Source organism: Paenibacillus sp. Root444D2 (genome assembly GCF_001426375.1).
Taxonomy (GTDB): domain Bacteria; phylum Bacillota; class Bacilli; order Paenibacillales; family NBRC-103111; genus Paenibacillus_E.
In genome coordinates this window covers 1-115343 of record NZ_LMEO01000003.1, presented here as the reverse complement: position 1 = coordinate 115343, position 115343 = coordinate 1, and the positions used below count along the sequence as shown (strand labels likewise).

General features: G+C 43.8%; 99 protein-coding genes, 1 rRNA gene, 1 pseudogene and 1 riboswitch (1 of these 102 running past the window's edge). Of the genes and pseudogenes, 80 read left to right on the top strand and 21 right to left on the bottom strand.

Annotated elements, in window-relative coordinates; translation table 11 throughout:
* The 5 genes from ASD40_RS03500 to ASD40_RS03480 all read left to right on the top strand — a co-directional run.
* Positions 1-612, top strand: the 3' portion of a protein-coding gene (locus ASD40_RS03500) for an ATP-binding protein (protein ID WP_057301939.1). It extends 1710 nt beyond the left edge of the window; 612 of the gene's 2322 nt are visible here — the last part of the coding sequence; the start codon falls outside the window, past its left edge; the stop codon is at positions 610-612.
* On the top strand, positions 609-1247 hold the full coding sequence (locus ASD40_RS03495; protein ID WP_057301938.1) for a response regulator transcription factor: 639 nt from the start codon (positions 609-611) through the stop codon (positions 1245-1247). Before ASD40_RS03500 ends, ASD40_RS03495 begins: the two co-directional genes overlap by 4 nt.
* 8 nt (positions 1248-1255) lie before the next feature.
* The gene (locus ASD40_RS03490; protein WP_063870704.1) at positions 1256-2179 is read left to right on the top strand and encodes a polyprenyl synthetase family protein; all 924 of its coding nucleotides are present in this window, start codon (positions 1256-1258) and stop codon (positions 2177-2179) included.
* Positions 2180-2733: 554 nt separating this feature from the next.
* Positions 2734-4197 (top strand): catalase, encoded by a 1464-nt coding sequence (locus ASD40_RS03485; protein WP_057301936.1) that lies wholly within the window; start codon positions 2734-2736, stop codon positions 4195-4197.
* Positions 4198-4262: 65 nt separating this feature from the next.
* Positions 4263-4535: a Fur family transcriptional regulator gene (locus tag ASD40_RS03480; protein WP_057301935.1), complete on the top strand. Its 273-nt coding sequence runs from the start codon at positions 4263-4265 to the stop codon at positions 4533-4535.
* 74 nt (positions 4536-4609) lie between these two features.
* On the opposite strand, the gene ASD40_RS03475 is transcribed toward ASD40_RS03480, so the two are convergent.
* Positions 4610-5686: a DctP family TRAP transporter solute-binding subunit gene (locus tag ASD40_RS03475; RefSeq protein WP_057301934.1), complete on the bottom strand. Its 1077-nt coding sequence runs from the start codon at positions 5684-5686 to the stop codon at positions 4610-4612.
* 117 nt (positions 5687-5803) lie between these two features.
* Between ASD40_RS03475 and ASD40_RS03470 the strand changes: the two genes are divergently transcribed.
* From ASD40_RS03470 to ASD40_RS03355, 24 genes are all read left to right on the top strand, one after another.
* Complete coding sequence (locus tag ASD40_RS03470; protein ID WP_327205271.1) at positions 5804-7402, top strand: sensor histidine kinase; 1599 nt, start codon at positions 5804-5806, stop codon at positions 7400-7402.
* Positions 7380-8096 carry a response regulator gene (locus ASD40_RS03465; RefSeq protein WP_057301932.1) on the top strand — a complete coding sequence of 239 codons (717 nt, stop codon included), beginning with the start codon at positions 7380-7382 and terminating at the stop codon, positions 8094-8096. The genes ASD40_RS03470 and ASD40_RS03465 overlap by 23 nt, the downstream gene beginning before the upstream one ends.
* A gap of 130 nt (positions 8097-8226) precedes the next feature.
* Positions 8227-9651 carry an NAD-dependent malic enzyme gene (locus ASD40_RS03460; RefSeq protein ID WP_057301931.1) on the top strand — a complete coding sequence of 475 codons (1425 nt, stop codon included), beginning with the start codon at positions 8227-8229 and terminating at the stop codon, positions 9649-9651.
* An 86-nt stretch (positions 9652-9737) separates the two neighbouring features.
* On the top strand, positions 9738-11024 hold the full coding sequence (locus tag ASD40_RS03455; protein WP_057301974.1) for a dicarboxylate/amino acid:cation symporter: 1287 nt from the start codon (positions 9738-9740) through the stop codon (positions 11022-11024).
* Positions 11025-11829: 805 nt separating this feature from the next.
* A riboswitch (purine riboswitch) is annotated at positions 11830-11931 on the top strand.
* Positions 11932-12293: 362 nt separating this feature from the next.
* Positions 12294-12779: a 5-(carboxyamino)imidazole ribonucleotide mutase gene (gene purE, locus ASD40_RS03450; RefSeq protein WP_029198283.1), complete on the top strand. Its 486-nt coding sequence runs from the start codon at positions 12294-12296 to the stop codon at positions 12777-12779.
* Complete coding sequence (gene purK, locus ASD40_RS03445) at positions 12776-13957, top strand: 5-(carboxyamino)imidazole ribonucleotide synthase (RefSeq protein ID WP_057301930.1); 1182 nt, start codon at positions 12776-12778, stop codon at positions 13955-13957. The genes purE and purK overlap by 4 nt, the downstream gene beginning before the upstream one ends.
* 26 nt (positions 13958-13983) lie before the next feature.
* Positions 13984-15279, top strand: coding sequence for an adenylosuccinate lyase (gene purB, locus ASD40_RS03440; protein ID WP_057301929.1), 1296 nt, complete (start codon positions 13984-13986; stop codon positions 15277-15279).
* A gap of 68 nt (positions 15280-15347) precedes the next feature.
* A complete protein-coding gene (locus ASD40_RS03435) occupies positions 15348-16205 on the top strand; it encodes a phosphoribosylaminoimidazolesuccinocarboxamide synthase (RefSeq protein ID WP_057301973.1) in 858 nt (285 codons plus the stop codon).
* Positions 16206-16633: 428 nt separating this feature from the next.
* A complete protein-coding gene (gene purS, locus ASD40_RS03430) occupies positions 16634-16873 on the top strand; it encodes a phosphoribosylformylglycinamidine synthase subunit PurS (protein WP_029198287.1) in 240 nt (79 codons plus the stop codon).
* Between the two features lie 26 nt (positions 16874-16899).
* Positions 16900-17595 carry a phosphoribosylformylglycinamidine synthase subunit PurQ gene (purQ, locus tag ASD40_RS03425; RefSeq protein ID WP_057301928.1) on the top strand — a complete coding sequence of 232 codons (696 nt, stop codon included), beginning with the start codon at positions 16900-16902 and terminating at the stop codon, positions 17593-17595.
* Positions 17573-19816, top strand: coding sequence for a phosphoribosylformylglycinamidine synthase subunit PurL (purL, locus tag ASD40_RS03420; RefSeq protein WP_057301927.1), 2244 nt, complete (start codon positions 17573-17575; stop codon positions 19814-19816). Before purQ ends, purL begins: the two co-directional genes overlap by 23 nt.
* Positions 19801-21333: an amidophosphoribosyltransferase gene (gene purF / locus ASD40_RS03415; protein ID WP_082562043.1), complete on the top strand. Its 1533-nt coding sequence runs from the start codon at positions 19801-19803 to the stop codon at positions 21331-21333. The genes purL and purF overlap by 16 nt, the downstream gene beginning before the upstream one ends.
* Positions 21334-21441: 108 nt before the next feature.
* Positions 21442-22482, top strand: a complete 1041-nt coding sequence (gene purM / locus ASD40_RS03410; protein ID WP_057301926.1) for a phosphoribosylformylglycinamidine cyclo-ligase — start codon at positions 21442-21444, stop codon at positions 22480-22482.
* Complete coding sequence (gene purN / locus ASD40_RS03405; protein WP_057301925.1) at positions 22482-23093, top strand: phosphoribosylglycinamide formyltransferase; 612 nt, start codon at positions 22482-22484, stop codon at positions 23091-23093. Before purM ends, purN begins: the two co-directional genes overlap by 1 nt.
* Positions 23094-23743: 650 nt before the next feature.
* Positions 23744-25291, top strand: coding sequence for a bifunctional phosphoribosylaminoimidazolecarboxamide formyltransferase/IMP cyclohydrolase (purH, locus tag ASD40_RS03400; RefSeq protein WP_029198293.1), 1548 nt, complete (start codon positions 23744-23746; stop codon positions 25289-25291).
* Between the two features lie 69 nt (positions 25292-25360).
* Complete coding sequence (gene purD / locus ASD40_RS03395) at positions 25361-26620, top strand: phosphoribosylamine--glycine ligase (RefSeq protein WP_057301924.1); 1260 nt, start codon at positions 25361-25363, stop codon at positions 26618-26620.
* A gap of 236 nt (positions 26621-26856) precedes the next feature.
* On the top strand, positions 26857-28593 hold the full coding sequence (locus ASD40_RS03390; RefSeq protein WP_057301923.1) for a sensor histidine kinase: 1737 nt from the start codon (positions 26857-26859) through the stop codon (positions 28591-28593).
* Positions 28590-29375 carry a response regulator transcription factor gene (locus tag ASD40_RS03385; RefSeq protein ID WP_057301922.1) on the top strand — a complete coding sequence of 262 codons (786 nt, stop codon included), beginning with the start codon at positions 28590-28592 and terminating at the stop codon, positions 29373-29375. Before ASD40_RS03390 ends, ASD40_RS03385 begins: the two co-directional genes overlap by 4 nt.
* A 159-nt stretch (positions 29376-29534) precedes the next feature.
* A complete protein-coding gene (locus ASD40_RS03380; protein WP_057301921.1) occupies positions 29535-31178 on the top strand; it encodes an extracellular solute-binding protein in 1644 nt (547 codons plus the stop codon).
* Between the two features lie 91 nt (positions 31179-31269).
* Entirely contained in the window at positions 31270-32160 is an 891-nt protein-coding gene (locus ASD40_RS03375) for an ABC transporter permease (RefSeq protein ID WP_057301920.1), read from the top strand.
* An 18-nt stretch (positions 32161-32178) separates the two neighbouring features.
* Positions 32179-33066 (top strand): carbohydrate ABC transporter permease, encoded by an 888-nt coding sequence (locus ASD40_RS03370; RefSeq protein ID WP_057301971.1) that lies wholly within the window; start codon positions 32179-32181, stop codon positions 33064-33066.
* Positions 33067-33103: 37 nt separating this feature from the next.
* Positions 33104-33883, top strand: a complete 780-nt coding sequence (locus ASD40_RS03365; protein WP_235549152.1) for an endonuclease/exonuclease/phosphatase family protein — start codon at positions 33104-33106, stop codon at positions 33881-33883.
* Between the two features lie 27 nt (positions 33884-33910).
* Positions 33911-35191 carry a CehA/McbA family metallohydrolase gene (locus ASD40_RS03360; protein WP_057301918.1) on the top strand — a complete coding sequence of 427 codons (1281 nt, stop codon included), beginning with the start codon at positions 33911-33913 and terminating at the stop codon, positions 35189-35191.
* Between the two features lie 653 nt (positions 35192-35844).
* Positions 35845-37893 carry a methyl-accepting chemotaxis protein gene (locus ASD40_RS03355; protein WP_235549151.1) on the top strand — a complete coding sequence of 683 codons (2049 nt, stop codon included), beginning with the start codon at positions 35845-35847 and terminating at the stop codon, positions 37891-37893.
* A gap of 14 nt (positions 37894-37907) precedes the next feature.
* On the opposite strand, the gene ASD40_RS39015 is transcribed toward ASD40_RS03355, so the two are convergent.
* Positions 37908-38036, bottom strand: coding sequence for a hypothetical protein (locus ASD40_RS39015; protein WP_268795865.1), 129 nt, complete (start codon positions 38034-38036; stop codon positions 37908-37910).
* A gap of 397 nt (positions 38037-38433) precedes the next feature.
* Here ASD40_RS39015 and ASD40_RS03350 point away from each other — a divergent pair, with 397 nt between their 5' ends.
* Positions 38434-39417, top strand: a complete 984-nt coding sequence (locus ASD40_RS03350; RefSeq protein ID WP_057301917.1) for an N-acetylmuramoyl-L-alanine amidase — start codon at positions 38434-38436, stop codon at positions 39415-39417.
* Positions 39418-40058: 641 nt separating this feature from the next.
* The gene (locus ASD40_RS03345; RefSeq protein ID WP_057301916.1) at positions 40059-40844 is read left to right on the top strand and encodes a DODA-type extradiol aromatic ring-opening family dioxygenase; all 786 of its coding nucleotides are present in this window, start codon (positions 40059-40061) and stop codon (positions 40842-40844) included.
* A gap of 264 nt (positions 40845-41108) precedes the next feature.
* Here ASD40_RS03345 and ASD40_RS03340 read toward each other — a convergent pair whose 3' ends face one another.
* A complete protein-coding gene (locus ASD40_RS03340) occupies positions 41109-41522 on the bottom strand; it encodes a thiol-disulfide oxidoreductase DCC family protein (protein ID WP_057301915.1) in 414 nt (137 codons plus the stop codon).
* Positions 41523-41919: 397 nt separating this feature from the next.
* Here ASD40_RS03340 and ASD40_RS03335 point away from each other — a divergent pair, with 397 nt between their 5' ends.
* The gene (locus tag ASD40_RS03335; protein WP_057301914.1) at positions 41920-42999 is read left to right on the top strand and encodes a DUF3048 domain-containing protein; all 1080 of its coding nucleotides are present in this window, start codon (positions 41920-41922) and stop codon (positions 42997-42999) included.
* Between the two features lie 80 nt (positions 43000-43079).
* On the opposite strand, the gene ASD40_RS03330 is transcribed toward ASD40_RS03335, so the two are convergent.
* A complete protein-coding gene (locus ASD40_RS03330) occupies positions 43080-44801 on the bottom strand; it encodes a SulP family inorganic anion transporter (protein WP_057301913.1) in 1722 nt (573 codons plus the stop codon).
* Between the two features lie 163 nt (positions 44802-44964).
* A complete protein-coding gene (locus ASD40_RS03325) occupies positions 44965-45291 on the bottom strand; it encodes an ArsR/SmtB family transcription factor (RefSeq protein ID WP_057301912.1) in 327 nt (108 codons plus the stop codon).
* A gap of 193 nt (positions 45292-45484) precedes the next feature.
* Here ASD40_RS03325 and ASD40_RS03320 point away from each other — a divergent pair, with 193 nt between their 5' ends.
* From ASD40_RS03320 to ASD40_RS03310, 3 genes are read left to right on the top strand one after another with little or no spacing between them, the layout of a single operon-like run.
* The gene (locus ASD40_RS03320; RefSeq protein WP_057301911.1) at positions 45485-46081 is read left to right on the top strand and encodes a hypothetical protein; all 597 of its coding nucleotides are present in this window, start codon (positions 45485-45487) and stop codon (positions 46079-46081) included.
* A 20-nt stretch (positions 46082-46101) separates the two neighbouring features.
* Positions 46102-46671, top strand: a complete 570-nt coding sequence (locus ASD40_RS03315; protein WP_057301910.1) for a hypothetical protein — start codon at positions 46102-46104, stop codon at positions 46669-46671.
* A 42-nt stretch (positions 46672-46713) separates the two neighbouring features.
* Positions 46714-47088 (top strand): Asp23/Gls24 family envelope stress response protein, encoded by a 375-nt coding sequence (locus ASD40_RS03310; protein ID WP_057301909.1) that lies wholly within the window; start codon positions 46714-46716, stop codon positions 47086-47088.
* A 33-nt stretch (positions 47089-47121) separates the two neighbouring features.
* Here the strand turns inward: ASD40_RS03310 and ASD40_RS03305 are convergent, their stop codons facing one another.
* Entirely contained in the window at positions 47122-47757 is a 636-nt protein-coding gene (locus ASD40_RS03305) for a hypothetical protein (RefSeq protein ID WP_057301908.1), read from the bottom strand.
* 239 nt (positions 47758-47996) lie between these two features.
* Between ASD40_RS03305 and ASD40_RS03300 the strand changes: the two genes are divergently transcribed.
* The 4 genes from ASD40_RS03300 to rlmD all read left to right on the top strand — a co-directional run bounded on the left by ASD40_RS03300 (position 47997) and on the right by rlmD (position 51868).
* Positions 47997-48287 carry a YerC/YecD family TrpR-related protein gene (locus ASD40_RS03300; protein WP_029198698.1) on the top strand — a complete coding sequence of 97 codons (291 nt, stop codon included), beginning with the start codon at positions 47997-47999 and terminating at the stop codon, positions 48285-48287.
* 126 nt (positions 48288-48413) lie between these two features.
* The gene (locus ASD40_RS03295) at positions 48414-49220 is read left to right on the top strand and encodes a sirohydrochlorin chelatase (protein WP_442952626.1); all 807 of its coding nucleotides are present in this window, start codon (positions 48414-48416) and stop codon (positions 49218-49220) included.
* A gap of 7 nt (positions 49221-49227) precedes the next feature.
* Complete coding sequence (locus tag ASD40_RS03290) at positions 49228-50214, top strand: diacylglycerol kinase (protein WP_082562047.1); 987 nt, start codon at positions 49228-49230, stop codon at positions 50212-50214.
* Between the two features lie 79 nt (positions 50215-50293).
* Positions 50294-51868, top strand: coding sequence for a 23S rRNA (uracil(1939)-C(5))-methyltransferase RlmD (gene rlmD / locus ASD40_RS03285; RefSeq protein WP_057301907.1), 1575 nt, complete (start codon positions 50294-50296; stop codon positions 51866-51868).
* Positions 51869-52148: 280 nt separating this feature from the next.
* On the opposite strand, the gene ASD40_RS03280 is transcribed toward rlmD, so the two are convergent.
* The 5 genes from ASD40_RS03280 to ASD40_RS03260 form a co-directional block, all read right to left on the bottom strand.
* Complete coding sequence (locus tag ASD40_RS03280) at positions 52149-52895, bottom strand: hypothetical protein (protein ID WP_057301906.1); 747 nt, start codon at positions 52893-52895, stop codon at positions 52149-52151.
* 11 nt (positions 52896-52906) lie between these two features.
* Complete coding sequence (gene dgt, locus ASD40_RS03275; protein ID WP_235549149.1) at positions 52907-54355, bottom strand: dGTP triphosphohydrolase; 1449 nt, start codon at positions 54353-54355, stop codon at positions 52907-52909.
* Between the two features lie 577 nt (positions 54356-54932).
* The gene (locus ASD40_RS03270) at positions 54933-57314 is read right to left on the bottom strand and encodes an RNaseH domain-containing protein (RefSeq protein ID WP_057301905.1); all 2382 of its coding nucleotides are present in this window, start codon (positions 57312-57314) and stop codon (positions 54933-54935) included.
* A 10-nt stretch (positions 57315-57324) separates the two neighbouring features.
* Positions 57325-60648: a hypothetical protein gene (locus ASD40_RS03265; RefSeq protein WP_057301904.1), complete on the bottom strand. Its 3324-nt coding sequence runs from the start codon at positions 60646-60648 to the stop codon at positions 57325-57327.
* Positions 60641-61795: a restriction endonuclease-related protein gene (locus ASD40_RS03260; protein WP_057301903.1), complete on the bottom strand. Its 1155-nt coding sequence runs from the start codon at positions 61793-61795 to the stop codon at positions 60641-60643. Before ASD40_RS03260 ends, ASD40_RS03265 begins: the two co-directional genes overlap by 8 nt.
* Positions 61796-62181: 386 nt before the next feature.
* Between ASD40_RS03260 and ASD40_RS03255 the strand changes: the two genes are divergently transcribed.
* The 6 genes and pseudogenes from ASD40_RS03255 to ASD40_RS38435 form a co-directional block, all read left to right on the top strand.
* Complete coding sequence (locus ASD40_RS03255; RefSeq protein ID WP_057301902.1) at positions 62182-63183, top strand: DNA-methyltransferase; 1002 nt, start codon at positions 62182-62184, stop codon at positions 63181-63183.
* Positions 63176-65239, top strand: coding sequence for an McrB family protein (locus ASD40_RS03250; protein WP_057301901.1), 2064 nt, complete (start codon positions 63176-63178; stop codon positions 65237-65239). The genes ASD40_RS03255 and ASD40_RS03250 overlap by 8 nt, the downstream gene beginning before the upstream one ends.
* A gap of 1 nt (position 65240) precedes the next feature.
* On the top strand, positions 65241-67532 hold the full coding sequence (locus tag ASD40_RS03245; RefSeq protein WP_057301900.1) for a DUF2357 domain-containing protein: 2292 nt from the start codon (positions 65241-65243) through the stop codon (positions 67530-67532).
* Positions 67533-68370: 838 nt separating this feature from the next.
* Positions 68371-71121: an MrcB family domain-containing protein gene (locus ASD40_RS03240; RefSeq protein ID WP_156389880.1), complete on the top strand. Its 2751-nt coding sequence runs from the start codon at positions 68371-68373 to the stop codon at positions 71119-71121.
* The gene (locus ASD40_RS03235; protein ID WP_057301898.1) at positions 71093-73498 is read left to right on the top strand and encodes a restriction endonuclease-like protein; all 2406 of its coding nucleotides are present in this window, start codon (positions 71093-71095) and stop codon (positions 73496-73498) included. The genes ASD40_RS03240 and ASD40_RS03235 overlap by 29 nt, the downstream gene beginning before the upstream one ends.
* A 16-nt stretch (positions 73499-73514) precedes the next feature.
* Positions 73515-73640, top strand: a pseudogene (locus ASD40_RS38435) (nucleotide pyrophosphohydrolase); the annotation flags it as partial.
* Between the two features lie 205 nt (positions 73641-73845).
* Here the strand turns inward: ASD40_RS38435 and ASD40_RS03225 are convergent.
* A complete protein-coding gene (locus tag ASD40_RS03225; protein ID WP_057301897.1) occupies positions 73846-74253 on the bottom strand; it encodes a hypothetical protein in 408 nt (135 codons plus the stop codon).
* 95 nt (positions 74254-74348) lie between these two features.
* Here ASD40_RS03225 and ASD40_RS03220 point away from each other — a divergent pair, with 95 nt between their 5' ends.
* A complete protein-coding gene (locus ASD40_RS03220; RefSeq protein WP_057301896.1) occupies positions 74349-75146 on the top strand; it encodes a hypothetical protein in 798 nt (265 codons plus the stop codon).
* A gap of 189 nt (positions 75147-75335) precedes the next feature.
* Here ASD40_RS03220 and ASD40_RS03215 read toward each other — a convergent pair whose 3' ends face one another.
* Positions 75336-75599: a helix-turn-helix domain-containing protein gene (locus ASD40_RS03215; RefSeq protein ID WP_057301895.1), complete on the bottom strand. Its 264-nt coding sequence runs from the start codon at positions 75597-75599 to the stop codon at positions 75336-75338.
* A 30-nt stretch (positions 75600-75629) separates the two neighbouring features.
* On the opposite strand from ASD40_RS03215, the gene ASD40_RS03210 reads away from it, so the two are divergent.
* Positions 75630-75995, top strand: coding sequence for a hypothetical protein (locus tag ASD40_RS03210; RefSeq protein ID WP_235549148.1), 366 nt, complete (start codon positions 75630-75632; stop codon positions 75993-75995).
* 80 nt (positions 75996-76075) lie between these two features.
* Here the strand turns inward: ASD40_RS03210 and ASD40_RS03205 are convergent, their stop codons facing one another.
* Positions 76076-76756 carry a YHYH domain-containing protein gene (locus ASD40_RS03205; RefSeq protein WP_057301894.1) on the bottom strand — a complete coding sequence of 227 codons (681 nt, stop codon included), beginning with the start codon at positions 76754-76756 and terminating at the stop codon, positions 76076-76078.
* Positions 76757-76974: 218 nt separating this feature from the next.
* Between ASD40_RS03205 and ASD40_RS03200 the strand changes: the two genes are divergently transcribed.
* From ASD40_RS03200 to ASD40_RS03180, 5 genes are all read left to right on the top strand, one after another.
* Positions 76975-77952, top strand: coding sequence for a restriction endonuclease (locus ASD40_RS03200; protein ID WP_235549147.1), 978 nt, complete (start codon positions 76975-76977; stop codon positions 77950-77952).
* A 139-nt stretch (positions 77953-78091) separates the two neighbouring features.
* Entirely contained in the window at positions 78092-78328 is a 237-nt protein-coding gene (locus ASD40_RS03195) for a hypothetical protein (RefSeq protein ID WP_057301893.1), read from the top strand.
* A gap of 125 nt (positions 78329-78453) precedes the next feature.
* Positions 78454-78648 carry a hypothetical protein gene (locus ASD40_RS03190; RefSeq protein WP_235549146.1) on the top strand — a complete coding sequence of 65 codons (195 nt, stop codon included), beginning with the start codon at positions 78454-78456 and terminating at the stop codon, positions 78646-78648.
* A 180-nt stretch (positions 78649-78828) separates the two neighbouring features.
* Positions 78829-79140: a DUF1806 family protein gene (locus ASD40_RS03185; protein ID WP_056830839.1), complete on the top strand. Its 312-nt coding sequence runs from the start codon at positions 78829-78831 to the stop codon at positions 79138-79140.
* The gene (locus tag ASD40_RS03180) at positions 79137-79841 is read left to right on the top strand and encodes a PIG-L family deacetylase (RefSeq protein ID WP_057301891.1); all 705 of its coding nucleotides are present in this window, start codon (positions 79137-79139) and stop codon (positions 79839-79841) included. Before ASD40_RS03185 ends, ASD40_RS03180 begins: the two co-directional genes overlap by 4 nt.
* A gap of 13 nt (positions 79842-79854) precedes the next feature.
* Here ASD40_RS03180 and ASD40_RS03175 read toward each other — a convergent pair whose 3' ends face one another.
* On the bottom strand, positions 79855-81015 hold the full coding sequence (locus ASD40_RS03175; RefSeq protein WP_057301890.1) for an acyl-CoA dehydrogenase family protein: 1161 nt from the start codon (positions 81013-81015) through the stop codon (positions 79855-79857).
* Positions 81016-81450: 435 nt separating this feature from the next.
* Between ASD40_RS03175 and cysD the strand changes: the two genes are divergently transcribed.
* The 4 genes from cysD to ASD40_RS03150 all read left to right on the top strand — a co-directional run bounded on the left by cysD (position 81451) and on the right by ASD40_RS03150 (position 86981).
* A complete protein-coding gene (gene cysD / locus ASD40_RS03165) occupies positions 81451-82374 on the top strand; it encodes a sulfate adenylyltransferase subunit CysD (protein ID WP_268795864.1) in 924 nt (307 codons plus the stop codon).
* Between the two features lies 1 nt (position 82375).
* Positions 82376-84115, top strand: coding sequence for a GTP-binding protein (locus tag ASD40_RS03160; protein ID WP_063870703.1), 1740 nt, complete (start codon positions 82376-82378; stop codon positions 84113-84115).
* 218 nt (positions 84116-84333) lie between these two features.
* The gene (locus ASD40_RS03155) at positions 84334-85773 is read left to right on the top strand and encodes a patatin-like phospholipase family protein (RefSeq protein WP_057301888.1); all 1440 of its coding nucleotides are present in this window, start codon (positions 84334-84336) and stop codon (positions 85771-85773) included.
* 383 nt (positions 85774-86156) lie between these two features.
* Complete coding sequence (locus ASD40_RS03150; protein ID WP_057301887.1) at positions 86157-86981, top strand: hypothetical protein; 825 nt, start codon at positions 86157-86159, stop codon at positions 86979-86981.
* Between the two features lie 239 nt (positions 86982-87220).
* On the opposite strand, the gene ASD40_RS03145 is transcribed toward ASD40_RS03150, so the two are convergent.
* Positions 87221-87445, bottom strand: a complete 225-nt coding sequence (locus tag ASD40_RS03145) for a hypothetical protein (RefSeq protein ID WP_057301886.1) — start codon at positions 87443-87445, stop codon at positions 87221-87223.
* 24 nt (positions 87446-87469) lie between these two features.
* Positions 87470-87607 (bottom strand): hypothetical protein, encoded by a 138-nt coding sequence (locus ASD40_RS36980; RefSeq protein WP_156389879.1) that lies wholly within the window; start codon positions 87605-87607, stop codon positions 87470-87472.
* Positions 87608-87827: 220 nt separating this feature from the next.
* Here ASD40_RS36980 and ASD40_RS03140 point away from each other — a divergent pair, with 220 nt between their 5' ends.
* A complete protein-coding gene (locus tag ASD40_RS03140; protein ID WP_057301885.1) occupies positions 87828-88304 on the top strand; it encodes a GNAT family N-acetyltransferase in 477 nt (158 codons plus the stop codon).
* Positions 88305-88404: 100 nt separating this feature from the next.
* Here ASD40_RS03140 and ASD40_RS03135 read toward each other — a convergent pair whose 3' ends face one another.
* The 3 genes from ASD40_RS03135 to ASD40_RS03125 form a co-directional block, all read right to left on the bottom strand.
* The gene (locus ASD40_RS03135; RefSeq protein WP_057301884.1) at positions 88405-89403 is read right to left on the bottom strand and encodes a type I glyceraldehyde-3-phosphate dehydrogenase; all 999 of its coding nucleotides are present in this window, start codon (positions 89401-89403) and stop codon (positions 88405-88407) included.
* An 89-nt stretch (positions 89404-89492) separates the two neighbouring features.
* Positions 89493-89720, bottom strand: coding sequence for a DUF896 domain-containing protein (locus ASD40_RS03130; RefSeq protein ID WP_057301883.1), 228 nt, complete (start codon positions 89718-89720; stop codon positions 89493-89495).
* Positions 89721-89765: 45 nt separating this feature from the next.
* Entirely contained in the window at positions 89766-90335 is a 570-nt protein-coding gene (locus ASD40_RS03125) for an FAD-dependent oxidoreductase (RefSeq protein ID WP_057301882.1), read from the bottom strand.
* 336 nt (positions 90336-90671) lie between these two features.
* Between ASD40_RS03125 and ASD40_RS03120 the strand changes: the two genes are divergently transcribed.
* A complete protein-coding gene (locus ASD40_RS03120) occupies positions 90672-94949 on the top strand; it encodes a S8 family serine peptidase (protein ID WP_057301881.1) in 4278 nt (1425 codons plus the stop codon).
* Between the two features lie 64 nt (positions 94950-95013).
* On the opposite strand, the gene ASD40_RS03115 is transcribed toward ASD40_RS03120, so the two are convergent.
* The gene (locus tag ASD40_RS03115) at positions 95014-96246 is read right to left on the bottom strand and encodes a helix-turn-helix domain-containing protein (protein ID WP_057301880.1); all 1233 of its coding nucleotides are present in this window, start codon (positions 96244-96246) and stop codon (positions 95014-95016) included.
* A gap of 437 nt (positions 96247-96683) precedes the next feature.
* On the opposite strand from ASD40_RS03115, the gene ASD40_RS03110 reads away from it, so the two are divergent.
* From ASD40_RS03110 to ASD40_RS03015, 22 genes are all read left to right on the top strand, one after another.
* Positions 96684-97208 (top strand): DUF5317 domain-containing protein, encoded by a 525-nt coding sequence (locus ASD40_RS03110; RefSeq protein ID WP_057301879.1) that lies wholly within the window; start codon positions 96684-96686, stop codon positions 97206-97208.
* Entirely contained in the window at positions 97198-99546 is a 2349-nt protein-coding gene (locus ASD40_RS03105; protein WP_057301878.1) for an EAL domain-containing protein, read from the top strand. Before ASD40_RS03110 ends, ASD40_RS03105 begins: the two co-directional genes overlap by 11 nt.
* A gap of 412 nt (positions 99547-99958) precedes the next feature.
* Positions 99959-100615 carry an ethanolamine utilization microcompartment protein EutL gene (gene eutL / locus ASD40_RS03100; protein ID WP_057301877.1) on the top strand — a complete coding sequence of 219 codons (657 nt, stop codon included), beginning with the start codon at positions 99959-99961 and terminating at the stop codon, positions 100613-100615.
* Between the two features lie 19 nt (positions 100616-100634).
* Positions 100635-101147 (top strand): BMC domain-containing protein, encoded by a 513-nt coding sequence (locus ASD40_RS39205; protein WP_057301876.1) that lies wholly within the window; start codon positions 100635-100637, stop codon positions 101145-101147.
* Positions 101144-102631, top strand: coding sequence for an acetaldehyde dehydrogenase (acetylating) (locus ASD40_RS03090; protein ID WP_057301875.1), 1488 nt, complete (start codon positions 101144-101146; stop codon positions 102629-102631). Before ASD40_RS39205 ends, ASD40_RS03090 begins: the two co-directional genes overlap by 4 nt.
* Before the next feature lie 17 nt (positions 102632-102648).
* Positions 102649-102936, top strand: coding sequence for a BMC domain-containing protein (locus ASD40_RS03085; protein ID WP_047676490.1), 288 nt, complete (start codon positions 102649-102651; stop codon positions 102934-102936).
* A gap of 8 nt (positions 102937-102944) precedes the next feature.
* A complete protein-coding gene (pduL, locus tag ASD40_RS03080; protein WP_057301874.1) occupies positions 102945-103739 on the top strand; it encodes a phosphate propanoyltransferase in 795 nt (264 codons plus the stop codon).
* Positions 103740-104567 carry a hypothetical protein gene (locus ASD40_RS03075; protein WP_057301873.1) on the top strand — a complete coding sequence of 276 codons (828 nt, stop codon included), beginning with the start codon at positions 103740-103742 and terminating at the stop codon, positions 104565-104567. It abuts the gene before it with no gap.
* Between the two features lie 6 nt (positions 104568-104573).
* Positions 104574-104876: a EutN/CcmL family microcompartment protein gene (locus ASD40_RS03070; RefSeq protein ID WP_057301872.1), complete on the top strand. Its 303-nt coding sequence runs from the start codon at positions 104574-104576 to the stop codon at positions 104874-104876.
* Complete coding sequence (locus ASD40_RS03065; protein ID WP_057301871.1) at positions 104858-105199, top strand: BMC domain-containing protein; 342 nt, start codon at positions 104858-104860, stop codon at positions 105197-105199. The genes ASD40_RS03070 and ASD40_RS03065 overlap by 19 nt, the downstream gene beginning before the upstream one ends.
* Positions 105200-105203: 4 nt before the next feature.
* On the top strand, positions 105204-105644 hold the full coding sequence (locus tag ASD40_RS03060) for a EutP/PduV family microcompartment system protein (protein ID WP_057301870.1): 441 nt from the start codon (positions 105204-105206) through the stop codon (positions 105642-105644).
* Positions 105645-105669: 25 nt separating this feature from the next.
* On the top strand, positions 105670-107115 hold the full coding sequence (locus ASD40_RS03055; RefSeq protein WP_156389878.1) for a sensor histidine kinase: 1446 nt from the start codon (positions 105670-105672) through the stop codon (positions 107113-107115).
* 2 nt (positions 107116-107117) lie between these two features.
* The gene (locus ASD40_RS03050; protein WP_057301869.1) at positions 107118-107720 is read left to right on the top strand and encodes an ANTAR domain-containing response regulator; all 603 of its coding nucleotides are present in this window, start codon (positions 107118-107120) and stop codon (positions 107718-107720) included.
* A gap of 7 nt (positions 107721-107727) precedes the next feature.
* Complete coding sequence (locus ASD40_RS03045) at positions 107728-109209, top strand: ethanolamine ammonia-lyase reactivating factor EutA (protein WP_057301868.1); 1482 nt, start codon at positions 107728-107730, stop codon at positions 109207-109209.
* Positions 109206-110567, top strand: a complete 1362-nt coding sequence (locus tag ASD40_RS03040) for an ethanolamine ammonia-lyase subunit EutB (RefSeq protein ID WP_057301867.1) — start codon at positions 109206-109208, stop codon at positions 110565-110567. Before ASD40_RS03045 ends, ASD40_RS03040 begins: the two co-directional genes overlap by 4 nt.
* A gap of 58 nt (positions 110568-110625) precedes the next feature.
* Positions 110626-111549: an ethanolamine ammonia-lyase subunit EutC gene (eutC, locus tag ASD40_RS03035; protein ID WP_057301866.1), complete on the top strand. Its 924-nt coding sequence runs from the start codon at positions 110626-110628 to the stop codon at positions 111547-111549.
* A 73-nt stretch (positions 111550-111622) separates the two neighbouring features.
* Positions 111623-111751 carry a hypothetical protein gene (locus tag ASD40_RS39010; protein ID WP_261304047.1) on the top strand — a complete coding sequence of 43 codons (129 nt, stop codon included), beginning with the start codon at positions 111623-111625 and terminating at the stop codon, positions 111749-111751.
* A 51-nt stretch (positions 111752-111802) separates the two neighbouring features.
* Positions 111803-113341 (top strand): amino acid permease, encoded by a 1539-nt coding sequence (locus tag ASD40_RS03030; RefSeq protein WP_057301865.1) that lies wholly within the window; start codon positions 111803-111805, stop codon positions 113339-113341.
* A 65-nt stretch (positions 113342-113406) separates the two neighbouring features.
* Positions 113407-114159, top strand: coding sequence for a YwmB family TATA-box binding protein (locus tag ASD40_RS03025; protein ID WP_057301864.1), 753 nt, complete (start codon positions 113407-113409; stop codon positions 114157-114159).
* A 186-nt stretch (positions 114160-114345) separates the two neighbouring features.
* A complete protein-coding gene (locus ASD40_RS36975; protein WP_156389877.1) occupies positions 114346-114486 on the top strand; it encodes a hypothetical protein in 141 nt (46 codons plus the stop codon).
* The gene (locus tag ASD40_RS03020; RefSeq protein ID WP_057301863.1) at positions 114483-114719 is read left to right on the top strand and encodes a hypothetical protein; all 237 of its coding nucleotides are present in this window, start codon (positions 114483-114485) and stop codon (positions 114717-114719) included. The genes ASD40_RS36975 and ASD40_RS03020 overlap by 4 nt, the downstream gene beginning before the upstream one ends.
* 530 nt (positions 114720-115249) lie before the next feature.
* A 16S ribosomal RNA gene (locus ASD40_RS03015) occupies positions 115250-115343 on the top strand; the annotation flags it as partial.

Below are 115343 nucleotides of genomic sequence, written 5' to 3'. Positions count from 1 at the left end.
AGCGATCTTCATGATACGACGATGCAGGATCTTTTCTTTCTCAAAAGAAGAATATCCTCTCTTGCAGATAAGTCAACGATGCATCAAGAAGATCAGGTGCTGTTGAAAAATATGAATAATTTTGTGGAAATGATTAATGCCAGCCTGCGCCAAAGCTGCTTTGAGTTAAATCCTCATTTGCTAAAAGAGGTAGGTCTGATTCAAACGTTAAAGATGTATTTAGAGAAAGAGTCATATACAACACCATTTGAGCTTGAATTTGATGCAGGACATTCTGCTGTCATCGAAACCAAAGATTTGCTTACTAAGCGGCATATATTTCGAATCGTCCAAGAGCTGCTTAATAATGCAAAAAAGCATTCTCAGGCTTCCAAAGTTAACTTCCGCATAATGGAAAAAGATAATTACTTTTGCTTAATATATGAGGATGACGGGGTAGGATTTCGTGACAGAGACGAAGTTCATCTAGAGATTGGCGCATCAGGCATGGGGATTGAACAAATGAGAAGCAGAGTCTTGCATGTGGGTGGACGCTTTGAGCTCAACACACATAACGGAAACGGAACGAAATTTATAATTACAATACCAACGGAGGAAGTGATTTCAGCATGATTGAAGTCGTCAAGACATTGGTTGTTGATGATCATCCTTTATTTGCGCGTGCGACCAAGACATTATTAGAAGAAATAGATGGTATAGAAGTTATCGGTGTTGTCGCTAATGCCAAACAATGCTTGGAACAAGTAGAGCTGCATCAGCCAGGCCTCGTATTTCTAGATTATCAACTTCCTGATGTATCCGGTACAGAAGTCGCTGCTCAGTTAAAGGACATTTATCCGAATATGCATATTGTTATTTTTACGGGAATTGATATACAGGGCATCTTGAATAAATTAATCGAAATCAAAGTAAGCGGCGTTCTATCGAAGGAGTCGAGCGAACGAACGATTAAAAATATGGTGAATTGTATGTTGGATGGCCATACGATGCTGCCGTTATCATTCTTTCACCAGATGCAATTAAGTGGAGAATCTGCCAAGGATGACTGTGTGTTGCTAGAGGAAGAAGTACTCATGATGAACATGTTGGTCAAGGGGGCGACTCACGATCAAATTGCAGAACGCATCTTTATGAGCAAGCGAACTGTTGATAATTATTTACGTAAGATTTACGACAAATGGGGCGCCAAATCAAGAACAGAAGCACTAGAAAAGTTTATTAAAAGCAAATATTACACGCAGGCTTAGGGGAGGAAATGATGCAGGACATCCAGCAGCATATGCATCGTGTTATTGATGACTATATTTATGTAGAAGATTTAAATACTCTGCTTAAATCTTTTATAGATGATAAAGAAAAGGAAAACAGTACATGGTCTAAGATCACGATTTGCACGCACAGGATGTTAGGAGGAGACTCACCTCACATTCATCGACTTGCTGCGGTGACGGAACTGGTCATTCTAACTTTGGATATTATGGATGATTTGCAGGATCAAGATCAAGGTAGTAAGCCATGGATGCGATGTCCGCAAGCCATTACCTTGAATGCTGTTATGGCGCTGTTCATGGGAGTTCTAGGTGAATTGGGGCACTTGCAGGTCAAAGATAAGCTGCTTGTCGAGGTCAGTAAAATCATTTCGAGATCGGTTAACGGCCAACAAAAAGATATAACCAATGCGATATCAACTGTAGATGATTATCTAATGATGACGCAAGAGAAATCAGGTTCCTTATTCCGGCTTGCCTGTTTCATGGGCTATTCTGCTTTAGAATGCACGGAGGAAACCATTGAACAGATTCATCAATTAGCTGACTGTATTGGCCTTATTCATCAAATTCAAAATGATATGAGAGATCTTGTTCGGTTTGATGTGAAAAACGATTTGATTGGAAAGAAACGAACGCTTCCTGTGTTGTATCTACTATCCATTGAAGATACGGCATTCAGCCAATTGAAAGGTTATTATGAGGGTGAAATTACTACAGAGTTCCTTTTGGAAAAGAAAGAGGATTTTTTGCAAATGATTCAAGATTCCGGATGTATGGAATATGCCCGAATTGTCCAATCGGTTTGCATTCAAAAGGCGGAAGAGATTTATGAGAATTTGCAAGCCATCTCTCCTTGGAAAGAAAGGTTTAAGGAAACTACGTACGGCGATTTTCTGGATGCGGAATAGGTGGGCAATGGAGCTTTCATATTTTACAGATGGGAAGTAGAGTGGACTATTGTTTCTTAGGCTTGAATGATTTTGAAGGCCGTTAAGTTCGTCCGCATGTGCGGTGGGACTTGATGGCCTTTTTTTAAGTAAGTGAAGTCATGAGGAACGACGATCCTCTATTTTGTGAAAATGAGCTAGAAATTGAATTAGGCGGAACGTAAGGACTCTATTTCTTGAAATAACGGCAATCTGGAGGAAAAACTATGAAATAGAGGATCTACGTTCCTCCTAATCCTGAAATTCGGTTGTTTTCGTACAAATAGCGGCTTCACGTTCCTTTAAAAGACACTCACATATCTAAATTGCGGCAATCTGAGGTTAACAGGCGTAGGTAGAAATGAAAGGGATGAGCAGGAGGTTGGAGAAGTGTCCAATTGGAGCCATTAGTCGAAGAAAGAAGAAGATATATGTTATTGACAATGGTTCTCAATTAAAATAAAATAGATATTAAATAATAATTACTCTAAATAAAAGAAACGTAATCACAATCTTACCGACGAAGGAGAATGCAGATGTCCCATAACCACTTAACTACGAACCAGGGCGCGCCTGTAGGTGATAACCAGAATTCACGGACAGCAGGCCAGAATGGCCCGACGCTATTGGAGGATTACCACTTATTAGAAAAGATCGCTCATTTCGATCGGGAGCGTATTCCGGAGCGTGTGGTTCATGCGCGTGGAGCGGGAGCTTTTGGAACCTTTACAGTTGAGAATTCGATGAAACGATATACGAAAGCGGGCTTTCTAGCTGAAGCGGGTAAAGAAACGGCAGTATTTGTACGCTTCTCCACCGTTATTCACGGGCAAGGGTCACCTGAAACAGCACGCGATCCGCGCGGATTCGCCGTTAAATTTTATACAGAAGAAGGCAATTACGATCTAGTCGGCAATAATCTTCCTGTTTTCTTTATTCGCGACGCGATGAAATTCCCTGATATGGTTCATTCCTTGAAGCCAGCGCCTGACACGAATGTGCAGACACCCGACCGTTACTGGGATTTCATGTCCCTGACACCAGAATCGACGCATATGCTGACTTGGGTATTCTCGGACTACGGCACACCAGCGAATTACCGTGAAATGAATGGTTTCGGTGTTCATGCGTTCAAATGGATTAATTCCGTAGGGAATTATGTGTATGTGAAATATCACTGGAAACCGCACCAAGGCGTTCGCAATTTGAGCAAAGCGGAAGCTTCAGCCATTCAGGGCGAGGATTTCAGCCATGCGACAAGAGATTTGTACGACCACATCGATCGCGGCGAATTCCCAAAATGGGATTTGCATGTGCAGCTGCTGCAGCCTGAGGATTTGGACGCTTACGATTTTGATCCGCTGGATCCAACAAAAGTGTGGCCAGAAGATCTTATTCCATTGCAAAAGGTAGGGACAATGACGTTAAACCGCAACGCACAGAACTTTTTTGCTGATGTGGAGCAAGCGGCTTTTGCGCCAAGTGTATTGGTATCCGGAATAGAGCCTTCGGAAGATAAGCTGCTGCAAGGCCGACTTTTCTCCTACCCAGATACACAAAGACACCGTCTAGGTGCCAACTACCTGCAAATTCCGGTGAACTGCCCTTATGCAACCGTGCAAAATAACCAGCGCGATGGCGCTATGCAAATGAAGCAGCAGCCTGGCAGTGTGAATTATGAGCCAACTCGTCATGCCGATGAACCGAAAGAAGCGCCTGAATTCCGCGACAGCAGCGCTCCGCTCAACGGATCCGCTGGTAGGCAAAAAATCGCGAAAACGAATGATTTCGCACAAGCCGGAGACACATTCCGCAGCTTCAGCGAGCAGGAGCAAGCGAATTTCATTTCGAATCTGGTAGGCGACCTCTCGTCTGTTCACGAGAAATCGAAATTGCTGGCGATATGTAATTTCTACAGAGCGGATAGCAGCTTGGGAGAAAGCTTGGCAGCTGGCTTGAACGTGGATATTTCCGGATACTTACAACATTTGAACCGCTAATGGCCATCATAAAATAAAATAAATAGGTGAATAAATGCTAATAAATCGAAGAGGAGGTTCCCATCATGGTACAACATGATCTGAATCAAGCGCTGCAGCGGATGCGCGCCAAAAACATACCTTTAACACCTCAGCGGTGTGCAATACTTACGTTTCTTTATGCGCAGGGCAGTTACACGACGGTCAAAGACATATGTGAGGCATTGATCGTTAAATATCCCCATATGAATGCAATGACGGTTAACAGCAGCTTGCATGTGTTTAAACAGCTTGGTTTAGTTAATGAGTTGCCTGTAGTCGGTGCCTCCTTACGATATGAAGCGGCAATTTGTTCGTAAATGGTTGATAATAAGTAAGGCGCTGCAGTGTAAGAAGGGATAATATGGCCTCTTCTCACGCTGCAGCGCCTTTTTTAGTATAACCCCGATTGCTCTTTAGTGCTCTCGCGTCTGAGTTCGTTCACGGCGTCCATAAGATCTTTACTAAGATAGGACCCAGCTTCTTCATAGACAGGTTCAAGTGCTTGCTGCCATTCATCCCGTTCCTCTTTGGATAGGAGGTGAACGTTCATCTGGCCAATCCTCTGCAGCTCGTTCCATTGTTTACGGTTGATCTCGATCGCATTTTGGTTAGCCCAAACCGTCGTTTCCTGCATGGCCTCATTAATCGTTTTTTGCTGATCAGCGGATAGCTTCTCCCAAAATACCTTATTCATTAGCACGCCATAACCTAGATAAGCATGATTGCTTATGGTTAGATATTTTTGGACTTGATACATCTTTTTAGAGTAGATGTTCGAAATCGTATTCTCTCCACCGTCTACCAGACCGGATTCCATACTGCGGTAAACTTGGTTAAAAGGAATGGGGACTGTCTTTGCATTCAGATGACGAAATTGGGATTCAATAACCTTGCTAGGAAGAATTCGAAATGTCAAATCTCGAAAATCTTCCGGATGGACGAGCATGCCGCGATTGGAGGTCATCTGCTGAAAACCATTTGCCCAAAAACTTAGACCGATAATGCCTTTTTCTTCAAGTTTGCGCATTAGGATATCTCCGATCTTGCCCCGGAACGCCTTTTCTACAGCCTCTTCATTTTGGAAAGCAAAAGGGAGGTCCATCGCCATCCACTCAGGTACGACCTCAGATATATTAGAGAAGCTTGGCGCAATCATTTGAATGCTGCCTCCCTGCAAAGCCGCAACTTCTTCCGTTTCATTGTATAAAGTACTGTTCGGAAACAACTCTACTTTGATGGTGTCATTTGTTTTTTCTTTAACTAATCGGGCGAACTCTTGAGCGGCTAAACCTTTGGGTGTATTCTCCGCTACACTAAAGCTGAATCGGATGACCTTTTGTTGGCCGAGTCCAATCTGCTCATCATCACCCACAAGCGGGCCGTTATTAAATTGCCAGGAAAAACCGAATCCCACCGCTGTCAGGAGGCCGATTAAAATAAACAACGTAATACCGAAAAATGTTCTCATAATGGACCCCCCAGCTGTTGTATATCATAAATTCAGTGTAACATAATGTATGATGATCGTAGAAATAAACGGTAAGCTAGAAAGTAGGTGATGGCTTTGAAGATCAAGGGGCTTCGCATGAATTGGAAAATTACGATCCTGTCGTTCGGTATCGTATTATTTGCGATTTGTATCGGCGGTATCATTTTAATAGGCCGTGTAATTCACCTTCAGGAACAAGAGCTTGGACAGAGACTGCTTGTTACTGCGCGCACAGTTACCCAATTGCCTTCTATCATTAGCGGGCTTACGGAACAAAGCCATAGGCAGGAAATTAATCTGATCACTGAACGTCTTCGAATCATTAATGACGTTGACTATATTGTTGTTATGGACATGAACGGCATTCGTTGGTCTCACCCGTCATCCTCCCGGATCGGGGAGCTTTCGCAGGGGGAGGACGAGCATGCTGCCTTTGCCGAGCATACGTATCTTTCCAGGGCAAAAGGAGAGCAAGGGACAGCGCTTAGAGTCTTCGTACCTGTCATGAATGAGCAGCACGAACAAGTAGGCGTCGTATTGGTGGGGAAGCTGGTGCCGGGACTAACCGGGATCATTCTCGACATGCGGGGGCAAATTTATGTGACGGTATTTTTATCTTTGCTTTTTGGTGTGTTGGGTTCGTGGATGCTCTCAAGGCATATTAAGGAGCAGATGTTTCGCTTGGAACCTGAGGAAATCGCCCAGCTGCTCGTAGAGCGAACCGCCACTTTCAATGCGATGCATGAAGGCGTTATTGCCATAGACAGCCAGGAATACATCACGGTTTTTAACGATAAAGCCAAAAAAATGCTGCAAATCGAAGGAGAAGTACTGGGACGCCATATTCGGGAAGTGCTGCCGGATACGAGACTTCCTGAAATTTTGCAGCTTAATCATGCTGTTTATAACCAAGAACTGCATGTTGGTCCTGCTCATATTTTGAGTAATCGGGTTCCTATTAAAGTAGGGCATCATACGGTTGGCGCCGTAGCTATTTTTCAAGATCGCTCAGAGGTGACGAAAATAGCGGAAGAGTTGACCGGAGTAAGGGCATTTGTCGATGCACTTCGTGTGCAGAATCACGAATATATGAATAAGCTGCATACCATCGGCGGCTTGATTCAACTTGATCATAAGCAAAAGGCGCTTGATTATTTATTCGAAACGATGGAAGCACAATCCGAGCTTAGCAGCTTTGTCTCGAGCAAGATCGCGAATGAGAGTGCGGCAGGGTTGCTCTTGGGGAAAATCAGCCGCGGCAGAGAGTTGGGCGTCGATGTCCGTTTGGACCGGGCAAGCAGGCTGGTGCGATTTCCGGAACATTTGGATCAGCACGACGTTGTGGTCATCTTGGGGAACCTGATTGAGAATGCTTTTGATGCCCTGAAGCAGAAGGAAGGTAAGAAAGAGGTCTTTATCAGTATCGAACAGGATGATGAAGTATTATCGATTTTGGTCGAGGATAATGGGAAGGGTATGAGTGAGGAAACCAAACAACGCATGTTTGAGCGAGGCTTCTCCACAAATGCAGGCGAAGGCAGGGGCATTGGTTTGTATTTAATCCATAATATTGTGAACAAATGCGGTGCTCATCTGGAAGTAGAGTCCACGTTTGGCGTGGGGACGAGCTTTATTCTCACATTCCCGATGCATACAAGAGAGGAAGAAACTCATGTACAGAGTCGTACTGATTGAGGACGATCCGATGGTTCTTGAAGTGAACAGGCAGTTTGTTGAGAGAGTTCCCGGCTTTGAAATTGTAGGGACATCCTCTAACGGGTTAGATGGTATCGAGAAAGTTCGTGAATTGAAGCCTGACCTTGTAATTCTAGATATCTATATGCCGGGGCAAAATGGAACCGAATTGCTGCAGCAAATTCGAAATGAACAGCTGAATGCAGACGCTATTGTCATTACGGCGGCTAATGACATTCCAACGATCCAGCGGATGCTTCATCAGGGGGCCGTGGACTATATCATGAAGCCTTTTAAGTTTGAAAGAGTCCGAGAAGCGCTGGAAAATTACCAAATAATGAAGAGGCGATTAGGTACAGAATCGACATTATCACAAGTTGAATTGGATCAACTATTACACGGTAATAACGGGGGAGAACCGCTTCCTGAATCACCTGCGTTCAGTGTGCAAAGGGATTTGCCCAAAGGTCTGCAAGCACTGACGATGAAACAAGTCATGTTGTTTCTGATGCAGCAGCACAAATCTTTATCCGCGGAAGAAGTAGCCGAGGGCGTTGGATTAGCAAGAGTTACGGCGCGCAGGTATCTGGATTTTCTGGAGAAGAATAAGCAGGTGAAGTTAGACCTTGAATATGGCGGGATTGGGCGCCCGATTAATAGATATGTATGGATGGCAGACGATAAAAGATCATAACTAAAAGTGAAGACCAAAAAGACCATAAGTACCAATATGGTCAAATTCTTCACGCCTTCTTTTGAAAGCGATATCATGAAAACAGAAATAGATGTTATAACAAAGTCTAATATCGCTTGAGGTGAAGAACGTGTCAATCCCATCGGGAGTTAATACAAGTATTATTTTGAGATTAGAATTGGATAAGGATACCGCGTCGTTCGGCAGTGTGGCTACGGCCATTAGTGATGCAGGTGGAGATATTATAGCCATTGACGTCGTTAGAACGGATAAAAACATCACGGTTCGGGATATCACGATCAATGTATACGATAACAAGCATACCGAATTGATTGCCGCAGCCATCCGCACATTGGCGGGAGTGAAAATCGTTCATGTTTCGGATCAAACGTTTCTCCTTCATTTGGGCGGGAAAATCGAAATGAGTCCAAAATATCCTATTAAAAATCGGGATGACCTCTCTAGGGTGTATACGCCGGGTGTTGCCAAGGTGTGTATGGCGATCCACGAAAAGCCGTCGCTTGCTCATACACTCACAATCAAGCGCAACACAGTCGCGGTCATATCCGATGGAACTGCCGTACTTGGTCTAGGTAATATTGGACCTGAAGCTGCGATGCCCGTCATGGAAGGAAAAGCGATGCTGTTTAAGCAGTTAGCTGGTGTTGATGCGTTTCCAATATGTCTGGCTACACAGGACACAGATGAAATTGTGAATATCGTGAAAGCGCTATCTCCGACGTTTGGCGGAATCAATCTAGAGGATATATCTGCACCTAGATGCTTTGAGATTGAACAGCGGCTCATCGAGGAATTGGATATTCCCGTTTTTCATGATGATCAACATGGCACAGCTGTGGTGCTTTTGGCAGGATTGATTAATGCCGTTAAGATCGTGGGCAAGAAGCTTGAGGATTGCAAAATTGTGCTTTGCGGCGTTGGCGCGGCAGGAACGGCTTGCACCAAAATGCTGATGGCTGCAGGTGTTCGAAATATTATCGGTGTCGATCGACAGGGTGCTATCACGCGTGATGGTGTTTACGACAATCCGTTTTGGCAATGGTATGCGGAACATACGAATCCGAAGCAGATTCAAGGATCGCTGTCGGAAGTTATTGAAGGAGCAGATATTTTTATCGGTGTATCGGGTCCTGGTGTACTGAAAAGAGCAGACGTCGCCAAAATGGCGGAAAATCCGATCGTCTTTGCAATGGCAAACCCGACGCCGGAAATACTCCCCGAAGAGGCAGAGCCTTATGTGCGGGTTATGGCAACTGGCCGTTCGGACTACCCGAACCAAATCAACAATGTGCTGTGCTTCCCAGGCTTGTTCCGAGGATTGCTGGATTGCAGGGCATCCAGAGTGACTGAGAATATGAAGCTTGCCGCAGCCAAGGCGATTGCATCGGTTGTTCAAGAGGATGAGCTGAATGAGTCTTACATTATTCCAAGTGTGTTCAATCAATCAGTCGCGGAACGAGTGAGAGATGCGGTTATAGAAGCAGCTTATGAAGACGGGGTCGCCAGAAGACGTAAAGAGAAAGTCCAAGCCTAATAAACCCCACAAAGTGACGCTAAGCTCTGAAGTATATTCCGACTACTTTGCGGGGGCCCCAAATAACTTTAGGAGGAATTAAGATGATGATGAAACTTAGAAAAAACTTAACCCTGCAGGTACTGCTAGCGATTGTGCTCGGGATTGCGGTCGGTCAGTTTTTCCCTCATCAGGGAGAGAGCTTAAAAGTACTTTCTGATGTGTTCGTCAAAATGATCAAGATGGTCATAGCTCCAATTGTGTTCTTTACCATTGTTATCGGGATCTCTGGAATGGGTGATATGAAAAAAGTAGGTCGAATCGGCGGAAAGGCGCTGCTGTACTTTGAAGTTATTACTACGTTTGCAATGGTTATCGGCGTAGCTGTCATGTACATCATTCGCCCTGGCGCAGGAATGAGCACGGCAGGTGTGAAGGCCGCAGATGTTGCGAAGTATACGAAAGACGCGGCAGCAACTAGTCACGGCTTTGTCGATTTCCTTACAAGTATCGTTCCGGATAACGTGATGGCTGCCTTCTCCAAAGGTGACATGCTGCCGGTTCTATTCTTCTCTATCTTGTTTGGTTTGGCGATGGCTGGTCTTGGGGACAGAGTGAAACCCGTTACGAACTTCTTGGAGAAAATGAATGAAATATTCTTCCGCATTGTAGGAATCATCATGAAGTTCTCTCCAATTGCTGCTTTTGGTGCAATGTCTTATACGATCGGTAAATTCGGCGTTCATTCCTTGTTTTCTCTCGGTAAAATGATGGGGTCCGTCTATATAACCATGGCACTGTTCATCTTTATTGTGCTCGGATCCATTTGTAGAATGTATGGGTTTAGCTTAATTAAGCTTTTGCGATTCATTAAAGAAGAGCTACTGCTTGTATTAGGGACATCTTCTTCCGAATCTGCATTGCCGCGCGTAATGGAAAAGCTGGAGAAGTTCGGCGCATCGAAGCCGGTCGTAGGTCTCGTTGTTCCCACTGGTTATTCGTTCAACCTTGATGGTACATCGATCTACTTATCTATGGCAGGGTTATTCATTGCACAAGCCTATGGTGTAGAACTAAATTGGATTCAGGTACTGACCTTCATGGGCGTGCTCATGCTAACTTCGAAAGGTGCTGCTGGCATCACCGGATCAGGCTTCGTCACACTGGCGGCTACACTGGCCGCAATTCCGAACAATGTCATTCCCATTGAAGGCATGGCGCTTCTGATTGGGGTGGACCGGTTCATGTCCGAAGCGAGAGCAATTACGAACATTATTGGTAATAGCGTAGCGACAATTGTGATTGCGAAGAGTGAAAATCAGTTTAATGCAAATCCAGAAGAACCAGATATGTCGCTACAAACGGGGGCTGTGAAAGAAGTTTCTGCTGTGTAAAATGGTTAAAAGAGGGTATTCCATTTGACGGAATGCCCTCTTTTTATTTTTTTGGGGTTAGAGGGAAAGGCAGAGCTTACCACCTATAATGCCTCCTCCCAACTGGTATTCAAAACGCCAAAATTCGATTTTTAGATTCTTTCAGTTTTTGTGAGGGCAAATGGGCTATAGTGGTTGTCAGTGTTGTAGTTTATACAACAATTCAGATGCCAAAAGGCTATTTGGTAACTTGAAGTTGTAGTTTGTACAACATTTTGAGCCCATTTGGTGCGAAATGGCCTGAATAGGACCAAATTGTTGTACGTTATGCAACAACGATGGAATGAAGCGAGATTTCGGCCGTAATTGTTGCACTTTTTACAACATCGTTCAACCGCAAATAGGGATTCATGCATCCAGTAACCTCAACCCAGTATAGATGACGATTGCTCCGAATTAAGACGCGTTCAAAAGTGAAAAAAACGGATGAATGAATCGACGGTCGCTGTTGTACAACAAATTAGCCTTTAAACAGCCTCACCCATTGAAGGCGTAAGCCGGTATTTAGTGCGTTAAGCATTAAATAAAGGTCTTGTCGAAAAATATTAGGGTTGGGCAAGTCGCTTATGAACAGCTGTACAACAGACAGATCGGGTCTCAGGAGATGATGAGAATCTCATCTGAGGTCGCAAACCGTTTAAAAGATAGAAAACGCACCAAAAAGCGAACTATCCAAAAGATTTAGACGAAAATTGTTCGTTTTTTGAAATTGACATCGCACGTTAGTTGGTAGTAAACTAGGGAAGCGGGAAATGAAGCCGCACTAATTGAAAATGTCGAATCAACTCGTATAAAATCAGGGATAAGGCCTGAAAGTTTCTACCCAAAAACCATGAATTTTTGGACTACGAGGAAGCGAATGAGGGAAACCATAGGAAGACGATGGTCTTTTTGCATTCGGTTCTTTTGCTGTCCAGCGGATAGAATCATGTATTCTAGCTCTGGGCGTTTTTTGGGTTTAAGGGCATGATAGTATAGTAATTATTTATAATGAAAGTTTTAAAAGTTAGCTTTCAGAACCGAGAAGGTTGGACGAAAGGTGGAGAAGGAGGAACGGAGCTAAGAGTTTTCCGTAGGAAAACTGGCTTCGGAAGCATTCGCTGTGGTACTGGCTACGTGAGTACCGGACTTCCCAAGATTTCGTTCAAGATTCGATGTCGAGATACATCATCGCATAATCTTCGTTATCAAAGTTGATTTTTAAAATTACAATATGAAAGTAGGTTTATGATGACTGTACGTGTAGGTGTCATAATGGGAAGCCAGTCGGATTGGGAAACGATGAAGCACGCATGCGACATGCTGGAAGAGCTGGGAGTGCCTTATGAGAAAAAGGTGGTCTCTGCGCATAGAACGCCGGACCTGATGTTCGAATATGCAGCTTCAGCGGCAGGCCGCGGCATTCAAGTGATTATTGCCGGAGCAGGAGGAGCGGCGCATCTACCAGGGATGGTAGCAGCCAAAACGGAGCTTCCGGTTATTGGTGTTCCAGTCAAAACGTCCACGCTGAACGGACTTGATTCCTTGCTTTCGATCGTGCAAATGCCAGGAGGCATTCCAGTTGCGACGGTAGCAATCGGTCATGCCGGTGCAACGAATGCAGGCCTCTTGGCGGCGCAAATTCTGGGCGCATTCGAGCCAGAGCTGCAAGCGAAGGTCAGAGCGCGTCGCGAGCGAATTGCTCAGACCGTGATTGAAAGCAGTGACTTGTTATGAGCGAAGCCTCAAACTTAAGCGACAAGGTTATCAAGCCAGGCGGTACCATCGGCATCTTGGGCGGTGGGCAGCTAGGTCGAATGCTAGCCTTGGCTGGACGCAACATGGGGTATCGCTTCGTGACGCTCGATCCTACGGATGACGCGCCTTGCGGTCAAGTTGCGGATGAGCAAATTCAGGCGGATTTTGACGATGTGGAAGCGGCGAGAAAACTCGCAGCCCTGTCGGACGTCATCACCTACGAATTCGAGAACGTTGATGCGCATGTGACCAACATTTTAATGAATGAGTCCTATGTTCCACAAGGAAGTGAGCTTTTATACACGACCCAGCATCGTCTGCGTGAAAAGAGAGCGATTGAAGCAGCAGGCGTACCTGTGGCTCCATATGCTGAAATCACCAGCGCAGCTGATTTGCGTGAAGCGGCTGAACGCTTCGGGACACCGTGCGTGCTCAAAACCGCAACCGGCGGCTATGACGGCAAAGGACAATGGGTGCTTCGATCGCTGGACGAAGTAAAGGAAGCTTACGAAACGCTCAGCCGCGCCAAAACAGAGCTGGTTCTCGAACAATTCATTCATTTTGACAAAGAATTATCCGTGATTGCGGCAAGAAGTCCACGCGGCGAGGTAAAGGCTTTTCCTGCTGCTGAAAATATACATGTACATAACATCCTGCATCAATCGATCGTTCCGGCGCGAATCCCTGCTCAGGTGCAAAAGGAAGCTGAAGAGCTTGCCGTACGCATCGCAGAATCGCTTGGTGTGATTGGTTTGATCGCAGTGGAGTTATTCCTGACGAAGGATGGACAGCTTTACGTTAATGAGCTTGCGCCACGTCCGCACAATTCAGGTCATTACACGATGGAAGCATGCCGAACTTCACAGTTCGAGCAGCACGTTCGCGCGATTTGCAACCTCCCGCTTGGTTCTACCGAGCTGCTGTCACCTGTCGTAATGGTCAATTTGCTTGGCGAGCATATCGAACCTCTGCAAGAATTGATCGACCAACCCGATTTCCTGGAACACAGTGAATTAGGCGTTTCCGCGAAGGTTCATCTATATGGCAAGAAAGAAGCGAAAGAAAAACGGAAGATGGGACACATCAATCTCCTTACAAGCGACGTCGCGAAAGCACTGACTTGGATAGAACAGACAAGCATTTGGGAAAGTAAGTAAAAGAACTCATTGGAGGAACGGCTAACATGATTGAACGTTATACACGCCCAGAAATGGCACGTATTTGGACAGAGGAAAATAAATTCCAAGCTTGGCTTGAAGTCGAGATTCTTTCTTGCGAAGCATGGTCAGAGCTCGGAGTTATTCCTAAGGAAGATGTGAAAGTACTGCGCGAGAACGCAAGCTTCAACATTGACCGCATTTATGAAATCGAGCAAGAGACGCGTCATGACGTGATCGCCTTCACTAGAGCAGTTTCCGAAACGCTGGGACCTGAGCGCAAATGGGTTCACTACGGTTTGACTTCGACAGACGTTGTCGATACGGCACTTGGCTACTTGCTGAGACAAGCGAACGAGATTTTGGACAAAGACATTCAGAATTTCATCGAAATCCTTCGCAATAAAGCGATCGAACATAAAGATACAGCCATGATGGGCAGAACGCATGGTGTGCATGCAGAGCCGACGACTTTCGGTCTGAAAATGGCCCTTTGGTACGAAGAAATGAAGCGTAACCTGGAGCGTTTCCGTTTTGCCGCTGATGGCGTACAATTCGGTAAAATCTCAGGTGCAGTAGGCACCTACGCGAACATCGATCCGTTCGTTGAAGAGTATGTATGCGGCAAGCTGGGCACAAAAGCAGCTCCGATTTCTACACAAACCTTGCAGCGTGACCGTCACGCTGAATACATGGCGACACTGGCGCTAGTTGCTACGTCCCTTGATAAATTCGCTACTGAAATTCGCGCGCTTCAGAAGAGTGAGTTCCGCGAGGTTGAAGAGCCGTTTGCGAAAGGTCAAAAAGGTTCCTCCGCCATGCCGCATAAGCGTAACCCGATTGGTTGCGAGAGCATTTCCGGTCTGTCCCGTGTGATTCGCGGGCACATGGTTTCCGCTTATGAGAATGTGACGCTTTGGCATGAGCGCGACATTTCGCACTCCTCCGTTGAGCGCATTATCCTGCCGGATGCGACGCAGCTGCTGAACTATATGCTGAACCGCCTAGGCAACATCATCAAGAACTTGACTGTGTTCCCTGAAAATATGAAGCGCAATATGCGCAGCACCTATGACGTTCCTTTCTCTGGCCGCGTGATGACGAAGCTGATCGACAAAGGCTTTGCTCGTGAACAAGCATACGATACGGTTCAGCCAAGAGCGATGCAAGCATGGAAAGAACAGCGTTCGTTCCGCGAAATCGTGGAGAATGCTTCTGTGATTACAGAAGTGCTTAGCCCGGAAGAGATAGCAGATTGCTTTGATCCAAGCTGGCATTTGAAACACGTAGACACGATCTTTAACCGTTTAGGTTTGAAATAAAGCAGGGCATTTTAACAGGAAAGGATGTGTGGTTCGTGGCTAACAATATCTTGGAATCAGCTGTTGAAATGATTAACGCTCCCCTGGTTCATAAGGGGAAAGTACGTGAACTGTATGATCTGGGCGAACATTTCCTTATCGTGGTGACGGATCGAATTTCGGCTTTTGATTACATGTTGAAGCCTGGAATTCCTGATAAGGGCTACGTTCTGAATGCGCTAAGTAAATACTGGTTCGGCGTGACGAGCGGTTACATGAGCAATCACATTGTGCACACGGACGTAGAAAAGCTCCATGCGATTATTCCGAGTGCGGAAGATAGAGAGCTTCTAAAGGAACGTATTATTGTAGCGAAAAAAGCGGAGCGCATCTCCATTGAATGCGTGGTTCGCGGTTACATCACAGGCAACGGCTGGAGACAGTACGAGAAGACCGGCGAAATTAACGGTCGCAAACTGCCTGAAGGCCTGCGTAAGAACGAGCGCTTGCAAGATCCTATTTTCACACCTGCAGCTAAAAATGATGTCGGTCATGACGAAGACATTTCCGTGGAACAAATGATTGATTTAGTCGGCGAAGAGCTGACTTATGCGCTGCAAGAGCGAAGCATCATGCTTTACACGTTGGCTCATTCGATTTGTGAGCAAAAGGGCATTATTTTAGCAGATACGAAGTTTGAATTCGGCTTCTACGCAGGAGAACTTATTATTATTGATGAAATTTTCACGCCGGATTCCTCGCGTTACTGGTCACAAGATAAATACGCCCTGGATATCGAGATTGATTCGATGGACAAAGAGCCCGTTCGTACGTATTTAGCCGGATCGGGCTGGGATAAAAATAGTGAGCCGGATGAGCTGCCAGCTTCCGTAGTGGAAGAAACTTCGAACCGTTATAAAGAAATTTTACACCGCTTGGTGGATTAGTAGAAAAATGATTGGGAAATACTCGCTGAGAAATTAGCAGTAGTGATGAAGAGCGAGGATGGCGGCGATTACTTTCCTCCAATTCCCACGGAATTTACCACCGAGTTCACTACCGAATTCCCACGGAATTCAGCACTGAACTCAGGATTGAATTCACGACCGAATTCCCACACAGGTTGAGAATAAGAGTCTTTAGAGGCTTCTAATTCTAAGGAAAGAGCAAAGAATTACAGAATAAGAGTCTTTTAAGCCTCTTATTTCAATGATTATCAGTGAAATAGTTGCTTTTTTGGGAAATAAGAGTCTTTAGAAGCTGCTATTCCCCGGATATCGTAAGAAAAATGAGAAATAAGAGCCTTTAGGGACTTCTAAATGGGCTCCAGTCCATGCCAGCTGCTCTGGCGAATAACGCTAAGGAGAGATTAGAGATGAAAGCAACGGTCTACGTAACGATCAAGCAGAACGTATTGGATGTTCAGGGAACTGCGGTGCAAGGAGCGCTTCATTCCATGGGTTTTGACGAAGTTGGTAAGGTCCGCATTGGGAAATACTTGGAGTTAGAACTGGATACAACGGATAAAGCAGAAGCAGAAGCGCGTGTAAAAGCAATGTGCGAGAAGCTGCTTGCAAACACGGTTATCGAAGACTACCGCTACGAGTTGGCGTAATAAACCAGAAGAAGGAGGAAAACGTCATGAATTTTGCGGTTCTTGTATTTCCGGGATCGAACTGCGACATCGATATGTACAAAGCAATCGAAGATACCATTGGTCAGCCGGTTGAGTATGTTTGGCATACAGATGGCGACTTGTCCAAATACGACTGCATCCTCGTGCCGGGTGGATTCTCTTATGGGGATTACCTGCGTTGCGGAGCGATTGCACAATTTACGAACGTGATGAAAGCTGTGGTTAAGGCTGCGGAAGAAGGCAAGTACATTCTAGGTATTTGTAACGGATTCCAAGTGTTAACGGAAGCAAGATTACTGCCAGGCGCTTTGCTGCGCAACAACGGAATGAAATTCCGCTGCCACCAAACGATTCTCAAAGTGGAGAACAACACGACGGCTTTCACGCGTGATTACGCGGAGGGTGAGCTGATTGAAATTCCAATCGCTCACGGCGAAGGCAACTACTATTGTGACGATGCTACGCTCAAAGAATTACAAGAAAACAATCAAATCGTATTCCGTTATGAAGCGGGCAACAACCCGAACGGATCACTTGATGATATCGCTGGAATTAGCAATAAAGCTGGTAATGTCGTAGGTATGATGCCTCATCCGGAGCGTGCCGTTCATGAGATTCTTGGCTCCGCAGATGGTAAGAAAATGTTCACATCAATTCTAAGCGCTTGGAGGGAGAAACATGACGCAGCAGCTATCCGTTAATGAACCAACAGCCGAGCAAATCGCGGAGCAGAAAATTTACAAGCAAATGGGCGTAACGGACGAAGAGTTTGCCAAAATTTGCGGCTTCCTTGGACGTAATCCGAACTATGTAGAAATCGGTGTATTCAGCGTTATGTGGTCCGAGCACTGTTCATACAAAAATTCCAAACCTGTACTTCGTAAATTCCCAGTGACAGGACCTCGTGTTCTAATGGGACCTGGTGAAGGCGCAGGGATTGTAGATATCGGAGACAACCAGGCGGTTGTGTTCAAAATTGAAAGTCATAACCACCCTTCAGCGATCGAGCCTTATCAAGGCGCGGCGACAGGTGTGGGCGGTATTATTCGTGATATTTTCTCTATGGGCGCGCGCCCGGTAGCGCTTCTGAATTCCTTGCGTTTTGGTAAGCTGGAAAACGATCGCGTGAAGTACTTGTTCGAGCACGTTGTATCCGGAATCGCTGGATACGGCAACTGTATCGGGATTCCGACAGTTGGCGGCGAAGTGATGTTCGACGAGAGCTACGAGGGGAACCCGCTCGTTAATGCGATGTGTGTGGGTCTTATCGACCACAACATGATTCAACGCGGTGTTGCCAAAGGTGTTGGCAACCCAGTATTCTACGTCGGACCGGCAACTGGCCGCGACGGTATCCACGGTGCGACTTTCGCATCCGAGGAGCTTACGGCGGAGTCCGAAGCGAAGCGCCCAGCGGTACAAGTGGGCGATCCGTTCATGGAGAAGCTCGTGCTGGAAGCGTGCTTAGAGTTAATCAATTCCGGCATCGTGCTCGGAATTCAAGATATGGGTGCTGCGGGGCTGACTTGCTCCAGCGCAGAGATGGCTAGTAAAGCGGGCAACGGTATGGAGCTTTACCTTGATGAAGTTCCACAGCGCGAAGAAGGCATGACAGCGTATGAAATGATGCTGTCTGAGTCCCAGGAGCGTATGCTTTTCGTAGTTGAGCCGAAGCATGAGGCGCAAGCTAAGGGCATTTTTGAGCGCTGGGGTCTCCACTGCGCCAAAGTCGGCAAGGTAACCGATGACGGTTACCTGAAGCTGATCCACCACGGTGAAGTCGTGGGGAACATGCCTGTCGGCGCACTCGTCGACGAGTGCCCGGTGTACAATAAGCCGAGCAAGGTGCCGGCTTATTACGAAGCTAGCGCATCGATCGACACGACTCGTTACCCTGAGGTAACGAAATTGACGGAAGCGCTGAAATCGGTGCTCGCGTCTCCGACGGTAGCGAGCAAAGAGTGGGTGTACAACCAGTATGACCACATGGTTCGTACAGATACGGCAGTGCGTCCGGGTTCGGATGCAGCGGTTGTGACCATCCGCGGTACCCGTAAGGGCCTCGCGATGACAACCGACTGCAACGGACGCTATGTGTACTTGGATCCGGAAGTAGGCGGACGGATCGCAGTTTCAGAAGCAGCACGTAACGTGGTTTGCTCCGGTGCTGAGCCGCTCGCGGTTACGGATAACCTGAACTTCGGCAGCCCAGACAAGCCAGAGATTTTCTGGCAGCTGGAGAAATCCACAGATGGTATGGCAGAAGCTTGCCGCTTCTTGGATACACCGGTTATCGGCGGTAACGTCTCGCTTTACAACGAGAACGCCAAAGGTGCGATCTACCCAACTCCGGTTATCGGGATGGTTGGTCTTGTTCATGACATCGACCACATCACGACTCAAAGTTTCAAAAAAGAAGGCGACATCATCATCCTGCTCGGCGAGACGAAAGCGGAGCTTGGCGGCAGTGAATTCCAATATGTCATTCACGGTGTAACCGAAGGCCGTCCTCCTGAATTGGATTTGGCTACAGAGAAACGCCTGCAAAATGCTGTACTAAAAGCAATTCAAGAAGGTCTTGTTGCTTCTGCGCATGACTTATCCGAAGGCGGCTTGGCCGTTGCTTTGGCTGAAAGCTGTATCGGTGGCAAAGTAGGCGCAGCTGTTAATGTAGCTTCTGACCTTCGTCCTGACTTCACGCTATTCAGTGAATCACAATCCCGTATTTTGCTGAGTGCTTCCCCTGATAAAGCGGACGCTTTGAAACACTGGATTGCTTCACAAGGCGTACCTTATCAAGAAATTGGAACAGTAACAGGTTCAGATTTGACCGTTAAAATCAATAACGAACAGCGTCTCCAGTCTCCGGTAAGCGAGCTGGCGAAAGTCTGGAAGGATGCGATTCCATGTCTAATGGCGTAAAACAATCCAAGGCCCTTAAGCTTCCTGCTGCTCCTATTGTCCAAGTGGGCGATGGGCAGCATGAGCTTTGGACAGGAGAGTATTTCAACGAAGGTGTAGGCGGCCAAGGCGGATTGTTTGATAAGCTGAATGAGGAGTGCGGTGTGTTCGGGGTGTATGGTCATCCGGACGCTTCCTCTCTGTGCTATTACGGGCTGCATGCCCTGCAGCACCGCGGACAGGAAAGCGCTGGTATCTGTACAGTAGAAGATGAAAAGTTTAACTACTATCGCGGGATGGGACTTGCCAAAGAGGTGTTCACTAACGAGAATTTGTCGCCTCTGACAGGTTCCACAGCGATTGCGCATGTGCGTTATTCCACAGCAGGCGAGAGCAAGCTGGCGAACGCGCAGCCTCTAGTTTTCAAATACCGCGAGGGCGATCTTGCGATTGCGACGAATGGTAACCTCGATAATGCCAACATTATCAAGCGCGAGCTTGAGAAGAAGGGTTCGATCTTCCAAACGACGAGTGACACCGAGGTTATGGCGCATTTGATTGCCCGTTCGGAGCATGACGATATCGTGGAAGCCGTCAAAGATGCCATGAATCAAGTCATCGGCGGCTTTGCCTTCCTGATCACTACCAAAGATAAAATGATTGCTGCGCTAGATCCGAATGGACTTCGTCCCTTCATGATCGGCCGTCTGGGAGATGCGTACTTATTCGCCTCCGAGTCCTGTGCATTCGATGCGGTGGGAGCAACTTATTTCCGTGATGTACAGCCGGGGGAAATCATTGTGATTGACCGTGACGGCTTCCGCTCGGAGCGGTTCACGGAAAGCGGCCGACGCGCGATTTGTGCGATGGAATATATCTACTTTGCTCGTCCGGACAGCGACATCGATACGGTGAACATTCACTCCGCACGTAAGCGGATGGGTAAAAAACTGGCGATGGAGGCTTTCGTCGATGCTGATGTGGTAACGGGTGTACCGGATTCGAGTATTTCCGCTGCGATTGGTTTTGCTGAACAAACGGGTATCCCTTATGAGTTGGGTCTGATCAAGAACCGCTACACAGGCCGGACGTTCATCATTCCAAGCCAAGAGCTTCGTGAGCAAGGTGTTAAAATGAAGCTGAGCGCCGTTCGCAAAGTCGTCGAAGGCAAGCGTGTTGTCATGATTGATGACTCCATCGTGCGAGGGACAACGTCACTTCGAATCGTCAATTTACTTAGAGAAGCTGGGGCAACAGAAGTGCACGTGCGTATCTCTTCGCCGCCTTTTATGAACCCATGCTACTACGGAATTGATACTCCGGATCGGAAAGAGCTAATCGCGGCGATGAATTCTATCGAAGAGATTCGTAAAGCGATCAACGCGGATTCCTTGCATTTTCTGACGAAAGAAGGATTGTTAGATTCGATCGGCCAAGGTTCCGCAGGGGCGGAGAGCGGCTACTGTACGGCATGCTTCGATAACACCTATCCAACGGAAATTGTAGATGTTACGAAGGTTGGTTGTGCTTGCGATTAATTGGTTAATAGATAGATAAATGCGGAAAAATGGAATAGACACAACGGGTGGGTCTCGCTTAGGCGAACGACCTCCCGATACATAGACAAACTAAGGAGTGGAAGCGAAGTGTCGGATGCTTACAAAAAGGCTGGAGTCGATATCGCGGCAGGGAACGAAGCAGTAGAACGGATGAAAAAGCACGTCAAACGGACTTTCCGTCCTGAAGTGTTAACTGACCTCGGTGGCTTCGGCGGGCTGTTCAGCTTGAACAAAGACAAGTACGAGGAGCCTGTGCTCGTATCTGGTACGGACGGCGTGGGCACGAAGCTGAAGATCGCTTTTGCAATGGATAAGCATGATACGATTGGGATTGATGCTGTCGCGATGTGTGTGAATGATATTATCGTTCAGGGCGCGGAGCCGCTTTTTTTCCTCGACTATCTTGCTTGTGACAAAGTAATTCCAGAGAAAATTGAAGCTATCGTTAAAGGGATCGCTGACGGTTGTGCGCAGTCTGGCTGCTCACTCATCGGTGGCGAAACGGCGGAAATGCCGGGCATGTATGCGACAGGGGAGTATGACATTGCCGGGTTTACGGTTGGAATCGTCGACAAGAAAAAGATCATCGATGGTACAACGATCCGTCCTGGAGACGTGGTTCTAGGTCTGGCATCGAGCGGAGTGCACAGTAACGGGTTCTCTCTTGTGCGCAAGCTTTTGCTGGAAGATGGCGGTTATACGCTTCAAGGTCATGTGGATGAGCTTGGCGATAAGCTTGGTAATGTGCTGCTTGAGCCAACGAAGCTTTATGTGAAGCCAGTTCTTGCGATGCTTGAAGATGTTGCGATCAAAGGGATGGCACACATTACAGGCGGCGGTTTTATCGAAAATATTCCACGCGTTCTGCCTGATGGCGTGAACGTCGAGATCCAATATGGATCGTGGCCGATTCTGCCGATTTTTGAGTTGATGCAGCGTGAGGGCGGCATTTCGAACAACGATATGTTCCGCACTTTCAACATGGGCATCGGGATGGTTGTTATCGTGGGCGCGGACGATGCGGAGAAAGCTATTGCCGCAGCAGAAGCGCAAGGCGAAAAAGCCTACCGTTTAGGCGTTGTTACTGAAGGCGAGCGTGTAGTGACGTTCCAAGGAGCTGAGGTTTAATGCAGCCTTACCGAATTGCGATTTTTGCTTCGGGCAGCGGCTCGAATTTCCAGGCTATCGTAGATCAGGTACAGAAGGGGAAGCTTGATGTCAGCATCGAGCTTCTTGTCTGTGACCGCCCGCAAGCGTATGTGGTGGAGCGTGCTGTAGAAGCGAAGGTGCCTGTGTTCACGTTTGTTCCGAAGGAATATGGGAGTCGTGAGGCTTACGAGGCTCTTATTCTTAAGGAGCTGCAAGATCGTCAGGTTGATCTGATCGTGATGGCCGGCTACATGCGGATTATTACGAATGTGCTTGTTGAGCCGTTTTTCGGGCGCATGATCAACATTCATCCTTCGCTGCTGCCTTCGTTTCCAGGCGTGCGTGCGATCGAGCAAGCCGTCGAGTACGGCGTGAAGCAGACCGGCGTGACCGTTCACTTCGTGGACGGCGGACTCGACTCCGGGCCGATCATCGCGCAGCGCGCCGTCGAGATCCACGAGCACGAGACTGCGGACTCGCTGGCCGAGCGTATCCATGCGGCTGAGCACGTGCTACTGCCGCAGGTGATTCGCTGGGTTCGCGAGGACCGCGTGAGCTTGGATGGCCGCAGGGTTAGCGTGCGGTCGTAGGTTGGTTGCGTAGGTGCCGTAGCTCCTAAGATTAAGGTTCCTTGTGGATAACTCGGCTGTGTGCGCTGCTGTTTTAAATCACTTAAAGTAGCTGTTTTACGCCAATTGCGTGAGCATGGTCGAAGTTAAAGATATTTTTCATCGCTAAGTTGGGATGAGCGGTAGAGATGGCTACTGTAAGAATGTTTTACATCGTTACCGCGGCGGTTTTACCCTACATGAGTGAGTTTGGCCGAAGTTAAGGATGTTTTTCATCGTTAATTAGGGCTGAGAGGGAGAATTAGCTACTGTAAGGATGTTTTACATCGTTACAGCGGCGGTTTTACCCTACATGAGTGAGTTTGGTCGAAGTTAACGATGTTTTTCATCGTTAATTAGGGCTGAGCGGGAGAAGCAGCTACTGTAAGGATGTTTTACATCGTTACCGTGGCGGTTTTACCCTACATGAGTGAGTTTGGTCGAAGTTAACGATGTTTTTCATCGTTAATTAGGACTGAGTGGGAGAATTAGCTACTGTAAGGATGTTTTACATCGTTACCGTGGCGGTTTTACCCTACATGAGTGAGCTTGGTCGAAGTTAACGATGTTTTTCATCGTTAATTAGAGCTGAGCGGGAGAGTTACAAATATTATTTTCTGGGAGGAAGCATAGTGGCAATCAAAAGAGCACTAATCAGCGTTTTCGATAAGACGGGAATTGTTGAATTCGCGAGCGAGCTGTCGAAGCTGGGCGTTGAGATCATTTCTACGGGCGGTACGCTTAGTTTGTTGAAGGATAAAGGGGTGCCGGTTATCGGTATTTCCGAGGTTACAGGGTTTCCGGAGATCATGGATGGCCGCGTCAAAACGCTGCATCCGAATGTTCACGGCGGACTACTGGCTGTTCGTGACAACGTGGAGCACCAAGAGAGCATGAAGAAGCTCGGTTTGGAGTATATTGATCTGGTTGTCGTGAATTTGTATCCTTTTGCCGAAACGATTGCGAAGCCTGATGTGACTTACGAGGATGCGATTGAAAACATCGATATTGGTGGGCCGACGATGCTTCGTTCAGCAGCTAAGAACCATGCGTTCGTCTCCGTTATCGTGGATACAACCGACTATGCGAAGGTGCTGGAAGAAGTGCAAGAGACTGGCGACACAACGCTGGAAACGCGCAAGCGTTTAGCTGCCAAAGTGTTCCGTCACACAGGAGCTTACGATGCATTGATTGGTGACTACTTGACTGGCCTGCAAGGCGAGCCTTACCCAGAGCGTTATACAGTGACTTATGAGAAAATGCAGGAGCTTCGTTACGGAGAGAACCCGCACCAAAGCGCGGCTTTCTATCGTAAGCCGAATGCGGCTGCCGGCAACATTACAACGGCTGAACAATTACATGGTAAAGAATTATCCTACAACAATATTAATGATGCGAATACAGCTCTGCAAATCGTCAAAGAATTCAGTGAACCTGCAGTTGTAGCCGTTAAGCACATGAATCCTTGCGGCGTAGGTATTGGTACAAATGTGCTTGAAGCTTACACAAAAGCGTACAATGCAGACCCGACTTCCATTTTCGGTGGTATCGTGGCGGCGAACCGTGCGGTTGACGAAGCGACAGCACAGTTACTGCATGAGATTTTCCTGGAAATCGTCATTGCGCCTGATTTTACACCGGAAGCACTCGATATCCTTTCTAAAAAGAAAAACATTCGCCTACTCAAAGTAAGCGGCTTAGATACAGTAGCTGGCCGCAAAGCGGAGCCAGTGATTACAACGGTTGAAGGCGGCATGCTCGTACAAGCTAGCGATGCTTACCAGCTGACAGAAGCTGACTTGAAAGTCGTTTCTGAGCGTCAACCGACAGCTGAAGAGATGAAGCAATTGCTTTTCGCATGGAAAGTAGTTAAGCACGTTAAATCTAACGCAATCGTACTCGTTGCAGACGACATGACGGTTGGTGTGGGCGCTGGTCAAATGAACCGCGTTGGCGCAGCCAAAATCGCTATTGAGCAAGCTGGCGACAAGGCGAAAGGCTCTGTCCTTTCTTCCGATGCTTTCTTCCCAATGGGCGACACGCTTGAAATGGCTGCAAAAGCGGGAATCACAGCGGTGATTCAACCGGGCGGCTCCATTAAAGACGAAGAATCCATCCGCGTAGCGAACGAAAATGGCATTGCCATGGTCATGACAGGCGTTCGTCACTTTAAACACTAAAACAATTGAGAATGCTCACGATCGATTTCCAGACCGTGGGCATTCCCCATGAGAGGGGTTTCCAAAACGATGCGTGTATTAGTTATTGGACGAGGCGGGCGCGAGCATGCGATTGTTTGGTCATTGAGCAAGAGCCCGAAGATCAGCAAACTGTTCTGCGCGCCGGGGAACGGCGGGATTGCCGGCTTGGCGGAATGTGTGCCGATTACGGAACTGCAATTTGAAGAGATCAGCACATTTGCGAAGGAGCAGGCGATTGACCTTGTGATGGTAGCGCCTGATGATCCATTAGCAGCAGGTTTGGTTGACCATTTGGAGTCCAAAGGTATCGAGGCTTTCGGACCGCGCGCGAATGCGGCGATTATTGAGGGCAGCAAGGTGTTTATGAAGGAGCTTTTGAAGAAATACAGCATCCCTACGGCAGCTTACGAGTCTTTCGACGCTTATGAGCCAGCACTTGCTTACTTGCGCAGTCAGTCGGCGCCGATTGTTATTAAAGCGGACGGATTAGCTGCTGGTAAAGGTGTTACCGTTGCGCAAACGATGGAGGAAGCAGAAGCCGCGCTTCGCGACATTATGGTGGATCAAGTGTTTGGCAAATCCGGAGCCAGCGTGGTCATTGAGGAATTCTTAACAGGGCAAGAAATGTCACTGTTAGCCTTTGTTGATGGGTCCACGGTTCGCCTCATGGTGCCGTCACAGGATCATAAACCTGTTTTTGATAACGATAAAGGACCAAACACGGGCGGAATGGGTACGTACTCCCCGCTACCGCATATCCCTGAGTCAATCGTGCAGGAAGCACTTGCGAACATCGTTCAACCTACAGCTGATGCGATGGTAAAAGAAGGCCGTCCTTTCAAAGGCGTCCTTTATGCGGGTTTGATTTTGACCCCGAATGGCGTGAAAACAATCGAGTTTAACGCGCGTTTCGGTGATCCAGAGACGCAGGTTATTTTGCCTCGCCTCAAAACCGATCTTCTCGATATTTTCCTAGCTATCAACAACGGAACGTTGGCTGAGCAGCCTATCGAGTGGAGCGAGGAAGCAGCAGTTTGTGTGATCGTAGCTTCACCAGGCTACCCAGGTCCATACCCGAAAGGGCTGCCGATTACTGGACTGGATCAAGTGCAAGACTCGCTTGTGTTCCATGCGGGGACAGCTATCGAGGATGGTCAAATTGTTACCAACGGCGGACGCGTGCTTGGAATCACAGGCCTTGGCAAAGATATCATTGAAGCTCGTCAGAAAGCTTACGCGGATGCGGACCGGATCCATTTTGACGGGAAGCATTACCGTACGGATATTGCGATGAAAGCTTTGAAATAGTAAGAATTGCTCTAAATCCAATAAAGCACAGCCTTTTGTTCATCAAAGGGTTGTGCTTTTTCATTTTTGTCAGTCCGTTTGTAAAAAAAATGCAATTAATTGACCGTTGTAAGCGTTTTATATGTTAGGTATACTAGGCAATGTTAGGCAATTATCCGTACTGTTGATTCCATGCTGATCATTCGCGAATCTTGTAGAAGGTTAACCTGATTAACAAAGTAAAGCGAGGCTGAATCATGACCATACTTAAAATTGCGGGGCTGCATCCGAAGCCGCATTCGTTGAAATATCGTCTAATCCTAATCCTGTTTATCAGCGCACTCGCACCCTTAATTATCATCGGGAGTATTTCCTATTTCTCCATGTATGCGATTTTACAAAATAAAGCAGAGGGCGGGGTCCAAAGCAATTTGCACCAAGTAAGGCTATTGCTTGAAGATACGCTCGGTCAGTTGAATCATGCTTCTCAGCAGCTCGCCTTTGATGGAAGGGTTGGCAAAAGCCTGGAAAACTATTTAGCAGCTGATCTATTTGAAAAGAAGCGATTGAACGACGAGATCAGAAGCGAGTTAGGCTTGATTCATTTTACGAATCCGACCCTTGGATTAATGTTTTATTACTTTGAGAAAAATAACCAGCTATTATTTGAGAATTTTAACGTTCGTGACGATTATGACCTTAAGCAGCTGCCTGTCCTTATCAAATTCGATAAGCTTACTTATATGGGACCGCATCTTTCTTTAAACCCGATCGACGGCAATGAAGTGCTGTCCATCCTGCGCAAAGTCGAGCTGCCGGATCGTGACGATGTGTATGTCTATATTGAAACTAATTTTAAATTGGCTGAAAGCATACTCAAAGACAACGAGCAATTCGGCGGCAACTTGGTACATCTGATCGTCGATAATCAGGGGAAAATTGTTTATAGCGAGAATTCAACTGATTTTCCAGTAGGCATGCAGCATAATGCCAATAACCAATCAAATAAAAACATTTCGGACAAATATATGATGTTTGAGGAGACCAGCAATCAATCGTGGAAGGTATTGGCCGCTGTCCCCAAATCGGTGTATAACCTCGAAGTAAATAGGTGGATAAAGCAGTTCGCCTTTTTTGCCATCTTAACGCTTATAGCAAGTTTCTTCATTGCCTGGTTGATTTGGCGAACAGTATACCGCCCGCTTAAGCTGCTGAGTACGGATATTCGCAATGTAAAAAGCAATAACGAGGTTTTCCCGAGAAGACAATCTCAGATCTTGGAGTTTGCCGTTATTTATAAAGAGTTTGCCGAAATGAGAAGCCGCATCTTCGAATTAATCGGCGAGGTGGAGCTGAAGGAACAAGGCAAAGCATTTCTCGAAGTTGAGAAATTAATGACGCAAATTAATCCTCACTTCATTCACAATACGCTCGATACCATTCGCTGGCTGGCTCGTGCCAATGGACAGAAGGATATTGATCGCTTGGTTTCGACGCTAAACAAAGTTCTTTATTATAATCTTGGTAAAGGCGGACCAGCCCGAATTAAAGATGAGATTGAGGCTTTGAAAAACTATGTTGAGCTGCAAGGCATCCGCTATAACTTTCAATTTGATGTGAAAATCCATGCCGATTCTGAGGCGCTTGAGCTGCCGGTTCCAAGGTTCATTCTACAGCCGCTTGTTGAAAATGCGTTATATCACGGCTTGGAGGATAAAGGCATTATCGAAGTCAGTGTCATAGAAGACGGTGATTCGCATGTCATTATTGAAGTTAGAGACAATGGAGACGGGATGACAGTGGAAGAGATAGATCAATTACTGAGCGAGAACACGTTAGAGAAAAAGAAGGTAGGTATGGGGATCGGGCTGCAATATGTAAACCGTATGGTGAAATTTCAATTCGGGGCAGCCGCGAGTTTTCATATTAAAAGCACAATCGGCTCAGGGACGACGATCATACTTCGTCTTCCAATAGGAGGTTTACTCGGATGATAAAAGTTATGGTTGTGGACGATGATCACTTGGTGCGTAAAGGCTTCATCGCGATGATGCCTTGGCGTGAGCATAACCTAGAGGTCGTAGGTGAAGCCGCTAATGGTAAAAAAGCTTTGGAATTTCTGGAGAATAATCAGGTGGACCTGCTCATTACCGATTTAGCGATGCCTGTCATGTCTGGTATAGATTTGATGAGGTGTGTGAAAGAACGTTATCGGGATATTAGCATGGTCGTATTGACGTTCCATCAGGATTTTGAATTGATTCAGGAAGCGCTTCGCCTAGGGGCGCTGGATTATATGACCAAGGTCGAGCTTGAACATGAGCAGATGGACGAAATTTTAAGAAGAATTGTAGGTAAAATGCAGGAGCAGCATGTACGAACAAGAGAAACGAAAGTAGAGATCCAGGGAACTCCTACGTATGCCGAAGAGGATGAAGGACCGTATTCGCCGGAAGTGAAAGCAAGTATTTGGAAGGCAGTAGACATCATTCATCAAGAGTTTCAAAATGAGCTGCTTTTGCCAGACATCGCGAAAAGGGTGAACATGAGCCGCAGCTATTTCAGCCGCTGTTTTCGAGATATTGCCGGGAAAACGTTTAACGATTATATCCGGGAAGTGCGGGTGAATCACGCGAAAGTACTCCTTAGTCAAAAAGGGAAAACGATTAGTTGGATCGCCACACAGGCTGGTTATCCGAATGAGAAGTATTTTGGCAAAGTATTCCGTGAGCTGACGGGGATGCTGCCCGGTGAGTTTCGCAAGAGCCAGAATTAGCACAAATCGTCTCCAAAGAAGTGCACTTTTGTCTCCTATAACATTCCCAATATACCAATTAGGAGACGATTTGCTCCTAAACGTAAGACATTAACTGACCCGAATGTCTTTCATTTTCTTTAAAATGTAAGTGCAGGGTTATTAATGAGGAGGGGCAATATGAAAAAGAAAACAACGCTAATTTCTATGATTGCATTGGTTGTTCTGATGACGGCATGTTCAAGCAATAACGTAGGGACCAGCAAGGATGGCGGGCAAGCAGCTAGTCCGAACGTTAAGGTGGACCCGTTTAAGATGCCGAATCCGATTGAAGTGACCACCTTCAAAAGCTTAAGCCCAGGCGCAAAGTTACCTACTGGCGATACCGTAGAAAGCAACCAGTACATGAAATATATCTCACAAAAAACAAATATCAACTTTAAAATCCTATGGTATGCAGCTTCACAGGACTATGAGCAAAAGATGAAACTGGCCATCGCGAGCAATGATCTGCCGGATGTTATGCTTGTAAACGAGCAAATCTTTCTTTCCCTCGCCGAAGCCGGACAAATTGAGGATTTAAGCAAAGTGTATGAGCAATATGCTTCCCCGTTAGCAAAGGAATTGTATGCATCAACGAACAACAAAGCGATTGAGAAAGCAACCTATAAAGGCAAATTGATGGGTATTCCGAATATTAGCGTACAAGCGGATGCTGCAAGTATGGCGTGGGTACGCAAGGACTGGATGGATAAGTTGGGACTCCAGCCGCCAAAGACGATGGACGATGTCGCAGCGATCGCCAAAGCTTTCGTAGAGAAAGATCCAGACGGTAATGGCAAAGCGGATACTATTGGTATCGCCGGTTTCGAGAAAGCATTAACGGTAAGCGGTAAAGCGCAACGGGGCGATTTTAAAGGTATTTTCCAAGCATTTGGCGCTTATCCTTCCAACTGGATCAAGGATAGCTCTGGTAAGATTGCTTACGCTTCGATACTTCCTGAAACGAAGCAAGCACTAGGCAAGCTGCGTGACATGTATGCAGCAGGTGCAGTTGATAAGGAATTTGCTTTGCGCAAAGATCCAAACGAGAACATCGTATCCGGCAAAGCGGGTATGTTCTTCGGACCCTGGTGGTCCGGCGGGTTGGCTGCTGATGCTATGAAGCTCAATCCGAAGGTTGATTTCGTGCCTTATTTGATCCCTGATGCCAAAGGGACTGTGAACACGATGATGGTGCCGGTAAGTACACAGTTTATTGTTGTGAAGAAAGGGATGAAGAATCCTGAAGCGGCTATGATTTACGCAAACACATTTATCAATGCTCAGCGTAAAGTAGATCCAGACGCTTTGAACTTAGACTTCACAGTAAGCGCAGAGTACTGGCCAATCGGGAATTCTACTTACGATTATGCGGATGCAGTGGAAAGAAAGTCCGATACATTGAAAAAGGCGATGAGCGGGCAGATCAAGCCTGAAGAGCTGAATCCGGAAATGAAAGAATTGGTTGCGAAGGCAACTCGCGACAAAGCCAACCCGAAAGCAGATCTGAAAGATTGGTCAGGATATTTCGGGTACACCGTTCCAGCAGATTTGCTGAAGATGAACATGAATAAGGTGTACAGCGAATTTACGGCGAATACGAAGACGATGGAAAGAAAATGGGCGAATCTACAGAAATTAGAAACTGAAACTTTCTTCGGCATCGTAATGGGCGAGAAACCGCTTGATTCGTTTGATAAGTTCGTTACGGATTGGAAGGCGCAAGGCGGCGACGAAATCACGAAAGAAGTAACGGATGAAATCAGCAAGTCCAAAAAGTAACGTGTAAGGTAAAGAGCGCATCACCTAACCGAATGGTGGTGCGCTCTTTCTACCATAGAAATGTATAAGTTTGAACAGAGGTGTATCGTTCATGAACATAAAATCGTTTTACAAGCACTACCATTTGATGCTCCTGCCGGGTATCGTGCTTCTTATTATTTTCCATCTCGTGCCGATGTTCGGAGTCGCAATTGCGTTCCAAGACTTCAAGATCGGTTTGGGAATAGGGGAATCCCCCTGGATCGGCTTTGAAAATTTCACGTACATGTTTCAACTGAGAGACAGTAAAGTTATTTTCTTTAATACGGTATTTATTGCCGTGTGTAAAATTATTGCGCACCTCATCATTCCGCTTACATTCGCTATTTTGCTTAATGAGATTAGATTCCGGATATTCAAAAGATGGGTGCAGACGGTTGTGTACCTGCCTCATTTTATATCTTGGGTTATCCTGGCGGGTGTTGTGATGGATATGCTGTCGCTCGACGGCATTATCAACCATGCGTTGAAAGCGTTAGGCTTCGAGCCGATTATGTTTATGGCCAAAAACAGCTTGTTTCCTGGCATTGTTGTTAGCACAGACATTTGGAAAGAATTCGGATTTGCTGCCATTATTTATTTAGCTGCACTAGCTGGCATTAACCCTTCCCTCTATGAAGCAGCCGAAATGGACGGAGCAAATAGATTGAAACAATTGCACTATGTTACGCTGCCGAGCTTGGTTCCTACTGTTGTTTTGCTGGCTACTTTGAGCATAGGTAATATTTTGAATGCAGGTTTTGATCAAATTTTCAATTTGTATAATCCGCTTGTCTATGAATCAGGTGATATTATCGATACGTATGTGTACCGAGTAGGACTTGTGCAGGCTCAATACGGCTTAGCTACGGCTGTCGGTTTGTTGAAATCAGTGATCGGTTTCATTCTCATCTTTATTTCGTATAGAGTTGCCTATACGTATGCGAATTACAGAATTTTCTAATGAAGCAGGTGAATGTTAGTGGTACGTAATAAAACGATTTCGGCCCGTATAACCGAAGCAGTACTAATCTTGGTGATGCTAGCCATCTCAGCCATGTCGCTTGCGCCTGTTGTGCACGTATTTTCCGTCTCGTTTAGCGACAACGCGGCAGCGGCTGGGGGATTCGTTAAGTTTTGGCCCGTTGGCTTTTCTTTGGAATCGTATCGTAAAATTTTGGAAGAACCGCATTTTTTCAATGCATTCTTAGTTTCCGTCAAACGGGTTTTGCTGGGCGGGGGAATCAATTTCGTATTGACCGTCATGATGGCGTACCCGTTGTCGAGAAGCAGCAAGGAATTCCCATACCGGAACGTGTATATGTGGTTCATGCTGTTTACGATGCTGTTCAGTGGCGGAATTATTCCGTTGTATTTGACCGTAAAATCTTTAGGGATGTTTAACTCGATATGGGCTCTTGTGCTGCCAGGTGCGGTGCCGGTGTTTAACGTTATTTTGTTAATGAACTTCTTCCGGAACCTGCCGAAGGAGCTGAGCGACGCGGGTTACATGGACGGTGCGGGACCTTGGTATATGATGGTCAAAGTTTATCTACCGCTTTCGCTGCCTGCGATGGCTACGGTCACTTTATTCAGTATTGTCGGTCACTGGAATTCGTTCTTTGACGGCATGATCTTCATGCGCAGTGCGGAGAATTATCCACTGCAAACGTATATTCAACAGCTTGTCGTCAACCAGAACGCATTGTTGGAACTTGATTCGACCAAGCTTGAGTTACTGATGAAAGTATCGGATAAGACGCTCAACGCTGCAAAAATCGTGGTTTCGATGGTGCCGATTCTTATCGTGTATCCATTTCTGCAAAAGTATTTTATACATGGAATCATGCTCGGTTCAGTAAAAGAATAGTCAAAGAAGAGGTGCAAATGCGATGGAGTGGAAGGTCATGACTTTCAATTTGCGATACAATGAGCCGAAGGATGGGGACAACGCATGGCCTCATCGTGTGAGGCGCGTTTCCCATACAATCCAAGAGCACGACCCCATGCTTGTTGGCACGCAGGAAGGCTACTTTGACATGCTGACCGAGCTTCATGAGGAGCTGGGAGCGTACAATTGGATCGGCATGGGCCGATTCGGCGAGCACGACAATGAGCATTGCGCTATTTTTTATAAGAAGGATGGGCTTGAGGTGCTGGAGGAAGGTCATTTCTGGCTTTCGGAAACACCAGAAGTAACGGCATCCAAAAGCTGGGACAGCATGTTCCCTAGAATGTGCACGTGGGTTCGATTCCTGGACAAACACAGTCAGAAGGCATTTATCGTGTACAACACCCATTTGGACCATCACAGTCAAGAAGCAAGAGAAAATGGTGTTAAAGTGATTTGGGATTATATTCGTTCGCATAAGTCCGAGCATTCTTTACCCGTTATTTTAATGGGGGACATGAACAGCCATCCTAGCTATCCGCCTATCCGTTATTTGAGGGGGCAATCTGGGGACGAAGGTCCGAAAGGCTGGCTGAAAGACGCTTATACCGCTATTGAAGGAAATGTAGGCCGCACTGCGCACGACTTCAAAGGTGGAGCAGACGAGGGACCAATTGATTATATTTTCGTATCTCCCGAGATGGAACTGCTGGAAACGATCGTCGATAGAAGGCAGATCGAAGGGGGCTACTCATCGGATCATTATCCGATTATTGCTTCTTTGCGCTTATCTTAAGACAAAGCAGATCAAGGAGAGCGACAGATGAAACCTGTGGAAAGAATACGATCAATTACAACAATTACGAAAAAAATTGCTCATACGGAGCAAAACACCTATATTGAAGTGCTTTTTGAAATGCCCGAGCACGTTGAGGAGATTGTGGTCACTTATGTGATCGAATCACACGGTGAACAGAAGGCCGTGATCGACTTGGGCCTGAGGGACACCGTAAGAGTGAGAGGTTGGAGCGGAGGAGCGCGCAAAACCTTTCGACTTGGAAAGGAACAATCCACTCCCGGCTATTTATCAGGTGATTTAACGCCGGGAAGCTGGGCGGTTCTGCATAACGCCTACAAGGTACCGAACGAAGGTTGTTCCGTTACCGTTACCATCGAATTTCTTTATAAGACACCTCGCTGGCTGAAAGGCGATCTACATACGCACAGCGTGAATAGCGACGGCACTTTTACGCTGGAAGAGAATGCGGCAAGGATGGAGGAACTCGGCTGTGATTTCATCGCCATGACGGATCACAATACAGTGAGCCAAAATATGACCTATCCGCGCCATACAAGCGTTGTCATGATTCCGGGAATGGAGTTTACAACGAATTTTGGACACAGCAATTTCTTGGGTGTTGCCGATCCGATCCGAGATTTTCGAGTAAAGGATCAGAAGGACGTCAACGCCAAGATTGCCGAAGCCCGTGCTAATGGAGCCAAAATCGTGATTAATCATCCACACTGCGAGTATTGCCCGTGGGAATGGGATTTGGCTGTCGATCATGACTGGGTCGAGGTATGGAATGGCCCCTTTACGGAGCGGAATGTAAGAACGCTGAATTGGTGGCATAGTCAACTCGTCTCTGGCAGAAGGCTTGTTGCTGTTGGCGGCAGCGATATCCATCGTCCAGATCCGTACGTCAAGCATGCGATGCCATGTACATGGGTGTATGCTTCTGAAAAAACCGTGGATGGCATTTTGAACGCCATCGGGCTGGGTCACGTGGTGATTACTTATGCGCCAAATGGGCCTTTTGTTGAACTAAGCTGCGGCTCTTATCGAGTTGGAGACATCGTTCCTGCAGGAGAGTGGAGCAGAGAAGTGTGTTTGCAGGCCGAGGATTTGCAGGCAGGAGATATGATCAAACTGTTCAGCAACATCAGATTGGAAAAGGAAGTCCTAGTGTCCTCAGACGGAGGGCTTACCATCCATTTTGATGCACAGGGAACAACGTTTATACGCGCTGAAGTATGGCGGCATTTCGATGAGGTCAACATGACGCTTATGGCTGCGTTAACGAACCCGATTTATTTTGACTAGTAAAAGGATATCGGCATCCGCGACGCGATGAAAACCTTGAAATAGATTGAAAGCAGAAACACAACCTTTTGCATGGTAAAAGGCTGTGTTTTTGTTTTTTCAATAGATAAGAATTTATATGTTTTGGGTTTTGGAGTAATCTATGCAGTTCATTGTGCGGATAAGGCAACTGAAGTAGCTTATTTGTCTTAATGACTCCGGCTATGATTACATAAGCAAGCTAGGCTTGCTTATTGTTGGCTAATACACCATGGAAGTCTCGTTTATCAGCTGATAAGCATGCGCTGTGGTCATATCTGACGAGATGCTCCGATATTAGAACGAATAAGCAAGATAAGCTTGCTTATTCGTTTCTAGCTAAACCGCTATTCGTAGAAGGCCCGGGTTGTGCAAGACTGCTTGTAAGAGCGGATGCGAGTTGTACCAGAAGCAGGTCGTAATAGCTTCATCTGAGTAAGCTTATTTTGATTCGTAATAGTCACAGACTAGGTTTATCTTGCGATAAACCACTTCTAATGAGGTCGATTACTAGTGAATGCCCTTAATAATAAATTCACTCAAACAATGTCGAAAATAAGAGGTGTTTGTCGAAATAACACGAAATTCATAGTGATAATCAGTAATCATAGAGATAAGTGGGGGCGATGAAGATAATGAAGCTAAAAAGTATTCAAAGTAAATTTATGTTGCTGCTTGTTCCTCTTATTGTTGTTACTCTGTTTGGCATTGTGGCGTTCGCATACGTAAATAGTAAAGGGCTAATTAATAACGAAATTGGGCTCAAAATGCAGCAGCAGCTAGAAAGTGTGACCAGCAGCATTAATGGGAAGCTTGTTGCGCATCGTAAGGTGGGAGAAGTGGTTGCCAGGACGGTTGAGTTTGCTCCTAACCAGTTGACTTTGGACAATTATAATAAAATACTAAGTAGTGATTTGGCTACGAGTGAAGATACATTTGGTTTAGGAATCTTCTTTGAACCCTTCAAGTACAATGCCAAAACGAAATATTTTTCGTCTTACGCGTTCCGAGAAGGGGATAAAATTAACTTAACGCAAGACTATAATGCAGCAGATTACGATTATCCGCACTGGGATTGGTACAAAGTGGCTCAGGACACGAAACAAGCGTTTGCGTACTCCGATCCTTACTATGACGAACCGACGAAAGTCACCATGGTGACGGCGAGCGTGCCAGTCTATGATCAAAAAAAGCAGTTTCTCGCTGTTATCACCGGCGATTTTAACCTGGCACGCTTGCAAAAGCTTGTTGAAGAAACAAAGGTAGGCCGCACAGGCTGGGCGTTCATGGTGGATGCCAAAGGCAACTATCTGGCTCTGCCGGATAAGTCCAAGGTGATGAAGGTCAGTATGGATAAAGACCCGAACCCGTCGATAAGCGCGCTGGCGCCAACGCTGCTTTCACAGCCAAATGGCCAATCCACTATCACAGATGACAAGGGAATTAATCGCGTTTATTATCAAAAGACACCAGAAACTGGATGGACTATTGCACTCGTTATGCCAGAGAAAGAGCTGCTAGAGCCTGTGAAGAAGCTTGTCGTTTCTTTGGGTATAGGCGGACTGATCGCGCTGGTCATCATGGTGCTTGTGATTATTTTATTCAGCCGATACCTAATTAACCTAATACGAAAAGCCAAAGTGATGGCAGGTCGCATCGCGGAAGGTGATTTAACGCAGCATATGGAAGTGAAAACGAGCGACGAATTAGGTCAAATGGGGCATTCCTTCAATGAAATGATTCAGAGGCTTCGTACGATGCTTGGATCTATTTCGATGCACACGCACACCGTTGCTTCTATGTCCGAGCAATTATCGGCAAGCGCAGAGGAAACTTCGATAGCGACGGAGCAGATTGCAGATTCCATCCAGCAAGTCGCTGCAAGCGCAGATGAACAAAGCCATATGAATGATACGTCGAAAAAGACGGTTACCGATATCGCCAAGCGGCTTGTATCGATTGTGGACGGCGTTAAAAAGGTAAATGTTTCGACAGAAAAAACCGCCGAGACAGCTGAAAAAGGGAACAGAGCCGTAGGCGAGGTAACGGAGCAAATGAAGCTCATTCATCGCAATATGGAACAATCCTCCATGATTGTAGATGCGCTCAGCGGGAAATCACTGCAAATCGGGGAAATGATCACGTTGATTACCTCTTTATCCAGCCAAACGAACTTGTTAGCGCTCAATGCCTCAATTGAAGCAGCACGGGCAGGCGAGCACGGTAAGGGCTTCGCCGTCGTTGCGACCGAAGTTCGCAAGCTGGCCGAACAATCCGCGACAGCAGCGGACCGTATTCGCAGCTTAATCGGTGACATCCAATCGGAGATCAACAGCGCAGTAGATTCAATGAATAAGGGTACCCAAGCAGTCAATGATGGAACTGTCATGAGTGAAAGTGCGAAAGCGGCATTTCTGGCTATTCTACAAGCAGTGGAGGATGTTTTTGGACATGTGAAAGAAGTGTCTCAATCGGCTGTCTTCATTCAATCCGACTCGAAACATATGGTTGAGGTTGTCGAGCAAATTTGCGCCATTTCCAGTAAATCGCTAGAGAGCACACACAGCATAGCCGCAGCAGCTGAGCAGCAGCTTGCTTCCATGGAAGAAGTTAGCGCAGCTTCCCAATCGTTGTCCAAAATGGCTGACGAGCTCCAAGAAGTCGTCAAAGTATTTAAGGTATAATAACAAGAAAGAAATTAATTGTCATCGGTGCCTCTGATATACTTGTCTTTGTTTTTGTATTCGTACCAAAAAGCTACGAGTACACCGATGATTAAAGCAATCGATATCCAGTGGTGAGCAATGAAGTTCCAGAGGGTATTCATGTGAGTACCTCCTCTAATTTTTTTACCACATAAGAATTTATAAGTTTCCGATTTAATCGGAGGACGAAATTCTTTTTGGCGAATAAACCCAATATAGGAATCTTTGGTCGTAGACCAAAGTCTCTCCTCGCTAAGCGTGGTCGCTCATCTTCGAAAGACCTCGGTAGAAGTTTATCTCATATGAAGGATAGTTTTGGCAGGAGATGTTGGTTTCATGCATTGGGTGATTCGCCCAGGGCGGAGAATCAGTAAAATGAAGGCGGAGAACCGTGTGAAAGCAGCAACCTGAAGGCCAGAGAACGTGTAAAAGCAACAAAATGAAGGGCAGAGAACCGTGAAGGTAGCAACATGAAGGGCAGAGAACGTGTAAAAGCAACAAAATGAAAGGCGGAGAACCGTGAAGGTAGCAAAAGCCCGAAAGCAGTGGATGGCTTTCATGAGTGTTGCCATTGGGATGGTCCTAGTTCTGGTTGCGGCTGGTTGTTCGCCGCAAGTACTGGAGAGAGCGGCTATACGGCAGGTATCGCCTATAGTAAGCAAGGAAACGCCTGCGATCACGAGTAGCGCGACCAAGCAGCCGGTGGCGGAAAGTCCTGCCCCTGAGTCATCACTGCAGTTGCCTGCAGTAGAGGCTAGGACAGGGGCAGCACCAGCGCCTAAAACAAAGCCTACAGCAGATCTTACAGCAGAGCCTGCGAAAGAGCCTAGAACAGAGCCGGCGGCTTCTAAAACTGCTGGCAAGCCTCAACAAGGAAGGCTCGTCATGCTGGACCCCGGACATCAGCGCCAAAGTAATAATGCTCCTGAGTCGGTAGGCCCGGATACGCGGGAAACCAAGCCAAAGGTCAGCTCCGGCACGGTCGGCGTACGAACGAAAAAACCGGAATATGTGCTCAATCTGGAAGTTTCACTGCTGATCAAGGACGAGCTGGTCCGCCGCGGTATAGAAGTTGCGATGACCCGCGAGTCACATGAGGTTGATATCAGCAACAAGCAGCGTGCGGATATGGCGAACGAAGCAGGAGCAGCGCTGGCTGTACGCATTCATGCGGATGGCGATAGTTCACCGAAGACCAAAGGGTTTTCGGTGTTGTATCCGTCGGCTTCCTCAGCAGCGGTGAAGCCTATCGCATCAGAAAGCCATGAAGCAGCTGGCTTTATTCTAGAGCATCTGAAGGCTGCGACCGAAAAGGCTGGAAGAGGACTGTCAGCACGCAGCGACTTATCAGGCTTCAATTGGTCCAAAGTTCCAGTTGTGCTGGTCGAGCTAGGCTTCATGACCAATCCGGAAGAAGATGAGCTAATGTCCGAAGCGGAATATCAGAAGAAGCTGGCCCAAGGTATCGCAGACGGGATTGAGCAGTTTTTGAAAAGCCGATGAGCCGCCACTATACCCTGCAAAGTGAGCTAACCTATAGCCAGTGCACGAGCTGTAAAGATGTTTTTCATCGTTACAGATGCGAAGGGGAAGTGAAATCGTGTCTCTAACGATGTTTTACATTCTTACAAACGAGTAAAAAGCAGTTTTATACGGCTGAGCGAAGCTGTAAAGATGTTTTTCATCGTTACAGATGCGAGGTGATGTGAAATCGTGTCTGTAACGATGTTTTACATTCTTACAAACGAGTAAAAGGCAGTTTTATACGGCTGAGCGAAGCTGTAAAGATGTTTTTCATCGTTACAGATGCGAGGGGAAGTGAAATCGCGTCTTTAACGATGTTTTACATTCTTACAAACGAGTAAAAAGCAGTTTTATACAGCTGAGCGAAGCTGTAAAGATGTTTTTCATCGTTACAGATGCGAGGGGAAGTGAAATCGTGTCCGTAACGATATATTTCATCTTTACAGCTGAGAAGATAATCTAAACGAGCGAGTGATAGCAAAGAGAAGTTCGTTCCCCACGCTCAAACATAGGCTTTAGACAAGAACCTGGCCATCGGTCAGGTTTTATTTGTGCTCAAAGGCGTATAATGTATAGTATATTGGTAAAAAGTTACCATTTAGGAAGAAAGGGGATCTGCCATGCTGCCATCTTTTTTCATTGCCCATGGAGCACCGAGTTTGGCGATCGAGCAGCATGCTTACACCGAGTTTTTGCAGAAGCTGGCCAAAAGTATTCCCGCGCCCAAAGCCATCGTGCTGTTCAGCGCACATTGGGAAAGTCCCGTGCAGAAGATCAGCTCAGCGATTCATCTGGAAACGATCTATGACTTCTCGGGCTTTTCAGAAAAGCTTTATGACATTAAGTACCCAGCTAAAGGGGATTTGACGCTAAGTTTACATATACAGCGATTGTTTGAGGAAGAGGGCATTCGTTGTGAGCTCGATGATGAGCGAGGCTTGGATCACGGGGCGTGGGCACCGCTGCACATTATGTATCCAGATGCGCAGATACCGGTGGTGGCGCTCTCTGTGAATCCGCGTTTGACAGCGGAAGAGCATTATCGCATCGGCGCGGCATTAGGCCCCTTGCGGGAAGAAGATGTTCTTATCCTTGGCAGTGGTGGGACGGTTCACAACTTACGCAGGTTGGATCAGAATAATCCTGTGCCGCAGGTGTGGGCGGTGGAATTCGATGAGTGGTTGGCGGAGCAGCTGGAGACGTGGAATTTGGATGCGCTCGTTCGATATGACGAAAGAGCGCCTAACGCGCGTGAGGCGGTTCCGACGCCGGAGCATTTTGCGCCTTTGCTGCTTGCACTAGGTGCGGCAGACACTGCACGCAGGGCTAAGCTGCTGCATCACAGCTTTCAGATGGGCACGCTGAGCTTGTGCTGTTGGATGTTCGGCGGGATAAGGAAGTCGTAGGCGTACTGAATAGGATGGAATGAGGCTGCGCAAATCGCGCTGGAAACCGAGCTGGAATCGTGCGTTAACATATGGAAAGCGAGTGGGGGAATGCAGAAACTGCGTGTGAACCACGAGGAAACTAAGCATGGTATCGAGCAATACTGGTGCGGAACAGCGGGAAATTAAGCGAGAATCGTATAGAAACCGAGCGAAACAGCGGTAAACTAGCGAGTATCGGTTGTTGGAGCCCAAGCGAAAACTACGCGAAAAACATCCCGGTCGCTAATCCAAGAACCGCGCCTTGAACTCAGGCTTCGGCAGCATGCAGTGCTCGGCTTTGCCGAACCAGCGATAGCGGTTGCGCGCTACGAACGAGTAGCCCAGATTCCTCAGCGGAGCGGGAATGATGATGGCCGCATACGCTAGGGGCCAAGCGCCACGCAACCGCCGGGCAATGCGTAGAGCAGCGGTCGAACGGGTATAGGAGCGGCCGCCCTCGATCAGGACGATCGTGCTGATGATATCCATAGGCAGGTTGTGCTGCTCGAGCAGCTTTTGGCCGCTATCTGACTGTAAGGAAGCGAAGCGGAAAATCCCCTTCGGATCGTTCCGCAGGATGAACTGAACAGCTCCGCTGCACAGATTGCAGACCCCGTCGAACATGACGATGGCATGGTCATCGGTAAGCTTGGTCATGGAATAGCCTCCTTTTTGGCGAGTAGGGAATAGTTAAGTGGTTGATGCAAAAAGTGCATCTAATTCGGGTGGTCAGACCGTCTATATAGGTAGAAGCTGCAAAAAGTGCAGCAAAAATGGCTTCTGAGAAAGAAGCATTCCAGCAACCAAGTCCATCACGCAACCCGTAAACAAGCGAATTAACCAACCGGAAGCAATCCGGTAAGCACGCCTATGACACAAATATGACAACTCAGCACCACACTTACCCAGCAATATACACATCATACATCTCTCCCTACTATATCACAGTCGCGGGTCCAACTACCTCAGCACCACTAGCACAAAAAGTCTTCTACCTTTCACATCACTAGCATATACATTTACTAGAACGATTAAGAGAAGAGGTGCAGCCCTGTTGAAATCATTGCCTTTATTCCGCCGAAAAAACCTTAGCGCCTGGCTCGTCCTTGGATGCTCTGTCATAGCCATTGTCGGTTGCAGCGATACGCCTGCTTCCTTACCATCCGATAGCCCGAATGCCGCTGAAGCCACGTCCGCTGCTGCATCGCCGCCTTCCAAACCTGCGACCACAGCTGTGGAGACGGAGCTGCCATATAAATTCCCGCTGACGGGTTTGCCTACCGATAAAGAAGTGAAGAGCCGGCCCTTCATGGTTATGGTCGAAAATGCCCCGCAAGCCAGGCCCCAAACCGGCCTAGATCAGGCGGACATCGTCTATGAGATTCTCGCAGAGGGCGAGATTACGAGATTCGTCTCCGTATTCCAGAGCCAAGCAGCGAAGACCATTGGTCCCGTGCGCAGCATACGCCCTTATTTCGTGGAGATCGGCGACGCGCTCGATGCGGTTATCGTCCATGCCGGCTGGAGTCAGGAAGCGATGGATATGATGGCAGGCCGCAAGCTGGCCCATCTCGATGAGGTGTATGGCGATGGCGCCTACTACTGGCGCGCAACCGATCGTAAGGCACCGCACAACCTTTATACCTCTGTGGATAAAATGAAGCAGGGCGCCGAGGCGCGCAAATTCCGTTCCGAATGGAACGGGCCGCTGCTCACTTTTGCCAAGGAGGGTCAAAGTAAGCTTACCGGCGCAGCCGTGAATTATATTCAAATTCCTTATATTCAAGGGTATTTCGTTTCCTATGAATACAATGCCGCTGAAGGTGTATACAAACGCAGCATGGAGGGCAAGCCGCATCTCGACAGGGAGACGGGCAAGCAGCTGCAAACCAAAAATCTGCTCGTACTCGAGAGCAAGCACAAGATTGTGGACAAAGAGGGGCGTCGTGAAGTCGACGTATTCGGACCTGGTAAGGGTGTGATTTTGCAAGAGGGCAAGTCTCAGCAGATCACGTGGGAACGCAAAAATGGCATGCTTCGCGCCTATGCGAACGATGGCAAGGAAGTGCCGCTGCTGCCGGGCAACACTTGGGTTCAAATCGTGCCGGAGGGCACAGCGTTGAAAATGGAATAGCACTAGATAGGCGCAGAGAAGCCGCCCTGCTTGGGTTTAGAACCAAGACGAGGCGGCTTTTCTCGTGCGTTTTTTTGGAATTATTTTGACCTGACCGATAGTTGATGGCATTCACGGAACGCAAAATGCTTACACCCCAGACATTGAGAGTAGTTAAGTTTTGTTAAGGCAAAGCTAACCGCGTCACCTGTTTTTTCGAAAAAGTGTTCCTGACCAATGAGTTCGTCTAATCTTGTTTTCTTCAGCATTTGGCGTGGTTGGTTCTGTAGTTCGGAAATGATTACGGTGCCACCGTGCTTGTTAAAGTGCTTGACGATACTTGATAAATTAGATTCCCCGGTCGTATCCATATAGGGAACGTTGCCCATTTTCAATATTAACACTTTGGGTTTGTAATGGATTTCGTCCATAATGGACTTCTCAAACATGGTTGCAACCCCAAAGAACAAAGCTCCTTCGACGGTATAAATACTGATTTGAGGGCAATAGTGCTGTTCATTAACCATATGTGCTGCTACTTTTTCATTCTTATCGGAAGGGTCGGGCAAGACCTTTGCAGTAATTAGCAGATCGCTCATATGTTTCACAAAAATGATAACTGACAAGACTAATCCAACCTCAACAGCGGTTGTTAGATCCGTAAAAACAGTAAGAAGGAAGGTAATAAGCAGAACGAATGACTCCGCAGTTTTGGTTTTTAAAACGTGGGCGAACTCCTTGCGTTCGCTCATATTCCAAGCAACAACCATTAAAATGGGTGCCATACTCGCAAGAGGAATGTTCGAAGCATAAGGAGCAAAGAAGAACAAAACCAACAGGACGACAATACCGTGAATGACCCCAGAGAAGGGAGACTCCGCTCCATTTTTAATATTTGTTGCGGTTCGTGCAATAGCCCCTGTTGCGGGAATACCCCCGAACAATGGCGTTATCATATTAGCGATACCTTGACCAATCAATTCACGATTGCTGTTATGTCTGCTTCCTGACATTCCGTCAGCAACTACGGCTGAAAGTAAGGATTCAATGCCACCTAACATGGCTATTACAAAAGCGGGTTTTATTAAAGATTGAACGTTTTCAATTGAGAGTGCAGGAAAGTGTATGCTAGGCAAGCTATTTGGAATTGCACCGTAGGTAGAACCGATGGTTGCAATTTTGTCAGGATAGAATAGGGATGCTGCAACCGTAGAAATCAATATTCCCACTAATGAGCCAGGAATTTTAGGTAAAAGCCAAGGTGTCAGAATGATAAGCACCAGACAAATTACAGCAGTTAATACACTGTACATATTGATTGTTGAAATGTGAATGCCTATTTCCTTCATATTGGCAAGAAAATCTTGATGTTTTTGTAGATTACTTAATCCAAGGAAATTGGCAATTTGTCCTGTGAAGATGGTAACGGCAATTCCTGTGGTAAAACCTATTGTGACAGGCCGCGGAATAAATTTAATGACACCGCCTAATTTAAAAATCCCCATGAATAGCAGAATGACTCCTGCCATAAAACCTGCGATAAGCAAGTTTTCGTACCCATACTGCATCACAATCGCAAATAGAATGGGAATAAATGCTCCGGTCGGACCGCCAATTTGAAATTTTGAACCACCAAATAATGAGATTAATATTCCGGCTACAAACGTAGTGTATAATCCGTATTCAGGCTTTACGCCTGAAGCAATTGCAAACGCCATTCCTAATGGAATGGCGACGATACCTACGATAAGACCTGAAATCAAGTCTTTTTGAAATTTTTTTCGATTATAGCCTTGGAATCTGCCGCTAAAAGAGAGTTTCATAGCTGATCTCACCGACCTAAATATTTGATTATTTGAATATATATAAAATCATATATCCAAATCAATCAGGTGTCAATTTGATATTTCTAGATAAACAAGCGAATTAAACAAAAAAGAAGCAAATCGTCGAGAATAACAACCCGATTCACTCCTTTTTTGTGAATTACTGATTTTTTATATTTTCTAACATTGAAATAGCACTCACAAGATGATTGTCAAAGATCTGCTTGGTAACCGTTAGCAGGTCTTTAATTAATGGGTCTGTTAGAGAGTATACCACAGAGGTTCCGTCTTTAATCCCACGGACTACGTTTTTATTTCTTAATACAGCTAACTGTTGTGAAACGGCAGAACCTTCACTGCCCAATATCGTTTGTATCTCATTAACGTTTTTGTCGCCTTCGACTAAAACTTCAAGGATTCTTATCCGCAGTGGGTGTGCTAACGCCTTGAAAAAATCCGCTTTAAAATGCTGTATTTCTTGATACATAGCGTTCTCCCCTACTATAAATATTCGAACATTTGAATATATAAAATATCATATCACAAGCCGGAAAGCATGGATTCCAAGTTTCAAAATCCTTTGCGTTTTTAAATACTTTTCAGTTATAGTATAAGTTATAAATATTCAAAAAATCAAATATATTGTTATTTGAGACTATGAGGATAAGGGTTGGGTCTGAATGCTCGTTGGTGACGAATTATATATAGCTACAAGAAGGTATCTTATCGACTATGGCATGCGGCATTTAAATGGATTAGGGGCAGACCATATTTGTAAAGTGTGCATTCAAAATGGCGGTTCTTGTTGTCGCAGTTGCAGTCACTTAGTAGACGGTGCGGGCTGTCAGAATAGAAATACAAGCTGCACGTCTTGGTTATGCGGATACTTAAAATTATTATTTTACAAAGCAGGCTTGATTAAAGATTGGCATACATTTTGGGATGAAGTTCCTGGTATTGATTTTAGACAGGATTTTACCCCTCCATTGGTGAAAATGACGACACATCTTGAAGTTTCTATGATGAGAGAACTGGGCGAAGCGCTAGCGAATGATCTTAAACTTAAGTTGAGTAGAGATAAGGATAATATCGATTTTATTGTATTGGCTAGTGATTTGGATGAACTTATTGATGAGATAGAATTTGCTGGAAATTCAGATATCTCCACTCCATTAATAAAGAGGCTCAATTACTTAATCAAAGACTTTCATGAGTTTCAGCAAGCCATAAAAAACATTGAATTACACAATAGGGGAGAGAAAACGACTCCAGTGTAAAGAGGAGGGATTCTGATTTAATGATTACTTCTAGACAGATGGTTATTGAGCAAGGTCTTGATTACTTAAGAGATGTTGGCTCAGACCAACTATGTAACATTTGTATAGCTAATGGAGGATCATGCTGTAAAGGCTGCAGAAACTTATCCTTTAAAAGTGGTTGTAGAGTTCGCAATACGAGTTGTACGGCATGGTTATGTGGATTTCTCAGGTACTTTCTTTATGAAGTAGATCTTCTTGAAGAATGGCATTCATTTTGGGAACAAGTGCCTGGGCGAGATTATCGGGAAGACTATACGCCAGATTATTTTGAATTTCAAAAAACGTTAACAAAACGAGACCTTCGTTTTCTTAGCCACGAACTTGCAGAGGATTTAAACATATTATCTAAAAATTATCCCGAACAAGGTTATATGTTTGTTTTAAGAGAAAGAATCGATAGTAACTTGGATCTTCTGTTTGACGGGGAATGTCCAGATAAAAGGGCTATTATTAAAAGTAATTTAGGAGCATTATCAAGCGAGTTTCACCGATTTCATAAAGCTCTTGAAACTTATCGTCAGCAGCTGGAACAAACAAGCCTAGTATAAGGGGATCGAAGAATATATATCAAGGAAGTGGGAGGGATTCATTTGTCCGAGAATTCGCAATCCGGAATTATACGTATATCTGACGATGTTATTTCCATAATAGCTGGGCTCGCCGCCCTAGATACACCTGGGATTGCTTCTATGTCAGGCGGCATCTCTGAAGGCTTTACTAAGCGCATGAGCGGAAAAAATGCAAAAAAAGGCGTGTTTGTCGAGATTATGGAGTCGGAGGCCGCCATCGATCTGCGTGTCATCGTCAATTACGGCACTATGATTCAGGACGTATGCCGGAATCTTCAAGAAAACGTAAGGGAATCAGTGGAAAACATGACGGGGCTTCGAGTTGTGGAAGTAAACGTAAAGGTAGAGAGTCTAGCAGTTAAGAAAGAATTGGACGTGTTATATAAAGAAAAATGAGCAGTTTGCAGTCTGCTCATTTTTTCTATCATCTTATCGGCGTTTACGTTTGTTTAAGGAGGTTTTGGAGACTCCTTTTCTTCTAGGGCCTGAGCTTGATTTCTTACGGCGTTTGCGTTTGGGTTTAAATATTTCTTCCAAATCGTCCGATGAATTTACTTTTCCTTTGCCAATCGCACCAAAAAGGGTTTTCACCATAGGTGCCATTTGTTGGAAGGTGCTCATGAACTTCTGGACCTTGCCCATTGTGCCGAGGATGCCGTCAATACCACCCATACGTTCAACGAAGCCGGAGATTTGCTTCAAATTCAAGCCGCTCAGCGGGTTAGACGAAGCCCCGCCAGCTGCAGCTCCACCACCGCCACCTCCTAAGAGGTTGCTAAGGAAATTGCCTCCGCCGCCACCACCTGCGCCGCTAGGATTTCCACCACCACCACCAAAAAATCCGCCACCAGCATTACCGCCGCTTGGGCTACCGAAGAGATTACCGCCTCCTTCGAAAGGAGTAGGAAATCCTCCTCCGCCTTGTGAAAATAGATTACCGCCACCGCCTAAGCCTGGATATTGGCCGAAGCCGCCATCACCAATTTGCGGAGGTAAAGTTAAGCTTCTTGTATACACCTCAGGACGATTACCGCCATTGCCAATGATTTGTCTTTGGTTGCTCACTAGGATTCACGATCCTTTATTATCAGATTTGTCTCCTACAGGATATGTCACTTGCCTACCGTTGGTATGGACGAATGTCACGGGTCTAGTTAAATGTCACAATTCACCTCATTAACGCATAGAAATTTTAACGTTTCGCAATCCTAAAGGAAGGATTTATACGTGACGTGTCGAATGTTACACAGGAGCTTAACTGATCTTATAAGCTAACATGCTTTTCTACCGGGAGTTGACAACCTATGCAATTAAAAAAATTAAATGATAAAGCAATAGACCAGCTTTTTGAAGCCGTGCTGACGCTCAAAGATATTGAAGAGTGCTATGTCTTTTTTGATGACTTATGCACCGTGAACGAGATTCAATCGCTTTCCCAACGCCTTGAGGTTGCTCGCATGCTGCGCAAGGGCTGTACGTATAACCAAATCGAAGCCGAGACGGGCGCATCAACAGCAACCATTTCTCGTGTCAAAAGATGCCTGAACTACGGAAACGACGGCTACGTGCTGACGCTGGATCGTTTAGGTCGTTAATGAAGTCAGTTGTTCGAAAAAAGAATGTAAGATCCTGCGTTACCTTGCGTAATGCGGGATTTTTCCTGTTTATTTGTAGGTCAATTGACATGTGGGAACACATTCGTTAGCATAGGAATTATAGGCATGGTTAGAACGGGTGGGGAAAACAAGATGAGAGTGTATGGTGTGCTAGTCATAAGCCATGGATCTCGGGATGAGGGCTGGGTTCAGCTGGTCGATGATGCCGTGTCTGCGGTCAGGATGCCGATGAATGTTCCGATCTTCGCTTCTTATCTGGAGTTGGTGGAAGGCCGATTAATTCAGGATGGTATTTATAGTTTAGAGGCGCAAGGCGTGACGGATATGATCGTCGTTCCACTGTTCGTGTCCTCTGGGAGTACACATATTGATGAAATCAGCTACGCCCTAGGTGTGATTGAGCAGCCACTGCTCGAGACAGATATGGAACCTTTTGATATCAAGGCGCGCATTCATTTCACATCACCAATTGATGACGACCCCGTTATTGCTGAGATTATTTATGCGAAAATCAAAGAGCTTTCCGAATCGCCAAGTCAGGAAATCGTCCTGCTCATCGGTCACGGAAGTAAAGAGAAGGGCTTCCATCTTAAGTGGCGCCAAGGCTTAGAGCTGCTCGCGGAGCGGTTGAAAGCTTTAGGCGGCTACGACGAGGCGGATGTCGCTATGCTTTTGCCAGATCAAGTGAAACAGAAGATGACAGGGTGGGCGCAAAAGAAACCTGACCATACCGTCGTCGTTGCGCCGCTTTTTCTAAGTGAAGGCTATTTCACGACGCAAGTCATCCCTTCCCGCATGGAAGGGTTCGAATATCGGTACAATGGACGGGCGCTGCTGCCTAGTCCGCTAATTTCCAAATGGATCGAGAAGCAGATTGCTTCAGAAATCGCAGAAGGCGAAACAGGTGATTGAGACAATGGTGGTCAAAAGAGCAAGACTGATCTATAATCCGACTTCTGGCCGGGAAGAAATGAAAAAACGTTTGCCAGAAATTCTTCAGCGCCTGGAGCGGGGCGGCTTCGAAACATCCACTCATGCCACCATCGGTGAAGGCGACGCAACACTCGCAGCGGCACAGGCCGTTAGCCGAGGCTTCGATCTGATCATCGCCGCAGGCGGAGACGGTACCCTGTGCGAAGTCGTCAACGGCATGGCCGAGAGGGAGGGCAGGCCCCCGCTTGGCATTTTGCCGCTGGGAACGACCAACGATTTTGCCCGAGCGCTAGGCATTCCTAAGAATTTGGAGTACGCCTGCGACCTGATCGTTCAGCAGTACACAACCGACATTGATGTAGGCAAAATCAACAACCGCTACTTCATCAATATCGCCGGCGGCGGCTCGATGACCGAGCTGACGTACGAAGTCCCAAGCAAGCTCAAGACCATGATCGGCCAGTTGGCCTATTATATGAAGGGACTGGAGAAACTGCCTAGGCTGAAGCCGATTGAGCTGTACGTCAAGGCAGGCGACAAGGAATTTCATGAGGAAGTCATGATGTTCCTCGTCGGCAACTCCAACTCTGTCGGAGGCTTCGAGAAGCTGGCTCCGGAAGCTAGTATGAATGATGGATTGTTTGATGTGCTGATTCTACGCAAGTGTAATCTTGCTGAGTTTATAAGAGTGGTTACGCTCGCACTGCGCGGCGAGCATTTGAGCGATCCGAATCTGATTTATTTCCAAACGAATCATATCGAGATTAATTCGCCGGACTACGTTCAGTTGAATCTGGATGGGGAGTTCGGGGGCACGCTGCCTTGTGTGATGACGAATTTGAAGAGTCATTTGCAGATTATTGTGGATGAGTCGGGGCAGTCGATTTATAAGAAGACGTTCCTAGAGACGTTGACCACGCCGTTTCATTTGAGAGGGAATGGGCAGAGTCATGGGGATGAGGAGCAGGAGTAATTCAACCTTTTCGTCCTGCTAACTAAATGAGAGATTGAGCTATTGTTTAATTTTAGGTTTTTATTAAAGTGAGGGTCTTATGAGAGCAAATGGTAAATCTGGCTCTGTGTCAGGTAAAGATAGAGGAACTGGGAAGTTTGGGACGGCAGGGAATAGAGGGAATTCCGGTAGGACTGGGAATTCTGGAAAAGCAGGGAATTCCGTCGCGAAGGCGGCTCCAGCTTGGATGGCCGATCTGCCGGTGCAGATTGGGCAGCAATATGAGGCTGAGATCATTGGGATCAGCCATGATGGCGAAGGGGTGGGCCGTGTGAACGGCTTTACCCTTTTTGTCGCTGGTACGCTGCCTGGAGAGCGTGCGCTTGTGCGGGTGGAGCATTTGAAGAAACAGTATGGTTATGCTGCGCTTGTGGAAGTGCTGGAAGTGAGTCCGGATCGGGTTAAGCCGGATTGTGGGATCTATGAGGAGTGTGGCGGCTGTCAACTGCAGCATCTCAGTTATGAGGCGCAGCTTCGCGTGAAGCGCCAGCAGGTTGTGGATAATTTGCAGCGGATTGGGAAGCTGCAGGTTGCGGGTGAGCCAACACTAGGTCATCTTGGTGCTGGTGCTTCAGATGAAGGGATTATTGTTCATCCTACGCTGGGGATGACCGATCCATGGCGGTATCGGAACAAGGCGCAGGTTCCTTTTGGGGAAGAGCAGGGCGGACTCATCGGCGGATTCTATGCGCAGGGTAGTCATCGCATCATCAATATGGATGAGTGTTTGATCCAACATGAGTCGAACGACGAAGTCGTTGCTCGGGTGAAAGAGATCGGCGCGCGGCTTGGTATTCGCGCTTATAATGAGGAGCGTAATGACGGACTGCTTCGCCATGTCGTCGTCAAAGTCGGCTTCCGCACGGGAGAGATCATGGTCGTACTTGTGACGAACGGCACCGAGATTCCTCGCGTCGCCGAGTGGGTTGCGGGCATTCGGGCTGCGCTGCCCGGTGTGAAGAGCATTTGCCATAACATTAATGTGAAACAGACGAATGTTATTTTTGGGGATGAGACTAGCGTCCTGTGGGGCAGCGAGGTCATCTATGACTATATCGGCGATGTGAAATTTGCAATTTCCGCGCGATCGTTTTATCAAGTGAACCCCGTCCAAACGGAAGTGCTGTACGGGAAGGCTTTGGAGTACGCCGCGTTAACCGGCGGCGAGACAGTTGTCGATGCCTACTGCGGCATCGGGACAATTTCCCTGTTCCTCGCCCAGAAGGCGGGACAGGTGTATGGGGTCGAGATCGTCGAGGAGGCGATCGCAGATGCACGGAAGAATGCCGAATTAAACGGCATGACGAACGTTCACTTCGAGGCAGGCCCAGCGGAAGTGCTCCTCCCCGAGTGGACACGTCAGGGCGTCCGGCCCGACGTGATCGTGGTGGACCCGCCCCGCAAGGGCTGCGACCCGGCGCTGCTCGAGACGATCCTCGAGCTGCAGCCGCGGCGCGTCGTCTACGTGTCGTGCAGCGCATCGACACTTGCGCGCGACTTGCGCGTGCTCGTCGATGGCGGGTACGGCGTCGCGGAGGTGACGCCGGTGGATATGTTTCCGCATACGACACATATTGAATCCGTTTGTTCCTTGATTTATAAGGGTTTCGATTAAGTGTGTGGGATGTGGCTAGAATATATCGCCGGTAATAAACTGGTGTGTTATTTTGATGCGAAAGCGACCGATTTAGGGGAGGCTTATTTTTTGGATATGTAAGACTGGAAAGTATGTTTACAGTGGGTATAAGGCTAATTTGCCTTCCTAAATAGAATCTTTTCCGAAGTTAAAACAACTTCATCAACTAGCCGATCAACAGATAGAGAAGATAAAAAAAACCATCAGGTTAATTACAAAAAAAGAAACGTCACCTTTTCGATGATCGTTTCTTTTTTTGTTACCAACGCTTTGTATGAGGCAAATTAATGATCGATTGATAATCGATTTCTGTTATAAAATTCTCCCCATAATGTTTCATCTCAGCCTGCAACAATTTCAATTTAGGATTGTGTGTTTGATCTAACCATCTGTCAATATAAAATGTTAAACGATCCGATAAAACTAAACCCCACTTATTTTTGAGAACAATTGCTCGAACAATATTGACTTCAGGATTAGGGTTTAATCTTTCTGCATAATCATCAAGTATTATATCCAATATTCCATTGTCAGCTACCTCGTTATAAATGGAGGCATCAATTGTGCCTCTGCTAATGTTAACCTGTAGGGCATCAATATTAAAAAATGAACCTTTAACGATATTCTCCTCAATTGGTTCTAAAATGTTCTCTCGAAAAGCCCAATGATTTTTAATGCTCCAAATATCAAATTCAAAGTCGTCAATTAGAACCTTATATCCGCCAAACCGATTTTTCTTAAATTGAAACCCTTCAAATAATTCTTCAAAGTCAGTTTCAGAACTATTAATAACAAAATCAAAATCCCTTGGAAGAACATTACTACATAAATCCCGCACAGCACCACCAATAAGTATTAGCTCCCCGTAGTACTCTAAATTTTTAAATAATGAGCTTATTTTCTTTGAAGATCTTCGTAGTTGAGTCATATAACTAATAACTACTTCAGCAGAATGTACTTTTGTTACCTTCCGATGGCTATGGCTATTGCACATCGAAGTATACATTTGTATCACCCCTAAAGTTTAATTCCTGTCAATTGACGGTAAAATTCTAAAGCATATGTATCGGTCATCCCACATATAAAATCTGTTACAAGTAATAAGCGGTCGAATAAACTAATTTCATTTCCTGTTTTCTCTAAAGGATATGTCTCCATTATATACCGATAGTTATCGGAAATTAAAGAGTAAAGTTTGCCTGCTTTAGAACCTGATTTTTTTCTATCCTCTACAGTCATTTCTGCATTGAATAACTCATCAGAAGTGACAGCTTCAACAAATAAGTTAAGTAAACCACAGATAACTTGTTGACCTGCTAGTTCCCGCATAACAATTTCTCTATTTTTAAATATTATTTTAGCAAGATCCTTAAATGCTTTCCTTACATTTTTGGAATCTGATGCAAGTATAATATCTTCGTCAAACTTACCACTTAGTATTTCATCTTGTTTCTCAACAAATTTGTTTACAACAGAAGAAATCATATCACCTTGAGCTTCAATTCTAAACAGTTGAACTGCTAACCCAAGTTTATCTTCATATAAAGCAGGCGCACTCTCATAGAATTCGATAAATTTTTTGTAAAGTTCTTTATCTTTTTGTCTCGGGCTTTCACTTAGTCTAGTTCTTAATACCTCTTCAATTGTATTAAAATCGAGAACTTTCTTTTTACAACCATCTTCTAAATCAGCAGCAGAGTAAGCAATATCATCTGCTGCCTCTAGTAAGAAAGCAAGTGGATGTCTACAATTACCTATACCTGTTTTGTCAATAAGTTCTAGAAACGCTGTTTTTTCTGCTTGAAAGTAACCAAATTTTTTGAAACTAATTCCCAATTGTTCTTTTTCTATATCTTTATTTCCTTCAGTAGATGATCTAGGATATTTAATTACACTAGCTAATGTAGCGTATGTTAAGTTAAAGCTTTTCTCGTCTTTTAAAAATTGCAATTTTTTCAGCAGTCTAAAAGTTTGTGCATTACCTTCAAAATTTTCAAAATCTGCCACTTTATCCGCATTTTCAGTAATGGCTTTAAATGCCTTACCTTTCTCATTGTTCTTGAACCAGTCTTTAAAAAAATTTTGAATAGCTGATTCACCATAATGTCCGTATGGAGGATTCCCTAAATCATGTATAAGGCCCGCAGCAGCTAATATAGAACTAATCTTTCCGCTATGTTCTGTAATTTTAAATAAATCCGGTCTTTTTTCAGAAAGAATCCTTTCAACACTAATTCCAATCGAACGTCCAATAGATGAAACTTCTAGAGAATGTGTCAGCCTAGTTCTTACAAAATCACTATTATCAAGTGGAAATACTTGGGCTTTATCTTGTAGTCTTCTTACTGGTGCACTAAAAATTAGTCTCATATAATCATTCTCAAAAGCATTTCTTTTATCTACTGGTCCTAGAGGTGATCTCGTCCTATAGGTATTAGCATTTAACAGATTATCCCAGTTCATCATTTATATTTCCTCCATGTGTTTAGATCTAGTAATAATAACCTATATACTTCAAAAAAGGTGTCGAATTTTGACGAATATATTTCTGGAATGTATATGACACATGCGAATTTTGTTATCAAAATAATATATTTTTCCAACTCACCCCAATTACAGGGTGAGGTCAAACAGCAAGTTTGGAGGATTCTTGAGATTAATAAAGCAAGCGAGTACTGCCACATCAGGAGTTGTCCATTTTACGCAAACCATACAATTGAGAGCGTTTTTCCCTTGATCTATAAGGGTTTAGAATAAGTATAGAGGATAGTTGGGACAATATTCCAAGCGGCTATACAGCAGCAATGAAAATAAAAATAGATCCTAAAAACTAAAAAGTAAGGACTTGGATTATTCATCTAAAACCATGGAAATGGGTTTAAAACGGGGTTAATAGCATTATGACATTCAGATTTAAGGATAACCCAGAAGATATTATACTAATTTCATAATTTATTGAAGTTATATTTTAGGGGAATTGAAATAAAAGTAAAACCCGTCTCTAAGCTTATCTAGCATAAGACGGGTTTTACTATATGAAGAACTAATTGTAAGCATCAAGCGTTTCTTGTAAATATCTAGAAAGATGAATAGGATAAGGGTGATTTGTCGCAGGATCAAAGGTAAGTGTTATATGGCGCATTAAATGTATAACGTAAGCCAATAAGTCTCGTTCGTAATTGTCTTCAATCCCGTGGAACTGTATTTCAAATGTTGCGCGTCGTCTATATTGTTCATTATCTTCATCTCTTGTTCCTAATGAAGGGGTTTTTGCTATTCTAGTCCCAATTGAATAATATGTACCATTATGCTCGAAGAGTAAATTTCCCGCGGATGGCGCTTTGGTACGTTTACTTATTTTAAAAGCAATGGGGACTTTATCTGAACCTACAGTGTAAGACATGATGCGAAAATCTTCTAGAGTACGCAGTTCCGTTAGATAATCTGAAGGTGTAAGTATTAGTCCGTTTGGTTCCATACTTGAGCGGATTAGTCCACCTAGGCCATCACGTGTAGGTTTGGATACGTTACGAACAAATGACTCTTTTCCTAGTAATATTATTGCTTCGTGAAAACTCACCCAGCCCTCACCAGGAAGTGAAATCTTTATAAATCCATTCTTAAAAGCGACAAGAGCAGGAATGTATTCTCTTTTATATTTTTGGGAGTATAAATAAAACGGTAAATAAATGGAATTATCGGGCCATATTTCACTATACTCATTTGCTAAATGGCCTGTTACACCAACTCTAACGAATAAGTCATACAATGATTTTAATATTCGATTGTGAAAAGATCCTCTCTCTTCTTTATGAAAACATTGGGTATGATATCCGATGGAACGAAGACAGGATACAATAGTGGATTTCGGATCTCGTGTCTTTTCATCAGTTTTCTTTGATTCGTGCCAAGGGTCAATTTCAATAAGTGCAAACCCATCACGGGTTGTTTGAAATGAATTGAGTATCTGTTGCTTCCTATCATATATGCTCTTTTCTATTGTATTAGAAGATGTAGGCAAGATTCCAAACAATTTTTCTTTCCACTCTTTAATTATAAATTCCACCGAGAAATGAAGTATTCCATCTTCATCAATATATTGATATGTATTAGGAGAAGATTCAAAAATCGTGTATTTAGGATAGCTGTGGGGCATTTTTTGTGAATATTGCTCGGGTGGTACGGTATCGTGGATTGCATCACGTAAAAAAGAAGCTATGGATTCATTTCTTGAAAAGACTTCAATGATCATTTTTGGAATTGTAACGGTATTGAATACTGGATACTGAACCCCATCCCCTCCAAGTGACTCTTTCTTTTTAATGGAAGATTGAGGTTCAACTATTTTAAGATTAGTTACTCTAACTAGTTCCTCATATTCGTCTATGTAAGTTTTATAAATATCTAGTTCTTCATAGGACACGCCATTTTTTAGTACATGTTCTCTCCTTGTAGCATCTTCAGGTAAATAAGGTATTACAGCCATTAGATTGGAACAATTAGGATAAAATGAAGAAGGATCCTCTAAAATTTTGTCTACCGGAATAGAAATGTCGATTTCCTCTAAGTTCTTCAAAATGTTACTTTGTACAATTCTTGATTTATTAGTTGAACCTTTAATTTTCTCAATTGTAACAGCGAAAAAGCGCTCAGTTATTGGTGAATATATCCACAGACTTCTATTATTTTGACGTGGGAATGCGTTATAAACGAATTCATTTTTACCAATATTTAGTAATGGACTAAGGATGTAGCGAGAATAGGATGGGGATACAAGTAGGGTCTCCCGATCAGTTTCATAAAAATTAATGTATAACGAGCCATGCTGGTTAGAGTAGATGTCTCCTTTACCATCAAATGTGCTCGGTACCATTGGGATTTGCATTGTTTTGTACATAGAGTCAGTACCACATCCACGTACCCAAATTGACTTCTTATTCTCATCCTGGGACTTCTCATTTAACTTTTGTGAGAAGGAGTAGGCATAATAAGCTGAAAGTAGCCCTCTGAGCTTCCGACTCTCCCATAAAGTGGTTTGCTCAATCTTCAATGATTCCGAGTCAAAATCAGGCAGTATCAAATTCAAGCCTTCGCCAGCAAAAAAAGCAAACTTGCGAATGAAGATTTCTTTTATATAATTTGGTAATCCAGGTAAAAAATAAGCGAATGGCCGTGTACCAAGTAGAGAGTCCCGAGCGAAAGAAATAAAAATAACATCTGAATAACATGCTTCCGTAAGAAGTCTGAAATCAGCCAACGTTTTAAACCAAGATCCATTAACTGAAACAACAGGGCTTAAAACAGCGGTTAACCACTCAGGAAGATAGATTGCTTCAAGAATGATTTCTTCCATTTTTTCTGAATTTAAAGCATATTCCATTAATATTGGTATATCCGAACTTTTTGTTTTTACATCAGATATCATGAACGGCCTCCTATAAAATTAAAGCATTTGTTGGTTGTGGAACTAAAGACTTATGAAAATCACTAAAGAATGTGCCATACAAAGTATCAGAAATACTATCATTTGGGAAAAGCTTTAACCATTCAGCCAATAAACAACTGGAGGATACTTTTCCATTAATTTCATCTTCTTCTGTATTAAATAGAAAACGAGCATCCATGTAATGAATACGAGCATTTGCTTCACCGCGGAGTAAGCGTCCAATCATTTGCCATATATTAATAAATGTATACCAAGCTATCTCTTTTTTGAGATCCGGATCGAGATTAGCCCAACCATTTTCGGCCATTAATATATCACGGAATATGGTGTTTGCCTTTTTGCGGATCGCTTTATACCCATCGCCAAACTTACTTATATTGCCATCAGTAATTTCACGTTTAATACGCGCACGTAAAGCATTTACAGCAATTAGAGCATATTCAGTGTCATTTACAGATTGGAATGGGCGAATCATTAGCATAATACTCCCGAACAACGCATCGTTTGTTTGAGGTCTTATTATATTATATCCACGATTCATAACTGTCCAAGGAGCAATAAATATTCGTGCATTCCCTGCTAGTCTAGTCATAGTCGCAGTTGTAACGCTCCCATCTTCATTCCCCTTCTTGCTTAAATATTTGATTTCTTCATGGAAATATGGACGAAGTATGTTGTATACAGTTTTAGCTTGTAGATAACTATTAACTGAAATGACCACTCCGCGGGGGTAGAACTCATTATTTGAAGATGCGTCATTCTCCCAATGGAACAGTTCTTGATGAATAAGTGGCACAATAGAACGAGAGAGTTGTTCTAAACGTTCCTCTTTATAATCCTCAGGAGCACCGGAAATTGAAATATATTTTCCATATTGATCAGTAATACAATGGCTGAAATGTTGAATAGTTTGATGCTCTGAATTATGTAAATGCATTGTCCAATATTTGGCGTATTCCATATTCAGATGGTAGTAAGCAGAACCTGGTGCATAACTTGTGCCCGATAGCATTATAACGGCAGGGCCTAATTCTCCAACATGTTGAAACAATCTATTGTAATTGACAAGAACATCTCTTCCAGAAGCTTGATGAATTATTCTGAAAAAAGAACCCACTTTTCCCATTTTGTGGCCATTATCGTCTATTTGGTATTTATAAAACCGCTCTCGACCTGTAAGTGGAGGTGCTAAAAATGGTAATAATAATTTGGATCCAGATGCTTGGCGGTTATCCGCGGTGTCATTGTAAATACCGTGTAAACTATCTACAATTGCTGGTTCCAAATTTTCAGCTGTTAAAAAGTGTTTTTGGAATAATGCTAAATAAATATAAGCCATAAATCGGTGGAAAACTCCTAAATAACGTTCCTCTTCTTTTTTATTCTTCGGTGTCCAAAGTTTTGTACCCATAGATTCTGATATTTGATCAATTAATTGTTTGAAAATTTTTGATTCTTCTCTGAATGATTTGTCTGGTTCAATAGAATAGGTACTACGGCTCTTCAGTTCACGAACAGAACTTATGGTCTTTAATATTACTTCAGACTCAAGATTATCATCATTTTCGTCTTCAGAGATATAATAAAGAATTCGGAACCATTTTTCCTCTTCTTGATGGTCTAATGAAGGCCATAATCTATACATAAGATTTTTGAGTTCTTGAGACAATGAAAAAGTACTATACCTTTTATAGTGACTTCTCAAAATATCGCTTGATATTAATAGATCCCGTAACCACATTTGATACTCACTTGCTTGATCAAGTTCTTTTTTCATTTGATATACTACAACGGGGTAATGACCTTCGGATTGGCGTATACTTCTATTAAATTCTTGTGTGATTTGTTCAAACCGCCCAAATTCATTGAATAAAATAGATTCGTTAAGTAAAAATTGCTTGTCTAACTGGTTCTGCAAAGCGTCAACTTCATCAAAAAATACGACATCAGCCCAGCTATAAATCCATTCTGCAAAACTTTTATTTTCTGGATCAGTATGAATACTTAACTTTACGCTCATAAAGGCGGGAATAGTAAGGAGCACGACCTCAGCATCATGGAGTTCTTTTTCAACAGTAAACTGACCGCAACTAGAAGAAAGAGGGCACAGAAGTAATGAACCTTGTTCATCAAAAGAACGGATACTTGTACATGGATGATCGCCTTTATGATCCCGATCGTTTACTATTTCAATAATGCAATCACCTCGGTATTGAGGTAATACATGATCATCTTTGGCCAAGGCGAACATATCTTGGTCTGTATAGTCGGCTGTATTCGACAAATCACTTAGATGCTGTGCTTCATGTTCTCCTTCGTTTCCACGACCTCGAATAGCAACCGCTTTTATACCGAGGGAATTAAAAGTATTTGCCAAATCACGGGATTCTGTAGTCTTAGATGTTATGATAGCAACCCTCTTTTTTTGATCTCTTGCAAGACGAAGTGTTTCCAAGATAACAAACGTCGATTTTCCTTTTCCTAGCATCCCGTAAATCACATTTGGTTCATCGAATTGCAATGATTTCATCGAATGATTATGTGATTGGAAGGTGAGTTTACTCCATTGAGTGGAATAATATGTTGTGTTAAGTTTCTTATCGATTTCTTTTGCTAATGTTGCATACTGAGCATGATTAAAAGGAATAAAGAAGTTGTCTTGATTTCTATCACTAGGGGTTGGCTGTTTTATAGTCCTATCAGTTAAGATAAGTGGGAACTGGCCATTGGGGGTAACCTTAGCCATTTCCTTTTTATTGTTATCGTTTAATTGATGGTAAAAGTAAAAAGATGATGAATTCTCTCCTGCATACTTAGAGGTCGTCATTTTTCTTCGTGCATTCTTAGGGTTTAGAATCTCTGTAATATGAGATAAGCGTTGGGTAATGGACGGTGATAGATTTTCTGGCAATTTACGAGTGAATTCATCATTTTCTGTTGCTCTATCGTACATTTTAAACTCATTAATAACCTGATCATAAAACCTAATTCTAGAGCGAAAATGGGAGTTCTTTTTGCGGCTTTCAAAGAGGATGCGTAGTGTCTGCAGTAGTGAAGGTGACGAGATCGGATCAAGTAATTCATCCATATTTAACATGGTGGAGAACAAGTTCTCATATGTCATTGGCATTAAAGGAAAAAGTGTTTCAAAAGTATACAAAATACACTCGGTTTCAAGTACAACTTGTGTAGCATGTTCAGGAGCTAATAATAGGTTCCTTTCCTTCTCAGGGTACTGGGTGAGAAGTTGAGCATATACCTTATTCTCTTTGCTCCGTTGTGTTCTGCTAACCTCCGCAAAATTTTTACGCATAATTTTGTTCCTCCGAAGAGATCGTATTTTGATATGACATTCGCTCTGCTAAATAGCTGTTTAGGTTTTTTTCTAGAACTATGCTGATTTCTCCGGTAAAGGGAAAGAACTGATGAAGTTTTTCGATGTAATATTTATTATTAGCAATACGAGAAGGTACCACTATGATTTGTTTACTTGCAAGTAGATTTTCTTGATTATCATTTAACCACTCAGCTAATTTTTTTGGAGTTCTATAACTTTTAACATCGATGTAGAATATCTGATTATGCTTTATTACTTCAATATCTCCCTTAGATTCTACTCCGGGATATAATCGAACTTTATACCCGTATTTTCCGAGTTTCTCCAATAAATTTCGCTCGTCGTATGAAGTTAATGAAACATAGTATTGGATACCTGGCTTGGTTCTTAGTTTTCCTGCTTTTGCTACAGATTCAAGTTTAGCTTGATTATATTCCTTGCAATAGGGATTCACACACTGAGCTTTTCTGCCCTTTAGAAGGCGAGCTCCCCATCCGCATCCCTTACCTGGGCATACAACAAAGTTGCCTATTGGAAATTCCTCATAAGCATGACGTAGAAGAGGACCAAGTGCAGGGATGATCCTTGAAATAGATTTTACTTCTTCATTTAATAACGACTCATCAACAATAGGATTCTTAGATAGAAATTGTCTGAATTTAGAATAGAGATCTGTAGCAATTTGTTCACTCAAGAAGCGGGACCGAACGGCTTGACGGAAGTGACGTAGAGCGTGTTCTAATACTTTGGTATCTTGTTCCTCGATATCACCCATCTCATATATCCATTCGTGTGCTAAAGTGCTGAGACCCAAATGTTCTTCAAGTAAAACTAAATCTTTAAACCCAATTTCATCGAGATACTGAATACTATCTTCGTCTACAATACCCCATTCGTTTAAGGGTTTGTACAATAATTCCAAAAAATGGTGGTTGTTTATTGGAATATTTTGGTTTGCTAGTGATTGATTATTTGATATATTGGTAAGCCATAGCTGTACTAATTTTTTTCGAAATGCCTCAACTTCGTGATTGGAAAAAAAGACATTCAAATCACCTTTTTTAATGGCGTGCTCTAGAGTTTGAGCAACGACTAGAATTTGTCTTAATTGACTTGGTAGCATTAGTTCTCTTCCTCCTAAAAGTAATAATGGCTATACACTTTATAATATACGGTCTAATGAAAGTATGTAAGTAGTATGAAAACGAATTTTAAGTTGATGGTAGAAGTGCAATAGTGTTACAGAGTTTATACAAGCAGAATTTGAATTACTAGAAAGAAAAGGAGCCAACTTAAAGATATCTCCTTTGTATTTTTCTATAAATTCTAAGAACCAATATATATGATATAATATCAAAGAGGGGAACTAATGTTCTACATTGTATTAGCTCGAAATATATCTTTATAAGGCAATGGTAATTATTAAAAGTTTAATTGGAAAAGTATTTTTAGCTCTTAGCATTAGAAAGATGTTAAAATGGTAATGTAAATAACGGATGGGTGGTTTCTATGAATCAATTAAATCAAAAAATATTAACTAGTAAACAAATAGTAAAGAAAACCGCTTTTACTAATGGTGAAAACCATTTCGGAATACTAACTGGTGATGCTTTAGAACAACTTAAATTATTGCCATCAAACATCTTTAATGTTGCAATTACAAGTCCGCCTTATTATTGGGCTAGAGATTATGATGTTGAAGGGCAAATAGGACATGAAGACACTGTCGAGGATTTTGTGAATAAGTTAGCAGATGTATTTGATGAGGTTAAAAGAGTCTTACATCCAGAAGGGGTGTTTTACTTAAATATTGGTGATACGTATTACTCCGGTAATGGACAACCTAAGGGATCAGATCCAAGAAGTGGATCCAGAAATTTTATGCGTAAGAAGTTAAGAGCAGTTGACAAGTCTGGATGGGATATTCCTAAAAAAAGCTTAATAGGTGTTCCCTGGAAAGTTGCTTTTGAACTTCAAAACAGGGGTTGGACTTTACGAAGTAATATCATTTGGAATCGAGGTAACTCTTTTGTAGAACCCTCTGCTCTTGACAGGCCGTACCGCCAGTATGAGCATGTCTTTCTTTTTTCAAAGTCGAGATTTTATTCGTATAACAGACAGGCCCTGCCCGAGGGCGAAGAAGATGTGTGGAATATTCCTATTGAACGTGTAAAGAGATTAGACCATAACGCTCCATTTCCTAGTGAACTGGCACGGAGATGTATTCTTACTGGATCTCCTGAAGGGGGACATGTACTTGACCCATTCTTAGGCAGTGGTACCACATTAGATACAGCGAGAGAACTTGGAAGAAATGCAGTAGGTATCGACTTAAATCCAGACTACACGGCTGGAGTTTCAGAATACCTAATTAACAATGGAATAACTAATTCTGAATGGAACATTCTAGAAAAAACAATCAAAAATGATTCGCCATTCTTTTCAGAATGGCCAGGAAATAAAATGAATTTCAAAAAATCCAAAAGTCGTAAGGTGGATACTAATGAGTAAGTACTTTACTCCTGAACGCGTTAAAGAAGCATGTCAACATCTGGGGAACTTTCACAGTGGAAAAGTGCTGGTTCCTCTTGTATTGGCAGTAAACGGTGTTAACCACCATTCTAATGTTGTTTTAAAAGATCATGCTGGAACAGATTCAGGTTTTCTGAAAAATCATTTTCATGGTCATCTGATTGGATTATCGCAAGCCGGTGAGAGAAACAATATACGACCTAGTTTTAATGATGTATCTCTGGAGGTAGGGGATTTTATTAGTATAGGTCGCCAACAACTTTGGGCAAATCTTTACTCTCAAACAGGTTATAATGCCTTGAAAAATAAAGGTGTTCTATCTGTAACTAATGGCGGTATACGATTACAGCCAACATTTAGAAATGAATTTGAAACAAACTTAGCATCCTCTTTTTATTTTGAGGAAATGCTTGTTTGGCTCTATGCTTTTATTGGATTCCCGGAAACAATAAATAGTTGGGATGAATTATTTATCTACTTTCAAGAATCGTATTTAGGCAGTGGTTGTAGAATAGCACCTGAGTTTTCTAGCAGATTTAATGCTAACAATGGTGTCCCATGGCCGACCGATCTGCTGAATGATAGACCATCTAATGAAGCTTTTATTGAGATTTTAATTACTTCGAGAAGCCAAACATACTTTGATTATTCTACTTTTGTAATGGAATTTTTAGAAAAACTTAATGATAGCGGAGTAAGAGTCTCACATGACCTAGTTAACAGGTTTATTACCAGTTTATTAACAAAAAGGTTTTTAATTTTTACTGGTTTAGCCGGATCTGGGAAGACTAAGCTAGCTCAATCATTTGCAAAATGGATTTCTAGCCATGAAAATCAGTATGCAATAATTTCAGTAGGACCTGATTGGACAAGTAATGAAAATGTTCTTGGATATGCAGATGCGTTGGATATTAATAGATATGTTACGCCTAAAATACTTCAATTAATTATTGAGGCTAATGAACCTGCTAACACCAATAAGCCGTTCTTTATTATTCTAGATGAGATGAATTTGTCCCACGTAGAAAGATATTTTGCAGATATATTATCTGCACTTGAATCAGATGAGGATGTACACCTTCATAGTGACAGTGGGGCTAGTGCAAGGTCTGGTGTGCCTAAGTCTGTAAAAATACCATCAAATTTATTTATTATAGGCACTGTAAATGTTGATGAAACAACCTATATGTTTTCTCCAAAAGTTCTGGATCGTGCTAATGTAATTGAATTTAGGGTAACGAGGCAGGAACTTGGTGAGTATTTAGATAACCCATCTAACATTAATTTAAGTCTAATCAGTTCCAAAGGGCAACGATTTGGTCCAGCGTTTGTTGCTACTGCTAAACAAGAACAATTTACATTAGAAGTTCAAGATAAGAAAGTAATAAAAGAAGAGTTACTTATTCTTTTTGATGTTCTATCAAAGTTCGGTGTGGAATTTGGTTTTAGAACGGCGAAGGAAATTGCTAGATATTTGTATTTTTACAAAAAAGTTTCTAGTAATGGATACATAACGAGAGATGCAATTGATATGCAAATACTTCAGAAATTGTTACCCAAACTTCATGGGCCTAGAAAAAAGATGGAGCGTCTATTATGGGTACTTGCTTCAATTTGTAATATAGAGCATAAATGGGAGGGAGATTCTTCGGCGGGAAATATGTCGAATGACCGAGGGGTAGAACCAGAAGCAACAGCGCCCTTAGTCTCCGCCACAGAAGAATCTAGTATAGTCGAAACACCTGAAGAGGGGGGGAGAACTACCTCATCTGAAGATCTTAGCAACATTAGGGAGAGTACAGAAGGGGATATAGCTATCCCTTTGATTGAAGAACAGTTAATTAACCGAGACGAGATTTTCGAAAAAATCACTAAAGCGATGCAACTACATTCAAGTTCGAATCCACTTTCTGAAAGAGATGGAGAGCTCATTAACAAATGGGAGAACGCTTATTATAAACGTAGTTATGAGAAGATCCAGAGAATGCTTATTTTGTTGGAACAAAACGGGTTTGTGAGTTTCTCGGAGGCGTGATATGCAAGCTGAGATCAATTTTAAAGATATTAATGGAAGCATTATTGCAAAATTAATCATTACTCCAGTTCGTAATTATTCAAATATGGCTAAAAGTAACGTATTAAAAATAGTTAATGAAGATGAAGCAACGATGTATGGAGAAGAGACAGTTCAGTTGCTTGAAGGTTACACATATGAATACTCCCTTCAGGATTCCCCGCCGAATACCTTTCTAAGGGAGAATGATGCTATTAAAAGATTATCACTTAATAGTGGGTTAAACGATAGAGGGTTAATAACAACGGGTTTATACACAGGGTTAATGATTCTTGAATTAGTAAACAGTCAAAAGCAGATTATTGCTACGGCAGGTGTTGAAGTTCGTTCTACCAAGTTGGATTATCGTAATGATTATCGTAATATGCTGGATTTCATCGCTGAGAAATGTATGGACTTGTTACTTCATGTTAAATCTCCCTCACAGTTAAAGTTATCACCTGATCCGACGAGAGAGCCAGATACTGTAGAGCAAAAATATGCTTTTCTAAAGTCTTTGATAAACTCTTGCGAGTTTAGGGACGCGCTTCAACGTGTAACATCAATGCCTCAAACTAAAATGGAACTCTATGAAGAGAACGTTTCCTTAAATAAAGGTTTTAAACCAAATGCTAAAAACATGCGTCAATTAGTCTCTAGCAAACAACGTAGTACTTTACCATCAAACCATTCATTGTACTCTCTAATAACATCTGTTCCTAATACTGTTATAAGTTCCACGAGACGAGAAACTGTTAATACAGCAGAGAATCAATTCATTAGATACGTATTAGATTATTTTATTGATTATTTGAATAAAGTGGCGTATCTCTTAGAGGGAAGAAAAACTTTAGCAGATATTCGATTAAGAGAAGATATTAATCGTATGATTGAAGAACTAAATGAGGTTTTGAGTAGATCTATATTTAAAGAACTCTCTAAATTAACTTATTTACCACTCAATAGTCCTGTTTTACATCGTAAAGAGGGTTACAGGGAAATTTTTCAGGCGTGGCTGAAATTTGACTTGGGTGCTAACCTAGAGTGGGCTGGTGGTGATGATGTGTATGGTGCAGGTAAGAAAGATGTGGCTTTACTTTACGAATATTGGGTCTTTTTTAAACTGGTCGAGATTCTACAAAATCATTTCAGTATGGATGTAAACTTATTTGAACATGTTCTAAAAGAAACTAGGGATGGTTTCGGGATCACACTGCGTTCTGGAAAAGAACTAACTATCCCCGAATTTACTTATAAGCGCAATGGACGAGTATTTAAAATTCAATTCTCATACAATAGGACCTTCCCTGGAAGTAAGAAATATCCTAAAAGTGGTTCATGGACTAGGCATATGAGGCCGGACTATACCTTAAGTTTCTGGCCAGCTAATCTCACTTATATACAGGCTGAAGAACAAGAGGCAATGGTTCACGTTCATTTTGATGCAAAATATCGTGTGGATAATTTGACAGAAGTGTTTGGAGTGGATGATAGTAATATTGTTGAGATTGAAAGGGAACTAGAACAGGAAAAAGCATCATTCCAGAACGGAAGTTTCGCAAAGAGATCAGACTTGTTAAAAATGCATGCATATAGAGATGCAATTAGAAGGACAGCAGGGGCATATGTATTATATCCTGGAAATAGTTCGCGTAAATGGAGAGAGTATTTCCATGAAATTCTGCCTGGGCTAGGAGCCTTTACGTTAAGGCCGGATGAAACACAGGATGGTTCAGATGAGTTAATAGTATTTTTAAATGAAATTTTGGATCATTTGAGTAATAGAGTAACGAGGCGTGAAGAACTTACATTTAGTGTCTTCGGCCTCTATCAATCATCTGAAGAAACACCTAATATATTTTTAGATATTGCAGATTCGGATATTAGGGAACTTCCACTCAACCAATCAACCGTCATGATATTGGCAAACTCAGAATATAGTCAACGATCATGGATGGAAGTTAATAATAAAGTCTTATATAAAGTTGATGATTTTGTAGATTCAAAACTTTTTACAGTTAAATTTGCTCTAATATTCGATTCTATTACATTGGAAGGGTCAGGATTATGGAGTGTGTTGCAGGGTACTCGAATTATTACAGGATTACAGGTACAGGAGTTAGGATACCCAGGTATGAATAATGAAGATGCTTTGTTTATTTTATTTGAGGTTCAGAAAGATGAACGATTTGATAGAGTGAAATGGTGCTTTGATGGAACCGATCAGTCAGGTGTTATAAGTTTTTTTGAACTTACTAAAAAGTTAATAAATTAAAACTAAGTTAGTGTTAGTGGGTAATTTATTTGAGACATACGACCTATACTGCTATTCTAAAGTGTGAATAAATATTAAATTGAATAATTAAGGTTTTTCTTTTCCTTGAGTGCAGAACAAGCAGTACAGCTAATTGAACAAGAATTGATGATATCTCATGATCAAAATAATAAGTTCGAATTACTGGCAGACGCTATACTGCAAAGAAACTCGACTAACATAAACGGTAGAACTAATCTTAAGTGAAACTTTATTTGGTATATGTCTTTACACGTTCGTACTGGGTGAGGGGAATCATGCAACCTCTCCAAACATCCTGAGCAACACGCGGCGACGAATTGAGGATTTATACAGCCACGGCTCACCTCCATCAGGAAAACCCGCTTAATTAGGTTTTTTTTTCTATTTATAGACCAAAAATGTAAACATCAGGTGTTAAGGTGAGAGTCCAAAGCCAGTTTTTAAAAATTACAAGTCAGTAACTTATTGGAGATCTCGGTCTACTCCCTTTGATGTAAAGAGAATACAGATGACTGAAGCACTCTGAAAGGATGCTTTATATTACATCTACTTGAATTAAAGACTAGGCGATAATTAAGCGAATACTGCTACATCAGAATTTGTCTATTTTACGTTACCCCACACATATGGAGTACGTAACTCATTTGAAGTCATCAAACAAACGCGTATACCAAAGGAGGCTACCTTAATGGTAGTCTCCTTTGGTGAACGCCTGTTAAAACCTTAGAAAAAAGGGGCATATTGCCCTTTTGTCGAATGAGTAAGACAAACATTGACTTTTATTCTAAAAATCTATTTAACGAAATTGGTGATAAATTTGACCTTACCGTTAGAGCTTCAAGGTATATTTACTAACAAACAAAAATCCTACAAAATAGTGCTCATCCTAGCACTATTAACTGAGATGCAAGTAACCGGACTTAATGTGGTCTCTCTACTAAATTTAAAGCAACGCTTCCTCTCACTACTTCAAGAGAGAGAATCAAATGGTCTAATTGTTGATCAGCCACCGGAGAAAGCGGGAACGAGTTGGAATAACATGACTGTGAGTAACGTGCAGTCTGTCTTTTCCACACCAATTTCAGCACTCTCCTCTATTTTGGATCAAAATAAAGAAACTATCGGCTTTAAGGAAGAGCTATACGAGAACTGGTCTGACGATGTTCTAAGTGAACTTTATAGCCACGCTCAAACTGAGTTAGACAACTATTACAATCAGCAGAGACTAGAAAGCTTCTCCATAAAAGAAGCACTATCCGAAATTCTGTTCACATACCTAACCGCAAAAAGAGAAACGTTTGCAGGCCACAGACTCGGCAATCTCGTAAGACAACAGATACCGACAGAGATAAGGAAATTGCCGTTTATCCACCCAGAATTAAAGATCATTGGGTCAGTGGGACAAGGCAATTGGGCAACGATTCCATGGATCGCTATCATGGATAAGCGCATCACAGAGACAACACGCATAGGCGAGTATCTGGTTTACCTTTTTGCAGAAGATATGAGATCTGTCTACCTAACTTTCTTACAGGGGGTCACGATCCCAATAGAAACGAAAGGTAAGCCAGCGGCCTACCAATATTTCAAACAAAAAGTGCAAGAGATACGAAGCGTGCTCCCTCTCGAGGGCATGGTTAAAGATGATGCCATCTACTTAACATCTGGCGGTCTAGGCCAAGATTATCAAGTGTCTACGGTTGCTTATTATCGTTATGATTTGGAGCATCTTCCAGATGACGAACAGCTAATCTTAGATTTAAATAATGCCGTTACTAACTATAACGAATATGTAAACAAAGTACTCAATCAAAATGAGGAACCCGAACAAATGATCAGCTTCAACTATACGATCAGCCATTTATATGCTGGGCAAGGCATTTTAAAATACTTGCATGATCATGGACTCAATGCTATCTCATTAGATGAGTTAATATCCAACCAGGGCAGTGTTCTTCTCTCTGGAGATGATGTGAAGCATCCAAAGGAGAGAGTCAGGCATCTGGGACGAGCCTTGCAAGATTTAGGTTTATTATCTATTAATGAGAACCAATTCTCATTAACTGATCTAGGTCAGGAGTATGCGAACCATTTTAATGAAAATAAATGGGTTTTAAGTGATACGCAAATCAAATTAGTTCGCAATCAGTTAAATAACACCGAAGAGCAAACCCCTCTTACTAGAAGCATCAATAAAGCTATCGAGATCTGTAAGGAGCTAGGATCCTTCACCTTAGATCAATTCGCTCCTAAGTTTATCGATGCTCTAGGTATGCTTCAAACTTGGGGAGAAGTTACCCAAAAACAAAGATCTATTTTTATGCTCAACTGGCTTGAGATATTGAAGTTTGTTTCTAAATCAGGTCAGCAGTACACGTATACAGATTGGGAGGAGACACCTCTTGTGGATTCACTAACAGTAATCGAGAGAGTAGCTACAATCAAAAACTTCATCGCCAGCAAAGGGTTCATGTACCCCGACCATTGGATCGAGAACTTTTTCCTATCCCTAAAAGCAAAGCCATTCGTCATTTTGGCAGGGGTTTCCGGCACGGGGAAAACGAAGTTGGTCAAGCTATTCGGTGAGGCAGTAGGAGCAACTGCGAGTAATGGCCAGTTCTCATTAATCCCAGTCAGACCGGATTGGAGCGATCCTTCTGATCTGTTGGGTTACAAGGATTTGTCGGGTGTTTTTCGACCAGGGAAGTTAACGGAGGTATTGGTTGAAGCTTCAAAGCCGAGTAATCAGCATAAGCCCTATTTTATATGCTTGGATGAAATGAATTTGGCTAGGGTTGAGCATTATTTCAGCGATTTACTGAGTGTGCTTGAGACGCAAGAGTGGGATAACCATCGGATTTTAACAACGCCGCTCATACATAGAGACTCCCTGCAAAATGAGTCAGATAAGCAAGTGTACGGCAACCTACATCTGCCAGATAATGTTTACATTGTTGGAACGGTGAATATGGATGAGACGACGCATCCTTTTAGCAAAAAGGTATTAGACCGCGCCAACACGATCGAGTTTAATTACATTGATCTTGGTCAATATCCAACGGGTGAAGGGATGCCGGCTAGTGAAGGTGCTGCTGTTCCTCCTAATTCTTTATTGCGAAGCGAATATCTGCAATTGGTTGATGTTTATCGTGACTATAAGCAGTTAACGGAAGAGACGACTGAGTTATTGGTGAAAATCAATGGGATTTTGGAGCAGATTCATTCACACGTAGGGTTTCGGATCCGGGATGCGGTCTGTTTTTACATGATTTATAATGATCGGTTTGCTTTGCTTAGTAAGGAAGCGGCATTCGATATGCAGTTGTTGCAGAAGATTTTGCCTCGTATTCAAGGTAGTAATTCGTCTGTGAAAAAAGCTTTGCTTCAATTGATGCAGGTGGCTCAGGATCTTAGCTTACCTATTACGGAGTATATGGAGGATGCCTCTAAGCTTTATCTTTCTCCGGAGACGTTAGTAGCGTCCAAATATCCACAAAGCGCAAGGAAAATCGCCTTCATGCTACGGAGGTTAGAAGAAGATGGCTTTACCTCATACTGGCTCTCTTAATCAAAGCACGGAATTGCTCCGAATCGAGACGAATCAGTTCAATCTCTATATTCAGGGCAAGCCGTTCCATCCCACGGTTGAAACCTTGAATCTCCATCGTAATGTGGATGAGGAATGGGTAGATGCCCATTTTCACGCTGCGCCGTTGGTGGATAAGTTGGTCATAGATTCTATTTCTGTTTTCTCTCATGAACACAGGGCGATGACAAATTGGAGTTCGGGCGATGTGTGTACGCCGACTTTTTATGAAACGCAGGCCTATGAACTGGTCATTGAAAAGAAGGCGGAAATTCCCTTAACCTTTCATCACGAAAATATCCATGTGAGACAGGCGATTAAGCCGCTGGGGAAGATGATTTTATCAGGGATTCTTAATTTTCAAAATGAAGTCGGGCTCTCTGAACTTGAGCTTCGATTGAATGGTGAGGCTATTTTTCGGCTCCAGTTAGAGATTTTTCCATCGAAAATAGATTATAAGAACGACTATCAAATGATCCTTAAGGATGTTAATGAACAGATTTATAATCTTTCGTTCGATTTTCTGCGGAAAACGTACAACCTGACAGGGTTAAAGGATACGAATTATCAAAGTTTGACGGAGTATTTTACGATTTTGCAGCATGTATTTACGCAGCTTGTGCAGGCTGTTGAGAGAATCAAATTATCACCACATTCTAAGCTTCGAAGCGAGAATCGTCTGGTAGATGCTGCACGTGTGAAAAGAGCCGGAAAAGAGAACATCGCCTTCCTAAACAAGCGCCCACATCTATTAGCCAAGGATCCGGTGAACGGGGTTATTCAGGTAGAGGGGCAGCGATATACACCGACTCATTTACTAGAGACTAAACGTCATGTTCATTATGATACGGCTGAGAATCGTTTCGTAAAATGGGTGCTTGTACGTATTGGGCAGAAGCTTAAGGATGTTAAAACGCGTTTAGCCCAAAAAAGTCGTGTGGAAGACCCTAATCTTACGAAGAAGCTTAATCTCATGCAGAGTCAGGTGCAGCGGCTGTTACAGCATGATTTTTTGGATGTAGGCGAAATGAGGCAGCTGTCTATTTCTCTGGTATTGCAAATGGCATCAGGTTACCGAGAGGTATACCGTTATTATTTAATGCTGTTAAAAGGTTTGTCGATTCAGAATGATCTTTTCCGATTATCGATGAAAGATTTGGCCCAGCTATATGAATACTGGTGTTTCTTGAAGATTCACCATCTTTTAAGCAAAAAGTATGAGCTGCTCAAACAAGATATTATCAAAATCAATCGGAGTGGACTGTTCGTCACACTAGATAAGTCCCAGCAGGCGAAGATGGTGTATAAAAACCCGTTGAACGGGGAGATTTTTACGCTGTTTTATAATGCGCTGCCCAAAGGGGATCGGAGTCCAACGCTGTCTCAGCGGCCAGATAATGTCCTGACTTTGAAAAAGAACGACGCCGCGGCGGAGTATAAATATATTTTCGATGCTAAATATCGCATTAATCCTGCTTATGAGGGTACGCCTTACTTCGAGAGGTACCGGATGCCGGGGCCGGAAGAGGATGATATTAATACGATGCATCGCTATCGGGATGCGATTGTGTATTCGGAGGGGCAGGGGAAAGAGTACGAGCGGAGCATGTTTGGGGCGTATGTGTTGTTTCCCTATCATGATGAGGAGCGGTTCCAGCAGCATAAGTTTTATAAAAGTGTGGAGCTCATTAATATTGGGGCTTTTCCATTTTTGCCGAATTCGACGAGCTTGATGGAGAAGTTTCTGGACGAGATTATCATGGATAGTCCGGAGAAAGCCTATGAGCGGACGACGAGGCCGAGAGGGACGAAGGAGTATTACGGGAACAAGCTATCTGGGAAGAATGTGCTGGTGGGAGCTTTGAGTAAGAAGCCGCAATTGGATGCTGCGCTTGCGCATGGCTTTTATCATACGCCACTTCGGAATATTACGGATCATAAGGTGCTGACTAGATTGGAATACGTCGCGTTGTATCAGTCGATTCGATTGTTCGGTGCGGATGATGTGGGCATCTCGTGGTATGGAAGAGTGAAAGAGTGGAAGGTTGTTCCACGCTCTGCGATAACGGCCATTCCCTCTAGTCGAGGTGCGACGGATGAGCTTTATGTTGTGTTTGAGGTGGAGGAGTGGGTGAAAAGGGAGAAAGCTATAGTTCCTGCGGGGCATGGGATTTATCGGATTTTGTATACGACAGATTACATGCTTAGCAGGGCGAAGGAAGTTTCTGAACTGCGTTTGGAGACGGAAGAGGAGCTGCGGGATTGGCGTGAGAAGCGGCGCGTGGGTAAGGTGAAGGTGACGTTGGATCGGGAGCATTTGGATTTGGGTAGTTCGGTATTGGGGATTGGGTTGGAGTAGAATGGAGGGCTATCAAATGGATTCTATCATAAAGAAAATTATTGAGTTTAGAGATGAGCGTGATTGGAAGCAGTTCCATAACCCGAAGGATCTTGCTATCTCAGTAACATTGAAAGCTAGCGAATTGCTTGAGAACTTTCAATAAGAAATTATGAGTTTTATTATTACTAACTAAACCCAAAATAGTGAAATATTCATCACTTCTTTGGAAATTAATCTATTTAACCTGTACTCATTATAAATGACTGAGACAGTGGTGATATTTCTCGCTCATCTCAGTCAGAGTTTTTGGTATGTTAGTACGACAAAGCTATTATAAGAATTAATTCTGAGTACCTCTAAAAGTTTTATAATGATGTAAGTTTATACAATATACCTTTATCCGTTGATAACCCAAGTCTACCAAGCACCTTAAAAGAATCAATTTCTTTGAAATTCAGTTTCCATGTGTTAACTGCTTCTGCATTATTATTAAGTGAAACAGTAATATGTGGTAGTCTAGAACCATTATAGATTTTAATAATTTCAGGAGGTAGATTTACTTTAAAACCTTGATTATCGGCATTGTTTCCAACTCCAGTTATTTCTATTTCATGTGTTTCTCCAATTAATTTATAGTAACTAATTTGCTTCGGTTTGTAATCAATAGTCACATGAGGATTATTAATAATATTTTCATGCAGAATAGGACTCTTAGTATGCAAGATACTTTTGAATTCATCTGTAATAAAAAGACCAACATATTTAATTAACAACAAAAAGGCTCCCTTCATTTGCAGGACAAATAAGATATTTATAGAATATCAAATTGGTTAGTAAGTAACAATGATAATACTGGAGGATTAAAATTTTGACTACTAAAATCGTGGAAGAAAATGTAAGTTACAAGTTTTATTGGATAGCATTGTTTTTTGTGCTGCTTGGAGTAGGCATTATTTATTGTTCGACAATATCATATTTTGAGCAACATAAAGAGTGGCAAACTGTTATTCAGAACATCGGTGGTTCTATAATTGCCTCAGTTGGTTTAGCAGTATTATGGGAATTGAGAGGAAAGAGAGAATTTTTAAAAGAAATATTACAAAAAGTACATATATCTAATAATTTGAATTCTGAAGGAATTGCTAAAGTATATAGTGATATTTATAATATTAGCTCCGATGAATGGAAAGAGTATTCTGAAAAGGCTCAAAATATAGATTTAATGTTTGCATACGGTAACTTGTGGAGAAATGCAAATCGACATTTTATTAAAGAAATTGCTGATAAAAGAAAATTGAAAATAAGAGTAATATTTGTAGATCCAGAAGATATTAATGCAGTTAATCAACTAGCAAAAAACTTCGGTAAAACAACGGAATCAATTAAAAATAAATTGTTGGAGTCCCTTAACTTTTTTGAAGATCTAAGTACACATCGTAATATTGATATTGAAATTTATTTATTAAAGGGTGTACCGGGTTTTCAAGTATATAGGTTTGATGAGAAGATGATTTTTGGTACCTATAGTGGACTAAATATAAGACCGGAGACACCTGGGATAGTTTGCACTGATGGGGGAAATTTATTCAATTTTTATTCTAATGAATTTGAATTTATGAGCAAAAATGGTTGTAGGGTTCTAAGTCCACCTGTAGTAGTTAATTAATGTTAGACAAGTTGTCGTACTAAATAAAGATACTGGTCAACATGGAGATGTGTCAAACAACTGATGATTACTTCTGACCTTATTCTTATTCTAATGGTTTTTTGGTTCTAGTATGATAAGTCTAGTAAACATCAGAAAATTTCTATTTAGATTCGAAGAATTAATAAAAAACCTAGAAGCTGTCAGCTTCTAGGTTTTCTTGCGTTCATTCAATCCTAACTCACTATCGTCATTCTCAACAACATCAACAAGATCAATAATCTCCCGAATATCTTCAATACTCAGAGCCTCTGCAATTCGAACGATATGACTGAAATTCACGTTTTCCCTTTTTCCATTAGATAGTTCACTTAATGCTGCATGTCTCACATCGGATAATCTAGATAGTTCGCGTAAAGATATTTTATGCTGTTTGGTTAGATTCGAGATTTTAACTACGATTTTTTTTGCCATGTAGAGTCACCTTTGAGATGCTATATTTAAATGTTGACTATACGCAATAACGTACCATATAATTGGTTTAAAACTGGTACGTTTAAGTGTACCAATTTGGGGGCGAATGGCATTCAAGACATAGTTATCAAATACGATGAATTTGTAGCAGAGGAAAATGTACTCATTCAAAGAATCGGAGTATGCAAAGAGTTTATAGAAGTTATTTTAAAGTATATCTCAGACAAGGCAGATTCTATTCATATACTAACAGCTGAAGACATTGTTACCGCGGTTCATACCATGGGTCAGGACTTAGACACTGAATTACTTCATATCAGACTAGAGAAGAGCTTTTTGGAAAATAAGATTAAAGGTTTGGAAGCTGATGATCAGCTGATTCAAAAAGATAATTAATACATAGTAAATGAACCCCATCTGCCTTGAGATGGGGTTCATTTTAGCTTTCAAAACAAAAACTGCCCGAAGGCAGTCAACTATTTGGAGATATAGAAAGCATTATTTTCAAGCTTTATTGTTAATCCTAACTCTTCAACTGCATAGTGCCATGTCATAGGGAAATAGGTAACGTCGTTTAATACTAGTAAAGGGTATTCCTCAGAACCATTATCAATCCAGCTGTCGTTTACATAGATATTAAAATCTGGTTCTTTAGCATACAGGCTTGTGTTCGTAGAGCCGTAGTCAAATTCAACTTTACCAGCTTTATTGGAAGTTTTTCGAATTACAAATCCAACATCTGCATTCCATACTGTTTCCAAGGCAAGTGCTTGGGTGAACTTAAATGTCATTGGAAAATAAGTAATATCTTTATACGAAATGACGGGGTATTTTAGGGATGAATTTGGTACTGAATTACCATTTACGTAAATACTGTATGTCGGTTTTATAACTTTGACATGTCCACTTGGAATAGTTTCTACCGGGGCTGCTGGCGTAGTGTTGGAAGTCGATCCACCAGATGATGAATCGCTGCCGGATGAAGACCCACCATTGTGATAGTGATAACCAGAACACAACCCTTTGGCAATGGATTTTGCTGAACAGTTATGCCCTCCACTGGAATCTGTTCTACCCGAATGAGCGTAAGCAGACTGTGATAAAGTCAATGTTACAATAAATGTTAATAATATTAGTCCGATTTGTCTGAACCTCATTTACCTTTTCATCTCCTAAAATATAGTAGTATTTACCTACGTGATAGTACCAGATATTTCAAGATTGTTCAAACTTTAATAGTATCGTTTCGTTTAATCCCTATCAACGGCTGTTTTTTCAATCTTACAAAGTTGGAAGGAATGTGTAATTTTATGTCGAATTTATCCAACAGATCTTAACGACATCCTACTAAAGGCACAGAAGGGGAGTATACCCAATGAATAATGAACTATCTCAATTCATGAATCAAAATTTGCTTGCTCCACTAATTTTCATTGCAATGTGTATTGCTCTATTTTCCATAATAGGAGCTATTCTTTATTACCGATTTCTAAGTAAATGGGTACACGAGAAGCTTGCGACAATAGCTTGGTTTATAGGAGCCGCCTACATTTTATTTACTTGTGTAGATCATTTTGATGAAACAAAAAATTTGGTTAAAAACTGGAATACCACAGGCATGATTATAGGTATGGTTCTTTTTTTTGTCATGATAAGTGTCTGCGTAGCTTTGCTTTCTAGTAAGAAAAAAGGAAGAGTCAGTAAACCTAAAAAAAGTTCAGGCAACAGCAAACCCCAAAGACCACGCACGCTACAAAATAGATCGGATCAAGAAATTTTAAGTAGTTCGTTAGAAAGCTTATCTGGAGCGGAGTTCGAACGTTTGCTTGCACTGTATTTTCGTGATCAAGGCTATGAGGTTAAAGAAGTTGGTGTGGGTGGCAAGGATGGTGGAGTGGATCTTGTCATTATTGATAAACGGGGTGAGAAGACAGCCGTACAAGCTAAATGCTACTCTAACCATAACTCAGTGGGCGTGCAGATCGTAAGTGAATTAGTCGGGGCCAAGAGAAACCATGATTGTATCCTATCCTTACTTGTCACTACATCGGATTTAACGGAACCGGCCAAAAAAGAAGCGGAGCAGTTTAAAGTTGACTACTGGCATGGGGCAGTTGTAGAGCAGAAATTAAAAGCTTGGGGTAAATGGCAGCCAACCAATAAGAAATCGAAGGTACAACCCGAGAAGAACGCTATTCGATCGGTTGTGCAAGAACCGCAAGCGCAAGTTGCTGCCGCTAAAGAAATAATATGTTCATGTGGTGCTCCAATGGTTGCAAGGAAAGGGAAAGAGGGGAAGGCATTCTTGGGTTGTTCCACATTTCCTAGATGTAGGCAAACGAAGTCAGTTTAATTTAATTCTATCTCCTTATTGCTGATGGGGCCAATTTTGCTTATTTAGGCGGACTTGCATTTACGAGCGATGCGCTTCCCATCTTAAACCCGGAGCACTGCATTTATGATGCTCTCTCCCTTATGAAGGAGGAGATAAGTTGAAAAAAATAATTTGGATGTCAGTTCTACTGATTGGCTCCTTGGCATTTGTAGAAGCATTACTATTCCTAGTACTGAAGCTTACAGAACCTTCCGTGGGAAATATGCCAACAGGTTTAGCAGCCGAAGCTTTAAAACTCCATTATGGAATCAAGGCACAAATTTTGGTTCCAATTGTTGGAGTTATAGGAACGCCATTAGTAATGTATTTGGTACACGTCATAAAAAAGAAATAAATATATGGCATTGGTTTTTGTCGTGCTGGTTATCGGCAGTATCATATTACTCGGTCATGGACTTCTTGATTCTATGGCCTTTTTTGTGCGGTTTTGGGGATTGGGTTGGAGTAGGGATAAAAGAAATGACAGTTGTAGAAGAATATGATAATCCAATGAAAACTTGGGAAGGTTATAAGCTTCACCATAAGGAAAATCCTGAGCGTGAATTTTATGTTTTTCATACCAGTAAAGAAGAAATTGAAGTTATTGAGGAATATTTCACAGGAATACGAAAATGGGTATTACAAGGGAACCATATGGCTTTGATGGAATATTAGGAATAGATTTTATGACCGAAATGGGTTCGAAGGTCAACTTCAAAAAAATGAATATTGAATATGATTAGACCCTGTCTTTAGGATAGGGTTATTTCGTTTGAATAATAGGCTAAAAGATGCTATTTTGTGATTACGATTATGTAGCAATTTAAATCCATTCAGAAAAGAGAGCCAAGGACGATGATCAAAATAATCAGGTCGAAAGTAGAAGCCGAGCTTCAGGCCTTCGTCGGGACTGACGCTTATATCCACAGCGAAGCGACGTCATTTGTCTTCGTTCGCAATTTCAAAGTCAAGGTTACCCATGTCTTTATAGCGGGGGAAGGCCCTTTTCGTGCCGCTCTACGATTCGATGGGCATGGCTGGCTGCGAATGGAGGCGCTCACGCATTATGAGGTAGATGGGAATGGTCGTCTTTTGCTGGCTGGCTATGATGACAGAGGTCGGATGAATGTTGCTCTGCACTTGGGAAAGGAGCCGTTTCCAGAATGAACAAAATCGATAAAGCCAAAAAGCTGCTCGCAGTGTTTGCCCATCCTGACGACGAGTCGTTTATTTGTGGAGGTACTCTCGCCAAATATGCCAATGAGGGGGTGGACATTACGCTGGTGAGCGCCACGCGGGGTGAAATGGGACGCCGCATGGGCAATCCACCTTATCTCAACCGGGAATCAATGGCGGCTGCGCGCGAAATGGAACTGCGGCAGGCCTGCGAGAGCCTGGGCATCCAGCAGCTCCAATTTTTGGATATACGTGATAAAACAGTTGAGTTTGTCGATGAGGATAGCCTGACAGCACGGATTGCGGCTCTCATTAACGAAGTAGATCCCGATGTCGTGCTTACGTTTCACGAAACGCTGGGTGGACATCCAGATCATTGCGCAATTGGAAAAGCGACGACGGCCGCTTTTGGGCGAATAGGGCATCGGGGCGCTTTATATTTCATTACGTTCGGAGACGCGATGGAGCGTCCGGAGCGGTACGGGTATTCACGTAAGGATGTCATCAAAGTCGACGTACATATTCATCTGGAAGCAAAGCTCGCCGCGTTTCGGGCCCACCGCTGCCAGACCGAAATCGACGAATGGGTATGGCTGCCCGACCAAGAGGCGCTGACGAGATTCGGCAGATATGAATACTTTTTGAAGGCGGATAGGGAGGCTCCGACGCGGGTTCTCGATGATTTGTTTTAGCGTCTCTCTCGGATCACAAGGGTGTCTCGGCTAAAGCGGCTTTAGCCAAGGTATGAAGCACTGTATTATCCATTGGCGGATTATGCAAGCCTGCACGAACATCCCGGTAATACCGTTCCAAAGGCCGATTGCGGGATAAACTCGCGGCACCGACAATTCTCATCGCCAAGTCCACGATTTTGATGGCGTTGTTGGTGGCAACATACTTGGCCAAGCCGAGCTCTGGTTTCAACGCGGGTCGGTTTTCCTTCTCCCGATCCCAGCGATCCGCCACCGCATAAAGGAGCGAGCGTGCGGTACGCAATTCGATTTCCATCTCTCCGATCGACTGCTGGACGGAAGGGAGTGCGGCGATCGGTTCGTTCATATGGTTGGGTCGATAGGAGCGGGCAAATTCAAGGGCGTAATCACGTGCCGCCAAGGCAATGCCCATGTAACAGGCCGGAATATGCAGAAGCCAGCCGCCCCCATCATCCATGCCATTACCGGAGAGCCTCATATCTTTGTCCACAAAAACGCCATCCAGCACCACATCGTGGCTTCCGGTCGCGCGCATCCCGAGTGTATCCCAGGTTTCCACCAAGGTCACCCGGTCCGTCCGGTGAATCAGGAAGTCGGCCGTACAGTCTTCATCCGGGATATACGCCGATACCACAAAACGATCGAGGATCGGTGAAAGCGTACTAAACGTTTTGCGTCCCGTAATCCGCCATCCGCCGTCCGTGGGGACCGCTGTCGTTTCGGGCTTTCCGCCCCGGCTGGGACTACCGGATGCTGCTTCGCTAGCGAAGGTGTTGATCATCGTCCCGTCGCTCACGACGGAACGGCACAAATCGGCAAATATAGCCTCCGGCCATTTCCGGGTTGTCCCGAGATGAAGGATCTGACCGACATGCCAGCCAACGGCCAATGCAGTCGATCCGTCTCCGTAAGCTAGCCTCTCCTGCAGCAAGACGAGGGCATAAAGCGAGAGTCCATTCCCGCCGAATTCTTGAGGGACGGTTATCTTTAAGTACCCGGCCTCGCGCAGGTCTGCGAAATTCTCAAATGGAAACGATCCCTCTTGGTCGTGCCGCGTGGCCCTCCCTGCAAAATGGGCAGCCAGCTCCTCTGCTTTTCTGACCCAAGCCCGCTCTTCCTCGTTGCGAATATATTGATCAATGACTCGATTCATCTATTACACACTCCTTTTCTTACTTATTATATCAGCTGTCGTATAACGAGTTATAACAGTCTCTATCAAACAGAGGGGTTTTTATTGTGAAGAGACTTTAATTTATTTCGAGTAGAATGTTTAATGTTCGCATGGAAAAATGAACAGGGGTTTGACTCCATGCTTTTGTTACATTACGAGCTCTTCAAAGTAATCCTTATCGATCCAATCCCTTTTTCAAACGTGAAGAACCCACTGTTCAGGCGAGACAAAGTGTCACACAGTGATTATTGCGACAAAAAAGTCACAGTCTCAGAAAAAGTCCGACAGAATTCGACCGAAATAACAGAAATCTTAAGTTTTTCACTTTCTTCCACTTTGCATGAAAGCCAGAATCTGATAGGATATAAAGAAAGACGATAGTTTTAGTAAGAATTAAAAGGAGGCACCTTTTCCATGGAAAAAATGATGCTTGATTCTATAGATGAAATGACGCATCTGGATCAACTTGAGGCTGAAGCGATTTATATTATTCGAGAAGTAGCGGCGGAATGTGAGAATCCCGTGATGCTGTATTCGATCGGTAAGGATAGTTCTGTGATGCTGCATCTGGCGCTGAAAGCTTTTTATCCGGAGAAGCCGCCATTTTCTTTTATGCATATTGATACAACGTGGAAGTTCAAAGAAATGATTGAATTCCGTGATCGTAAAGCCAAAGAATTCGGAATTAACATGATTGTTCACTCCAATCAGGAAGGGATTGATCAAGGGATCAACCCGTTCGATCATGGTTCCGCGTATACGGATATTATGAAAACCCAAGCTCTGAAAGAAGGATTGGACAAATACGGATTTACGGCTGCGTTCGGCGGCGGAAGACGTGACGAGGAGAAGTCGCGTGCGAAGGAGCGGATTTTCTCTTTCCGGAATAAGAATCATGCCTGGGATCCGAAAAACCAACGTCCGGAAATGTGGAAACTTTTCAACACAAGAATCAATAAGGGCGAAAGTATCCGCGTTTTCCCAATATCCAACTGGACGGAAAAAGATATCTGGCAATACATTCGCAGAGAAAACATTGATATTGTGCCTCTCTATTTTGCCAAAGAAAGACCTGTACTCGAACGCGATGGACATCTCATCATGGTGGACGATGATCGCTTGAAGCTCGAGCCTCATGAGAAAATTGAAATGAAGAAGATGCGTTTCCGTACATTAGGATGCTATCCGCTTACAGGGGGAGCTGAGTCGGAGGCGGATACGATAGATGCCATTATTGAAGAAACGCTTGGTGCGGTCTCATCCGAACGGACAACGCGGGTAATTGACCAAGAAGCGGCGGGAAGCATGGAAAGACGTAAACGGGAGGGTTATTTCTAAAATGAAAAGTCTGCTTAAATTTATTACTTGCGGAAGTGTAGACGACGGAAAATCCACCTTAATTGGACATATGCTTTATGAGGCCAAGCTTTTATTCGCCGACCAGGAAAGAGCGTTAGAGCTGGATAGCAGACTGGGCAGCCGCGGCGGCAAAATTGACTATTCTTTGCTTCTAGATGGGTTACTGGCGGAGCGTGAACAAGGGATTACGATTGATGTGGCTTATCGGTATTTTACGACGGACCACCGTTCGTTCATCGTAGCAGACACACCTGGACACGAAGAATATACCCGTAACATGGCCGTAGGCGCATCTTTTGCGGATCTGGCTATCATTCTTGTGGACGCAAAGAAAGGGGTTATTACCCAAACGAAGCGCCACACTCGCATTTGCGCACTTATGGGCATTAAACATCTTGTTTTAGCTGTGAATAAAATGGATTTAGTCGGTTTTGATCCTAAGATATTTAATGCGATCAAACAAGAATTCTTGCAATTGACTGCTGAGTTTCACTTTGAAAGCATTCAGGTGATCCCTGTTTCTGCCACAGAAGGGGATAACATTACGAAGAAATCGCCAAATACCCCCTGGTACGAAGGCCTTGCCTTGCTGCCATATTTGGAAAATGTGGACGTTCATCAGAGCGACAGCACGAAACCATTTATGATGCCGATTCAGCGTGTATGCCGTCCGGATCATACATTCCGTGGTTTCCAAGGCCAAATCGAGGCTGGGCGTATCGCGGTTGGCGATGAGCTGACAACGTTGCCTAGTCATGAGAAGGCGAAAGTCAAACGGATTCTCGTGGGAGACCAAGATCGCGATTATGCCTATGCTGGACAGCCTGTAACCATTCAATTGGATCGGGAAGTCGATGTTTCGCGGGGTTGTGTATTCACAAAGGATAGTCAAATCCAAGAGGCGAATAGCTTCTCAGCTACGATTCTTTGGATGGATGATTCTGTGCTGACGCCAGGCAAAAACTATCTGGTCAAAGTAGGAACGAAGGTTCTGCCAGGTACCGTAACGGCCATTACGCATAAAATCGAAATTAATACGGGAAAAACAGTTCCAACGGATCATATCGTCAAAAATGAATTGGCAACATGTGAGTTTTCCTTATCTGACAATATCGTAATTGATTCTTTTGAACAAAATAAAAGCATTGGCGGATTTATTCTGATCGATCGTGTCACCAATATGACATCTGCCTGTGGAGTGATTGAGCAAATCCGTCAAGGCTCCGACAATTCTGTACAGCTAGATACGGAAATCACCAGAGATGTTCGTGCTCAGCAAAAAGGTCAGAATCCGTTGACCCTTTGGTTCACTGGTTCGCTTTCAGATCAATTGGTCCTTGCGAAAGAAGTCGAAAAACGTTTGGTATCGACAGGCCACCATACTATGTTACTCAAGAATGGCCACGGAGAATCGTTGCAACGATTAGCAGAAGTTGCTAAATTGATGAACGATGCTGGACTTATTGCATTGGTATCGAATGATTCCCCGAACGTTAACGACCGAGAAACAGCGCGAGACATCATTGGCCAAGAATATATTGAAGTTTATGTAAACGGACCGCTTTCAGGCAGCTCGAGCACGAATGAAACACCTGAGAACTCGGTAATCGAAATCGATATAAGCAAGTATTCGATCCAAGAAGCTGCAAATTATGTAGTGAAACGAATTATCAAATATTTAATCAATGAGAGTAGTCGTGGACAATTCCTTAATTTCTAATGCTTAAACGAATCGACGTAACGAAATAGTCTTTGAAAATTAGTATCCCTACATCACCGAAACGGCTAAGGAAATAGCGGACAGCAAGCTGGATAACCAAGCAAGCCTGGAAGAAGCATTTCCGACGTCGGTGAATGATCAAATAACCGATTAACAGCAGGCACCTCCGTGGTGCCTTTTTTGTAGTTGCAGACTAACGAGCGGGAGAGTGAACGAATATGATTGGGTTGGCCTTATCCGGCGGCGGTTACCGGGCGTCCTTGTTTCATCTCGGTGTAATGGCCCGACTGGCCGATGAAGGGTTGTTGAAGGAGGTGCATGCTATATCTACTGTTTCCGGCGGTTCGATTGTGGGTGCCTTTTATTACAAGATGCTGTGCGAGGAGCTTCGGAACGATCGGCCGTTGACTGACCAGGACTACCGGGACCTGATGCAACGGGTTATCCGGGAGTTTGTTGCTGTTGTTCAGGAAGATCTGCGTAATCGCGTAGTCATCACCGGCGGCATCTCGCGCTTGGTTCCGGAGCCGATCCTGAAGCGACTGCTATGGCTGGTTCATAAGGTAGTGCCTGCTCTGAACCCGGCGGTCATCCTCGACTCCAAGCTGGAGCAGGGAATGAGAGCCCTTATGTTTCAGACGACCGTTCTGCGTGACCTGATGGACTCCCCTGTCCATCCCGAGAACAGGAAGCCAGAGCTGATCCTGAATACCTCCATTCTGGAGAATGGACAGCCTCTATTTATCTCTACGAACCCGACCAGCTTACTATGGCGGCAGAATGAGCGCAATCATGCGATTCGCGCTGATGAGATGTTAAATCTACCCGTATCCAAGGCGGTGGCGGCCTCCGCTTGCGTCCCCGGTCTCTTCAACCCCATTACTATTCCGTTCGGGGATCGTATGGTGCATGGGGTGGATGGAGGGGTATTGGACAATCTTGGCGGCCATGCCATTCAGCTGCTTTGGCAAGAGGGGATGTCAGTTCTGCTCAGCGATGCGTCCAAGCCGCTTCGTATTGAGAATTATGTGGAAGTCGATTCGGTTGAGTCGTTCTTTCGCATTCAGGACCTTTTCATGAGTGCCATTCGTGACCTTCGGATCGAGGGGACGGATGATACCATTGTGGATATGCGAAAAGAGATCCCCGGCATTGATCCGACGGTGCGTACGCTGGCGGTGACGATGAGGACCGATCTGAACGCGTTCTCCGAGGTGGAGGCGTACTCGCTGATGTACGTCGGTTACTGCGCTAGCGGACAACAAATGGACAAGCTGCAGGGAGAAAGCACTGGTGAAAGGGCATCGGCGAAGAAGGTCGGGGAGGACTGGCCCTTCATGTCCATACGTTCTTATGTGCAGAAGCCGACGCCGGAGTATTTGGTGTTGATGGGTCAGAAATCGAAGAAGCGTTTCTCGGTGCCGAACCTAACGTTGTCTCATGCGGTCAGCTTGAGCTATCTGCTGCTATATTTGGCGGTGTTTATCTACATATGGGTCCATCACGGAGTGTATGAAGCTATCTGGTATGTTGGATTTATTCCGGTTCTTCTCGTATCGCTCGGAGGTGTTTTGTTTCTTCAGCGGCACGTTGCCAAAGGCAAGCGCAAAGGGACGATGGCATCTTTGAAAGAACAGTCTGACTTCGTAAATGCTTGATTAGCACCAGGGTGAGGTGACATACTAATACCTTTACTACGCCATAGAATCCTACAGGCAAACAGCTCTTAATGAACTAGATGGTATACTGGCTTATCAAGAAGAGCTTTTTGGAAAATAAGATTAAAGGTTTAGAAGCTGATTGTCAGCTGATTCAAAAAGATAGTAATACATAGTAAAGGAACCCCATCTTAAGGCAGATGGGGTTCCTTTTAGCTTACAAAAAAAATGCCCGAAGGCAGTCAATTATTTGGATATATAGAAAGTCTTATGAAAGGTGTTTATCCCAAGCGGGAAAAGTTACGTATTCACATAACTTCGAAATTCCACATATAAAAATAGGTGAATCACGCTTATAGATCTTTCATAATGGGGAGAAGTCCATGATTTTAATCGAAGGTACCAGCAAAATAGCCTTTGAAGAAGGTATGCTGTCTGAGTTAGAACTAACCATTTATCAAAAGAAGCAGAACAGCCCTATTGAGTATCGGTATGATTCCGTCTATACCCTGTTGTTTGAACTGCACATGCGAACGCAGATTATGGAGTCCGCGAAGGAGCTGAGTAAAGCTGGTGTCTATTTTGCAGATTTCAAAAAAACGCTATGTAACCCGATGTATTGGCACTTAACTAATCAAGGGAGGTTCCAGCTGAATAGCGGTTGTGTTCCACAAGATGCGATACGGGATATATTTACAAATGGGAGCTCCTACGCATTCGAATGCTCAATGGCTGTCGTCGTCGTCTTGTACAAAGCCCTATTAGAATCCATAGATCCTAGACAATTCGATATATTGTTTGCGGACCTTTTATTATTTGATTGGCATTCCAACAGCAAATTGCACCTAATCGACCGGACATCTAATGAGGAAGCTGTGATTGGTGATGTGCTCTATTTTGAGAACCCCGACTTTGTACCTTCGGTACCCTGGTGGAAAGGAGAAAACGTCGTCCTGCTGGAAAATGACATTTTTTATGGACATGGACATGGCCTCGGAATTACTTCTGGGGAACAAGTCATTAAAATCCTGAATGAAAACAGAATGATTGGCAGTACAAAATCAGCATTTTTGGCAGATCGTTATGTTCATCCGGATTTCTCCTACTTCGCAGAATTTCAACATCGTTTACGGGAGAAACCCATTATTGCAAAAGTAGGAGATTGGATTTATGTTCGAAAAAGCTGTATTTTTAATAAAATATGTTAAATAAGCCCGATTTATATAGACATATACCCAATTTACGAAACCTTGCATATGATGACGTATGCCTACTTCAGAAAGGGGAAAGAAAATGACAAATCGGAATTTATCAACCGAGGATAACCTCCCTATGTATCAAGGTGCAACAAGGATGGAGACCTACCAACCTGCTCCACAAGCTCCGATATTGACGGAGACCTACCATCCAGTTCAACAAGCGCCGACATTTACGGGAGATAACCTCCCTATCTATCAGCAGCCTTCAGCAGCACCGGGAGCGCATTATCCAATGCATCCACATCACGAACATGCTCATTATACACAGCCTCACCATACTTACCATCCGCATCATCATTCCGCCTATCACCCACACCACCATCTTGCCTATCATCCCATGCATCATCTTGCTTACCATCCCATGCATCATCTTGCTTACCATCCGATGCATCACCACGTTGCCTACTACCCACATCATCATTACATGCATCATCATCCTATGCATCATCTTCAACACCATACTCAGCATCCTCATCATACACAACATCACCACCATACCGGGCAAACCCATCATCATCATCAACACCAACCGCATCATATGCCTTCACAATCACACTAATGCGGTCACCGACCACCCACTATAAGCAGCCTACTAACTTGTTCATTGACCCGCATACGAGGTGCATATAAATAAATATTAAAACAAAAACCTAAAAGCTGTTGCTTCTAGGTTTTCTTGCGTTCACTCGAACATATACATGATTAGCTATAGTTAACACTATTAACCAACATAAAGGATGTGATGTAGAAGTATGTTATACTTCCGTTAGCAACATTGTGAAAAGGAGATTTATAATGCCTACGATTACGAAAAGACCATTCGACCAAGAGTTCCAAACGATATTAAGTGAATTGCAATACAGCTATCATGCAGGGGAATTGAGTAAGAAGGAAAGCTCGGAATTGCCTAATGATGTATATCTCATTGAAGTTGAAAATACGATGGTGGGGTATGCCGTGGTTTGGGAATACACGAGTGCGAAACAGCTAATTCAGAAAGCGGAGAAAGATTATTTTAACGATGATGAAAAATACTTAGAACAAGACTTCTATATTGATATCAAGAACAAAACAGATTATGTATTTATAGAAGCTTTGGATGTACTGAAAGAGTTTGAACGGAAGGGCTATGCAGCTTTCTTCATGGATTGGCTTAAACTGAAATACCCTAATAAGAAAATGTATGTTTATTCATTAGAAAAGTCACGTAATTTTTGGTATAAGCAGGGCTTTGAGGTTGTGGGTCATACAGTATGGATGTCGTATAATTAATTGCTTTTGTTCAAGGATTGAAGAGGGGGGATCATTGAGGTAATAAAGGATCACCTCTCTTAAACGGAGAGGTGATCCTACTTATTTAACGGTAGCGATTTTACTTATTAACTAGAAAAGCAGCAACTTCTGCTAATCGCGAAGCGTAACCCCATTCATTGTCGTACCAAGTTGCAACGGATAGGATCTCACCCTGCAGTTGGGTTAAAGGAAGGTCAATGATGGAGGAATGGGGGTCGCCTACGATACGAGATGATGCCCATTCACCTTCCAGAACATCAAGAACTCCCTTTAGTTGACCATCTTTGGCAGCACTGCGGAAAATATCATTTACCTGCTGTACTGTACATGGTTTTTCCGTTACAAGGTTTAATTCAGCAATACTTCCGGTGCGCGTTGGAATCCGGTAGGCCTTTCCGGTAATCTGTAAATCATTCCAGATAAATTTAAGGGCTCTTGCAGCTCCTGATGAAGAAGGAATGATATTCTCAGCTGCAGCCCACGAATCCCGGCGATCCTTCATAGGCTGATCCGTTAGCGACTGGGTGTTCGTGTAAGAATGGACGGTGGAGAAGAGACCGTACTTAATCCCGAAGTTTTCTTTTACTATTTTGACCACTGGAGCTAATGCGTTGGTCGTACAACTCGCCATACTAATAATTTTATGCTTATCTGGATCAAAGCTATCCAAATTTATCCCTTTTAGCAATACAGCATCACAATCTTCAAGGCTCTTGCTAGGCCCACTAACTAATACTCTATTTGCCCCGCGATCCAAATGGACCTGAGCAACAGCTCGGGTGACAGCTCGGCCAGTACAGTCAATTACCAGATCTACATCTAATTCTTTCCAATTAGGGACTTCTTTTGAAGAATCGATAAACTGAATTTCGCGTCCACCGATTACCATACTACCTTCTTGGGCCGATACGGCTTCGTGCCAGCGCTTATAGTTGGTATCAACTTCAAACAGAGCGGCAAGTGTTGCTGCGTCTTTAATATCAGAGATGGACGTGGGAACAAATAGTTGATCCTGTAAAGCTACTCTTAATAATTGTCTGCCAATACGCCCAAATCCAAATATTCCTATTTTGCCCATGGTATAACCTCCATTGAATGATAAATATGAATTCCTTACGAGTACGCCTCAATTTTAGCACATTTTGGTTCCTATCACTCAGGAAGCAATTATTTTGCAGCAATTTTGGCCTGTTCTTCTTTTAATTTTTCGGGGGTAACATTATCTCCATTCGGGTCAATAATTGTAGAATTCAAGAGCAAGCTATCTATTGAACCACGAAATATTTGAAGATATTCTTTACGCAGATTGGCTTGTTCTGTTTTTTCAATCTCAGTTAATCCGATTTCTTTTTCTTTTCTTGAAAGTACATTAATTTTATTTAAAATGGTAAGCATAGTGAACCACTCCTTTTATATGATTTGTGTAAAGTTGGTCAATTTTTATTCAGAAGTTTTTAAAATATCATGATCAACGTATCTTTCCCCATTTATTTGGCTAATGACATTTATCGCCACTCTAGCTCCGTCACCAGCAGTGATGATGGCATGGACGCTAACGCCAGCTGCTGTACCTGCCGCCCAAATACCATCCAAACTTGTTTGGCCATTTGTATCAACATCAATGACCGTCTTAATTCGCGGTTCGGTTGCTGGTTTGGTTTTCAAGCCCAAATGTTCCGCAAGCTCTGTTAAAGCTCCTGTTGCAATAATGATATATTTAGCTTCATATTGTCCGATATTGGTTTCAATGCGAAAACCTTCATCTAGTTTAACGATATTTTGAACCTTCTCTTCCTGTAATGCAGCGCCAAATTTAACTGCCTGTTTCATTCCAATATCAATAAGATCAGGGCCGGAAATTGCTTCAATACCATAATAATTCTCAAGCCACGCTCTTTTTGTCATGCTCTTATCATTATGGATGAGTAAAGTATTCTTTCCTGCTTTTGCTGCAAACAATGCTGCACTTGCTCCGGCTGGACCTGCGCCAATCACTGCGATATCGTACATATCAACAACTCCTTCGAATGTGTAAATGCAATATATAATATCTTTAAATTAAGATTCTTAGTTATGAGATAATAATATGCTTCATGAAGTGAAAAGTCAAGATGTATTTATTTTTTCGATTTGCCATGTATGGACAAGTAGTAACATCCAGGAGACCGTTGTTCCAAGGGGGATTTCATGGTCCCATTTCAATTAAAAGACTAGCATTTCAGGCACCAACCATCTCAAAAACCCCCAAAATTCCCCCCATTTACCTCCTATTAAAGTGCATGTAGACTGGTAGTTAATAGAGTTCTTAAACTCAGATTCTATAGATCAAACACCGGGAGTGAGGACATGGGAAAAGGTAGATTGAACAAAATTGCTACAAAAGCTTTAGCCGGTTTATTACTTGTATCTTCATTATTTCCCTTTCAGGTATTTGCTGAGGTGCCTTCGAAGAATGTAGAGAATTTGTTAAAGAATCTCTCGGCTGATCAAAGAAAAGCTCTAACGGAAATGAAAGTAGGACGACCGGTGATTTCTCCGGAGATTAACCTCAAAAGTTCGGCATTAACCCATGTTATTATTGAATTTAAGCAAGCTCCTGCTAAGGTAGAAGTTATTAAACAGGCGGTAGGGGGAGTGAGCATCTCACCTGCTGTTGCGCAGAAAGATGCGGAAGATAATCACGATGTCTTTAAACAGTTTTTACAAAAGATGAAACCAAGTACTAAATCTAAACCTGGAATAACGCCATTCATGATTGGAGAAGAAGCGTTGAAAATTACAAGAGAGTATCACCATGCATTCAATGGTGTTGCGATGACTTTGCCAGGTACGGATGTTGAAACTCTATTGAAATCTGGCGTGGTTAACCGAATTTGGAAAGATAATATCGTAAGGCTTGATCCAAAAGAAATGGAAATTGCCTCGGTTCCTAATGGACCGCAACTCCAACAGATAACGGATGACAATCGTATCCCGCTTGAAGGAATTGACGTTCTGCATAGCAAAGGAATTAAAGGAAAAGGGGTTAAGGTTGGCGTTCTCGATACGGGAATCGACTACAATCATCCCGATTTAAAGGCTGTTTATAAAGGGTATACGGCCCAACCGAACGTGGACCCGAAGTCTATCGATCCGGTAACGGTGAAAGGTTGGGACTTCATCGATAACGATGCCGATCCTATGGAAACAACGTACAATGACTGGGTAGCTGTTGGAAAACCGAGTGGAGCCACTTACTTTACTTCGCACGGCACTCATGTATCGGGAACGATCGCAGGTCAAGGCACCAACAACGTTGCTTCCCCCGTTTTAGGGGTAGCACCTGATGTTGATCTCTATGTGTATAGAGTGTTAGGACCTTATGGAACCGGACCTGAAAGCGGAATTATCGCTGCAATCGATAAATCCGTGCAAGACGGAATGCAAGTCATTAATTTATCCTTGGGAGCTACGTATAATGACCCACTTGCCCCAGAAGCAATCGCTATTAACAACGCGACACTCTCAGGAGTGGTATGTCTTGTAGCAGCAGGGAATTCAGGGCCAAATGAAAGAACAGTTACCGTTCCGGGCACGACAGCACTTGGTATTACGGTTGGAGCAAGCGATTTCTCCATGGCCATTCCTACGGTTTCGGCGAGCGTCTACTCTAGTGTGGTTACGCAGCTTCCTGATATGAAGCTATTAGCCAAAAATTTCAACGATAACCTAGGAGATTTAACAGGAAAGACATTCCCAATCGTATATGCGGGACTGGGTATGAGTGCTGACTTTGAAGGTAAGGACTTTACAGGTAAAGTTGCCCTGATTGCGCGGGGAGAGAATGCCTTGGACGAGAAGGTCGTAAATGCTAGAGCAGCCGGAGCAAAGGCAGTTCTAATGTACAACAATGTGGTTGGAGAAATCCCGCACTATACGGGGCAAGGTCCCAAATTTATCCCGTCATTCCGGTTGACTAAAGCAGATGGGGAATTCTTATTATCGCTTGATCAGCCTACGATAACCTTTGGAGCCGTAAACTCGATTGTGACTGAAGGCAACCACTTGGCAGATTTCAGCGGAAGAGGTCCGGTTAATACGAATTATGACATTAAGCCGGACGTTATCGGACCGGGTGTAGCCGTTTACTCCAGCTATCCGGAGTATATCAATAGTCCCGAAGATGGGATAGATTATTCATCAGCCTATGCCCGCATTTCTGGAACCTCCATGGCCACTCCGCATATGGCAGGTATAGCCGCACTTGTTTTGCAGCAAAATAATACTTATACGCCTTTTGATGTGAAAGCTGCATTGATGAATACAGCAGATGCCCTTAATGGAAATTACTCGGTCTATGAAGTGGGTGCAGGTGAAGTTGATGTTACCGAAGCGGTTTTTGCTACTACTTCAATTAAAGTGAAAGCTAAGACTATTAACGAAAAAGATGGCGTATTATCTGAAATTGAAGATCTAACAGGCTCTCTATTTTTTGGAAACCACGCTAAAAGTAAGAACACAGCAGTTGAGGAGAGTCGTAACTTAGTTATCCAAAATAGAAGCGCTAACGATAAACAATATCATATCACGGTTGAATATTTGCCGGCGAAGCCAGGTTTGCCAAATGCTGTGGTAAATGGTGTTACAGTGAATGTACCCAGCACCGTCAGTGTAGCCACTTATCAGATGACCGATCTGATAGCGGGCATTCAGGTTCCAACCAATGCGGCATTAGGCAGATATGAAGGTTATATTCACATTGAAAATGCGGATCCAACGCAAGCTGAAGCGAAATATCGGATTCCTTTTGCTGTTCGTGTGGTTGAACCAGGAATCGAATATATGCAATTGAGTAACCAGGCAATTATGACGAAACCGCCTGAAGTGAGCCACCCTTTTCTAGAAGACCCAGCTAAAATATTGTTTTTCAAATTGAATAGCCCTATACAAAAGATCGATGTGCTCATAACGGATAAGGATGGACATGTAATGGGGAGTGCTAATGGACATTCTGTTAATGCAGTAGATGCCCCTTTAGATCAAGAAATTTATATCTATCCCGTTGGCGGGTGGGTGTTTCCCTTTACTGGAGATCCTTCTCATCCGAGTGTTAGTCCAACTCCAGTAGATTTGCCGGAAGGCGCGTATAAGGTTAGGATGATCGCAACGGATGAGAATGGTCTTACTTACACCAAAGAACAAGCATTTGTTGTGGATAATACGCTGCCGGAACTCAATTTCCTAGACAAAGCGCCAGGTGTCTACGAGGTTAGCGATGATATGTATACAGTTGAAAAAATAAACGGTAAAGATCAGAGTGCTCTGTGGGTACATGCCAACGTACATGACGCAGCCCTTGATTCTCTATCATCGTCGAACATCACGCAATCTGCTAATCATCTCTATTATTATGAAAATCAAAACGTCTATCCTGACGGTGAATTCCCTATTCAGCCCAGCGGAGACGTAAAGTTCGGCGTAACGCCGGATGATATTAAGGATTACCCTTTAACGTTAAACTTGTTCCCAGTTGACATGGCTACAAACGCACGCCTTGTTAGAGATTTCCACCACTATGGGTTTATCAAAGCAGGCTCAGCTTATGTCGTACCACAATATAATAAGAAAAAAGTATATTTGGGTGACGAGATTACTATGACCTTAAATTTAAACAACGTCGAGAAGCTTATCTCTGGCACTTATACGGTGGATTATTATAAGCATTTTGAGTTTGTAGATGTAAAGGTAAACCCCGCTTTTAAAGCGATGGCTGCCCAAAAAGGCCTTAAGGTGAAAGTGGATGACGCGGTCGTAAGTGATCACGATGTGTACACCGAATCCAAAAAGATGGTGAAAGTTGGGGCCTCAATAACAGGAAACAATTTTCACGGGTTTGATGGAGACAGTGCCTTCCTTGATGTTACTTTTAGATTGACTGATGATAAGTGGTATTTGGAAAAAGATACGATGAATATCGAACAAAATATCGAAGAGTTTTTCTACATGAAAAATGGGGAAACGATACCAACGAAAGCGCCTGTTTTTAACCAAATCAACGGATTTGATATAATTCCGAAACATTCGACTATCGCATCAGTTACGTGGGCTGAAGCATTTATGGATGAAAATGGCTATTTGGATTGGAATAAGGATTTATCTAAGATCGGATCCAAAGCATACGCGAGAGCAGCGGATGGAAAAACGTATGCGGGAACCATCGATAACAGCGGCGTTTTCTACATTTATGATCTCCCTGTTTCAGAACAGGCTTACGATATCATTGTAGAGGTTCCGGGGCATTTAAAAAGCAAATTAACGGTACAATTGAGTAAAACGGAAGATGGAGAGCTTATAGGAACAGATCCATGGCTTTCGCCTGATCAGCCGCTCAGTTACGCCGGAGATGTGAATGGCGATAATATGATCGACATTGAAGATCTCAAGAAAGCGGTCCACGCTTACGGGAAATCCTCCAAGATAGAGGATTTGAACCAAGATGGAATCGTGGATGAGAAGGATATTCGTTTCATCGAAAAGAACTTCCTACGAATAGATCCGGATGCCAAAGGTAAACCGAAAGAGAAAGACGGGAAAAAAGGATTGGCTTATTACTTGCATGAACTAGGTTTTGAGCCAAAGAATTAACAGAATAGACAAAAAAAGGAACTTTTCCACTGAATCTGTGGCAAAGTTCCTTTTTTGCATAAAGCTAATTCTCATGGTTAATCAAAACAAGGGCTATTTCCATAGCTTTATCATGCTGATTTGTCTTCGAATAGTAATTGAATAACTCTTTCTCGGACCGTTGGATCAGATACGTATACCCGTATTCTCTAAATTTAGGTAATGCTTGATCACTTAAATAATGATGATACTCTGCATCTTGTTTTTTGATCAAGAATAGAATGAGGTTAAAGAGGAGTATATATAAGGATTCCTTGATTCCTTTAGCGATAGCTAATCCATCTTGAGTCATTTTTATTAATTCATCTCGGGAAAATAATGCTCCATCCAGGCAGCTTCTAATATATCCCTCTAAAGAAAGTAGGTAAGGGGCTGACTTTATTTCTTTAAGACTCATGGATTGCTGATAATACCTGCTGGCAGACTCATAGTCTTGCCTTCTTAGGTATTCAAAGGCCAAATTATGCAGGACTCTTGCCTTTCGAGTAGGCGCATTACAGATATCACAACTTAGAAGCAGTTTCTCAAAGCGTCTTATGGTTTCCTTAAAATCTCGGTTTTTATCATCTTTGACCTGGATCAGCATGAGCATTTCAGCATCAATAACTCTTAAAAAGCTATTAATACTTTTGAAAAAAACCAAGGATTTCTCTGCATAATAGTACGCCATTATCGGTGATTGGACGGTGTGATAGGCAACTGCTAAATGATAGTAATACTCGTGGTTATTGTAATCCTCATAGACGATGGCATTTAACGTATCTATGGCCTTAAAGTAATCCTGTTTAGTCATATAGTACATCCCTAATACATGCTTGAATAAATTGGTTTCATAAAGGGGGAGCTGATGTGCAACCTTATTGATTTGCTTAATAATCTTATAAGCATTTGCCGGTTGACTATGCATGAGGTAATATCTAGCTTTTAATAAGGAGTAGAGTGCTTTGTAATCAGAGAGTTGGACCAGGTGTTCACGTTCAAGTTCGTTGTTCAACTTATCCATATCTTCAAATAGCTGCTCAATAATTACATCATGCCAATGAAGGAGGCGGGTTCGGATATTTTTGAGGCGAATGGCCTCTTGTTCTATATTAATATCTAGGCGTTTAGATAGGAGAGTAATGATCTCAGGCGCATATTCGGTCGAGCCTCGTTCTATTTTACTAATATGTGTATCGGAACAAATACCTCGACCCAATTGCTCTTGTGTTAATTGGGCTTTTTCTCGATAAAATTTGATGATTTTACCTTCATACATACAAAATCCCCCTAAGTGCCTATGGAGTTTTCATTCATTCATTATCAACCATTGTATAATAAAAACGAAGAAGAGGCACCTCTTTGGAAGATTGGGAGGTAAGATGTACCAAGGGACATCCGAACATATGAAAAAGATCCTTCTCCCTTTATGTCATTTTATATCGAATTATCGTATATTTTGAATATTTTCATTGTATAAAAAATCCATTAAAAGTATAATTTCTTTAATGGATTTTTCCATTTGACTAGACATTCTTTTCAAACAAAGGGGAGGAAATGAAAATGAAAAATTGGAAGAATTGGGTACTTATGACTCTTGTTTTGACAGCTATGGTTTATTCATCCGTTGTATCACAGCCTTGGGGGCCATAATCCCAAAAAGGAGCTAGGCAAAACCTAGTTCCTTTCATTTTTTATATAAAGGAATGAACATATATGATTTACTTCATACTTGCAGGCCTTCTACTTTGTATCATTCTAAAACGCAATTTATTGACAATTGTTGATTCCTTTGCAGCTTTCAGAATGCCTTATTTATTGATCGGTACCTTTGCTTTCCAAATTTTTATTTATTGGTTGAGTAATAGAACGGGGCGCGATTATCCTATTCTACTTGAACTTTCATTTGCTACAATGATCTTAGGCTTATGGATGAACAGGCATTTACCAGGAATTATTTTCATATGTTTTGGTGCCTTGTTTAATTTATTTGCCATTAGTATACACGGTGGATTAATGCCAGTATCAGAAAAGGCTCTGATGATGTCTGGGTATAATGGTTCTGCTTTTGTTACAGACGACCCTCGACATCAACTAATGAATACTTCCAATTATTGGTGGTTGGGAGATTGGATTCCTTTTTTCAAACATGTGATAAGTATTGGAGATATTAGTGTAGGCTTCGGATTTATTCGATATCTATTAGGAACCACTTCAAAGAGGGAGCAGCATGAAGGATAAAAATCTATACACTCTGATATTATTCTTAACTGGAATTTACACAACATTTATCTGTCTGGAATTTCTTCAATCTAATAGAGTTTGGGAACCTATAATTCTTATATGCGTCTTAACTTTAATAGTTGACATATTTCCAATTAAAATGGCTAATGGACTTTTGTATAATGGATCAACGTTAGGAATTCTTTACTTGATGTATTCTATGGGAATTTCAGCAAGTACGGTTCCTATCCTTGTAAGCGCCATAATGTTTTTTTTGCTAGCCACCAAACCATTTTATAGAATTAACTGGTATCGGTTATTTTCAACGTTAGGCATGTATTTTATTAGTATGGTATGTGCAGCAGCAATTCTGCAGTTTACAACCCAACTACCAGTGATCATTCAAGTTATTTGCATTACCTTTGTTTTCGAGAATGTTAACTTATTAATACGTGCAGGAATCATGAAATTTGTAAGTAAAATTCCTTTTTTTAATGAAATTTCAATGATTAAGATTGTTAAAATGCAAGTTTCTTTATTAGTAGTAGCCATTATATTGTATCATTTTCTGAAACAAACTAATTCAAGTGGTCTACTTATCGAGATCATTTTTGCGGTCTTCCTTATGCTAGTTATTAACTTCTTTATCTCAGCGTATAATAAGCATATTTATAAAATAGAAGAAAGCAAACAACGCTACCAGTCTTTATTTGACCGTAATCCAGATATTGTATTCACACTGGATCTATCAGGTAAAATTACGAGTATTAACCCGATGTTAGAAAAAATACTTGGCTATTCCCCAGAGAATATAATGGACGTTAATTTATTCGAGTATGCGATTTCTACAGAGAAACAAGAAGTGATACGTCATATAGAACAGGCGCTGCTGGGAAATCCGCAACAATTTACAATGGGCTTTTTAACAAAAGAGGGTACAACCCGTGATCTGTTCATAACTTGTGGTCCGACGGTAGTGAACGATCAAATTGTTGGGGTCTATGGAATTGCTAAGGATATTACCGAGCAGAAGCAAGCCGAACAGATTATTCATAGAATGGCTTACTTTGATGAAATAACCGGGCTGCCGAACCGAAGCAATTTTCAAGAATGTATGGCTGAAACATTGGAAAAAGCTCGTAACAACGACAACGCCTTAGTCGGATTAATGTTTCTTGATTTAGATAAATTCAAACAAGTAAATGATACGCTGGGGCATCATACAGGTGATCTTCTATTAATAGATGTGTCTAAGCGCATTATCCAATCTGTTCCGGAAGGATCTATCGTATCAAGGCTGGGGGGCGATGAATTTACGATTATTTTTCCAAATCTAAGCCATATAGATGAGGTCATACCAGTTGCCGATGTAATCTTACAAGCATTAGCTGAACCTTTTTATTTGAATAAAAGAGAATTATATATAACGACCAGTATAGGGATTTGTATATATCCTGAACATGGGACCGATGTGGAAACGCTGATCAGAAATGCAGATGCCTCTATGTATCGGGCCAAAGAATCCGGTGGAAACACATACAGCGTATATTCGAAAAGTATTCAAGAGCTTAATGAAGCCAAGCACAAGATACATTCTAATTTGCACAAAGCGATCGAGCGCGAAGAGTTTTATTTGCATTTTCAACCGAAGATCGATTTGACTAATGATAAAATTAACGGTGTAGAGGCCCTCATTCGATGGAAAAATCAAGAATTGGGACAAATGTCACCTGTTCAGTTTATTCCGATTGCCGAGGAGAGTGGATTGATCCTGCCCATCGGGGAATGGGTGTTAAGTACGGCATGTAGGCAGAATAAAGCGTGGCAAGATGCAGGGTTTCCACCTATTGTTATGTCGGTTAATCTTTCCTCCATTCAATTGCAAAATGAGCATTTAGTCCGAACGATTGGGCAAATTTTGCGGGAAACGGAGCTAGATCCTCAGTGGCTTGAAATTGAGATAACGGAAAGTATGCTGCTGCAGAATACCCAACATACGATGAAGGTGCTTGAAGAAATTAAAGAGCTAGGTATATCTATTTCCATCGATGATTTTGGAGTGGGTTATTCTTCGCTTAGTTATTTGAAGCATTTTTCATTCGATTATTTGAAAATGGACAAGTCTTTTATCGATAACCTAAACATGTCTCCAAAAGACGAATTGATCATAAGTGGTATTATCAAATTGGCGCATAGCCTAAACATGAAAGTAATCGCCGAAGGCGTCGAATCGAGTGAACAGCTTTCTTACTTGCGTGAGCAAGGTTGTGATGGCGTTCAGGGGTATTTGATCAGCAGACCGATACCGGCCGATGAGTTTACTGAGCGGGTATGGTCTCTGAAAAGTGAATATTGATTTGATTAAGCCCTGTAAAATCATGAATTTTGTCCATAACGAACTAGGAATTCCTTTAATAAATATCTAGATTTTATATAAGATTTAAACCACCGTCTGTATCACAATTCAATGTGAATGGACGGTTTTTCTTGTTCTAATCTCTATTATTAATATGATAAACTAGCCTTACAAAGTTACCTTCCGGAGGAATTATGAACGATCTAGCAAGAAAGCTGGAGCTCGCGCTGAAAGAAATTACTCCAACAAGGCAAGATGGACAACAACCTGGAATATTCCTTGTACAACCCGCATATCCATAATCAAAAGCATAAATAGCAGGCAAAGGTGCCTTAGGTCCAAGAACGACAAGTCGTTCTCTGCACCTGGGCACCTTTTTGTTTTCATTCATTTAGGTGAAGAGGTGAAAGGAGTGAAACAACAACCAATTCGAGCCATTCCGCTCGCAGTTAGGATCATCCCTAATGTGGATGCCGGCTTGGCACTTCAATTGGAATTGAAGCCAGGCATTCGCAGCCTCGGTCTGTTAACGTCCAGCATCGATGATGTGGGTTACACCGCTATTGATGAAGCAACGAAGAATGCAGCAGTCGAAGTGGTATATGCTCGTTCATTTTATGCGGGATCAGGTCATGCTTCTGGACCGCTATCAGGAGAATTTATAGGGATCATAGGCGGTGCATCGCCCGCCGAAGTGAGAAGCGGGCTTGATGCGGCTATCCAGGTGATGGAGACTGGGGCTTGTTTTTACTCCCTCAACGACGAGGGAACGCATGCTTACTATGCTCATGTAGTCTCCAGAACCGGTTCTTATCTGTCTACATTGGCGGAAATTCAAGAAGGAGAGCCTCTTGCCTATTTGATTGCTCCGCCACTCGAAGCCGTTTTCGCACTCGATGCCGCACTGAAGGCGGCCGATGTACGCATGTGCAAGTTTTATGGTCCGCCGACGGAGACGAACTTTGCGGGAGGATTATTGACAGGCAGTCAATCTGCTTGTACGGCAGCAGCAGAAGCGTTCGCGGAAGCCGTTCGAAGCATTGCTCGAGAACCTAAGAAAATAGGGTAAAAGAAGCAGGTGTTTACAAATGGATGAAAGATTGATGTCTTTGGGCATGATCGAAACTTACGGTCTGCCCGCATTAATTGCAGCCGCAGATGCTGCAGCCAAAACCGCAGATGTGAAGGTAACGACCTATGAAAAAGTGGATGCCGGTATCGTAACGATCTATATTCTGGGCGATGTTGCAGCGGTCAAAGCTGCCGTGGATGCAGGTGCGGCAGAAGCGAAGAGAGTAGGCAAGCTGTTATCCACACACGTTATACCGCGACCTGATCCTTCCGTACACGCGATGATTCAGGAGGCTTGGTCCAAAAACCAGCCGAAAGATTCGCCGAAGGTGGAGCTCATTAAGGCGTCAGCAATGCACGAAAAGAGCGAACCGAATTGGAGCAAAATGACCGTAGCACAGCTCAGAGAGCTTGCGCATAATACGCCTCGATTCCCCATAACCGGTCGGGATATCCAATTGGTTAGCAAGGCCGAATTGGTCAAGCTTTTCACGAGGATGGATGCTGAAGGGGGAGATCCCGTGACATGAAGCTCGATAGCGATTTACAAGCGATCCAGGAGGTCCGCCATTTCCTTCAAGAGGCGAAGGCGGCACAAAAACAACTGGAGAAAATGACGCAATCGCAAATTGACGCCATCGTAGCCGCCATGGCTCAAGCGGCGGAGTCGGAAGCGGAGCGGCTGGGTGCAATGGCCGTAGAAGAGACAGGCTTCGGAAAAGTTGCCGATAAAAAAGAGAAAAATCTCTTCGTTGCGAGAGAAGTCTACTCGGCGATCAAGGATATGCAAACGGTCGGTATCATCCGTAAAGATGATGTGAAGCAAGTCTGGGAAATCGCTCAACCGGTCGGTATCGTTGCTGCGATTATACCTTCAACGAACCCGACATCGACCGTTTTGTTCAAATGCATGATCGCACTTAAATCAAGAAACGCCATCGTGATCAGTCCGCATCCATCGGCTCTGCGCTGCTCACAGGAGTCGGCAGCCGTCATGCGTGCTGCGGCTGAGAAGGCAGGAGCCCCTCCCGGGCTGATTCATTGTCTATCGTTTCCGTCCCTTGAGGCGAGCGGCGAACTGATGAAGCATAAACTGACCGATCTCATCTTGGCAACGGGTGGAACCGCAATGGTCAAGGCCGCTTACAGCTCCGGCAAGCCCGCCTACGGTGTCGGTCCCGGCAACGTTCCGGTTTATATACATCAGAGTGCGAATATCCCCCGAGCTGTGCACCTGATTTTGCAAAGCAAAACGTTCGACTACGGAACGATCTGCGCTTCGGAACAAGCGCTTGTCGTCGATCAAGCAGTAAAAGCGGAGCTGGTCGCGGAATTGAAGCGGCAAGGGGCTTACTTTTTAAATACGGAGGAAAAAGAAAAGGTTGGCTCGATCCTCACCATTGGAAAAGGGATGAACCCGAATGTGGTTGGCCGTTCTCCGCAAGTGATTGCGGGCAAGGCTGGCATAATCGTTCCGGAGAATGCAAGGGTACTGGTCGCTGAAGAGTCGGAGGTAGGACACGCGTATCCATTTTCCATGGAAAAACTCAGTCCTGTGCTTGCTTTATATACCGTTAGTGACTGGCAAGAAGGCTGTCATAGATGCATCGATTTGTTGGAGCTCGGAGGTCTTGGACATACACTCGGCATTCATGGCGAGGACTTGTCGATCATTGAGGCGTTCGGGCTGGAGAAACCAGCATCACGCATTGTGGTGAATACAGGCACGACGTTTGGGGGGATTGGTGCAACGACAGGGATTATGCCATCGATGACGCTGGGTTGTGGTTCCTATGGCAATAACATCACATCCGATAATATTAGTCCGCAGCATTTGCTGAATATTAAACGTGTTGCTTTTGGCATTAAAGAGATGAGGGCGGAGCCCGATACGAACCGTGTTGTAGCGCTAGTAGCGGAGAGTTTGGAAAGCTCTAATAAACTTAGTATTACGCGCGATGAAGTTGCGCAGATCATTAAAAGCGTACTTTCCGAAATGCAATTGCATACATAACAGAGGAGGAAATTCAAATGGCCGGAGAAATGGCAGCTTTAGGTTTAGTGGAAACGAAAGGCTTGGTAGGTTCAATTGAAGCGGCAGACGCCATGGTCAAGGCAGCGAATGTGAGATTGGTTGGTAAAGTTCATGTTGGCGGAGGACTGGTCACGGTCATGGTCAGAGGAGATGTTGGGGCTGTAAAGGCGGCCACGGATGCAGGGGCTGCAGCTGCGGAAAAAGTGGGAGAGCTTGTTTCTGTTCACGTCATTCCTCGTCCGCATTCCGACATTGAGTTCATTCTTCCTAAACTCGAAGGTTAAATACGTCTATGACGCTTATTACGGAAACGCATCTGCGTACGCAACTGATAAAAGGCCTGCCAAACCCGTTTCCGATAACGGACGGAGATAAGCTGACACCGGCAGCTGCTGACTTTTTAAAAGATAGGGGAATCTCATTGCAGCGCATGGCCCCTTCGGAGTCAACAATCCTTCCCGGAAGCGAGGATATTGGGCTCAAGCTCATTCCAGTCGGCGTTTCGAACCGCCATGTTCACCTTTCTCCCGAGCATGTTAAAGCGTTGTTCGGCGCTAATTACTCGTTAACTCCACTCCGTGAGCTGTCTCAAAAAGGTCAGTTCGCTGCACGTGAAACCGTGACATTAGTTGGTCCTAAAGGGATCATCCAACATGTCCGCATTCTTGGTCCTTCACGTGGAGCGACCCAAGTGGAGATCTCGCGTACAGACGGATATGTGCTAGGCGTTCATCCTCCGGTCCGATTATCTGGTGATATCCAAGGTACACCAAGTATTACACTCGTCGGTGCGAGCGGAACGGTCGTTTTGCAGCAGGGACTGATCATTGCCAAAAATCATGTGCACATGTCTCCAGAAGATGCCCATATCTTTCAGGTCAACGAAGGAGATCGCCTCATTGTCCAAGCCATGGGGGAGCGGCCGATTATTTTTGCTGATACGATCGTGAGGGTTAGCGCGCATTTTTCACTGGATTTTCATATCGACTTGGATGAAGCGAATGCTGCCCATTTGAATATAGGGGATAAGGTTCAGATGATCGGCAAAAACGGTGAAATCACGCGTGCCGAAAGGAGGCAGCTCTAGGTGGAGATCAAGCAAATGGTCGAATCTATTGTTCGTGAGCTCATTGACTCTTTGGAGAAGCAAGCAGTCAAGCGGCCTAAGGTGCTTTATATTTTTTACGACAGTACGGCTCATGAGGCTTTTACCGATCATTTTATATGGTTAAATAATCACCAGGTTAATCATGATATTTTGTTCCTGGATGGCGAGGCTTCTTCTTGGCTGGGGAAGCACCAAATTGAATGCGGTGGTCGCGGAAAAACGATTGCATCTGACGAATTCGCCCCGTCTCCTCTAGAGGTGCCTCTCGAATATGAGGGAATCGTGATCCCGGAAATTGATCTAGATAATGCGGCAAGGGCCGCTCTTGGCATGAAAGGGACCATCATATCGGAGATCATCTTTTCCACGTTGGTTCAGAATAAATTTGTACTCATCGGCGATGATATCTCTGGGTTGAAGCGGGCTGACCGACGGACGCTCAAGACAATAACAATGCCTAAGCCTTATGTAAACCTTTTTGATTATTACAAAATGGAACTGCAAATGTATGGTGTTGAATTTGGTCCATTGAAGCAGCTGGCTGAAATGGTTGTGAATAAAATCCGTCCAAACTCAGAGACAGAAATCACTGAACCCAACAGCTCCATAAAAAAAGACGAGCGAACCGAGGATAACGGGCACATCGTTTATGAAGGAAGGCTCATCTCAGCGGATTGGGTGGCGCGGGAATCCAAGAGTAAACCTCTTCGCCTACTTCGAGTTGGCAAGAGAACGATCATATCTTCACTGGCCCAGGACATGCTGAAAGAGAAGGGCATCACGATCGAATATGCGGCTGAAGGGTGAGGTCCTATGTTTTTAGGAAAAGTAATCGGCAGTGTATGGGCTACGCAAAAAGAAGTGGGCATGGACAATTTGAAATTGTTAGTGATCCAGCCGATGGATTTCAAAGACAGCGAAGCGGGCACTCCGGTCATTGCCGCAGACCGTATTGGAGCTGGTGTTGGCGAGAATGTGATCGTCTCCAGAGGGAGTCCTGCCCGAACCTTGTTCACGGATAAAATGGTTCCTATCGATGCCATGATCGTAGGCATTGTAGATAGCTATGAGGTCGCCCATGAAACCGAGGAGGACGTATGGAAGAGCAGAAAATGAGAGTGATTCAGGAATATGTGCCCGGCAAACAACTGACACTGGCTCATGTGATTGCCAATCCTGACCCGGTTTTGTATACGAAGCTTGGCATTGAGGAGAGGAATGCGATCGGGATTTTAACGCTTACCCCCACGGAAACGGCGATCATTGCCGCTGACATTGCGACCAAAGCGGCCAATGTAGGCATTGGTTATCTGGATCGGTTCACTGGCTCGCTCGTGCTCACAGGGGAAGTGGCTGCTGTGGAGATGGCGATTGAAGCTGTGAATGCTTTTTTGCAGGATAAGCTGAAATTTGCGACTGCACCGATAACGAGGTCTTGAATTTATGAAAAAAGTGATGCTGATCGGCGCTGTCGGTGCTGGGAAATCAACGTTAATTAAAGCCTTGTTCGGGGAATCGGAGCCTGCGACCAAAACCCAAAGTCTCATCTATCGGGACTGGATCATTGATACACCGGGTGAATACAGCGAAAATCCACTGTATTATCGCTCGCTAATAGCGACCTCTCAAGAGACTGCAGTCGTTGTGCTTGTGCAGGATGCTGCCCGGTACAGAAACTATTTTCCTCCCGGATTTGAACAGGGGTTTCCTGTATTAACGATTGGGGTAGTAACGAAGATTGATCACCCGAAGGCCGACATTGATCGAGCTATAACCCTTCTAAGACAGTCATTGCCAGAAGGCGAAATCTTTTTGACATCGGCTGCATCCGCAGTAGGAATTCAACGGCTGAAGGAAAGACTTATGGAGATTGTGCAGGAGTAAATCTACAACGTGATGAGGGATTCATGTGGTGCCGATTATGGAATTGTGCAGGAATTATACGATTTTAAGCGAGGAAGAAGCCCGGACGATCATGGAAATGGCCGCTCAACTGCAAATGATCGCCGATGTATCGGAATCGGATGTATTTATTGATTGCCCCCTCGCAGACAAGGGTTCAGCGCTTGTGGTTGCCGAGGCACACCCATCATCAGCCCCATCCCTCTATAAGACATCTGTCGTCGGACAATATGCTTTTGCGCAAAATGAGCCTGCCGTGATGTTTTGTTTGCTTTCCGGGCAGTCCGTGATCGGGTCGAGAGGCATCTCGCAGGAGCAGATTGCCATTCAGCAAAATGTTGTACCGATTCGCTCAACAAGCGGCAATGTCATTGGCGCATTGATCATGGAAAAGGACATCTCCGAAAAGCTCGAGCAGGAGAAAAATGTGACGAGATTAATGGAGACGACTGAACAGCTGAGCGAAACGCTGCTTACTGTGGCGATGTCTCAAGGCAGTATGCAGTCGCTTATGCACGAAGGCATCCTTTTATTTGATGACAAAGAGTATGTGACCTATACCAATCCCCGAGCAGCTGAAATGTTGAAGGAAATCGGTCATGTCGGCGTGATTAACGGGTACCCGATTGCCCAGTTGTTTTATGGCAGATTGGAAGGGAGCCCTCTCATTGGCCACAAAGGACTCATCCATCAGGAGCTTCAAATCGGGCATGTTTCTTTTGATCTGAAAGCCATGTCTATCTACCGGGATCAGCGGGAGGTAGGCGGCATTATTCTCATTCGCGACATCTCGGATATTAAAGAAAAAGAAAAGCAGCTAGTGATCAAATCCGCAGTTATTAAAGAAATTCATCATCGAGTGAAAAATAATTTGCAGACCGTATCCAGTCTACTCCGCTTACAGATGCGAAGAACCAAGCTCGAAGAGGTGGAGAGAGTCTATCGCGATAGTATCAACCGCATTAACAGCATTGCCGTTATTCATGAAATGCTTGCCTTTGAAGGACTAGAAACGATCCTCTTCAACGATGTGGTGGACCGTATTACGAAGAACATTATTTCATCCTCTTCCAAACCGGATCAGAATATTAACCCTAAAATCGATGGGGATGAGCTTATTTTACAGTCTGACGTTGCCACGACGCTTGCACTTGTTGTCAATGAGCTTGTGCAGAATTGCGTGCTGCATGCTTTTGGGGAGAGACGTACAGGGGAAATCGAGGTTTCCCTGCAATGTAATGGCACTATCGTCTGTGTCTGTGTATCTGACAATGGCGTCGGATTCCAAGCGGCAAACCATTCAGACAGGAAGGGTCATCTTGGCTTGAAAATAACAGAGACACTTGTGGAGGAAAATCTCAGTGGTGTCATTCATATAACTTCGGATGAACGGGGTACGGACGTTCAAATCACTTTTCCGCTTTCCAAAGCGCAGTACAAGGAGGACGAATAGCCATGAAAAATGCCATCGTTGTTGTGGATGATGATCCAATCATTCGCATGGATATTCGCGAGATGCTGGAAGAGGGCGGATATTGGGTCGCGGGAGAAGCCAAAAATGGCGAGGAAGCGGTAGAGCTCGTTGCCAGATTAAAACCGGACCTAGCCATCATGGATATTAAAATGCCGGTCATGAACGGCATCAAGGCGTCTCAAATTATACGCAAGCTGCAGCAGGATACATCGGTTTTACTCCTTACGGCATACAGCCAGAAGGAATTGGTGAAGGATGCTCGCGAGGCTGGTGTCGCTGCTTTCTTAGTCAAACCGGTGTCGGAGGAAGACTTGCTGCCCGCTGTGGAGATTGCCTTAAGTCAAAAAGAAAAGATGGATTCACTGAAACAAGACATCAAGCAGCTAAAGCAATCCATCGAAGAGCGCAAAGTGATCGAAAAAGCGAAAGGCATCGTGATGCAGGCATACTTCTTAAATGAGGAAGAAGCTTACAAGAAAATGCGTGAAGCAAGCATGACTACTCGTATTCCTCTTGCGAAGCTGGCGGCGTGCATGCTCACGGAGGGTTTGGAATCATTAACTAGTGCGGCACAGGACGGGTGATTGGGGCATGCAAAACCAGTGGATCACAAGTGTCGGCCTAGATATCGGAACGAGCACGACCAAGATGGTGATTAGCCGTTTGAAATTAGTACGCTCGTCGGGTGCTCTCAGCTTGCCTCGATTTGAGATTGCGGAGCGGGAATTGCTATATGCAAGTCCAATTTACAGCACTCCTCTTAAGAACGGCGATGAAATCAATGCGGAGCTCATATGGGAAATCGTGAACAAAGAGTACGAGCAGGCAGGAATTCGTCCAGCGGATTTGAAATCCGGTGCCGTTATCATTACCGGAGAAACGGCGAATAAAACGAACGCGAGACAAATTCTGCATCTGCTCGCCGAGCGCTCGGGCGATTTCGTGGTGGCAACCGCAGGTGCTGATCTAGAAGGGCTGCTTGCCGGCAAAGGCGCCGGTGCGGAGCGCCGATCGATGCAGATTCGAGGCGCAGTCGCCAATATCGATATCGGCGGGGGTACAGCGAATGCGGCTATTTTTCAAAGAGGCAAGATGGTTGGAACGGTCACCTTTCACGTTGGTGGCAGGCTCATCCAACTAGACTCAAATGGAGTGGTTATAGACGTATCGCCGTCGATTCGACCATGGCTGAGGACGAGCGGATACAACATTAAGGCTGGCGACACGGTTAGCTTTACTCTCATAAAAGAAATCTGCATGGGAATGTGCCACTGCATGATGGATTATTTAGCTGGGCAGATCATTCCTGAGCATGATGAGTCACTTCGTTCCTTGCTGAACGGCGAGCCGCTTGTGTCAATGCCTCCCATTGGAGAATGGATGGTATCCGGGGGAATCGGCCTGTTGATGGAGGCGAAGAAACCGGAAAGCTTGGCTGACACAACGGCCCATCATGATATCGGCCCTTTGCTAGCGCATACTTGGAAGGAATTATCGGCCCAATATCCGATCCGACTCATTCAAGCGGATCAAACGGTCAGAGCAACCGTCATCGGTGCCGGGATGCAGAGTACGGAAATCAGCGGCGCTACGGTGCATTTGGATGCATCGCTGCTGCCGATTCGCAATCTGCCTGTACTGGGGCTTGATGTATCCTCGCAGATGCTTGAACAAACTGGGCTGCTTGCAGATGTGCTAGAAGCGATCATGAAAAGCGGCGCAAGCCTTTTTGATCGGGATCAGTCACCTCCGTTCGGACTGGCCTTGTCAGGAATGAATGACCTTACGTATACATCGCTTCAGCACTTAGCGGATCGGCTGCATGCAAGTTTTGTTCAACATTTTCCTGCTAGTGAAGCTATGGTAGTCATCTGTGAAACGGATATCGCGAAGGCGCTCGGCCAATCCTTGGCTAAGCGCTGCGGGCAACTTCCGAAAGTTATTTGCATCGATCAAATTCGTGTGGTGCATGGGGATTATATCGATTTGGGCGAGCCGATTTCTGGGATCATGATTCCAGTAGTGGTTAAAACGTTGGCCTTTCACAACAGAGCGGAGGGGATAAGTCAGTGAACCTGAAGACTACGTTGCTTGGTACAACTTTTCAGTTTAAAGATTTAAAGGAAGTCATGGCGAAGGCTAACGAGGAGAAATCAGGCGATCAGTTGGCTGGCATCTCCGCACAGGATGCGAAGGAGAGGATCGCCGCCAAGCTGGTTCTGTCCGATTTGACGCTGGCAGATATCCGTAATCATCCGCTTCTGCCGCCAGAAATCGATGAAGTGTCGCGGGTAATCGAAGACGCTATAAACGAGAAAATCTACACCGAGGTTCGCAATTGGACGGTCGCTGAGCTGCGGGAGTATTTGCTGCGGCAAGAAACGGGAAATGATGAAATTCGCAGACTTTCCCGCGGCTTAACGAGTGAGATGGTGGCTGCTGCCGCCAAATTAATGAGCAACCTTGATCTGGTGCAAGCCGCATCCAAAATGGAAGTCACTACATATTGCAACATTACGATTGGCCAAAAGGGAGTGCTGTCCGGCCGGGCCCAACCCAATCATCCTACGGACAATATTCAGGGGATTAAGGCCGCTTTATTTGAAGCTTTAAGCTATGGGATCGGGGATGCGGTTATCGGTATCAATCCGGTTATCGATTCAGCGGATAGCGTCAAGAATATTTTGCTGGTCACCAAAGAAGTGATGGAGAAGTGGCAGATTCCGACGCAGAATTGTGTCCTAGCACATATCAAAACCCAGATGCGCGCTATTCGCCAAGGCGCTCCTGCGGACATGGTGTTTCAAAGCTTGGCCGGAACGGAAAACGGCAATAAAGCGTTCGGCATCGATGTTGCGCTGCTTAATGAAGCTGATGAGCTCATTGCCAGGGAAGGCACAGGGACGGGGCCGAATCTGTGGTATTTTGAAACGGGCCAAGGCTCCGAGTTGTCTGCCGAAGCGCATCACGGTATCGACCAGGTCACGCTCGAGTCCCGCTGTTATGGCCTTGCTCGAAAATATAAGCCGTTTATCGTCAACACGGTTGTGGGCTTCATCGGACCTGAGTATTTGTATGATAGCAAGCAGGTCATTCGGGCCGGTTTGGAAGACCATTTCATGGGGAAGCTTCAGCAGCTGCCGATGGGTGTAGATGTTTGCTACACCAACCATATGAAGGCAGATCAGAACGATATGGACAATTTGGCCGTGCTTCTTTCCGCTGCAGGCGTCAATTATCTGATCGGTGTAGCCATGGCAGATGACTGCATGCTCAATTACCAATCTACCAGCTACCACGATATCGCCACTTTGAGGGAATTGATGAGATTGCGTCCGGCCCCTGCTTTTGAACAATGGCTAGTGAAAATGGGGATCATGGAGAACGGCCGATTAACACCGTTGGCGGGAGATCCGACCCTTTTTATGTAACTTAGATGCTGCTTACGAAGCCAGTTTTGCTAAAGCAAAACGCTAAGGAGGAAACGACATGAACAAAGCTGTCCCCATGGATCAGCTTGTTGATATGGTGATGGCAGAGCTTGAGAAGAAGCTGTCTACATCAACAGCTGCTGATAATCCGGCGGCTATTCGCTATAAGGACCCTGCCCTGGTTAACGAGGAAACGCAGCGATCTCCCCGAGTAGAAGTGATGTCGGAAATGGTCCCGTCCCCCGAATTGGACACATTCACCTCTAAAGTACCATCCCCCAAATGGGAGGAAGGGATGAATGAGCTGCTTGCCAGCACACCGGCACGAATAGGCGTATGGCGTACGGGAACGAGGGCGCTCACCAAAGAGGTGCTTAAATTTCGCCGTGACCATGCCGCTGCTGTTGATTCCATCTATGGGGAAGCAAGTCAGAAGCTTTTGGACGAATTCGGTTTGTTTACGGTAGAAACTCGGTACGAGAACACGGAAAACTATTTAAAACGCCCCGATATGGGACGTATTATCACCGAACAAGGAATCGCGGTCATTCAGAAAAGGTGCAAGATGAAGCCGCAGGTACAGATTGTCGTTTCGGATGGACTTAGCGCCAATGCGGTAGATGCCAATTTGGGCGATGTGTATCCTTCGCTGCTTGATTCGCTTAGTGCTTATGGGTTATCCACAGGTACTCCATTTTTCGTCCGTGGCGGCAGGGTCGCTGTCATGGATCACATCGGCGAAATTGTGCAGCCGGAAGTGCTTGTGCTTTTGATCGGGGAAAGGCCTGGACTTGTTTCGTCGAAATCGCTAAGTGCTTACATCTGCTACAAACCGCGTAAAGGCACGGTAGAGAGCGACCGCACGGTGATTTCCAATATTCATCGCGGAGGTACCCCTCCACTTGAAGGCGGTGCGCATATCGGCACCATCGTGAATAAAATGCTTGAGCAAAAGACAAGCGGCGTCAACTTGGAAATCTAACCGTTTTTCCTGAGAATGCGCTTCGTTCAGAAGCTTTTCTATATGATGGTCCGGAGAAGGAGGTGGAGGCCGAATGGAACTGACGATTGGAATCGTAATTATTGCGGTAACATGTTTGTTTGCTTTATGGATTGTCAGAATCGCCAACAAAAGCATTCGCGAATTCGATGAAAGCAAGCATGAAAGTTTCCTAGGGAAATGAGACTTGTGACTTGTTGTACAAATCGTATCTATCTGATGAGGAGGATAAAAGATGAGCAACCCATCCAATCATCATGAAAAAGACAAAAGTGATTTAAACAAGTTCGGTTATGCCCAGGAACTGCTGCGCAGCATGGGCGGATTTTCCAATTTCGCGATTTCATTCTCTATCATTTCCATTCTTACTGGCGCTGTATCTTTATACGGCCACGGATTAACCTATGGCGGAGCGGGGATGATGGGCTTTGGCTGGCCGATTGTCGCCCTTTTTGTCATGTTCGTAGCAGCAGTCATGGCTGAGCTTGCTTCGGCCATTCCGACGGCCGGCGCTTTGTACCACTGGGCGGCTATTTTGAAAAACAAACGCTGGGGCTGGTACACCGCCTGGATCAATCTAATCGGGCAAATCGGGATTGTGGCCGGTATCGATTATTCGGTAGCCCTATTCGCCGATCCGCTCATCGCGAGTGTGTTCGGTTATGAATCCAACAATACAACCGTGTTGATTTGTTTCACGATCATTTTACTTACGCATGGCATTCTGAATCATATTGGGATTCGTATCGTTTCAAAGCTTAACGACTTCTCGGCATGGTACCATATCGCTGTGGTGGCGGTGCTGGTTTTGTCTCTTGCCTTTTTCACCAAAGGCAACTTGAATCCTGTCGATTATTTGTTCAAAGTGGGCGAAACATTTTCGGATAAACCATATATGTTTGCTTTTCTAATCGGACTTTTGCAAGCGCAGTGGACATTTACGGGCTACGACGCCTCCGCTCATACCATCGAAGAGACCATCAACCCTCGTGTGCGCGCGCCTTGGGGTATTTTCACATCTGTTGCCTACTCGTTTGTTATTGGATTCGTTATGCTTGCTTTTGTTACCTTGTCCATTAAGGATGCCGGTGCTGCTGCCGGTTCAAGCAATGCGTTCATCTATGTCATCAGCCAAGCGCTTGGAGGTACATTCGGCTCCGTCATTCTATGGTTGGTCACTGCCGCGATGTGGTTCTGCGGTCTAGCTTCTATCACTTCCTTCTCACGTATGATGTATGCCTTCTCTCGTGATAAAGGGATGCCGCTCAGCAACCAATGGGCGCAAATTTCGAAGAAATACCGTACACCTGCTAAAGCCATTTGGCTGGCCATTATTCTTTCGTTCCTGCTCGCTTTCATCGACTATATCATCAAAATGGTGAATCCGGATGCAACTTACACGACGATAGCGTTCCTAACTGCAGTCAGTGTTGTGGGCTTATATGTGGCTTACGGCATTCCGATCTATCTCAAGCTGAGAGCCAAAGCAGAAGGTAGATTTCAAGATAAGCATCTCGGACCATGGAATCTTGGAAAATACAGCACGTTCATTTCTGTCGTCGCGCTTCTGTGGATCATCTTCATCTGTATCGTCATGGTGATTCCTCCGAATCAAATGGCCGGCTATGCCGTAGCTGGTATGCTGATTCTACTTGTCATTATGGATTTAGCTTATTATAAAAATCACTTCCCTGGGCCGCAGGCCGCACTCAACACTTCCATGGAAGAAATCGTACGCCGAGAAAAAGAGCTTGAGAAAACCTCCTCTGTTTAACATTTGCTAGATTTGGGCATCCTTTTACTAGAGTTAAAGATTCTAGTAAAGAGGTGCCTTTTTATATGCAGAAATCTTGGTTATTATCGATCATTTGTATGACCATTATAAGTTTTATCTTTGGGTGGGTTCGCCATGCCGATGCGCAAGGTGAGCAGGAAGCACTTCAGTTATTGAACACAGTTAAACCGTACATGACGAGTGATAATAAAATAACCTTCAAATATACAGGCTATTACGGAACGTGCGATGGTATTGATCAGAATATGCTGCAAATTGGGAAGAAACTATCTCAAGCTTTTGAAATTCCTCAAGCTGAAGTGTTGAGTGAATCCAATTCACATCCGACCTATACAGCGAAATCTGAGGTTGTACCCGGAGCGGTCGTCACCGTGACAGTAGCAAGTCCACAAGGACAAACTGCCTGCTATGTCGTCTTGCGATTAGACGCTTCTCATGAAGCTGAACAGTCGGAGTTGGTTAAGTGGCAGGATCAAGCGGGCGAACAATTGAAGAAACTCGGTATAAATGGCCAATGGAATGTTATGGTGCAAGGTTATGTAAATGAGCAAGAACAGTCTGGTCAAAAGAGTTCTGCAGAGCTGGTAGATTCTATAGCTCTAGCTTTTAAAGGTAAAATCGTAGAAAGCTATAATGATCAGAATACGGTAAGTGCGTCTCTATCTTCGAAAGAGTTCCATTCTTCTATTAAGAGTGGTGATCAAACGGTAAATCTTCAGATTGCTTTGCATCAAGAGTCTACGACTGGTAAGCTGCGACTAACCGTAGGTACTCCGATCATAACAATGGAATACTAAAAATAGAGTCTTGAGGTGCAGTTTAATGCTGCACCTTTTTTGTTTGCTTCTATTTTTGGGTGGGATCAAAATTAATAGTTTGTCTCAGGTTTAATAGATTAATAGATTGGGTAGAATGAGTAACAAGTACAATTTGCAATTTGAATAACAAATACATAAGAAAATAAGCAAGGAGGTGATCTTAACATGCTGAAGAAAGCCAATCAAAAGAAGCCGATCCTACCATCCAATAATCCCGTTATTATAAATAACCGCTATTGTTTCCTGATGTGGGCCAAAACGGGTAATAAACGGTATCTGAATATACTCCAAGGAGTGGGAATATGACAACGATAACAAAGCCGGTCATCCCTAGTCTAATTGCAGAATCGATTGAAAGCCTCCGTATTGAGGGATGGGGAGATGACGATTTCTTTAACTTTTCGCAATATGATGAAGAGTCTCCTGAAGCTCGTGTTTTATTTCACTTCTTTCGAAACAACCGGGCAACGTTTGCGGCCGCCATTATCAATAGTTATGTGGTTCATGAACGTACAATGGAAATTAAAGCTGCTGAGTGAACAAAATTATAATGCCTTTGTTTTCGGTTTACTAAACATTAATGAACACGTGCTTAAGCAGCATGTGTTTTTTTGTTATAAAGATTTATTAGTTAGGAGATGTTATAAGAGTAGGTAAGAATCAACCCTAGAAACTTTTTTGTAATTGGAAAAATAAAACATTGCTATGTGTTTGGAWTCCATGTTATATTATCACTCCGGCCGCAAGACAGGCTGGTGAAAGTAACTAGAAAAAAACTAGTTGCAAAATAAAAATCAGTATGGTATATTACTTCTCGCTGCTTCGGTAACACGGCAGTGARCGAAAGAAATTGATCTTTGAAAACTGAACAACGAGTGAGTAAGCACGAACGAGAAATCGTTCAAAAAAGAGATTGCAAAATCTCGCTAGCAACGCAAATTCTTTGAAAACTGAACAACGAGTGAGTAAGCACGAACGAGAAATCGTTCAAAAAAGAGATTGCAAAATCTCGCTAGCAACGCAAATGAGCAATTAAGCTTTCAGATATACGGATGAGCAATCATCCACTATTATGGAGAGTTTGATCCTGGCTCAGGACGAACGCTGGCGGCGTGCCTAATACATGCAAGTCGAGCGGATTTATCYTTCGGGATAAGTTAGCG

Bases quoted from the DNA above. Each gene is read 5' to 3' on its own strand.
- ASD40_RS03495 (WP_057301938.1), top strand. From the start codon at position 609: ATGATTGAAGTCGTCAAGACATTGGTTGTTGATGATCATCCTTTATTT.
- ASD40_RS03490 (WP_063870704.1), top strand. From the start codon at position 1,256: ATGATGCAGGACATCCAGCAGCATATGCATCGTGTTATTGATGACTAT.
- ASD40_RS03485 (WP_057301936.1), top strand. From the start codon at position 2,734: ATGTCCCATAACCACTTAACTACGAACCAGGGCGCGCCTGTAGGTGAT.
- ASD40_RS03480 (WP_057301935.1), top strand. From the start codon at position 4,263: ATGGTACAACATGATCTGAATCAAGCGCTGCAGCGGATGCGCGCCAAA.
- ASD40_RS03475 (WP_057301934.1), bottom strand. From the start codon at position 5,686: ATGAGAACATTTTTCGGTATTACGTTGTTTATTTTAATCGGCCTCCTG.
- ASD40_RS03470 (WP_327205271.1), top strand. From the start codon at position 5,804: ATGAATTGGAAAATTACGATCCTGTCGTTCGGTATCGTATTATTTGCG.
- ASD40_RS03465 (WP_057301932.1), top strand. From the start codon at position 7,380: ATGTACAGAGTCGTACTGATTGAGGACGATCCGATGGTTCTTGAAGTG.
- ASD40_RS03455 (WP_057301974.1), top strand. From the start codon at position 9,738: ATGATGAAACTTAGAAAAAACTTAACCCTGCAGGTACTGCTAGCGATT.
- purE (WP_029198283.1), top strand. From the start codon at position 12,294: ATGACTGTACGTGTAGGTGTCATAATGGGAAGCCAGTCGGATTGGGAA.
- purK (WP_057301930.1), top strand. From the start codon at position 12,776: ATGAGCGAAGCCTCAAACTTAAGCGACAAGGTTATCAAGCCAGGCGGT.
- purB (WP_057301929.1), top strand. From the start codon at position 13,984: ATGATTGAACGTTATACACGCCCAGAAATGGCACGTATTTGGACAGAG.
- ASD40_RS03435 (WP_057301973.1), top strand. From the start codon at position 15,348: ATGATTAACGCTCCCCTGGTTCATAAGGGGAAAGTACGTGAACTGTAT.
- purS (WP_029198287.1), top strand. From the start codon at position 16,634: ATGAAAGCAACGGTCTACGTAACGATCAAGCAGAACGTATTGGATGTT.
- purQ (WP_057301928.1), top strand. From the start codon at position 16,900: ATGAATTTTGCGGTTCTTGTATTTCCGGGATCGAACTGCGACATCGAT.
- purL (WP_057301927.1), top strand. From the start codon at position 17,573: ATGACGCAGCAGCTATCCGTTAATGAACCAACAGCCGAGCAAATCGCG.
- purF (WP_082562043.1), top strand. From the start codon at position 19,801: ATGTCTAATGGCGTAAAACAATCCAAGGCCCTTAAGCTTCCTGCTGCT.
- purN (WP_057301925.1), top strand. From the start codon at position 22,482: ATGCAGCCTTACCGAATTGCGATTTTTGCTTCGGGCAGCGGCTCGAAT.
- purD (WP_057301924.1), top strand. From the start codon at position 25,361: ATGCGTGTATTAGTTATTGGACGAGGCGGGCGCGAGCATGCGATTGTT.
- ASD40_RS03390 (WP_057301923.1), top strand. From the start codon at position 26,857: ATGACCATACTTAAAATTGCGGGGCTGCATCCGAAGCCGCATTCGTTG.
- ASD40_RS03385 (WP_057301922.1), top strand. From the start codon at position 28,590: ATGATAAAAGTTATGGTTGTGGACGATGATCACTTGGTGCGTAAAGGC.
- ASD40_RS03380 (WP_057301921.1), top strand. From the start codon at position 29,535: ATGAAAAAGAAAACAACGCTAATTTCTATGATTGCATTGGTTGTTCTG.
- ASD40_RS03375 (WP_057301920.1), top strand. From the start codon at position 31,270: ATGAACATAAAATCGTTTTACAAGCACTACCATTTGATGCTCCTGCCG.
- ASD40_RS03365 (WP_235549152.1), top strand. From the start codon at position 33,104: ATGACTTTCAATTTGCGATACAATGAGCCGAAGGATGGGGACAACGCA.
- ASD40_RS03360 (WP_057301918.1), top strand. From the start codon at position 33,911: ATGAAACCTGTGGAAAGAATACGATCAATTACAACAATTACGAAAAAA.
- ASD40_RS03355 (WP_235549151.1), top strand. From the start codon at position 35,845: ATGAAGCTAAAAAGTATTCAAAGTAAATTTATGTTGCTGCTTGTTCCT.
- ASD40_RS39015 (WP_268795865.1), bottom strand. From the start codon at position 38,036: ATGAATACCCTCTGGAACTTCATTGCTCACCACTGGATATCGATTGCT.
- ASD40_RS03345 (WP_057301916.1), top strand. From the start codon at position 40,059: ATGCTGCCATCTTTTTTCATTGCCCATGGAGCACCGAGTTTGGCGATC.
- ASD40_RS03340 (WP_057301915.1), bottom strand. From the start codon at position 41,522: ATGACCAAGCTTACCGATGACCATGCCATCGTCATGTTCGACGGGGTC.
- ASD40_RS03330 (WP_057301913.1), bottom strand. From the start codon at position 44,801: ATGAAACTCTCTTTTAGCGGCAGATTCCAAGGCTATAATCGAAAAAAA.
- ASD40_RS03325 (WP_057301912.1), bottom strand. From the start codon at position 45,291: ATGTATCAAGAAATACAGCATTTTAAAGCGGATTTTTTCAAGGCGTTA.
- ASD40_RS03320 (WP_057301911.1), top strand. From the start codon at position 45,485: ATGCTCGTTGGTGACGAATTATATATAGCTACAAGAAGGTATCTTATC.
- ASD40_RS03315 (WP_057301910.1), top strand. From the start codon at position 46,102: ATGATTACTTCTAGACAGATGGTTATTGAGCAAGGTCTTGATTACTTA.
- ASD40_RS03300 (WP_029198698.1), top strand. From the start codon at position 47,997: ATGCAATTAAAAAAATTAAATGATAAAGCAATAGACCAGCTTTTTGAA.
- ASD40_RS03295 (WP_442952626.1), top strand. From the start codon at position 48,414: ATGGTTAGAACGGGTGGGGAAAACAAGATGAGAGTGTATGGTGTGCTA.
- rlmD (WP_057301907.1), top strand. From the start codon at position 50,294: ATGAGAGCAAATGGTAAATCTGGCTCTGTGTCAGGTAAAGATAGAGGA.
- ASD40_RS03280 (WP_057301906.1), bottom strand. From the start codon at position 52,895: ATGTATACTTCGATGTGCAATAGCCATAGCCATCGGAAGGTAACAAAA.
- dgt (WP_235549149.1), bottom strand. From the start codon at position 54,355: ATGATGAACTGGGATAATCTGTTAAATGCTAATACCTATAGGACGAGA.
- ASD40_RS03270 (WP_057301905.1), bottom strand. From the start codon at position 57,314: ATGATATCTGATGTAAAAACAAAAAGTTCGGATATACCAATATTAATG.
- ASD40_RS03265 (WP_057301904.1), bottom strand. From the start codon at position 60,648: ATGCGTAAAAATTTTGCGGAGGTTAGCAGAACACAACGGAGCAAAGAG.
- ASD40_RS03260 (WP_057301903.1), bottom strand. From the start codon at position 61,795: ATGCTACCAAGTCAATTAAGACAAATTCTAGTCGTTGCTCAAACTCTA.
- ASD40_RS03255 (WP_057301902.1), top strand. From the start codon at position 62,182: ATGAATCAATTAAATCAAAAAATATTAACTAGTAAACAAATAGTAAAG.
- ASD40_RS03250 (WP_057301901.1), top strand. From the start codon at position 63,176: ATGAGTAAGTACTTTACTCCTGAACGCGTTAAAGAAGCATGTCAACAT.
- ASD40_RS03245 (WP_057301900.1), top strand. From the start codon at position 65,241: ATGCAAGCTGAGATCAATTTTAAAGATATTAATGGAAGCATTATTGCA.
- ASD40_RS03235 (WP_057301898.1), top strand. From the start codon at position 71,093: ATGGCTTTACCTCATACTGGCTCTCTTAATCAAAGCACGGAATTGCTC.
- ASD40_RS03215 (WP_057301895.1), bottom strand. From the start codon at position 75,599: ATGGCAAAAAAAATCGTAGTTAAAATCTCGAATCTAACCAAACAGCAT.
- ASD40_RS03210 (WP_235549148.1), top strand. From the start codon at position 75,630: ATGTTGACTATACGCAATAACGTACCATATAATTGGTTTAAAACTGGT.
- ASD40_RS03205 (WP_057301894.1), bottom strand. From the start codon at position 76,756: ATGAGGTTCAGACAAATCGGACTAATATTATTAACATTTATTGTAACA.
- ASD40_RS03200 (WP_235549147.1), top strand. From the start codon at position 76,975: ATGAATAATGAACTATCTCAATTCATGAATCAAAATTTGCTTGCTCCA.
- ASD40_RS03190 (WP_235549146.1), top strand. From the start codon at position 78,454: ATGACAGTTGTAGAAGAATATGATAATCCAATGAAAACTTGGGAAGGT.
- ASD40_RS03185 (WP_056830839.1), top strand. From the start codon at position 78,829: ATGATCAAAATAATCAGGTCGAAAGTAGAAGCCGAGCTTCAGGCCTTC.
- ASD40_RS03180 (WP_057301891.1), top strand. From the start codon at position 79,137: ATGAACAAAATCGATAAAGCCAAAAAGCTGCTCGCAGTGTTTGCCCAT.
- ASD40_RS03175 (WP_057301890.1), bottom strand. From the start codon at position 81,015: ATGAATCGAGTCATTGATCAATATATTCGCAACGAGGAAGAGCGGGCT.
- cysD (WP_268795864.1), top strand. From the start codon at position 81,451: ATGGAAAAAATGATGCTTGATTCTATAGATGAAATGACGCATCTGGAT.
- ASD40_RS03160 (WP_063870703.1), top strand. From the start codon at position 82,376: ATGAAAAGTCTGCTTAAATTTATTACTTGCGGAAGTGTAGACGACGGA.
- ASD40_RS03155 (WP_057301888.1), top strand. From the start codon at position 84,334: ATGATTGGGTTGGCCTTATCCGGCGGCGGTTACCGGGCGTCCTTGTTT.
- ASD40_RS03150 (WP_057301887.1), top strand. From the start codon at position 86,157: ATGATTTTAATCGAAGGTACCAGCAAAATAGCCTTTGAAGAAGGTATG.
- ASD40_RS03140 (WP_057301885.1), top strand. From the start codon at position 87,828: ATGCCTACGATTACGAAAAGACCATTCGACCAAGAGTTCCAAACGATA.
- ASD40_RS03135 (WP_057301884.1), bottom strand. From the start codon at position 89,403: ATGGGCAAAATAGGAATATTTGGATTTGGGCGTATTGGCAGACAATTA.
- ASD40_RS03130 (WP_057301883.1), bottom strand. From the start codon at position 89,720: ATGCTTACCATTTTAAATAAAATTAATGTACTTTCAAGAAAAGAAAAA.
- ASD40_RS03125 (WP_057301882.1), bottom strand. From the start codon at position 90,335: ATGTACGATATCGCAGTGATTGGCGCAGGTCCAGCCGGAGCAAGTGCA.
- ASD40_RS03120 (WP_057301881.1), top strand. From the start codon at position 90,672: ATGGGAAAAGGTAGATTGAACAAAATTGCTACAAAAGCTTTAGCCGGT.
- ASD40_RS03115 (WP_057301880.1), bottom strand. From the start codon at position 96,246: ATGTATGAAGGTAAAATCATCAAATTTTATCGAGAAAAAGCCCAATTA.
- ASD40_RS03110 (WP_057301879.1), top strand. From the start codon at position 96,684: ATGATTTACTTCATACTTGCAGGCCTTCTACTTTGTATCATTCTAAAA.
- ASD40_RS03105 (WP_057301878.1), top strand. From the start codon at position 97,198: ATGAAGGATAAAAATCTATACACTCTGATATTATTCTTAACTGGAATT.
- ASD40_RS39205 (WP_057301876.1), top strand. From the start codon at position 100,635: ATGGATGAAAGATTGATGTCTTTGGGCATGATCGAAACTTACGGTCTG.
- ASD40_RS03090 (WP_057301875.1), top strand. From the start codon at position 101,144: ATGAAGCTCGATAGCGATTTACAAGCGATCCAGGAGGTCCGCCATTTC.
- ASD40_RS03085 (WP_047676490.1), top strand. From the start codon at position 102,649: ATGGCCGGAGAAATGGCAGCTTTAGGTTTAGTGGAAACGAAAGGCTTG.
- pduL (WP_057301874.1), top strand. From the start codon at position 102,945: ATGACGCTTATTACGGAAACGCATCTGCGTACGCAACTGATAAAAGGC.
- ASD40_RS03070 (WP_057301872.1), top strand. From the start codon at position 104,574: ATGTTTTTAGGAAAAGTAATCGGCAGTGTATGGGCTACGCAAAAAGAA.
- ASD40_RS03065 (WP_057301871.1), top strand. From the start codon at position 104,858: ATGGAAGAGCAGAAAATGAGAGTGATTCAGGAATATGTGCCCGGCAAA.
- ASD40_RS03060 (WP_057301870.1), top strand. From the start codon at position 105,204: ATGAAAAAAGTGATGCTGATCGGCGCTGTCGGTGCTGGGAAATCAACG.
- ASD40_RS03050 (WP_057301869.1), top strand. From the start codon at position 107,118: ATGAAAAATGCCATCGTTGTTGTGGATGATGATCCAATCATTCGCATG.
- ASD40_RS03045 (WP_057301868.1), top strand. From the start codon at position 107,728: ATGCAAAACCAGTGGATCACAAGTGTCGGCCTAGATATCGGAACGAGC.
- eutC (WP_057301866.1), top strand. From the start codon at position 110,626: ATGAACAAAGCTGTCCCCATGGATCAGCTTGTTGATATGGTGATGGCA.
- ASD40_RS39010 (WP_261304047.1), top strand. From the start codon at position 111,623: ATGGAACTGACGATTGGAATCGTAATTATTGCGGTAACATGTTTGTTT.
- ASD40_RS03030 (WP_057301865.1), top strand. From the start codon at position 111,803: ATGAGCAACCCATCCAATCATCATGAAAAAGACAAAAGTGATTTAAAC.
- ASD40_RS03025 (WP_057301864.1), top strand. From the start codon at position 113,407: ATGCAGAAATCTTGGTTATTATCGATCATTTGTATGACCATTATAAGT.
- ASD40_RS36975 (WP_156389877.1), top strand. From the start codon at position 114,346: ATGCTGAAGAAAGCCAATCAAAAGAAGCCGATCCTACCATCCAATAAT.
- ASD40_RS03020 (WP_057301863.1), top strand. From the start codon at position 114,483: ATGACAACGATAACAAAGCCGGTCATCCCTAGTCTAATTGCAGAATCG.